The sequence below is a fragment of the Stenotrophomonas sp. YJH_SMC_135 genome, from assembly GCF_059372355.1.
Window position 1 is genome coordinate 57,672 of the sequence record NZ_JCAFVN010000007.1, and the last position, 109,545, is coordinate 167,216.

Annotated in this window: 102 protein-coding genes and 1 tRNA gene (1 of these 103 cut by a window edge); 67 read left to right on the plus strand and 36 right to left on the minus strand. The window is 68.2% G+C overall.

The genetic code is table 11. The features are described from left to right. Positions 1-572: the 5' end (the start) of a glycosyltransferase gene (locus AC5P98_RS19165; protein ID WP_049407178.1), read on the minus strand. The gene continues 643 nt to the left of window position 1, outside the view; the window shows 572 of its 1,215 coding nt (coding positions 1-572); it begins with the start codon at positions 570-572; the stop codon falls past the left edge of the window. A 281-nt stretch (positions 573-853) separates the two neighbouring features. Between AC5P98_RS19165 and rpmB the strand changes: the two genes are divergently transcribed. The 6 genes from rpmB (at position 854) to uvrD (ending at position 7,154) form a co-directional block, all read left to right on the plus strand. Beyond that, positions 854-1,090: a 50S ribosomal protein L28 gene (gene rpmB / locus AC5P98_RS19170; RefSeq protein ID WP_005411638.1), complete on the plus strand. Its 237-nt coding sequence runs from the start codon at positions 854-856 to the stop codon at positions 1,088-1,090. 10 nt (positions 1,091-1,100) lie between these two features. After that, the gene (gene rpmG / locus AC5P98_RS19175; protein WP_169411268.1) at positions 1,101-1,268 is read left to right on the plus strand and encodes a 50S ribosomal protein L33; all 168 of its coding nucleotides are present in this window, start codon (positions 1,101-1,103) and stop codon (positions 1,266-1,268) included. A 484-nt stretch (positions 1,269-1,752) separates the two neighbouring features. Further along, positions 1,753-2,106, plus strand: a complete 354-nt coding sequence (locus AC5P98_RS19180) for a hypothetical protein (RefSeq protein ID WP_234413105.1) — start codon at positions 1,753-1,755, stop codon at positions 2,104-2,106. Further along, the gene (gene cls / locus AC5P98_RS19185; RefSeq protein ID WP_014648869.1) at positions 2,067-3,485 is read left to right on the plus strand and encodes a cardiolipin synthase; all 1,419 of its coding nucleotides are present in this window, start codon (positions 2,067-2,069) and stop codon (positions 3,483-3,485) included. The genes AC5P98_RS19180 and cls overlap by 40 nt, the downstream gene beginning before the upstream one ends. A 45-nt stretch (positions 3,486-3,530) precedes the next feature. Continuing rightward, positions 3,531-4,952, plus strand: coding sequence for an FAD/NAD(P)-binding protein (locus AC5P98_RS19190; RefSeq protein ID WP_495230157.1), 1,422 nt, complete (start codon positions 3,531-3,533; stop codon positions 4,950-4,952). 9 nt (positions 4,953-4,961) lie between these two features. After that, positions 4,962-7,154 carry a DNA helicase II gene (gene uvrD, locus AC5P98_RS19195; protein WP_014648867.1) on the plus strand — a complete coding sequence of 731 codons (2,193 nt, stop codon included), beginning with the start codon at positions 4,962-4,964 and terminating at the stop codon, positions 7,152-7,154. 106 nt (positions 7,155-7,260) lie between these two features. On the opposite strand, the gene AC5P98_RS19200 is transcribed toward uvrD, so the two are convergent. Then, on the minus strand, positions 7,261-7,971 hold the full coding sequence (locus AC5P98_RS19200) for a hypothetical protein (protein WP_495230158.1): 711 nt from the start codon (positions 7,969-7,971) through the stop codon (positions 7,261-7,263). 138 nt (positions 7,972-8,109) lie between these two features. Here AC5P98_RS19200 and AC5P98_RS19205 point away from each other — a divergent pair, with 138 nt between their 5' ends. From AC5P98_RS19205 to AC5P98_RS19215, 3 genes are all read left to right on the plus strand, one after another. Next, positions 8,110-8,436: a low molecular weight protein tyrosine phosphatase family protein gene (locus AC5P98_RS19205; protein WP_019661736.1), complete on the plus strand. Its 327-nt coding sequence runs from the start codon at positions 8,110-8,112 to the stop codon at positions 8,434-8,436. 106 nt (positions 8,437-8,542) lie between these two features. After that, on the plus strand, positions 8,543-9,097 hold the full coding sequence (locus AC5P98_RS19210) for a hypothetical protein (protein ID WP_049442082.1): 555 nt from the start codon (positions 8,543-8,545) through the stop codon (positions 9,095-9,097). Positions 9,098-9,398: 301 nt separating this feature from the next. Beyond that, positions 9,399-9,845: a universal stress protein gene (locus AC5P98_RS19215; RefSeq protein ID WP_005411629.1), complete on the plus strand. Its 447-nt coding sequence runs from the start codon at positions 9,399-9,401 to the stop codon at positions 9,843-9,845. Positions 9,846-10,013: 168 nt separating this feature from the next. On the opposite strand, the gene AC5P98_RS19220 is transcribed toward AC5P98_RS19215, so the two are convergent. Beyond that, positions 10,014-10,298 (minus strand): DUF2782 domain-containing protein, encoded by a 285-nt coding sequence (locus tag AC5P98_RS19220; RefSeq protein WP_014038952.1) that lies wholly within the window; start codon positions 10,296-10,298, stop codon positions 10,014-10,016. A 97-nt stretch (positions 10,299-10,395) separates the two neighbouring features. On the opposite strand from AC5P98_RS19220, the gene polA reads away from it, so the two are divergent. After that, positions 10,396-13,170, plus strand: coding sequence for a DNA polymerase I (polA, locus tag AC5P98_RS19225; protein WP_495230159.1), 2,775 nt, complete (start codon positions 10,396-10,398; stop codon positions 13,168-13,170). A gap of 369 nt (positions 13,171-13,539) precedes the next feature. Further along, entirely contained in the window at positions 13,540-14,019 is a 480-nt protein-coding gene (locus AC5P98_RS19230) for a DUF421 domain-containing protein (protein WP_014648862.1), read from the plus strand. Positions 14,020-14,063: 44 nt separating this feature from the next. Here the strand turns inward: AC5P98_RS19230 and AC5P98_RS19235 are convergent, their stop codons facing one another. The 7 genes from AC5P98_RS19235 to AC5P98_RS19265 form a co-directional block, all read right to left on the minus strand. Next, positions 14,064-15,584 (minus strand): hypothetical protein, encoded by a 1,521-nt coding sequence (locus tag AC5P98_RS19235; RefSeq protein ID WP_478444021.1) that lies wholly within the window; start codon positions 15,582-15,584, stop codon positions 14,064-14,066. Between the two features lie 96 nt (positions 15,585-15,680). After that, positions 15,681-16,577, minus strand: coding sequence for an oxygen-dependent coproporphyrinogen oxidase (gene hemF, locus AC5P98_RS19240; RefSeq protein ID WP_032960638.1), 897 nt, complete (start codon positions 16,575-16,577; stop codon positions 15,681-15,683). Between the two features lie 53 nt (positions 16,578-16,630). Further along, a complete protein-coding gene (locus tag AC5P98_RS19245) occupies positions 16,631-18,244 on the minus strand; it encodes a hypothetical protein (protein ID WP_075075834.1) in 1,614 nt (537 codons plus the stop codon). Positions 18,245-18,281: 37 nt separating this feature from the next. Then, positions 18,282-19,247, minus strand: coding sequence for a hypothetical protein (locus tag AC5P98_RS19250; RefSeq protein ID WP_495230160.1), 966 nt, complete (start codon positions 19,245-19,247; stop codon positions 18,282-18,284). A 35-nt stretch (positions 19,248-19,282) separates the two neighbouring features. After that, a complete protein-coding gene (locus tag AC5P98_RS19255; protein ID WP_014648857.1) occupies positions 19,283-19,843 on the minus strand; it encodes a hypothetical protein in 561 nt (186 codons plus the stop codon). Positions 19,844-19,873: 30 nt separating this feature from the next. Beyond that, positions 19,874-20,293 carry an NUDIX hydrolase gene (locus AC5P98_RS19260; protein WP_075075832.1) on the minus strand — a complete coding sequence of 140 codons (420 nt, stop codon included), beginning with the start codon at positions 20,291-20,293 and terminating at the stop codon, positions 19,874-19,876. Beyond that, on the minus strand, positions 20,290-22,659 hold the full coding sequence (locus tag AC5P98_RS19265; RefSeq protein ID WP_495230161.1) for a S9 family peptidase: 2,370 nt from the start codon (positions 22,657-22,659) through the stop codon (positions 20,290-20,292). Before AC5P98_RS19265 ends, AC5P98_RS19260 begins: the two co-directional genes overlap by 4 nt. A gap of 161 nt (positions 22,660-22,820) precedes the next feature. On the opposite strand from AC5P98_RS19265, the gene AC5P98_RS19270 reads away from it, so the two are divergent. The 27 genes from AC5P98_RS19270 to AC5P98_RS19400 all read left to right on the plus strand — a co-directional run bounded on the left by AC5P98_RS19270 (position 22,821) and on the right by AC5P98_RS19400 (position 48,059). Continuing rightward, positions 22,821-23,273: a hypothetical protein gene (locus AC5P98_RS19270; RefSeq protein ID WP_014648854.1), complete on the plus strand. Its 453-nt coding sequence runs from the start codon at positions 22,821-22,823 to the stop codon at positions 23,271-23,273. 70 nt (positions 23,274-23,343) lie between these two features. Further along, positions 23,344-23,673 (plus strand): hypothetical protein, encoded by a 330-nt coding sequence (locus AC5P98_RS19275; RefSeq protein WP_005414880.1) that lies wholly within the window; start codon positions 23,344-23,346, stop codon positions 23,671-23,673. A gap of 37 nt (positions 23,674-23,710) precedes the next feature. Beyond that, positions 23,711-24,364 carry an RNA polymerase sigma factor gene (locus tag AC5P98_RS19280; protein ID WP_049404032.1) on the plus strand — a complete coding sequence of 218 codons (654 nt, stop codon included), beginning with the start codon at positions 23,711-23,713 and terminating at the stop codon, positions 24,362-24,364. Further along, the gene (locus AC5P98_RS19285) at positions 24,361-24,576 is read left to right on the plus strand and encodes a hypothetical protein (protein ID WP_014648852.1); all 216 of its coding nucleotides are present in this window, start codon (positions 24,361-24,363) and stop codon (positions 24,574-24,576) included. Before AC5P98_RS19280 ends, AC5P98_RS19285 begins: the two co-directional genes overlap by 4 nt. A 213-nt stretch (positions 24,577-24,789) precedes the next feature. Next, entirely contained in the window at positions 24,790-26,187 is a 1,398-nt protein-coding gene (locus AC5P98_RS19290; RefSeq protein ID WP_049404030.1) for a cytochrome ubiquinol oxidase subunit I, read from the plus strand. A 1-nt stretch (position 26,188) separates the two neighbouring features. Further along, on the plus strand, positions 26,189-27,202 hold the full coding sequence (gene cydB / locus AC5P98_RS19295) for a cytochrome d ubiquinol oxidase subunit II (RefSeq protein ID WP_164167068.1): 1,014 nt from the start codon (positions 26,189-26,191) through the stop codon (positions 27,200-27,202). 217 nt (positions 27,203-27,419) lie between these two features. Next, on the plus strand, positions 27,420-28,163 hold the full coding sequence (locus tag AC5P98_RS19300; protein WP_014648849.1) for a beta-ketoacyl synthase chain length factor: 744 nt from the start codon (positions 27,420-27,422) through the stop codon (positions 28,161-28,163). Then, positions 28,156-28,953, plus strand: a complete 798-nt coding sequence (locus tag AC5P98_RS19305) for a lysophospholipid acyltransferase family protein (RefSeq protein WP_014038937.1) — start codon at positions 28,156-28,158, stop codon at positions 28,951-28,953. The genes AC5P98_RS19300 and AC5P98_RS19305 overlap by 8 nt, the downstream gene beginning before the upstream one ends. Beyond that, positions 28,940-29,197, plus strand: coding sequence for a phosphopantetheine-binding protein (locus AC5P98_RS19310; protein WP_005411610.1), 258 nt, complete (start codon positions 28,940-28,942; stop codon positions 29,195-29,197). The genes AC5P98_RS19305 and AC5P98_RS19310 overlap by 14 nt, the downstream gene beginning before the upstream one ends. Before the next feature lie 17 nt (positions 29,198-29,214). Beyond that, on the plus strand, positions 29,215-29,472 hold the full coding sequence (locus tag AC5P98_RS19315; protein ID WP_005411609.1) for an acyl carrier protein: 258 nt from the start codon (positions 29,215-29,217) through the stop codon (positions 29,470-29,472). Positions 29,473-29,494: 22 nt separating this feature from the next. Next, positions 29,495-30,046, plus strand: a complete 552-nt coding sequence (locus tag AC5P98_RS19320) for a COG4648 family protein (protein ID WP_046433259.1) — start codon at positions 29,495-29,497, stop codon at positions 30,044-30,046. Continuing rightward, the gene (locus tag AC5P98_RS19325) at positions 30,039-31,724 is read left to right on the plus strand and encodes an ApeI family dehydratase (RefSeq protein WP_495230162.1); all 1,686 of its coding nucleotides are present in this window, start codon (positions 30,039-30,041) and stop codon (positions 31,722-31,724) included. Before AC5P98_RS19320 ends, AC5P98_RS19325 begins: the two co-directional genes overlap by 8 nt. Next, entirely contained in the window at positions 31,714-32,484 is a 771-nt protein-coding gene (locus tag AC5P98_RS19330) for a glycosyltransferase family 2 protein (protein WP_495230163.1), read from the plus strand. The genes AC5P98_RS19325 and AC5P98_RS19330 overlap by 11 nt, the downstream gene beginning before the upstream one ends. Before the next feature lies 1 nt (position 32,485). Then, on the plus strand, positions 32,486-33,427 hold the full coding sequence (locus AC5P98_RS19335) for a lysophospholipid acyltransferase family protein (protein WP_014648845.1): 942 nt from the start codon (positions 32,486-32,488) through the stop codon (positions 33,425-33,427). Next, the gene (locus AC5P98_RS19340) at positions 33,417-34,967 is read left to right on the plus strand and encodes an HAL/PAL/TAL family ammonia-lyase (RefSeq protein ID WP_041863964.1); all 1,551 of its coding nucleotides are present in this window, start codon (positions 33,417-33,419) and stop codon (positions 34,965-34,967) included. The genes AC5P98_RS19335 and AC5P98_RS19340 overlap by 11 nt, the downstream gene beginning before the upstream one ends. Then, positions 34,954-35,385, plus strand: coding sequence for an acyl-CoA thioesterase (locus AC5P98_RS19345; protein ID WP_032960618.1), 432 nt, complete (start codon positions 34,954-34,956; stop codon positions 35,383-35,385). The genes AC5P98_RS19340 and AC5P98_RS19345 overlap by 14 nt, the downstream gene beginning before the upstream one ends. Then, entirely contained in the window at positions 35,382-36,011 is a 630-nt protein-coding gene (locus AC5P98_RS19350; RefSeq protein WP_032960616.1) for a LolA family protein, read from the plus strand. Before AC5P98_RS19345 ends, AC5P98_RS19350 begins: the two co-directional genes overlap by 4 nt. After that, on the plus strand, positions 36,004-38,358 hold the full coding sequence (locus AC5P98_RS19355) for an MMPL family transporter (protein WP_032960614.1): 2,355 nt from the start codon (positions 36,004-36,006) through the stop codon (positions 38,356-38,358). Before AC5P98_RS19350 ends, AC5P98_RS19355 begins: the two co-directional genes overlap by 8 nt. Before the next feature lie 52 nt (positions 38,359-38,410). Beyond that, positions 38,411-39,661, plus strand: a complete 1,251-nt coding sequence (locus AC5P98_RS19360; RefSeq protein WP_014648840.1) for an NAD(P)/FAD-dependent oxidoreductase — start codon at positions 38,411-38,413, stop codon at positions 39,659-39,661. Beyond that, positions 39,649-40,206: a DUF3261 domain-containing protein gene (locus tag AC5P98_RS19365; RefSeq protein WP_032960612.1), complete on the plus strand. Its 558-nt coding sequence runs from the start codon at positions 39,649-39,651 to the stop codon at positions 40,204-40,206. Before AC5P98_RS19360 ends, AC5P98_RS19365 begins: the two co-directional genes overlap by 13 nt. Then, positions 40,203-41,387 carry a beta-ketoacyl-[acyl-carrier-protein] synthase family protein gene (locus AC5P98_RS19370; RefSeq protein ID WP_049404018.1) on the plus strand — a complete coding sequence of 395 codons (1,185 nt, stop codon included), beginning with the start codon at positions 40,203-40,205 and terminating at the stop codon, positions 41,385-41,387. The genes AC5P98_RS19365 and AC5P98_RS19370 overlap by 4 nt, the downstream gene beginning before the upstream one ends. After that, a complete protein-coding gene (locus AC5P98_RS19375) occupies positions 41,384-41,839 on the plus strand; it encodes a hotdog family protein (protein ID WP_032960608.1) in 456 nt (151 codons plus the stop codon). Before AC5P98_RS19370 ends, AC5P98_RS19375 begins: the two co-directional genes overlap by 4 nt. Further along, positions 41,836-42,567 (plus strand): 3-ketoacyl-ACP reductase FabG2, encoded by a 732-nt coding sequence (locus AC5P98_RS19380; RefSeq protein ID WP_049404017.1) that lies wholly within the window; start codon positions 41,836-41,838, stop codon positions 42,565-42,567. Before AC5P98_RS19375 ends, AC5P98_RS19380 begins: the two co-directional genes overlap by 4 nt. Next, entirely contained in the window at positions 42,567-43,805 is a 1,239-nt protein-coding gene (locus AC5P98_RS19385) for a beta-ketoacyl-ACP synthase (protein WP_014648835.1), read from the plus strand. Before AC5P98_RS19380 ends, AC5P98_RS19385 begins: the two co-directional genes overlap by 1 nt. Before the next feature lie 61 nt (positions 43,806-43,866). After that, positions 43,867-44,307, plus strand: coding sequence for a hypothetical protein (locus AC5P98_RS19390; protein ID WP_032960605.1), 441 nt, complete (start codon positions 43,867-43,869; stop codon positions 44,305-44,307). Positions 44,308-44,467: 160 nt separating this feature from the next. Continuing rightward, a complete protein-coding gene (locus tag AC5P98_RS19395) occupies positions 44,468-44,728 on the plus strand; it encodes a YcgL domain-containing protein (RefSeq protein WP_049404015.1) in 261 nt (86 codons plus the stop codon). Continuing rightward, entirely contained in the window at positions 44,721-48,059 is a 3,339-nt protein-coding gene (locus tag AC5P98_RS19400) for an ankyrin repeat domain-containing protein (RefSeq protein ID WP_032960601.1), read from the plus strand. The genes AC5P98_RS19395 and AC5P98_RS19400 overlap by 8 nt, the downstream gene beginning before the upstream one ends. A gap of 239 nt (positions 48,060-48,298) precedes the next feature. On the opposite strand, the gene AC5P98_RS19405 is transcribed toward AC5P98_RS19400, so the two are convergent. Continuing rightward, positions 48,299-50,077, minus strand: a complete 1,779-nt coding sequence (locus AC5P98_RS19405) for a monovalent cation:proton antiporter-2 (CPA2) family protein (RefSeq protein WP_049406813.1) — start codon at positions 50,075-50,077, stop codon at positions 48,299-48,301. A gap of 346 nt (positions 50,078-50,423) precedes the next feature. Here AC5P98_RS19405 and mgtE point away from each other — a divergent pair, with 346 nt between their 5' ends. Further along, complete coding sequence (mgtE, locus tag AC5P98_RS19410) at positions 50,424-51,794, plus strand: magnesium transporter (RefSeq protein WP_014648829.1); 1,371 nt, start codon at positions 50,424-50,426, stop codon at positions 51,792-51,794. Positions 51,795-51,944: 150 nt separating this feature from the next. After that, a complete protein-coding gene (locus AC5P98_RS19415) occupies positions 51,945-54,671 on the plus strand; it encodes a bifunctional acetate--CoA ligase family protein/GNAT family N-acetyltransferase (protein WP_049406816.1) in 2,727 nt (908 codons plus the stop codon). Between the two features lie 82 nt (positions 54,672-54,753). Here AC5P98_RS19415 and AC5P98_RS19420 read toward each other — a convergent pair whose 3' ends face one another. Then, positions 54,754-55,134 (minus strand): YbjQ family protein, encoded by a 381-nt coding sequence (locus tag AC5P98_RS19420; RefSeq protein WP_014648827.1) that lies wholly within the window; start codon positions 55,132-55,134, stop codon positions 54,754-54,756. A 139-nt stretch (positions 55,135-55,273) separates the two neighbouring features. On the opposite strand from AC5P98_RS19420, the gene AC5P98_RS19425 reads away from it, so the two are divergent. Beyond that, entirely contained in the window at positions 55,274-55,981 is a 708-nt protein-coding gene (locus AC5P98_RS19425; RefSeq protein WP_046433177.1) for an alpha/beta fold hydrolase, read from the plus strand. Here AC5P98_RS19425 and AC5P98_RS19430 read toward each other — a convergent pair. Next, the gene (locus tag AC5P98_RS19430) at positions 55,938-56,714 is read right to left on the minus strand and encodes a YdcF family protein (RefSeq protein WP_049406819.1); all 777 of its coding nucleotides are present in this window, start codon (positions 56,712-56,714) and stop codon (positions 55,938-55,940) included. The genes AC5P98_RS19425 and AC5P98_RS19430 overlap by 44 nt on opposite strands. A 310-nt stretch (positions 56,715-57,024) precedes the next feature. Between AC5P98_RS19430 and AC5P98_RS19435 the strand changes: the two genes are divergently transcribed. Together AC5P98_RS19435 and AC5P98_RS19440 are read left to right on the plus strand one after the other, a co-directional pair. Then, positions 57,025-57,429: a hypothetical protein gene (locus AC5P98_RS19435; RefSeq protein ID WP_049406825.1), complete on the plus strand. Its 405-nt coding sequence runs from the start codon at positions 57,025-57,027 to the stop codon at positions 57,427-57,429. Between the two features lies 1 nt (position 57,430). Then, positions 57,431-59,164 carry an ATP-binding response regulator gene (locus tag AC5P98_RS19440; RefSeq protein ID WP_495230165.1) on the plus strand — a complete coding sequence of 578 codons (1,734 nt, stop codon included), beginning with the start codon at positions 57,431-57,433 and terminating at the stop codon, positions 59,162-59,164. 109 nt (positions 59,165-59,273) lie between these two features. Here AC5P98_RS19440 and dkgB read toward each other — a convergent pair whose 3' ends face one another. After that, the gene (gene dkgB, locus AC5P98_RS19445; protein ID WP_014648825.1) at positions 59,274-60,083 is read right to left on the minus strand and encodes a 2,5-didehydrogluconate reductase DkgB; all 810 of its coding nucleotides are present in this window, start codon (positions 60,081-60,083) and stop codon (positions 59,274-59,276) included. Positions 60,084-60,328: 245 nt separating this feature from the next. After that, complete coding sequence (locus AC5P98_RS19450) at positions 60,329-62,449, minus strand: methyl-accepting chemotaxis protein (RefSeq protein WP_495230167.1); 2,121 nt, start codon at positions 62,447-62,449, stop codon at positions 60,329-60,331. Between the two features lie 183 nt (positions 62,450-62,632). On the opposite strand from AC5P98_RS19450, the gene AC5P98_RS19455 reads away from it, so the two are divergent. Further along, positions 62,633-63,088, plus strand: a complete 456-nt coding sequence (locus AC5P98_RS19455; protein ID WP_032961489.1) for an Rrf2 family transcriptional regulator — start codon at positions 62,633-62,635, stop codon at positions 63,086-63,088. Continuing rightward, on the plus strand, positions 63,078-63,983 hold the full coding sequence (locus AC5P98_RS19460; RefSeq protein WP_049406697.1) for an NAD(P)/FAD-dependent oxidoreductase: 906 nt from the start codon (positions 63,078-63,080) through the stop codon (positions 63,981-63,983). The genes AC5P98_RS19455 and AC5P98_RS19460 overlap by 11 nt, the downstream gene beginning before the upstream one ends. Before the next feature lie 95 nt (positions 63,984-64,078). Here AC5P98_RS19460 and AC5P98_RS19465 read toward each other — a convergent pair whose 3' ends face one another. The 4 genes from AC5P98_RS19465 to AC5P98_RS19480 all read right to left on the minus strand — a co-directional run bounded on the left by AC5P98_RS19465 (position 64,079) and on the right by AC5P98_RS19480 (position 68,514). Continuing rightward, positions 64,079-65,299, minus strand: coding sequence for an RtcB family protein (locus tag AC5P98_RS19465; protein ID WP_049406694.1), 1,221 nt, complete (start codon positions 65,297-65,299; stop codon positions 64,079-64,081). A gap of 56 nt (positions 65,300-65,355) precedes the next feature. Continuing rightward, complete coding sequence (locus AC5P98_RS19470) at positions 65,356-66,480, minus strand: slipin family protein (RefSeq protein ID WP_005411579.1); 1,125 nt, start codon at positions 66,478-66,480, stop codon at positions 65,356-65,358. A 356-nt stretch (positions 66,481-66,836) separates the two neighbouring features. After that, positions 66,837-66,909: transfer RNA gene (locus tag AC5P98_RS19475), tRNA-Gln, on the minus strand. 648 nt (positions 66,910-67,557) lie between these two features. Further along, on the minus strand, positions 67,558-68,514 hold the full coding sequence (locus AC5P98_RS19480; protein ID WP_049406690.1) for an aldo/keto reductase: 957 nt from the start codon (positions 68,512-68,514) through the stop codon (positions 67,558-67,560). Positions 68,515-68,683: 169 nt separating this feature from the next. On the opposite strand from AC5P98_RS19480, the gene AC5P98_RS19485 reads away from it, so the two are divergent. Both AC5P98_RS19485 and AC5P98_RS19490 read left to right on the plus strand, forming a co-directional pair. Further along, positions 68,684-69,541, plus strand: a complete 858-nt coding sequence (locus tag AC5P98_RS19485) for a class I SAM-dependent methyltransferase (RefSeq protein WP_046433148.1) — start codon at positions 68,684-68,686, stop codon at positions 69,539-69,541. Positions 69,542-69,712: 171 nt separating this feature from the next. Beyond that, positions 69,713-70,252, plus strand: coding sequence for a pseudouridine synthase (locus tag AC5P98_RS19490; RefSeq protein ID WP_014648817.1), 540 nt, complete (start codon positions 69,713-69,715; stop codon positions 70,250-70,252). A gap of 90 nt (positions 70,253-70,342) precedes the next feature. Here AC5P98_RS19490 and AC5P98_RS19495 read toward each other — a convergent pair whose 3' ends face one another. Both AC5P98_RS19495 and hrpB read right to left on the minus strand, forming a co-directional pair. Next, positions 70,343-70,717 carry a hypothetical protein gene (locus AC5P98_RS19495; protein WP_014648816.1) on the minus strand — a complete coding sequence of 125 codons (375 nt, stop codon included), beginning with the start codon at positions 70,715-70,717 and terminating at the stop codon, positions 70,343-70,345. Positions 70,718-70,910: 193 nt separating this feature from the next. Next, a complete protein-coding gene (gene hrpB, locus AC5P98_RS19500) occupies positions 70,911-73,415 on the minus strand; it encodes an ATP-dependent helicase HrpB (protein ID WP_049406686.1) in 2,505 nt (834 codons plus the stop codon). A gap of 67 nt (positions 73,416-73,482) precedes the next feature. Here hrpB and AC5P98_RS19505 point away from each other — a divergent pair, with 67 nt between their 5' ends. Then, entirely contained in the window at positions 73,483-74,280 is a 798-nt protein-coding gene (locus tag AC5P98_RS19505; RefSeq protein WP_032961515.1) for a TatD family hydrolase, read from the plus strand. 55 nt (positions 74,281-74,335) lie between these two features. On the opposite strand, the gene AC5P98_RS19510 is transcribed toward AC5P98_RS19505, so the two are convergent. The 5 genes from AC5P98_RS19510 to AC5P98_RS19530 all read right to left on the minus strand — a co-directional run bounded on the left by AC5P98_RS19510 (position 74,336) and on the right by AC5P98_RS19530 (position 79,216). Continuing rightward, positions 74,336-75,220, minus strand: coding sequence for a Rossmann-fold NAD(P)-binding domain-containing protein (locus AC5P98_RS19510; protein ID WP_049406684.1), 885 nt, complete (start codon positions 75,218-75,220; stop codon positions 74,336-74,338). Beyond that, entirely contained in the window at positions 75,217-76,155 is a 939-nt protein-coding gene (panE, locus tag AC5P98_RS19515; protein WP_014648812.1) for a 2-dehydropantoate 2-reductase, read from the minus strand. The genes AC5P98_RS19510 and panE overlap by 4 nt, the downstream gene beginning before the upstream one ends. Before the next feature lie 187 nt (positions 76,156-76,342). Then, a complete protein-coding gene (locus AC5P98_RS19520; RefSeq protein ID WP_049406681.1) occupies positions 76,343-77,110 on the minus strand; it encodes a hypothetical protein in 768 nt (255 codons plus the stop codon). A 349-nt stretch (positions 77,111-77,459) separates the two neighbouring features. After that, positions 77,460-78,251 carry an ABC transporter permease gene (locus AC5P98_RS19525; protein ID WP_014038898.1) on the minus strand — a complete coding sequence of 264 codons (792 nt, stop codon included), beginning with the start codon at positions 78,249-78,251 and terminating at the stop codon, positions 77,460-77,462. Continuing rightward, positions 78,248-79,216 carry an ABC transporter ATP-binding protein gene (locus AC5P98_RS19530; RefSeq protein ID WP_005411567.1) on the minus strand — a complete coding sequence of 323 codons (969 nt, stop codon included), beginning with the start codon at positions 79,214-79,216 and terminating at the stop codon, positions 78,248-78,250. The genes AC5P98_RS19525 and AC5P98_RS19530 overlap by 4 nt, the downstream gene beginning before the upstream one ends. A gap of 84 nt (positions 79,217-79,300) precedes the next feature. Between AC5P98_RS19530 and AC5P98_RS19535 the strand changes: the two genes are divergently transcribed. Continuing rightward, complete coding sequence (locus AC5P98_RS19535; RefSeq protein WP_014648809.1) at positions 79,301-80,050, plus strand: ferredoxin--NADP reductase; 750 nt, start codon at positions 79,301-79,303, stop codon at positions 80,048-80,050. Positions 80,051-80,240: 190 nt separating this feature from the next. Here AC5P98_RS19535 and AC5P98_RS19540 read toward each other — a convergent pair whose 3' ends face one another. The 3 genes from AC5P98_RS19540 to AC5P98_RS19550 form a co-directional block, all read right to left on the minus strand. Beyond that, positions 80,241-81,410 carry a lytic polysaccharide monooxygenase gene (locus AC5P98_RS19540; protein ID WP_049404905.1) on the minus strand — a complete coding sequence of 390 codons (1,170 nt, stop codon included), beginning with the start codon at positions 81,408-81,410 and terminating at the stop codon, positions 80,241-80,243. A gap of 181 nt (positions 81,411-81,591) precedes the next feature. Then, positions 81,592-82,761, minus strand: coding sequence for a lytic polysaccharide monooxygenase (locus AC5P98_RS19545; protein WP_049404906.1), 1,170 nt, complete (start codon positions 82,759-82,761; stop codon positions 81,592-81,594). 191 nt (positions 82,762-82,952) lie between these two features. Beyond that, positions 82,953-83,480, minus strand: a complete 528-nt coding sequence (locus AC5P98_RS19550) for a DUF1203 domain-containing protein (RefSeq protein WP_032959047.1) — start codon at positions 83,478-83,480, stop codon at positions 82,953-82,955. A gap of 296 nt (positions 83,481-83,776) precedes the next feature. On the opposite strand from AC5P98_RS19550, the gene AC5P98_RS19555 reads away from it, so the two are divergent. Genes AC5P98_RS19555 through AC5P98_RS19565 form a run of 3 tightly spaced genes read left to right on the plus strand, consistent with a single transcriptional unit; the run spans position 83,777 to position 87,227 of the window. Next, on the plus strand, positions 83,777-85,303 hold the full coding sequence (locus tag AC5P98_RS19555; RefSeq protein WP_041863953.1) for an alpha/beta hydrolase: 1,527 nt from the start codon (positions 83,777-83,779) through the stop codon (positions 85,301-85,303). Beyond that, positions 85,300-86,046, plus strand: coding sequence for an ABC transporter ATP-binding protein (locus tag AC5P98_RS19560; RefSeq protein WP_495230168.1), 747 nt, complete (start codon positions 85,300-85,302; stop codon positions 86,044-86,046). The genes AC5P98_RS19555 and AC5P98_RS19560 overlap by 4 nt, the downstream gene beginning before the upstream one ends. Beyond that, on the plus strand, positions 86,043-87,227 hold the full coding sequence (locus AC5P98_RS19565; RefSeq protein ID WP_049404907.1) for an ABC transporter permease: 1,185 nt from the start codon (positions 86,043-86,045) through the stop codon (positions 87,225-87,227). Before AC5P98_RS19560 ends, AC5P98_RS19565 begins: the two co-directional genes overlap by 4 nt. Before the next feature lie 72 nt (positions 87,228-87,299). Here AC5P98_RS19565 and AC5P98_RS19570 read toward each other — a convergent pair whose 3' ends face one another. Then, positions 87,300-87,725, minus strand: coding sequence for a DUF7832 domain-containing protein (locus AC5P98_RS19570; RefSeq protein WP_049404908.1), 426 nt, complete (start codon positions 87,723-87,725; stop codon positions 87,300-87,302). A 66-nt stretch (positions 87,726-87,791) separates the two neighbouring features. Further along, positions 87,792-88,577 carry an AraC family transcriptional regulator gene (locus AC5P98_RS19575; RefSeq protein WP_049404909.1) on the minus strand — a complete coding sequence of 262 codons (786 nt, stop codon included), beginning with the start codon at positions 88,575-88,577 and terminating at the stop codon, positions 87,792-87,794. Positions 88,578-88,654: 77 nt separating this feature from the next. Between AC5P98_RS19575 and AC5P98_RS19580 the strand changes: the two genes are divergently transcribed. After that, complete coding sequence (locus AC5P98_RS19580) at positions 88,655-88,909, plus strand: hypothetical protein (protein ID WP_032959056.1); 255 nt, start codon at positions 88,655-88,657, stop codon at positions 88,907-88,909. An 83-nt stretch (positions 88,910-88,992) separates the two neighbouring features. On the opposite strand, the gene AC5P98_RS19585 is transcribed toward AC5P98_RS19580, so the two are convergent. Then, on the minus strand, positions 88,993-90,006 hold the full coding sequence (locus AC5P98_RS19585) for an energy transducer TonB (protein ID WP_014648799.1): 1,014 nt from the start codon (positions 90,004-90,006) through the stop codon (positions 88,993-88,995). A 201-nt stretch (positions 90,007-90,207) separates the two neighbouring features. After that, positions 90,208-90,849: a TIGR00645 family protein gene (locus AC5P98_RS19590; protein ID WP_019661669.1), complete on the minus strand. Its 642-nt coding sequence runs from the start codon at positions 90,847-90,849 to the stop codon at positions 90,208-90,210. A gap of 110 nt (positions 90,850-90,959) precedes the next feature. Here AC5P98_RS19590 and AC5P98_RS19595 point away from each other — a divergent pair, with 110 nt between their 5' ends. The 4 genes from AC5P98_RS19595 to AC5P98_RS19610 all read left to right on the plus strand — a co-directional run bounded on the left by AC5P98_RS19595 (position 90,960) and on the right by AC5P98_RS19610 (position 96,470). After that, the gene (locus AC5P98_RS19595; protein ID WP_014648797.1) at positions 90,960-91,649 is read left to right on the plus strand and encodes a glutathione binding-like protein; all 690 of its coding nucleotides are present in this window, start codon (positions 90,960-90,962) and stop codon (positions 91,647-91,649) included. 187 nt (positions 91,650-91,836) lie between these two features. Continuing rightward, the gene (locus AC5P98_RS19600; protein ID WP_049404911.1) at positions 91,837-94,062 is read left to right on the plus strand and encodes a S9 family peptidase; all 2,226 of its coding nucleotides are present in this window, start codon (positions 91,837-91,839) and stop codon (positions 94,060-94,062) included. A 25-nt stretch (positions 94,063-94,087) separates the two neighbouring features. Next, positions 94,088-94,603 (plus strand): cytochrome c oxidase assembly factor Coa1 family protein, encoded by a 516-nt coding sequence (locus AC5P98_RS19605; protein ID WP_014648795.1) that lies wholly within the window; start codon positions 94,088-94,090, stop codon positions 94,601-94,603. A gap of 67 nt (positions 94,604-94,670) precedes the next feature. Continuing rightward, positions 94,671-96,470 (plus strand): DUF885 domain-containing protein, encoded by a 1,800-nt coding sequence (locus AC5P98_RS19610; RefSeq protein WP_049404912.1) that lies wholly within the window; start codon positions 94,671-94,673, stop codon positions 96,468-96,470. Between the two features lie 105 nt (positions 96,471-96,575). Here the strand turns inward: AC5P98_RS19610 and AC5P98_RS19615 are convergent, their stop codons facing one another. Beyond that, positions 96,576-97,034 (minus strand): hypothetical protein, encoded by a 459-nt coding sequence (locus AC5P98_RS19615; protein ID WP_005420187.1) that lies wholly within the window; start codon positions 97,032-97,034, stop codon positions 96,576-96,578. A 185-nt stretch (positions 97,035-97,219) separates the two neighbouring features. On the opposite strand from AC5P98_RS19615, the gene AC5P98_RS19620 reads away from it, so the two are divergent. The 4 genes from AC5P98_RS19620 (at position 97,220) to AC5P98_RS19635 (ending at position 99,820) form a co-directional block, all read left to right on the plus strand. Further along, a complete protein-coding gene (locus AC5P98_RS19620; protein WP_049404913.1) occupies positions 97,220-97,468 on the plus strand; it encodes a hypothetical protein in 249 nt (82 codons plus the stop codon). Between the two features lie 123 nt (positions 97,469-97,591). Further along, entirely contained in the window at positions 97,592-98,509 is a 918-nt protein-coding gene (locus tag AC5P98_RS19625; RefSeq protein WP_049404914.1) for a bestrophin family protein, read from the plus strand. Positions 98,510-98,528: 19 nt separating this feature from the next. Beyond that, positions 98,529-99,518, plus strand: a complete 990-nt coding sequence (hemB, locus tag AC5P98_RS19630; RefSeq protein WP_049404915.1) for a porphobilinogen synthase — start codon at positions 98,529-98,531, stop codon at positions 99,516-99,518. Between the two features lie 32 nt (positions 99,519-99,550). Next, positions 99,551-99,820, plus strand: coding sequence for a gas vesicle protein GvpG (locus AC5P98_RS19635; protein WP_014648792.1), 270 nt, complete (start codon positions 99,551-99,553; stop codon positions 99,818-99,820). An 82-nt stretch (positions 99,821-99,902) separates the two neighbouring features. On the opposite strand, the gene AC5P98_RS19640 is transcribed toward AC5P98_RS19635, so the two are convergent. Next, the gene (locus AC5P98_RS19640) at positions 99,903-100,766 is read right to left on the minus strand and encodes a TolB family protein (RefSeq protein ID WP_014648791.1); all 864 of its coding nucleotides are present in this window, start codon (positions 100,764-100,766) and stop codon (positions 99,903-99,905) included. Between the two features lie 48 nt (positions 100,767-100,814). On the opposite strand from AC5P98_RS19640, the gene aroE reads away from it, so the two are divergent. The 3 genes from aroE (at position 100,815) to dinG (ending at position 104,287) form a co-directional block, all read left to right on the plus strand. Continuing rightward, the gene (gene aroE / locus AC5P98_RS19645; protein WP_046433083.1) at positions 100,815-101,660 is read left to right on the plus strand and encodes a shikimate dehydrogenase; all 846 of its coding nucleotides are present in this window, start codon (positions 100,815-100,817) and stop codon (positions 101,658-101,660) included. 3 nt (positions 101,661-101,663) lie between these two features. Beyond that, on the plus strand, positions 101,664-102,017 hold the full coding sequence (locus tag AC5P98_RS19650; protein WP_014648789.1) for a hypothetical protein: 354 nt from the start codon (positions 101,664-101,666) through the stop codon (positions 102,015-102,017). A gap of 167 nt (positions 102,018-102,184) precedes the next feature. Continuing rightward, complete coding sequence (dinG, locus tag AC5P98_RS19655) at positions 102,185-104,287, plus strand: ATP-dependent DNA helicase DinG (protein ID WP_049404916.1); 2,103 nt, start codon at positions 102,185-102,187, stop codon at positions 104,285-104,287. A 130-nt stretch (positions 104,288-104,417) separates the two neighbouring features. On the opposite strand, the gene ilvD is transcribed toward dinG, so the two are convergent. Continuing rightward, complete coding sequence (gene ilvD / locus AC5P98_RS19660; protein WP_049404917.1) at positions 104,418-106,256, minus strand: dihydroxy-acid dehydratase; 1,839 nt, start codon at positions 106,254-106,256, stop codon at positions 104,418-104,420. Between the two features lie 408 nt (positions 106,257-106,664). On the opposite strand from ilvD, the gene AC5P98_RS19665 reads away from it, so the two are divergent. The 3 genes from AC5P98_RS19665 to AC5P98_RS19675 are packed head-to-tail and all read left to right on the plus strand — an operon-like array spanning position 106,665 to position 109,082. Then, the gene (locus AC5P98_RS19665) at positions 106,665-107,237 is read left to right on the plus strand and encodes a DUF1190 domain-containing protein (RefSeq protein ID WP_005420172.1); all 573 of its coding nucleotides are present in this window, start codon (positions 106,665-106,667) and stop codon (positions 107,235-107,237) included. A 7-nt stretch (positions 107,238-107,244) separates the two neighbouring features. Beyond that, positions 107,245-108,423, plus strand: coding sequence for a glutathionylspermidine synthase family protein (locus AC5P98_RS19670; RefSeq protein ID WP_049404918.1), 1,179 nt, complete (start codon positions 107,245-107,247; stop codon positions 108,421-108,423). After that, positions 108,423-109,082, plus strand: a complete 660-nt coding sequence (locus AC5P98_RS19675) for a hypothetical protein (RefSeq protein ID WP_169411994.1) — start codon at positions 108,423-108,425, stop codon at positions 109,080-109,082. Before AC5P98_RS19670 ends, AC5P98_RS19675 begins: the two co-directional genes overlap by 1 nt. Positions 109,083-109,545: the final 463 nt, after the last annotated feature.

A 109,545-nucleotide genomic window follows, 5' to 3' on the forward strand; every position in this document is an offset into this window, starting at 1 on the left:
AGGCCGGACCACAGCGCGCGACGCGGCGATTGCCCCAGTTGCTGGCGTGCCGCGTTGATCGGCCGACGGAACTGGCGCCAGATCAGGCCGTTGACCCACCCGTAGCTGGCCCGGTTCAACCAGCCCGGCGAGCGTCCGGGCGGCAGGAACGGAGAGCGGAAGGCTCGCGTCGGGGTCAGCGGAATCATGCCGGTGCCGACGACCGGCAGACCCCGACGTTCGCCCACGCTCATGCCGACAAGGGCCGCCAGTCCGCCGGTCAGAATCGCATCGCAGCCTTCGGCGGCGGCATCGGCCTGGCGCATCCAGCCGCTGACATGCTGCAGCGCCATCCGTGCCAGACCGGTACTGGCGGCGGCAACACCGTTGCCCCGCGAGACAAGGGCGACCACTTCGTCATGGATGTCACCCTCAAGGGCCGCGTGGGGCACATCCAGGGCCTGCGCGCTGCCCAGGGTGCCGCCATCGGCCAGCAGTGTCACCGCGTGGCCTGCGCTGATCAGCCCATGGCAGAGCATGGCCAGCGGACGCGTATCGCCTTCGGTTCCGTAGGTCAGGGCCAGCAGCCGCATGGAAAGCTCCGCAGTGATCCGGGCCAGTATGCCGGTTGGCGAAGTCCCCCCGGCCCCGCCGGTCCAGTCCCCGCCTGTGGGTAACTTGCGCAAGTGTTTGAACCCGTGCATAATGCGCGGCTCGCTGTGTCCGGTTTTCTACCGGGCGGCGCCCCCGGGAGCACGTCCCCGGCCGCCCAACGCCAGCGTAACCCTTTGATTCTCTTGACGTGTGGTGGGCAACCATCGAGGCCGCCGTCGCCCGGGCTACGGGCTGACAACTACTACTATCGAGGTGCGCAATGTCCCGCGTATGCCAGGTTTCCGGCAAGCGAGTGCAGACGGGTAACAACGTCTCGCACGCCAACAACAAGACCCGTCGTCGTTTCCTGCCGAATCTGCACGAGCGCCGTTTCTGGGTGGCCAGCGAGAACCGCTGGGTCAAGCTTCGTGTTTCCGCGCATGCACTGCGCACCATCGACAAGAACGGCATCGATTCCGTTCTGGCTGAGCTGCGTGCGCGCGGCGAAAAGGTCTGAGGAGTAAAGCATCATGGCAGGCAAGCGCGATAAGGTCCGTATGATTTCCTCGGCCGGTACCGGCCACTTCTACACGACCGACAAGAACAAGAAGAACACCCCGGGGAAGATGGAATTCCTGAAGTACGATCCGGTCGTGCGCAAGCACGTCCTGTACAAGGAAGGCAAGATCAAGTAATCCGCAAGGATTGCTGGTCCCCGCGAAGAAACCCGCCCTTGTGGCGGGTTTTTTCATGCCTGGCGTGCAGACTTCGGTAGCGGCCGACCTTGGTCGGCACTGCCGCAGTCCCTGCGCACGCTGTCGCCAATGGCGCCATGCCTGGAGCGAAGGGCCGAATGCGATAAGTGATTGTTCCTACCGGTTCCGGCGCCTCGCACGGTTCAAATCGATTGGAACGACGGGCGTGGCCGTGCCCATGATGGTGAGCCGCTGCGGTTGCAGCGGTCGGGCTTGCAATCCCGTGAAGTCAATCAATCAGTAGACTCGCCCGCCGTCGCCGGAGATCCCTCCGGCGACGGTTGGTGACCTATCCGCCTCTATGGCGGACGGTGCGAGGGGGCCTTGCGCCCGCCGGTTCGTTTGCTGATTGATTGCTTCCCGGTATTGCAACCACGCATCGTCCGCCACCTTCACGGTGGCCAGATCCGTTGAAGGAGGTTGCATGAACACCCCGTCACACCGGCAGGACCTGGAACTGGGCTGGCTGCGCCTGCAGCGCATGCTGCAAGGGATCGAGGGCATGGCGCTGCTGCTGTGCGACCACCATCTGGCACTGGCCAACGGCGCGCCGTCGCCGCTGCCGGAGGCGCAGCTGGAGCGGGCCGCACAGGCGATCGCCTGCATGGCGCTCAACGGCCGCCGCCATGCCGACACGGTGCGGCTGCTGTGCGGTCGGACCGGAAGGCCGTCGAGCGCGGCTCGACTCCACAAGGGCCGGTGGGCAGAATGGCCCATCACCTCCCGACGGGCGACACGATGCTGTTCGAGTGGTTGCTGGGTTCGTACCTGCTGCTGATCGACTGGCTGATCCGGCTGGTTGCACTGTGCTGGATCCCCACCCGCACCACGCCGGGGGCGGCGCGCAGCTGGCTGCTGCTGGTCGGCTTCGTGCCGCTGCTGGGCCTGCCGCTGTACCTGCTGTTCGGCCACCCATGGCTGTCGCGCGAGCGCATCCGCCGCCAGGCCGAGGCCTCGCAGGTCATCCGCGAGGAACAGGCGCTGCAGCATCGCCTGCGCTGGACACCGCAGCCGGACACCGCCAGCGCCGAGATCGTGCCGCTGGTGCAGCGCCAGGGCGACTTCATGCCGGTGCACGGCAACGCCGTCGATCTGCTGACCGACTACGACGAATCACTGCACACGCTGATCGCCGACATCGACCAGGCCGAAGACCGCGTGCACCTGCTGTACTACCTGATGTTCGACGACGCGGTGGGCGAGGCGATCGTCGAGGCCCTGCAGCGTGCGGCTGCACGTGGCGTGCAGTGCCGCGTGCTGCTCGACGCGGTGGGCGCCAAGCGCGGCCTGCGTGCCTATCGCAAGCGCCTGCAGGCGCGCGACATCGAAGTGCGCGCGATGCTGCCCGGTGGCCTGCGCTGGCGCCGCAGCGGGCGCATGGACCTGCGCAACCATCGCAAGATCGCGGTGATCGACAACGAAGTGGCCTATGTCGGTTCGCAGAACCTGGCCGGCCCGCAGTTCGTGCCTGGCCACCCGAACCGCGAGCTGGTGGCGCGCGTGCGCGGCCCGGCGGTGGCGCATCTGGAAGCGGTGTTCGCCAGCGACTGGTACATGGAAACCGGCCAGCGCCTGGACGTGATCGCCGATGTGCCCGAGTGCAGCGACGACATCGCCACCCAGTTGCTGCCCAGCGGCCCCGCCTATCCCTACAGCAACGCACGCGATGCGGTGGCGGCGCTGATCCACCTGGCGCGGCGCCGGCTGGTGATGGTCACCCCGTATTTCGTGCCCGACGAAGCCACGCTCAGCGCCTTGCGCATTGCGGCCTTGTCCGGCGTGCAGGTGCAGCTGATCCTCTCGGCCAGCAACAACCAGCGGCTGACGTCGTGGGCGCAGGAGGCCTACTACGACGAGCTGCTGCGCTGTGGCGTGCGCATCGCGCTGTACGAGCCGCAGTTCCTGCATGCCAAGCACATGAGCGTGGACGAGGACATCGCCGTGCTCGGCTCGATCAACATGGACATCCGCTCGTTCGCGCTGAATGCCGAAATCGGCCTGGTCTGCTACGACCGTGCGCTGGTGCAGCAGCTGTGCGCGATCGAGGATGGCTACCTGCGCGAGTCGCGGCAGCTGGACCTGCAGCAGTGGCGCAGCCGTCCCACGTGGCGGCGCAGCCGCGAAGGCATCGCACGGCTGGCCGATGCGTTGATGTGAAACGACGGCAACCGCCCGCTTCGGCAATCCGGCCCGTCATCGCCGATGGCCTACAATCGGCGCATGACTGATTCACCGCGTAATGGCGAACTGGACCTGGCAATCATCGGTGGTGGTGCGGCCGGGGTGCTGGTGGCGATCCAGGTGTTGCGCCAGGCCCAGGCGCCGCTGGCGCTGGCCATCTTCGAACCGGCTTCGCAGCTGGCGCAGGGCATCGCCTATGCCACGCCGTGGCCGGAGCACCTGCTGAACGTGCCGGCGGCGAAGATGAGTGCGTTTGCCGACCAGCCCGGCGATTTCCTCGACTACCTGATGGCCGCCAACGCCTACCCGGGCGAGGCGCGCGAGGTGCTGGGCGAGCGTTACGTGTGCCGCCACTACTTTGCAGCGTACCTGCAGCAGCGCCTGCAGGAGGCCGCCGCGGCCAGCCCGGCACAGCTGCAGGTGATCGTGCAGCCGGTACTGGGCCTGCAGCCGGATGACCACGGCTACCAGCTGGCACTCGGCGATGGCCAGACGCTGCACGCCGCACAGGCAGTGCTCGCCACCGGCAACAGCATGCGGCCGCTGCCGGTAGCCGGTGCCGAGGCACTGCCCGCCGATGACGTGATCGAGGCCTGGGACTACGACGGCGTACGCACCCTGGCCGGTGAGCAGGCCGTGGCCATCGTCGGCTCCGGCCTGAGCATGGCTGACACCGTGCTGGCATTGGTCGCTGCCGGCCACACCGGCCCGCTGCACGTGATCTCGCGCCATGGGCTGCTGCCGTTGCCGCATGCGCATGGCGGCCTGCCCTCGTTCGACCCGGCTGCGCTGCTGCCGATGAGCCTGCGCCAGCGCCTGCGCGCGTTGCGCGGGTTCGCGCGCCAGGCGCAGGCCGATGGTCTGCCGTGGCAGGGGGTGATGGACCGCATTCGTCCGCACGGGCAGGCACTGTGGTGCAGCCTCGACGCGGCCGACCAGCGCCGCTTCCTGCGCCATGTGGTGCGCTACTGGGACGTGCATCGCCACCGCATCGCCGAAGAGGTCGACGCACAGCTGCAGGCGCTGATCGAAAGCGGCCAACTGCGTATTCACCGGTCCCGCCTGCAACGCGTCGGCCGCGAAGGCGAAGCGCTGCGGCTTTCTGGCCGCGCTCCGTCTGGCAATGAACAGCAGTGGACGATCAGCGGGATGATCAACGCCACCGGTGTGGAAACCCGCGCCAGCGCGCTGCGCAATCCGCTGCTGCAGCAGCTGCAGGCCGATGGCCTGGCCCGCCCCGGCCCGCATGGGCTGGGCCTGGACAGCACGGTGCCGGGCGACCGCCTGCGTGCGGCCGGTGGCCAGTCGCAGGCACGGCTGGGCGTACTCGGCAGCCTGCGCATCGGCAGCCTGTGGGAAAGCCTGGCGGTGCCTGAACTGCGTCAGCAGGCACAGGCACTGGCCACCCAGGTGGTCGCAGGAGCCGCGACGGCGATGCCGTAAAATGGGGGCATGGATGTCTCCCACCTGCTTGATGGCCTGAACCCGGCCCAGCGCGAAGCCGTCTCCGCTCCCCCCGGTCACCACCTGGTGCTGGCCGGTGCCGGTTCCGGCAAGACCCGCGTACTCACCCACCGCATCGCCTGGCTGCATGAAGTCGATGGCGTGCCGACCCACGGCATTTTCGCGGTGACCTTCACCAACAAGGCGGCTGGCGAAATGCGCCACCGCATCGATGCCCAGCTGCCCCATGGCAGCCGTGGCATGTGGATCGGTACCTTCCACGGCCTGGCCAACCGCCTGCTGCGCCTGCACTGGCAGGACGCGAAGCTGCCCGAAGGTTTCCAGGTGATGGATTCGGACGACCAGCTGCGGCTGGTCAAGCGCGTGGTGCAGGCGCTGGAGCTGGACGACGGCAAGTACCCGCCCAAGCAGATCGCGTGGTGGATCAACGCGCAGAAGGACGAGGGCCGCCGCCCGCAGCACATCCAGCCCGAACCGCACGACGCGTGGCTGGAGACCATGCGCCAGGCCTACATCGAGTACCAGGCGCGCTGCGACCGCGCCGGCCTGGTCGACTTCGCCGAGCTGCTGCTGCGCGCGCACGAACTGCTGCGCGACAACCCGGCGCTGCTGTCGCACTACCGCGCCCGATTCCGCGAGATCCTGGTGGACGAGTTCCAGGACACCAACGCCATCCAGTACGCCTTCGTGCGCGTGCTGGCCGGTGATTCCGGCCACGTGTTCGTGGTCGGCGACGACGACCAGGCCATCTACGGCTGGCGCGGCGCCAAGGTCGAGAACGTGCAGGGCTTCCTGCGCGATTTCCCGGGCGCGCAGACCATCCGCCTGGAGCAGAACTACCGCTCCACCGCCAACATCCTCGGCGCTGCCAACGCGGTGATCGCGCACAACCCGGATCGCATCGGCAAGCAGCTGTGGACCGACAGCGGTGACGGCGAGCCGATCGACCTGTACGCCGCGTACAACGAGATGGACGAGGCGCGCTACATCGTCGAGCGCGCCCGCCAGTGGGTGCGCGACGGTGGCAGCTACACCGAAGTGGCCGTGCTCTACCGCAGCAACGCGCAGTCGCGCGCGCTGGAAGAAGCGCTGCTGAGCGAGCAGGTGCCGTACCGCGTGTATGGCGGCATGCGCTTCTTCGAGCGTGCCGAAATCAAGGACGCACTGGCCTACCTGCGCCTGCTGTCCAACCGCAACGATGACGCCGCGTTCGAGCGCGCGGTCAACACCCCCACCCGGGGCATCGGCGACCGCACGCTGGACGAAGTGCGCCGCGAGGCGCGCGCGCAGGGTATCTCGCTGTGGGAGGCAACGATGCTGGTCACCCAGGGCAACGCGCTGGCCGCACGTGCGCGCAATGCGCTGGCCGGCTTCCTGGGGCTGGTCAACGAGCTGCAGGCGCAGACCGTGCACATGACCCTGGCCGAGCGCGTGGACCACGTGCTGGCCCGCTCGCAGCTGCGCGAGCACTGGAGCAAGGAAAGCCGCAATGCGCTGGACTCGGAGTCGCGCACCGACAACCTCGACGAACTGGTCTCGGTGGCCTCGCGCTTCGTGCGCCGGGCCGACGACATCGAGGAAGTGGGCGAGGACATGGACGAGCTGGTCGCGTTCCTGGCCTATGCCGCGCTGGAGGCCGGTGAGGGCCAGGCGCAGGCAGGCGAAGAGGGCGTGCAGCTGATGACCCTGCACTCGGCCAAGGGCCTGGAATTCCCGCTGGTGTTCCTGGCCGGCCTGGAAGAAGGCCTGTTCCCCAGCGCACGCTCGCTGGAGGAAAGCGGGCGGCTGGAAGAAGAGCGCCGCCTGGCCTATGTCGGCATCACCCGCGCGCGCCAGAAGCTGGTGCTGAGCTATGCCGAATCGCGCCGCATCCATGGCCAGGACAACTACAGCCTGCCATCGCGTTTCCTGCGCGAGATTCCGCGCGAACTGCTGCACGAAGTGCGCCCGAAGGTGCAGGTCTCGCGGCCGGCCTCGATGGGCGCCAGCCGGGTGATGGGCCATGCCTCGATCGAGGCGCCGCCGGTCAAGCTCGGCGCGCTGGTCACCCATCCCAAGTTCGGCGAAGGCATGGTGACCGACTACGAAGGCAGCGGCGCGCACGCCCGCGTGCAGGTCGAATTCGCCGACGCCGGCAGCAAGTGGCTGGTGATGGCCTACGCCAACCTGACGGTGATCTGATCACCGTCGGGAGGCGGGATACCTGTAGAGCCGAGCCTATGCTCGGCTGCTTATACCGGGAAAACCCAGCCGAGCATGGGCTCGGCTCTACAAACGCGGTCGGTCGTCAGACGGTGGTGAACGTCTCTACGGCAGCCACCAACCCGGCTCGGTCCATCGCTTCTTCGTCCTGACGGTTGCGGATCAATACGTAGTGGCCATCCTCCGGCGACAACACCTCGATCACCTCATCGCGATAGTTGGTGATCTCGATGAAGCCGCTGCTCACTCCGTTGAGGTTGTCGATCTCGGCCATTAACGTCTCCAGGCTCACGATGGCGCCGTCCTTGTCCGTTCCGCCGCCAGTGCGGGGATTGTCGAAGTACACGCTTATCTTCGGCTGCCTGGTCCTATGCCAGTTGTTGACGTCAACGATGTGATGTGTGGACCATCTGAAATCCTCTGCTGATTCTTTGCCGTTGAACTCACACCGGAAGATCGGCAGGCATAGGAACAGCCCCGTGCGCTTCTCGATCCGATTCAGAAGCCCGTGATAGGTGCTGGGAACCGCCATCGCATGAGTGAACCCATAGGCGTTGGAAGGAATCTCGAAGATCGTTGGCCCATCATGTGAAAGATGGTGCGGTGCGTTCAGCACGACGCTGGTGGCGAATTCCGGATCATCGACATTCCTGGACGCGATCGCGAGGTCATGTCCCTTGGCGTTCCTCACGCAGCAATAGAGTACGTACGTCGCGACTACGTACTTGCAGAAGTAGCAGCCGTGGATTTCGGCCACCTCTCCGAACGTCGTTAACAGGTCATCCTTGGTGATCATGGGCATCTGGACGGTGGCAGAAGCACATGGTGGCCCCTTGAACGGTCATCCGACCATGCAACTTGTCTGAAAGCACCCTGTTGGTGTCAGAGCCCTTTTCCGTTGGAAAAGGGATCCGACCCCGATTAGGCTGCCGGCATGACCCGCAACGTGCTCTTCCTCTGCAGTCAGAACCGCCTGCGCAGCCCGACGGCCGAGCAGGTATTCGCCGATTGGCCGGGCATCGAGACTGCCTCGGCCGGGCTGCTGGCCGACGCCGAGGAAGTGCTCAGCCCCGAGCTGCTGCAGTGGGCCGACCTGGTGTTCGTGATGGAGAAGGCCCACCGCAACCGGCTGTCCAGCCGCTACAAGCCGTGGCTGAAGGAGAAGCGCGTGATCTGCCTGGATATCCCGGATGACTACGAGTACATGGACCCGGTGCTGGTGGAACTGCTCAAGCGCAAGGTGACCCCGTTCCTGCGCTGACGGGCTGTTGTAGAGCCGAGCCCATGCTCGGCTGCTTCTGGCGCGAAAAGCAGCCGAGCATGGGCTCGGCTCTACAATAGGTGGCACTTCTTCCAGGAACGCCCCCATGACCGAACCCACGCTGCACGTCACCGTGAAGTTGAACGCCCGGCTGCAGCCGGAGCACCGCCACGAACTGTTCGAGGATCCGCTCGACGCGCTGCTGCAGGCGGCCCAGGTGGGCGAGCTGACCGGCGGCGGCACCGCGATGTCCGACCTGGGTGAGGTCGAATACGGCGATATCGAAGTGGCACTGGTCGATGCCGCGGGCGTGCCGAAGCTGATCGACCTGCTGGAGCAGCTGGGTGCACCGAAGGGTTCGCAGATACAGGGCGCAGGCGAGGCCGATCGCAGCTTCGGCGTGACCGAAGGCCTGGGCATCTACCTGGATGGCCTGAACCTGCCGGACGAGGTCTACGAACAGTGCGATTCCAACCACGTGTTCGAGCAGCTGTCCGGGAACATCGACGGCCTGGGCGAGATCTGCAGCTGGTGGCAGGGCCCGACCGAGACCGCGCTGTACATGTACGGCCAATCGTTCGAGGCGATGCGCGATGCGATTGACGAGTTCGTGGCCAGCTACCCGCTGTGCCAGAACGCGCGCATCGTGCAGATCGCCTGAGCGACGTTGTTGTAGAGCCGAAGGTAGCGGCAGGAGCCGCTGCCAACGTCGCTTGCGACGGCCCGAAGGGTGCCGGTCAGGACGACCGGCATAGCCCATGCTCGGCTGCTCTTCCCGCCAGAAGCAGCCGAGCACGGGCTCGGCTCTACAGAAGAGGGCGGGCCGAGCCTGTCCCCCGGACCACGTGACGGTGCGCACAGGCCGCTGCGCGGCGCCGGATTGATCCTGCTCAAGGCGCCGCCTGCACATACGGTGTGCAATGGTGTCGTTCCCATCCGGCAGACCGCCACGGAGCCCCACCATGTACAAGCGCATCCTGATTGCCACTGACGGGTCCGAACTGGCCGACAAGGGCCTGGCCAAGGGCCTGGAGCTGGCCAAGGACCTCAACGCCGAGGTCGATATCGTCACTGTTTCCGAGCCGTGGGCCGTCGGCATGTACGACGCCATGGGCTGGAGCGTGGGCTACATGAACAGCCCCGAATACAAGGCCGACCGCGAGGAAGGCGCGCAGAAGGTGCTGCAGCCGGCGCTGGCCAAGGCCGCCGAGCAGGGCATCACCGCCAACCCGGTGCACGTGCTGGACCGCTATGCGGCCGACGGCATCATCGAGACCGCCGGCGAGCGCAACAGCGACCTGATCGTGATGACCTCGCACGGCCGCCGTGGCGTGACCCGTGTACTGCTGGGCAGCCAGACCGCCGAGGTGCTGGCGCGCAGCACGCTGCCGGTGCTGGTCATCCGCTGATCCATACCCGCTGATTCAAGCGTTCCCGGGGAGGGGACCCGACGCCGGCCGCAGGATGCGCGCCGGCGTTGTTTTTTGTGGGGGATCGGGGCCGTGCCGGTGGCTTCGAGGGGGTCAGAGCCCTTTCCTGTGGAAAGGGATCCGACCCCGGTCACAACCCCGGTCACCTCACCAGCTGTACAGCTTCCAGTAGACCGGCGACACGCCGTCCTTGTCGTTGTCCATGCGGCCGTCGCCGTTCTTGTCGTACATGTAGAACGGGGCACCGCGCGACGGGGTCACCTTGACCATGCGCAGCTGGCCGGACACGCGGTATTCCTCGATGGTGTCACCGTTGTCCATGGTGCGCTTGGATACATCCGCGCCCTTGACGTCCACCGGGGGAGCGCCCGCGCCACCCATGCTGGCGCAGCCAGCGAGCAGGAGCAGGGAAGCCAGCATCAGGGTCTTCATCGGCGGGGCCTTTGCCTGGAAAGAGCCCTGATTATGCCCCATCGCGGTGTACGGGCCGTGTCGCCGCGGTGCAGGCACGGGCGCGTAGAATCGGCACATGAGCAGATTAGTCCTGATCGACGGGTCCAGTTACCTGTACCGCGCGTTCCACGCGCTGCCGCCCCTGTCCAATGCGCAGGGTGAACCCACCGGCGCGCTGTTCGGCGTGGTCAACATGCTGCGTTCGACACTGAAGGAGCGCCCGGCCTACGTCGCGTTCGTGGTCGACGCGCCGGGCAAGACCTTCCGTGACGACCTGTACGACCAGTACAAGGCCAACCGCCCGCCGATGCCCGATGAGCTGCGCAGCCAGGTCGAGCCGATGTGCCGCATCGTCGAAGCGCTGGGCATCAGCATCCTGCGCGTCCCCGGCGTGGAAGCCGACGATGTGATCGGCACGCTGGCCCTTCAGGGCCTGGCGCAGGACCTGAAGGTGACCATTTCCACCGGCGACAAGGACTTCGCCCAGCTGGTGCGCCCGGGCATCGAACTGGTCAACACCATGACCGGCAGCCGCATGGATTCGGATGCGGCGGTGATGGAGAAGTTCGGCGTGCGCGCCGACCAGATCATCGACCTGCTGGCGCTGATGGGCGACGCGGTCGACAACGTGCCGGGCGTGGAGAAGTGCGGGCCGAAGACCGCCGCCAAGTGGCTGGCCGAGTACCAGCACCTGGACGGCGTGATGGCGGCCGCGCCGGCCATGAAGGGCAAGATCGGCGAGAACCTGCGTGCCGCACTGGAGCGGCTGCCGCTGAACCGCGAGCTGGTGACCATCCGTACCGACGTGCAGCTGGACGCCAGCCCGACCACGCTGGCCCTGCGCGAGCAGGATGTGCCGGAGCTGACCGAGCTGTATACGCGCTATGGCTTCACCCAGGCGCTGAAGGAGCTGGGCGCGCCGGTGCCGGCACCGGTGGCCGCCAGCGAGACGACCCCGAGCCTGCGCGGCACCGCCGCTGGCTTCGCCCGTGGCAGCGTCGAGGCGCCCGCCGCTGGCACGCTGGATCCGGCACTGTCCGCGCCGGGTGAGTACGAGACCGTGCTGACCGCCGAGCAGCTGCAGGCCTGGGTCGAACGCCTGCAGCAGGCCGAACTGATCAGCTTCGATACCGAGACCGATGCGCTGGACGCGATGCGCGCGCGCCTGGTGGGCATCAGCCTGGCCGTCGAGCCGGGCAGGGCGGCGTACATTCCGGTCGGCCACGATTACCCGGGTGCGCCGGCCCAGCTGCCCATGCAGCAGGTGCTGGACGCACTGCGCCCGGCGCTGCAGGACCCGGCGAAGAAGAAGCTGGGCCAGCATGGCAAGTACGACCTGCATGTGCTGCGCCGCCACGGCGTGGCGGTGCAGGGCTACCACGACGACACCATGCTCGAGAGCTTCGTGCTCAATTCCACCGCCACCCGCCACGACATGGATTCGCTGGCGCTGCGTTACCTGGGCTACAGCACCATCAAGTTCGAGGACGTGGCCGGCAAGGGCGCCAAGCAGATCCCGTTCTCGCAGGTGGGCATCGACGAAGCCAGCCGCTACGCCGCCGAGGACGCCGACATCACCCTGCGCCTGCACCACGCATTGCAGCCGCAGCTGCTGGCCGAGCCGGCGCTGGACAGCGTGTACCGCAACATCGAGATGCCGCTGGTGCCGGTGCTGGCCAGCATTGAAGCCAATGGCGTGCGGATCGACACCGACGAACTCCGCCGGCAGAGCCAGGACCTGTCCTCGCGCATGCTGGCCGCGCAGCAGAAGGCCACCGAGCTGGCCGGGCGCAGCTTCAACCTGGATTCGCCCAAGCAGCTGCAGGCGGTGCTGTTCGACGAGCTGAAGCTGCCGGCGGTGGTGAAGACCCCGAAGGGCCAGCCCAGCACCAATGAAGAGGCGCTGGAGGCGATTGCCGACCAGCATGAGCTGCCGCGGGTCATCCTGGACTACCGCGGGTTGGCCAAGCTGCGCAGCACCTACACCGACAAGCTGCCGGAGATGGTCAACCCGGACACCGGCCGGGTGCATACCAGCTACCACCAGTCCGGTGCCGCCACCGGCCGCCTGTCCTCGTCGGACCCGAACCTGCAGAACATCCCGATCCGCACCGAGGACGGCCGCCGCATCCGCCGCGCGTTCATCGCCCCGGAAGGTTTCCAGCTGCTGGCGGCCGACTATTCGCAGATCGAACTGCGGATCATGGCCCACCTGTCCGAGGACCCGGGCCTGGTGCGTGCCTTCGAGCAGGGCGCCGACGTACACCGTGCCACCGCCGCCGAGGTGTTCGGGCGCACGCTGGAGGAAGTGACCCCGAACGAGCGCCGCGCCGCCAAGGCCATCAACTTCGGCCTGATGTACGGCATGAGCGCCTTCGGCCTGGCCCGCAACCTGGGCATCGACCGTGGCCAGGCGCAGGACTACGTGGCGCTGTACTTCAGCCGCTACCCGGGCGTGCGCGACTTCATGGAGCGGATGCGCCAGCAGGCCCGTGACCAGGGCTACGTGGAAACCCTGTTCGGCCGTCGCCTGTACCTGAACGACATCCACGCCCGCAACCAGGGCCTGCGTGCCGGTGCTGAACGCGCGGCGATCAACGCGCCGATGCAGGGCACTGCCGCCGACATCATCAAGCGCGCGATGGTGGATGTGGACCAGTGGCTGCGTGACAGCGGGGCGCCGGCACGGATGATCCTGCAGGTGCACGATGAACTGGTGTTCGAAACCGAAAGCAGTTTCGTCGAGGACCTGCGTTTGCAGGTGGTGGAGCGCATGTCGCAAGCGGCCAGACTGCGGGTGCCACTGGTGGTCGACACGGGCGTCGGCAACAACTGGGACGAAGCGCACTGACGGTGTTTCAGGCCGAAAACGACGTGAATTTGTTCATGAGTCGGGTGTTTCTGACTCGACCATGAATGTTGCCCCTATTGAAATTCATTAAATGGGGCCCCTTCACGAACCGTTAGTGTTCGAAGTGCTTCTATAACTCCCGACAGGCGCAACGCCTGTTGTGGATCTCTCCCATCCCCTGGAGCAGATCTCGGAACGGGGACTCCTCCCCAAGTGCCCGTTCCCCGGCCCCGTTGACCTCCCCCTGGTCAGCGGGGCTTTTTATTTGCGCCAACGGAACACACACTGGGGGTCAGATCCCTTTGCCCGCCGGGCAAAGGGATCTGACCCCAGGTGCTAGGCTGGGCCACCGTTCCGCAGGGGAAGACCATGCCCGATCTGTTCGCCCTGGCCATGCCGTGGTGGGAATTCATCCTGCGCGCGGTGGTGGTCTATGTGGTGGTGCTGGGCATGGTCCGGCTGGGCGGCAAGCGGGCTCTGGGGCAGATCACGCCCTTCGACGTGCTGCTGATCGTGCTGCTGGGCAACGCGGTGCAGAACGCGCTGCTGGGCACCGACACCTCGCTGGGCGGTGGCCTGCTGCTGGCGGCCACCCTGATCGTGCTGAACTACGGGGTGGGCTGGTTGACCACCCGGAATCGGCGCATGGAGCGGATGATCGAAGGAGAGCCCACCGTGATCGCGCGTGATGGCCGGCTGTTGGAGGGCGTTCTCCGCCGCGAACTGATCAGCCGGGCCGATTTCGATGCCGCGCTGCGCCAACAGGGCGGCCTGCGGATCGAGGACGTGCAGATCGCCCTGCTGGAGACGACCGGGCACATCACGATCATCGCGCGGAAGAGCACCTGACCTCGTAGCGCCGGGCCCATGCCCGGCTCAACAGGTGCCTGGCCTCAGGGAGCGGCTTCAGCCTTCAGCGCCGGCCAGTTGCGCGTCGCGTCCACATCGCAGGCGACGTGGGTGCCCTTGCCGTCCTTCGCGCAGATCGCAGCCATGGCCTGCGGAATCTTCGGATCCGCGGTATGCGCATACACCGCGGCCATTGCCAGGCAACCTTCGCGCACACCCGCGCTGCACAGCGTCTGGAAGTAGGACCGCGATGCGGCCCATTGTTCGTTTTTGAACAGTGCCTCGCCGGCAACCTTGCAGCCCAGCAGCTTGCCATCGGTGCAGCAGGCCTTGGCGCCGTCCTTGCGGTCCAGGGTCGGGCAGTCCAGCGGCAGGGGGATCTCCACGAAGGCCACCGGCGGTGCGCAGCTGGCATTGCCTGAGCCCGGCTTGCGCTCGTAGTAGGCGAAGCGGTTGCCGCCGTCGACGCTGGCCAGGTTTCCGTTCTTCAGCGGCTGCAGTACGAAGTCGCTGCCGACGTCGCGATGGATGAGGATGCGCCCGTCCTGCAGGCTCGCGCGCAGGCGCTGGTCGCGGCCCCCGGCTTCCACCAGGCCACCATCGAGGAAGCGCAGCTGCGAGAGCACGCCGTACTCCGCTTCATAGCTCCCACAGGGCAGCGCGGAAGCCGGCACCGGGGCCAGTGCAGCGGCCGGTACCGAGGCCAGTCGGGCAAGCGCCTCGGCGCGGCCGCAGGCCACGCCCTCCGCGCGCTGGGCGCACGACAGCTGCAGCGCCTCATGGGCCTGCAACAGGCGCCCACCACTCCACAGCGCCTCGGCAACGTCGGCGCAGAACGCCTCGCCGTGCTGCTGCCGGCACAGTGCGGCCAGTTCATCGAGCTGCGCGGTCGGCAAGACAGGGTCGTTCGAATGCTGCAGGCCGAGCACGGCCTTGCCCATCATCTCGGCGCCGACCACCTCCGCGATCGCCCTGCAGCCCTCGGCATTGAACGACGCCGAATCCTCCTTGCAGATCTCCGGCATCGGCGGCTCGGAACGTGCAGGCGCCGGCGCTGCGTCCTTGGCCTGCCGCTGGTAGGTCTCCAGCAGCTGCATGCAGGCCGCGCCCACGCCTTCGGCGCACCAGGCATGCAGCTTCAGCGGTTCGGCTTCCGGCAACGCCTCCAGGCACTCGGAGGTGTTCATCACGCAGCCGCCCTCGATGGGCTCCGGCATCGTCCTGCAGGCGGCGGTGTGCTCGCGGGTGAATTCGCGATAGGGGGTGCTGATCGTGCGATCGTTGTCCGAGAAGTACCAGTTTTCCAGGCGGCCGGTGGACAGGTTGCCGGTGCCGAGCACGTCCTCCTGGCGGGCGATGCGCAGCTGCTCGGTGGCCTGGTAGGGGCCGGACAGGAAACCATGGCCTTCACTTTCGATGGTCAGCGTGGTGTTGCCGTCGACGTCCTTGTAGGTGCCGCAGGCCATCGATTGCGCGGCGGCCGGCAGGCTGGCCGAGGCCAATGCAAGCAACAGCAGGGAGCGCCAGCCCGCGGCGCGGGGGCGGAAGGGAACAGCAGCAGGCATGGGGTCATCCTTGAAGGAGGCAGTGCAGGGCCTGTCCGGCGCGGGGCGCACCACAGGCGTAAGAAGGCGCCACGGATCAGGCGTGGCGCCGGACGATCAGAGCCAGTCGCGTGGCACCAGGTAGTCGGCCAGGCGCGCCTCGGCGCTGCCCGCTTCCGGGGTGAAGCCGTACTCCCAGCGCACCCGCGGCGGCAGGCTCATCAGGATGCTTTCGCTGCGGCCACCGCTCTGCAGCCCGAACAGGGTGCCGCGGTCGTAGACCAGGTTGAACTCCACGTAGCGGCCGCGGCGGTACAGCTGGAACTCGCGTTCGCGCTCGCCATAGGCGGCGTCCTTGCGCTGCTGCACGATCGGCAGGTAGGCGTCGAGGAAGCCATCACCGACCGCACGCAGATAAGCGAAATCGCGCTCGAAATCGCCGTGCAGGTCATCGAAGAACAGGCCGCCGACGCCGCGCGTTTCATTGCGGTGGCGCAGGAAGAAGTATTCATCGCACCAGCGCTTGTGCGCGGCATAGCGCTCGTCGCCGAACGGCGTGCACAGGTTGCGTGCGACCCGGTGCCAATGCTGCACGTCCTCGTCGAACGGGTAGAACGGAGTCAGGTCGAAGCCGCCGCCGAACCAGCTGGCCACCACTTCGCCGTCGCGCTGCGCCTGGAAGAAGCGCACGTTGGCATGGGTGGTCGGCACGTAGGGATTGAGCGGGTGGAACACCAGCGACACGCCGGTGGCGCGCCAGGAGGCGCCGGCCAGTTCCGGGCGGTTGGCCGAGGCCGACGGCGGCAGGCGGCTGCCGGCCACGTCGGAGAAGCCGATGCCGGCCTGCTCGAACACCGCGCCGTCGCGCAGCACGCGGGTACGCCCGCCACCGCCCTCGGCCCGCTGCCACAGGTCTTCCTGGAAGCGGGCCTGGCCATCGACGGCCTCGATCGCCGCACAGATGCGGTCCTGCAGGTCGGTGAGGTAGGTGCGCACGCGCTCGAATTCGTTCATGGCGCTACTTTACCGCAGGGCCCGCCCGAAGCTGCGGGCAGGCCTTGGCCGGCTCATCGCTTGCGGTTGGAAGCGCGCGGCGCCGGAGTGTCCTCGGCCGTCGCTTCGTCCACCGCCTCCTGCAGGACACGGCCCAGCTCCAGGGCGCTCCAGTTTCCGGTGTCCAGCACGTCGCAGGCGACGTGGCGCCCGCTGCGGTCGGCGGCACACAGCCGCTCCAGCGTCGCATGGGCGTCGATGTCGCTGCTGCGGCCCTGCGCTGCGACCAGGTTTTCGCAGCCCTCGCGCACGCCGGCACGGCACACGGTGGTGTAGTGCTCTGCCGCCTGCCGCCACTGGCCGGACAGCGCAAGACGGTTGCCAAGAATGTTGCAGCCCTGCAGCTTACCCTGCGCGCAGCAGGCTTCGGCACCGCCGCTGGCCAGCGCCTGCGGGCAGTCCTGAGGCAGCGGCAGCACCGTGTAGTGTTTCGGCGGGCTGCAGGTGCTCGCGCCCTCGCCGGTCGGCACGAACACCTGGAAGCGTGTCCACGTGTCCAGGCCCAGCAGCTGGCCCCCGGGCAACGGCCGCAGCACGAAGTCGCCGCCCTTGTCGTGGCGGATGCGGATGTCGCCGTCTTCGACACGAGCACGCAGTTGGCTGTCCCAGCCGATGCCGACCCGTCCTGCATCGCCGAAGTCCAGCGTATCCATCAGGCCACCTGCGGCGCGGAAGGTGCCGCAGGGCAGCGCCGTAGCCGGCTGCGGCCGCAACGAGGCGCCCAGCGCCTGCAATGCAGGCAGGCGCTCGCAGGCGGCGCTTTCCTTACCGGGCGCGCACGCTGTGGTCAGTGCCTGCACCGCCTGCAAGGGGTCGCCGGATTCCCACGAGAGCTCGGCCACGCGGCTGCAGAAGCCGCCATGGCCGACCTGCTGGCACAACTGCAACAGCTGCTGGCGCTGCGCGGCCGGCACCACCACCGGCGTGGAGGGTGACAGCACGGAGCTCACGGCTTCGACCATCGCCGCACCCATCGCGGCCTTGACGATCTGATCCTGCAGCGCCGGATCCGCTTCCAGCGCCGCTGCACAGGCCGGTGTCTCGTTGCTGAAGCCGCCATTCCGGCACGGCACAGGCAGTTCGATGCCGGCCAGTGCGGTATCGAGGATGGCCTGTTGCTGCGCCTCATCCGGCGTGGCCGGCGCCCTGGCCTCGTCATGCCAGCGATCGGCCAGCTGCAGGCACATGCCGGGCACGCCTTCCCGGCACCCTGCTTCCAGCGCGGCCGGGGGCGCTTCACGGCGGTTGTCCAGGCACGCCGCCGCATCGGCCAGGCAGCTGCCTTCAGCCGGCCTGGCTGCGGCGGCGCACTGTGCGGGGGCCTGCAGGATGTAGACCGTGCCATCCACCTCGACCGTGCGGCCACGATCGCGCACCTGCAACGCGCTGGGCAGGCCGTACTCCAGGTTCACCAGTTGCAGCTTTCCGTCGATCTGCTGGAACGCGACCGGAGACGGCGCACTGCCGAAGTGCTTCTGCTCGCCGCGGTTCGGTGAGCTGATGCGCAGCGTGCCGCTGCCTTCGTCGGCCTTGAACAGGCCGCATTGCGGTGACTGTGCGGCGGCCATCGGCGCGGCCAGCAGCAGCGCCCAGACCAGCCAGCGGCGGCGCGGTGCGGGTGAATGCATGTCGTCTCCTTGACGATCGAACGGGAAACTCCAGGCGCTACGGCGAACCACGGCCCTCGCGCGGGGGCGTGCATTGTGCCGTGCCGGGCACCGGCTGGTAGCGCTGGTAACCGGTCTGCGTATCCATGCCAAGCAGATCGCCGTTGCCCAGCTGGCGCAGGACAAGGGTTTCGCCGTCCTGCTGAAGGTGGATGGCGCCGTCTTCCAGTCGGCCGCGCGTGCCATCGCCGAAGTCGAGCCTGTCGATCGCGCCGCCATCGGCCTGATAGCGGCCACAGGGCACTTGCTGGAGAGGCACGAGGCGTAGATCGGTGCCGAGTTCACGCAATGGCGCAACACGTTCGCAGGCACTGGCGCGCCCAGCATCGCAGACCACCTGCAGCGCCTGCACGGCCAACGCGGGTTCCAGCGCGATCAACTGCTGTTCGGCCACCTCGGTGCAGAAGCGACCACCGCGCTGGTGCAGGCAGAGCCGCTGCAGCGTGGTGCGCTGCGCGGCAGGCAATGGCGCGTCCTGCTGCCCGGCTGCGGCGGCGGGTGCAGCGAGAAAGTGGCGTAGCAGCGCCGAGCACCCGGCGCCGACGCTTTCCTCGCACGCGCGTCGCGCCTGTTCCGGCGGCGCATCCGCGAGCCGCGCAATGCACAGCGCAGGTTGGCCCAGGCAGCCGTCGGTGACGGGCGCAGGGGCGCGCTGGCAGGCCTGGGGTCGATGCAACTCGAAGTCGGTCATGCCGTCGTTGATATGCGCCCCGTCGGCAGCCACGCTGATGGCGGTGGATACACCCTCGTCGAGAAATACCAGGCGCAGATCGCCGCCGCTGCGGTCGATGCGCACAGGCGCGTGTTCCTGGCCTTCCAGAGCGCGATAACCGGCAGTGGATGATTCGAACACCAGCGCCATGGCGCCCTCGGTGCTGCGGTACTCGCCACATCGCAACGCGTCGGCGGACGCAGGTTGCGCGGCGAACAGCAGCAGTGCGGGGAGCAGGGGCAGCACGCGCATGCGACGGTCCTTGTCCAGCGGGAATCGGATGGGGCTCAGCGGAAGCGCGAGCGGATGTCCGGCCTCAACAGGCGCCAGGCCAGCCAGCCCTGCAGGCCGAGGAACAGGATCGAGGTACCGACCACGATGAAGGTGACCATCCAGCGCCGCGGCTGCAGCTCCTGCTGCAGGGCCGGGTCATCGGCCAGCAGTGCGATGAGATCGCGCATGCACGCGTCCAGCCACCAGGCGATCGCGAAGTTGGCCAGTGCGCTCAGCAGCAACAGCGCCACGAAGCCCCACAGGCCCCAGCGGCGTTCGCGCAGCAGGCCCCAGCTGGCTGCGGTCGAGACCAGGCAGGCCAGCGCGATGATCATCGAGGCGCCCACCGGGTGGGCCAGCAGCCAAGTGACGCTGTGCACCCGGTGCGCCTGCGCCATTCCGGCGAGCGACTGCCACAGCGGGGTGCCGTGCAGTGGCCACAACAGCAGCGCCTGCAGCACGAAGTAGAGCGTCAGCAGCAGGCACAGCCAGAACGACGCCTGCGCCATCGGGCGCACCCAGGCGTGAGCGGGTGGCGTGGTGCGGGTGGGAAGCGGCGGGAGCGGCACTGACATCCGATGTCCTTGCAGTCGGCGCCCGCCTGCTCAGCGGGCCGTCACCCGGGTGGCGACCGCCGGCAGGATATGGTGTTCGCTCAAGGGTGCCAAGGGCAGGCCATACGGTGGTTGCAGCGGCACCCAGGCCAGTTCGGCAATTTCGGCGCGCGCCTGCGGCGTGCCGTCCACCTGCACCCACCACGCCTGGGCCTGCACGCGGTGGCCGGGCTCGTTCACCGCCCAGTCCTCGAAGGTGCCCAGCGCGATGGCGGTCTCGGCGCGCAGCTGCACACCGAGCTCTTCGTCCAGCTCGCGGGCCAGCGCCTGCAACGGTGCTTCGCCGGGTTCGGGCTTGCCACCGGGCTGGATGAAGCGGCGGGCACCGTGCTTGCGCACCAGCAGTGCCCGGCCGCGGTCATCCAGGATGACCGCGGCCACGATCCGGATCGTGGCCGCGGCGTTGCTCACTTCAGGTTCTGCTCGAACAGCTTGAGGATGCGCTTGTACTGGTCCAGCCAGGAATCGGCACGCACGTAGCCGTGGCGTTCCAGCGGGTACGGTGCGATCGACCAGTTGTCCTTGTGCAGTTCGATCAGGCGCTGGGTCAGGTTCACCGAGTCCTGGAAGAACACGTTGTCATCCATCATGCCGTGGGCGATCAGCAGGTTGTCCTGCAGGTTCTGCGCGTACTCGATCGGCGAGGACACGCGGTACGCCTCCGGATCGATGTCCGGGGTGTTGAGGATGTTGCTGGTGTAGCCGTGGTTGTAGTTGTGCCAGTCGACCACCGGGCGCAGCGCGGCGCCGGCCTTGAACGTGCCCGGCGAACGGAACAGCGCCATGAAGGTCATGAAGCCGCCGTAGGAGCCGCCGTAGATGCCGGCGTGGTCACGGTCGCCCTGCTGGGTGTCGACCAGCCAGTCCAGGCCATCCTTGTAGTCTTCCAGTTCCGGGTGGCCCATGTTGCGGTAGATGGCCGTGCGCCAGTCGCGGCCGTAGCCCTCGCTGCCGCGGTAATCCATGTCCAGCACGATGTAGCCCTTCTGCACCAGCAGGTTGTGGAACATCTGCTCGCGGAAGTAGGCCGGGTAGCGCTGGTGCACGTTCTGCAGGTAGCCGGCGCCGTGCACGAACATCACGATCGGGTACTTCTTCCCCGGTTCCTTGTTTTCCGGCTCGTAGTACTTGGCCCAGACCACGCCGGCACCGTGCCTGGACGGCACTGCCACCAGCTTCGGCTGGATCCACTGGCGTGCCTTGTAGTCGGCGGTGCGGGTGTCGGTCAGCACGCGTGCCTGGCCGCCGGTGCTGGGCAGCACCGCCAGCTGCGGCGGCAGGTAGGCACCGGAGTAACGCACCAGCAGCTGCTGGCCGTCCGGCGACAGCGAGAAATCCTCCACGCCATTGAGGCTGGTCAGCTCGCGTACCTGGCGGTTGCCGGTGTCGACCGCGCAGACTTCGTAGTCATGCGGCGCCTGCTGGTTGCACAGGAAGTAGAAGCCCTTGCCATCGGCCGACGGCACCGGTGCCGAGGTTTCCCACTTGCCGCTGGTCAGCGCCTGCGGCTTGGCGGTGCCGGCCTGGGTGTACAGGTGCGAGAAGCCCGATTCCTCGGACAACAGCCACAGCGTGCGGCCATCGGCCATCCAGCCGAAATCGTTGAAGCCCCAGTTGATCCAGGCGTTGTCGGTCAGGCGGTGGCGGTTCTGCACGCGGCCGTCGGCGGCATTGACGCTGATGATCCAGCGGTCCTTGTTGTCGTTGGCACGCAGCATCACCGCGGCCTGCTGGCCGTCGGCGCTCCAGCGGATGCCGCCGCCCATGAAGTCGCTCATCACCTGCACGCTGCGCTCGCCCTTCAGCGCATCCTTGCCGGCCTTGCGGCGCAGCTCGGCCAGCGGGTCGGTGCTGATGCCCGGCAGGTTGGACAGCGAGACTTTCTCGGCCTTGCCGGTGCGCACGTCCACGTACCACAGGGTGTGTGGCTCGAAGCCGTTGCGGCCGACGCGGGTGCGGGTGTCCTCGGTTTCCTCGTAGCCCGATTCGGTCACGTACAGCGGCATCTTGCTGGTGCGGCCGTCGTCGAAGTCCTTCGGCTTGGTCACCACGATCAGGTGGGTCAGGTCCGGCGACAGCACGCTGTCACCGATCTCGACGTCGGCGCCCAGGTAGACCGGGCCCGGTGCGCGGGTCGGATCGGCCTGGCGCCAGCGCTGGTCCTGGTCCTTCAATGCTTCGCGCTGGTCGCGGTCGCGGCGCAGGGTTTCCAGCGTGCGCAGCTGCTGGTCGCGCAGCACGTCGGCCTTGGGCGGCGTACGCGGGTCCTTCTCGGCCTTCAGGCTGGCCACCTGCTGCACGCCGCTGGCGGCGGTCCAGTGGAACCAGTTCTGGCCGACGCGCCAGATCACGCCGTTGTCGGCAGCGAAGTTCACGTTGCCCGCGCGCTCGTTGCTGCGGGTCAGCTGGGTCAGTGCGCCGCTGCGCAGGTCGCGCACGAACACATCGCCATTGCGGACGAAGGCGCTGCGGCTGCGGCTGCGGTCATAGACCGGCTCGGCCACGTCCAGGGTGCCGCGCTGGTCATCGGCCACCTGCGCGGCCACGCCACCGGCCACCGGCTGGCGGAAGGTATCGCGTACCGGGCTGCCGTTGCGCTTGAGCTGGTACTCCACCTGCTGGCTGTTCCACGACCACCAGGCCTTTTCGACCGGCGGACCGATCCAGTCCGGGTCGGCCATGGCCTGTTCGATGGTGATCGGCGTCGGCGCGGCATGCGCAGCCGGTGCGGCCAGCACGGCCGACAGCAGGAGGGACAGGGGCAGCACTCGGGACATGGGCGGACGGCACCAGAAGAGGAAACCGGCCAAGGGTACCAGCCGCCCCGGCCCGGGGCAGGGGCCACAGGTCATGGCAGCGGAATCGGCAAAATGGCCCCCTCCAGGTCGCTGCGACGGCGTGTGCGGCATGATGGCCATTCCGTTCGGATGGAACCGATATGTACTGCTACGACTACAGGATTTCGCTGCGCGTGCAGCACCCAACAGAGGCCGGCGCCGGGATTGCCGCCCGGCTGGATCTGGAACCGGCGTTTTCCCGAGACGTCGGAACCGGATACCGGGATCGCGACGGCAGCCTGATCAGCGGGCATGCGGAGACCCGCGTGGTGTTCGTACTGGAGAGGGGCAAGGACGGCTGGCTGATGGATGCCTGGCCGGCGTTGGTCGATCTCCTGCGGGCACGCGCCGATGTGATCGGGGAACTGCTGCAGGAGGGGGCTTCGATCGGCGTGCGTGTCGGCATCTTTGGAAAGACCGCATGGGCGGGTTTTGTGCTGGATCAGCAGTTGCTGCGACTGTTGGCGGACCTGCAGCTGGGTTTCCAGGTGGAGACCTATTTCCCGGACCCGGCGGACACGCCCGGCGCCAGCGACGAGGTGGCAGGCAGCTAGTGCAACCGGTTGCCGTGGTCGCGCATCCATTCTCCTGAACCCGCATCATCCACCGAACAGGAGCCCGACCATGCAGGAACTGATCCCGATCACCCTCTTCATCTGCATCGCCTACGCGATCCATGCCATTGCCGATGCGCGCGCGCGCAGCAAGCTGGTGGCCCCGCACGTGCCGGAGGAAGTGATCCGCTCGCTGGCCGTGCTGGAAGAAGAGCGGCGCCGCCAGGGGGCGTTGCGCTGGGGCATCAGCCTGGTCTGCCTGGCCCTGGCCATGGCCCTGCTGGAGGCCATCGGTGCGCGTGACCTGACCTTCGGTGCCGCTGCCGCGCTGGTCGGCAGTGCTGGCCTGGGCCAGCTGCTGGCCTGGCACTTCACCCGTCCGGCCGCACGCAAGGGCTGAGCCGGCGCATGCCACGGGCACAGGGGGCGCCCCGTAGATGAGCCTGCTCGGCGAAGCACTGTCGGCACTGCGGGGCCGTCGCCGCCACGATGCAGTATCGGCGGCACCGCCCGCCGAGCCGCTGGACGCGGACCAGGCCCTGGTGCGGGCCATCATCGATGGCTCGCAGTCGGCCTTCGCGCAACTGGTTGAAGCCCACCAGCGCACCTGCGCGCATGTGATCGGACGCATGGTGGGCGACCGCGACCAGGTGGCTGACCTGCTGCAGGAAACCTTCCTGGCCGTGTTCCGCCAGCTGCACCGGTTCCGCTTTGAATCTTCGTTGCGTACCTGGGTTTCGCGGGTGGCCTACACCACTGCACTACAGCACCTGCGCCGGCGGCGGCTGGAGGCGCAATGGATGGTGGCGGTGGAGGTGCCGGAGCAACTGGGGATCGGCGATGAAGGCCCCGGGCCCGCCGAGTTGAGCGAGGCGCTGCAGGCCGGGCGCCAGCTCGGCGCGGCACTGGAACGGCTGAGCGCGCCGCAGCGCCTGATCGTCGGCCTGCATTACCTGGAGGATTTCGATCTGGCCGAGATCGAGCAGGTGACCGGACTGGCACGCGGTACCATCAAGAGCCACCTGCACCGCGCGCGCCAGGTCCTGAAGCAGGAACTGACGCGGCATGCCACTGTCGGAGAGCTGCTGTGAACCCACCCACCGATCCTCGCGATGCGGAAGCGCGCGTGCTGGCACAGGCGTTGCGCGAGCAGGCGCAGCAGGAAGCAACGCCGGATGTGAGCGAGGCGCTGCAGAAGCGCATTGCCGCTGAGTCGCGCGACGGTGGCGTGGGCTATGTGGTGGTGCAGGTGCTGTTGTTTGGCGCGCTGCTGGCTGCAGCGGCCTGGTATTTCTGGCTCTGAGGCGCCCTCCGGGCGGTGGGCCGTTCCAGTCGCCGTTGGCAGATGCCGACCTGGGTCGGCGTTTGGGCGTGTGTGCCAACCAAGGCTGGCAGCTACCAGAACGGTTGACCCCTGCGACAAAGTGAAGCAGCGCGTCACCCGGTCGCATCCCACCTTAACGAAATCCTCCTAAAGTGGTCCGGTATCCCACCGGTCGCAGGCAGGAGGCGTCCCTTGGACGCGTTGTTGTTGTCCCGGATCCAGTTCGGATTCGTCATCAGTTTCCACGTGCTGTTCCCGGCCTTCACCATCGGCACGGCCAGCTGGCTGGCCTTCATCGAATGGCGCTGGCTGCGCACGAAGTTGCCCGTGTGGCGCGAGCTGTATTTCTTCTGGCAGAAGATCTTCGCGGTGTCGTTCGGCATGGGCGTGGTCAGCGGCATCGTCATGGCCTTCCAGTTCGGCACCAACTGGCCGCGGCTGAGCGAGGTGGCCGGTACGGTCATCGGCCCGCTGCTGACCTACGAGGTGCTGACCGCGTTCTTCCTGGAAGCCAGCTTCCTCGGCGTGATGATGTTCGGCTGGGGCCGGGTCTCGCCGCGCCTGCATTTCCTGTCCACCTGCATGGTGGCGCTGGGCACGTTGTTCTCCACGTTCTGGATCCTGTCGTCCAACAGCTGGCTGCATACGCCTGCCGGCTACGAGATGGTCAACGGCATCGTGCATCCGGTGGACTGGTGGCAGGTGGTGTTCAACCCCTCGTTCCCGTACCGCCTGGCGCACATGGCGCTGGGCTCGTTCATCACCACCTGTTTCGTGATTGGTGGCGTCGGTGCGTGGTACCTGCGCAGGGGCACGCACGTGGAAGCGGGGCGGCGAATGCTGATCGCGGCGGTGGCGTTCGCCGCACTGACCGTGCCGGTGCAGATCTTCGTCGGCGACATGCATGGCCTGAACACGCTCAAGCACCAGCCGATGAAGATCGCGGCGATGGAAGCGCACTGGCATGAAACCGAGGAAGGCGAGGGCGTGCCGCTGGTGGTGTTCGCGCTGCCCAATGAAAAGGAAGAGCGCAACGATTTCGAAGTGGCCATCCCGAAGCTGGGCAGCGTGATCCTCACCCACAGCCTGGACGGCACCTTCGACCCGCTGACCTCGGTACCGGCCAGCGAGCGGCCGCCGGTGACGCCGGTGTTCTTCGCCTTCCGCATCATGGTCGGGCTGGGCACGCTGATGCTGCTGTTGGCCTGGGTGTCAGCGTTCCAGCTGTGGCGCAGGAAGCTGCTGGATTCACCGTGGCTGCTGCGCGGATGGAACTGGATGCTGCCGAGTGGCTTCATCGCGCTGCTGTCCGGTTGGTTCGTCACCGAGATGGGGCGCCAGCCGTGGGTGGTGTACGGCGTGCTGCGCACCGCTGATGCGGTTGGCCCGCAGAGCGCGTGGATGACGGCGTTGTCGCTGGGCGTGTACGTGGTTGGCTACGCCTTCGTGTTCGGCTGGGGCATCTGGTACCTGGTGAAGATCCTGCGCCACGGACCGCGTCCGCACGATGATGGGCCGTCGCTGGACCACGGCAGCCACACCCCGGCACGCCCGCTGTCGGCGGCCGACGAACCGCTGGAGGAGCGCTGACATGGACCTGATGACCTGGCTGCCGGTGGCGTGGTTCGCGGTGATCGGCTTCGGCGTGCTGATGTACGTGGTGCTGGACGGCTTCGTGCTCGGTATCGGCATCCTGGCCCCGTTCGCCGAGGACGAGGAGCAGCTGGACCTGATGATGAACACCGCCGCGCCGATCTGGGACGGCAACGAGACCTGGCTGGTACTGGGCGGCGCCGGGCTGCTGGCGGCGTTCCCGAAAGCCTATGCGGTGCTGTTGTCGGCGCTGTACCTGCCGGTGCTGCTGCTGGTGGTGGCGCTGGTGTTCCGCGGCGTGGCGTTCGAGTTCCGCTTCAAGGCACATCGTTCGCGCCGGCTGTGGAGCGTGGGGTTCGGCCTGGGCTCGCTGCTGGCCACCTTTGCCCAGGGCGTGATCCTGGGCACGCTGGTGCAGGGCATCCCGCTGGTGCACGGTGCCTACCAGGGCGGCGCGTTCGCCTGGTTCAGCCCGTTTGCGATGCTGACCGGTGCCGCGCTGGTGGCCGGCTATGCGCTGCTGGGCAGCACCTGGCTGATCCTGAAGACGGAAGGGCGCGTGCAGGCGCTGGCGCGGCAGATGACCCGCCCGCTGGTGGTGGCGGTGATCGCGGCGATGGGCCTGGTGAGCAGCTGGCTGCCGTTCCTCGATTCGCGGTTGATGGACCGCTGGTTCAGCGACGGCAACTTCTGGTGGCTGTCGCCGGTCCCGCTGCTGACCCTGGCGGTGGCGGCCGCGCTGTGGCGCAGCGCGACCCATCCGCGCCGCGACCTGCCGCCGTTCCTGCTCAGCCTGGCCCTGTTCGTGCTCGGCTTCCTTGGCCTGGTGCTGGGCATGTGGCCCTACCTGCTGCCGCCGTCGATGACCCTGTGGCAGGCCGCCGCGCCGGCCTCCTCGCTGGGCTTCACCCTGGTCGGGCTGGTCATTCTGCTGCCGGTCATCCTCGGCTACACGGCGTGGTCGTACCGGGTGTTCCGCGGCAAGGTGCACGCCGACACCGGTTACCACTGATCGTTTGAATGCGGGGCCGGCCGGTGCCGGCCCCCGCGTTGGGGAATGTGAAACCTGCACACCCCGCGCAGGACGTGCTAGCGTGCGCTCCTTTCCGGCGGCCAGGGGGGCAGCCGGCGACGTCCTGGACGGACGCACGGCTGCAGGAATGGGGGGCCGCCGCGCGTCGCCGTAATGGCTCGTGCCTATCGTTCTCCCGTTGAAGCACCATCGCTAAATGATCGAATTCTCCATCGTCGACTGGGCCGCCTGGGCGCCCGGCCTGAGCGAGCGTAGCCAGTGGCTGGGCTGGGCCGATGCGCCGTATCCGCCGCAGGGCGAAGACACGCCGGCGTTGGCCGAGATCCCGGCGATGCAGCGCCGCCGCATCGAGCGGCTGGGCCGGATGGCGATCCAGGCTGCCTGCTGGTGCGAGGACGGGCAGGGCGCTGACAGCCAGGTGCCGCTGGTGTTCGCCAGCCGCCACGGCGACGTGGCCCGTTCGATGGACCTGCTGGGGGCGCTGGCCAGCGATCAGCCTCTGTCCCCCACCGGGTTCGGCCTGTCGGTGCACAACGCGATCGCGGCGCTGTACTCGATCGCCCGCGGCCACCGCGGCAACTACCTGGCGCTGGCCGCCGGCCAGGCCACGGTCGAGACCGCCTGCCTGGAGGCCGCCGGGCTGCTGGCCGATGGTGCCCGCGAAGTGCGGGTGGTGGTCTATGAGTCGCCGCTTCCTGAAATTTACGCGACGTTTGCCGACGAACCCGACCCGTTCTTTGCCTGGTGCTGGCGTTTGACCGCGCCGACAGCGGGCCAGCCGACGCTCTCGCTGCAATGGGAGGCGGCGCCGGAGGCCACCGCCACCGCCCCGGGCACGCTGCCGCACGCGCTGGACCTGCACCGCTTCCTGCTGTCTGGCGCGCCGGCGCTGGAGCACGTGGCCCAGGGCCAGCGCTGGCGCTGGGGACGCCGTGGCTGAGGCGCTGCGCCGCCTCGATCATGCCTGGCGGGTGTTCGGCACCGGCCTGAGCTTCGCCGCATTTGGCGTGGGCGGCCTGCTGCTGGGCGTGCTGGTGATGCCGGTGCTGCTGCTGATGCGCGACCCGGTGGTCCGCCGCCGCCGGGCCCGCCGCGTGGTCCAGGTCGCCTTTGCCAGCCACCTGCGCCTGATGCGTGCGCTGGGGGTGATGACCTACCAGATCGAGGGCGGGGAACGCCTGCAGCGCGACGGTTTGCTGGTTCTGGCCAATCACCCGACCCTGATCGACGTGGTCTGCCTGATTTCGCTGCTGCCCAACGCCGATTGCGTGGTGAAGCGGGCCGTGGCCTGCAACCCGTTCATGCGCGGCCCGGTGCGGGCGGCCGGCTACATCGCCAACGATGACGGGGCCGGCCTGGTCGACGACTGCGTAGCGGCGGTGCATGCCGGCGGTACCCTGGTGATCTTCCCCGAGGGCACCCGCAGCGTGCCGGGCCAACCGCCGCGGCTGCAGCGCGGGGCCGCCAACATCGCCGTCCGCGGCCGGCTGGACATCACCCCGGTACGGATCACCTGCACCCCGCCCACGTTGACCAAGGGACAGAAGTGGTATCGTGTCCCCTCACGTCGCTTTCACGTTCGGCTGCAGATCGGCGAAGATATCCCGATCGCGCCCTTCCTGGCCGATGACGACTCGCCAAGGGGGGATGCCTTGGCAGCACGCCGCGTCACCGAGCACCTTTCTCGTTATTTCGACCTGTCTGGAGATCCGCCCCGTGCAAGCACTTGAGCACGAGATCAAGGAATTGATCATTTCCTCCCTTTCGCTGGAGGACATCACGCCGGAGGACATCGATCCGACCGCGCCGCTGTTCGTCGAGGGCCTCGGCCTGGATTCGATCGACGCGCTGGAACTGGGCTTGGCGCTGCAGAAGAAGTACGGTGTCAGCCTCTCGGCCGATTCAGAAGAAACCCGTCGCCATTTCTCCAGCGTGCGCGCGCTCGGCGAGTTCGTCGCCGCCCGCCAGTCGTAACGGCGCCAGGAATTGCCATGACCAAGAATGAACTGTTCGAACGCATCGTCAGCATCCTGACCGACAGCTTCGAGATCGAAACCGCCCGGATCACCCCCGAGGCCCGCCTGTACGACGACCTGGACATCGACAGCATCGATGCGGTCGACCTGATCGTGCAGCTCAAGCCGCTGCTCGGCCGCAATCTGCAGCCGGAAGCGTTCAAGGCCGTGCGCACCGTGCAGGACATCGTCGATGTCGTGCATGGACTGCTGCCGGACCAGGCAGCCGCCTGACCGCAGCGCCGGCGGCTTCGCCATGGCTCGCGCACGTACCGTCGTGGTGGCAGCGATTTCGCTTGCCTACCCGCTGCTGGTGTACCTGGCGATGGGCCGTTTCGAGCCGCGCTGGCTGTCGCTGCTGCTGTTCACCCTGGCCCTGCTGCGTGCGCTGAGCACGCGACAGCCGCTGTGGTGGGCCGCCGCCGCTGGCACCGGCCTGCTGGCGGTGCTGGCCACCGTGCTCAACCAGGCCCTGCCGCTGAAGCTGTACCCGGCGCTGGTCAACGTGGTGATGCTGGCGGTGTTCGGCACCAGCCTGCGCTTCGGGCCACCGCTGGTGGAGCGCCTGGCGCGGCTGCAGGAGCCGGACCTGCCGCCGTTCGCGGTGGCCTATACCCGCCGCGTCACCCAGGTGTGGTGCGGCTTCTTCGTTCTCAACGGCAGCCTGGCCCTGCTGACCGCGCTGTACGCGTCGGACCGGGTCTGGATGCTCTACAACGGATTGTTGGCGTACGTGATGATGGGCGTGTTGTTCGCAGGGGAGTGGCTGGTGCGGCGGCAGGTGAAGGCGGCGCACGCGCATGGCTGAGTGGATTGCCCTGGACCGGCTGCTGCTGGAGGCACGGCCGCAGCGCAGCGTCGGCCTGTGCGACGGCGAGGTGATCGACCATGCCGGCTTCCGCCAGCGCGTACTGGCCTGGCGCGCCGCCTTTGCGGCCGCCGAAGGCCGCGACTGGGCCCTGTACTTCGATGATGCCGTGGCCTTTGCCGCCGCGCTGTTCGGTGCCTGGCATGCCGGCAAGCGGGTGTTCCTGGCCGCCGACAACCTGCCAGCCACGCTGCAGGCGCTGCAGCCGCAGGTGAGCGGCTTCGCAGGCGACGTGTCCGCCGACTACCGCCCGCTGGTGGCGCTGGACGCCGCGCTGGACGATGAGCTGCAGGCGCTGGACGAGCGCGCCTGCGAGCTGTGCGTGTTCACCTCCGGCAGCACCGGCCAGCCCAGTGCGATCGGCAAGCGCCTGGACCAGCTGGCGCGCGAGGTGGAGGCGCTGCAGGCCGCGTTCGGTGCGCAGATGGAGGGTGTGCAGGTCCATGGCACGGTGTCCCACCAGCACATCTACGGGCTGCTGTTCCGCGTGCTGTGGCCGCTGGCCGCCGGCCGCCTGATTCATCCGCGCCGGTTCTTCCACGAAGACCTGGTGGGTGCGCTGGCCGGTACCGATACGGTGCTGGTGGCGACGCCGGCCCACCTCAAGCGCCTGCCCGGGCAGCTCGACTGGGCCAGCCTGCATGGCCGCCTGCGCGCGGTGTTCTCCTCCGGTGGTCCGCTGCCGGAAGACGCAGCGCGGCAGGTGCGGCAGTGGCTGGGCGTGGCCCCGACCGAGGTCTATGGCAGCAGCGAGACCGGCGGCATCGCCTGGCGCCGCTGGGACATCGACCTGCCGCCGTGGCAGCCGCTGCCGGGCGTGCAGTGGCGCATCGACGATGGCTGCCTGGCGGTGGCCTCGGCGCACCTGGACACCCCCGGTTGGTGGCGCAACCAGGACCGTGTCGAAGCCCTGGCCGACGGCCGCTTCCGCCTGCTGGGCCGGGCCGACCGCATCGTCAAGATCGAGGAACGCCGGGTGTCGCTGGATGCGCTGGAACGCGCGCTGCGCGAAGACGCCGAGGTGGATGACGCGCGCGTGCTGGTGCTGCCCGGGCAGCGCGAACAGCTGGCCGCCGTGGTGGTGCCGGCCGATCCGGCGCTGCTGGAGGGCGGCGACGCCGCGCGGCGGGCGCTGGGCCAGCGCCTTGGCGCCCGCCTGGCGCATGCGCATGACGCAGTGACCCGGCCGCGTCGCTGGCGCCTGGTGCAGGCGCTGCCGATCAACGCGCAGGGCAAGGTGACCCAGGCCGCGCTGGCGGCGCTGTTCCAGCCGTTGATGCCGGTGCCGGCGTGGGATCACCGCGATGCCGCCAGCGCCACCCTGCGCATGACCCTGGACCCGGCGCTGCGGCCGTTCCAGGGCCACTTCCCGCAGGCGGCAATCCTGCCCGGCGTGGCGCAGCTGGACTGGGCGGTGCGCTTCGCCCGCCAGGCGTTTGTGATGCGGGGCGCGTTCGTGCGCATGGATGCGGTGAAATTCCAGCACGTGGCCCGCCCCGGTGACGAGTTGACCCTGCAGCTGGACTGGGATGCCGCACGCAACGTGCTGGCCTTCCGCTACACCTCCAGCCACGGTGTGCATGCCAGCGGCAGGGTGGTTTTCGCTGATGCGGACTGATCCGGCCGTTGCCGGTGCCGCATTCGCGCCACTGGTGGTGATCCCTGTCTACGACCACGAGCACTCCATCGCGGCGGTGGTCGATGGCGTGCAGGCTGCGGGACTGCCCTGCCTGCTGGTCGACGATGGTTCGCACGATGGGTGCGCGGCGGTGCTGCGCGCGCTGGCACAGCGCCAGGGCATCGACCTGCTGCGCCTGGACGTCAACCAGGGCAAGGGCGGGGCGATGCTGGCCGGCTTTGCCGAGGCCGGCGCGCGTGGCTACAGCCACGTGCTGCAGATCGATGCCGACGGCCAGCACGATACCGCTGACCTGCCACGCTTCATCGAAGCCGCGCGCGCCCATCCCGAGGCGGTGATCTGCGGCATTCCGGCTTACGACGCCAGTGTTCCCAAGGCGCGCCTGTATGGCCGCTACGCCACCCACATCTGGGTCTGGATCAACACGCTGTCGCTGCACCTGCGCGACACCATGTGCGGCTTCCGCGTGTATCCACTGCCGCCGGTACTGCGCCTGATCGGTGAAGAGACCATCGGCCGGCGCATGGATTTCGATACCGAAGTGATGGTGCGGCTGTACTGGCGGCAACTGCCGGTCGAGCACCTGGCCACGCGTGTGACCTATCCGTCCGATGGCGTGTCGCACTTCGATGTGTGGCGCGACAACGTGCGCATCAGCCGCATGCATACCCGCCTGTTCTTCGGCATGCTCTGGCGTGCGCCGCGGCTGCTGTGGCGCCGCCTGCGGGGGCAGCGCTGAGATGGCGGCCGCGCAGGGTGCCCCGCACTGGGCCGACATCGGCGAATCGACGTCGGTGGCCGGCGTGCTGTTCCTGTGCTGGGTGCACCGCTGGTTCGGGCGCTGGCCGTTCCGCCTGTGCGTGTGGCCGGTGGTGGCCTGCCATTGGCTGGGCAACCGTATAGGGCGCCAGGCTTCGATGCAGTACCTGCAGCGGCTGCAGGCGCACAGCGGCGTGCTCGGCCGCGCGCCGACACGGCGTGACAGCCTGCGCCACTTCTTCGCCTTCGCCGATACGATGCTGGACAAGATCCTCGGCCTGGGCGGGCGCTACCCGGCCGAGCGCATCCACCTGCATCGTGACCTGGTGCTGCAGAAGATCGCGCGCCGCGAGGGCGGGCTGATCCTCACCGCGCACATCGGCTGCCTGGAGCTGTGCCAGGTGCTGGCCGAACAGGTGCCGGGGTTCCGCATCACCGTGCTGGTGCACACCGCGCATGCGCAGCGCTTCAACCGCCTGCTGCAGCGGCTGGACCCGCTGGCGGCGGTGGAACTGGTGCAGGTGACCGAAATGGGGCCGGCCACCGCGGTGATGCTAGCCGAGCGCGTGGCGGCGGGGGGCTTCGTTGCCATCGTCGGCGACCGCACGCCGGTACAGGGTGGCCGCAGCGTCACTGCCGATTTCCTGGGCCACCGCGCGCCGTTCCCGATCGGCGCCTATGTGCTCGCCGCGGCGCTGGGCTGCCCGGTCTACACCATGGCCTGCCTGCACGAGGGCGACGGCTATCGGGTGGCATTCGAACAGTTCGCCGAACGCATCGTGCTGCCGCGTGGCTCGCGCGACGCCGCGCTGGCCGAACAGGCACAGCGCTTCGCGCGCTGGCTGGAACTCCAGGTCATCCAGTCCCCGTTGGACTGGTTCAATTTCTTCCCCTTCTGGGATCAGGCTCCGCATGACGACTGACGCCGTACCCGTGTGCCGCTTTGGCGACGCACCGTTGACCATTGAAGACGTGGTTGCCCTGGCCCAGCGCCAGTGCGAGGCCGCACTGAGCGACGCGCCGGCGTTCCGCGCGCACATCCAGCGCGGTGCCGACTTCCTCGACCGCCTGCTGCGCGAGGACGGCGTGATCTACGGCGTGACCACCGGCTACGGCGACTCGTGCACGGTGAACATCCCGCCGGCGCTGGTGGCGGAACTGCCGCACCACCTGTACACCTACCACGGCTGCGGCCTGGGCCGTTACCTGGACCCGGTCGAGACCCGCGCGGTGCTGGCCGCGCGCCTGGCGTCGCTGGTGCGCGGCATGTCCGGCGTCAGCGTGCCGCTGCTGGAAGGCCTGGCCACGCTGCTGCAGCACGACGTGCTGCCGATGATCCCGGCCGAAGGCTCGGTCGGTGCCAGCGGCGACCTGACTCCGCTGTCGTACGTGGCGGCGGTGCTGTGCGGCGAGCGCGAGGTGCTGCATGACGGCCGCGTGCAGCCGGCGGCCGAAGTGCTGGCGAAGATCGGCATGACCCCGCTGAAGCTGCGGCCGAAGGAAGGCCTGGCGATCATGAACGGCACCGCGGTGATGACCGGCCTGGCCTGCCTGGCCTGGCAGCGCGCCGATTACCTAGCGCGCATGGCCACGCGGTTGACCGCGTTCAACGTGCTGGCCAGCGACGGCAACGCGCACCACTTCGACGAAACCCTGTTTGCCGCCAAGCCGCACCCGGGCCAGGGCCGCATCGCTGCGCGCCTGCGCAGCGACCTGCATAGCGAACGCCCGCCGCGCAACGAACAGCGCCTGCAGGACCGCTACTCATTGCGCTGCGCGCCGCACGTCATCGGCGTGCTGGAAGACAGCCTGCCGTTCCTGCGCCAGCTGATCGAAACCGAACTGAACAGTGCCAACGACAACCCGCTGATCGACGCCAACGGCGAGCGCATCCTGCATGGCGGCCACTTCTACGGCGGCCACATCGCACTGGCGATGGACACCCTGAAGAACACCGTGGCCAACGTTGCCGACCTGCTCGACCGGCAGCTGGCGCTGGTGGTGGATACCCGCTACAACCACGGCCTGCCGGCCAACCTGTCGGCGGCCACCGGCGCGCGCGCGGCCATCAACCATGGCCTGAAGGCGCTGCAGATCAGCGTGTCGGCCTGGACTGCCGAAGCGCTGAAGCAGACCATGCCGGCCAGCGTGTTCTCGCGTTCCACCGAGTGCCACAACCAGGACAAGGTCAGCATGGGCACCATCGCCGCGCGCGACTGCCTGCGCGTGATCGAGCTGACTGAACAGGTGGTGGCCGCGATGCTGATCGCCGCCCGCCAGGGCCTGGCGCTGCGCGAACGGGTTGGCCTGAACGCGCAGCTGCATGGCAGTCTGGCCGACATGTACGCCGACCTGGGGCAGCGCATCGCCCTGGTTGAAGAAGACCGCGCGCTGGATCGCGAACTGCGGGAACTGCTGGTGGAGATCCGCGCGCAACGTTGGGAGCTGTATGCCGGTGAATGAGGCCATCGAACGGGTTGGCGAAATTGCGTTGACCCCTGCCTTCCATGACTGCGATCCGATGAACGTGGTCTGGCATGGCAACTATTTCAAGTACTTCGAGATCGCGCGCTGCGCGCTGCTCGGGCGCTACGACTACGACTACCCGCAGATGCTCGAATCGGGCTACCTGTGGCCGGTGGTCGATGCGCGGGTGAAGTACGTGCGGCCGCTGCTGTTCAACCAGGCGCTGCGCGTGGTCGCGCGCATCGTGGAATGGGAGAACCGGCTGAAGATCGAGTATGAAATCCTCGATGCGCAGAGCGGCCAGGTGCTGACCCGCGCGATGACCATCCAGGTCGCGGTGGACGCGGCCAGCAAGGAAATGCTGTACCAGTGCCCGCCGGTACTGTGGGAGCGCCTGGGAGTGCCTGCGCCGTGAACCCCCTTGTCCGTCTTTCGAGCGTGCTGCTGTGCGCGCTGATCTTCGTTGCCGCACCGCAGGTGCAGGCGGCCGACCCCGCCATCGATGCGATCACCCAGGCGGTGGCGCGGCCGGACGTGCTGCGTGGCCAGTTCAGCCAGGAAAAGCAGGTCAGCGGCTTCAGGAACCCGCTGCGCTCGCAGGGCCAGTTCGTGGTCGCGCGCCAGCACGGCGTGATCTGGACCACGCTCAAGCCGTTCCCTTCCGAAGTGGTGGTCACCGCCGACCGCATCCTGAGCCGCCAGCGCGATGGCAGCACCCGTGTCGAGCTCGATGCACGGCAGCAGCCGGCGATGCGTTCGGTGAACGCGATCATGTTCGCGCTGATGAGTGGCGACGTGCAGGCGCTGTCCAGCCAGTTCAACGTGGCGGCCAGCCGTGAAGGGCAGGGCTGGCGGCTGCGGCTGACGCCGAAGTCGGCGATGCTGGCCAAGGCGTTCCAGTCGCTGACCCTGCAGGGTGACCGCTACGTGCGCCAGGTCGAGATCGTCGAGGCCAACAAGGACCGCACGCAGATCCAGTTCAGTGCATTGAGCGAGGCGCCAGCCACGCTCACCGCCGACGAGGCACGCCGCTTTGAGTGAGGCCGTCGCATCGAACGCACCGGAGCGGCTGCGGCGCTGGTGGCACTGGCTGGGCATCGCCTGGCTGTTGCTGCTGCTGGTACTGGGCGCGCAGCAGTGGCACCTGTGGAGCCAGCAATCGCGGATCGACACCGACATCCTCGCGCTGCTGCCGCAGGATGCGCATGACCGCCTGTTGAGCGACGTCACCCGGCGCATCGCCGACGGCAGCTCGCGGCAGGTGGTGGTGCTGCTGGGCAGCAGGGACGGCGCTGCCGCCAAGCGTGCGCAGGCGGCCTTTGCCGCGGCCATGGCCAAGGACACTGACCGAGCCCTGCTGGTGCCCAGTGGTTCGATCGAAGGCTGGTTCGATGAGGCGCGCGCGTTCTACGCGCCGTACCGCGACCGCCTGCTGACGCCGGCCCAGCGCGAGCAGCTGCAGGGCAGCGAACCGGGCGCGTTGGCCGAGCAGGCGTTGGCCGCGCTGTACGGCCCGATGGGCGCTCCGCGCCTGACCGACTGGCGGCAAGACCCGTTGTCGTTGTGGCCGCAATGGTGGCAGCAGCAGGCGCAGGGTTCGGGGTTGCGGCTGGGCGATGACGGCCTGCTCGAAGCCGAGGGCAGGCACTGGGCCGTGCTGCAGTTCGATACACCGGGTTCGGCGTTCCAGCTCGACGGTGAGCGTCATCTCGACGGCCTGCTGGAACGTGCCGGGCGGGCTGCCAGGGCGGCAGCGCCGGAGCTGGAAATCCTGCATGCCGGCGTGCCGCTGCACGCCGAGGCGGCCGCGGTGCAGGCCAACCAGGAGATCAACACGATCGGCTGGGGCTCGCTGGCCGCGGTGCTGCTGCTGGTGTGGCTGGCGTTCCGTTCGCTGCGGCCGATCCTGCTGGTCGCCGCGTCGTTGCTGATCGGTTGTGGCGTGGCGCTGGCGGTGACCGTGCTGGTGTTCGGCAAGGTGCACGTGCTCACCCTGGTGTTCGGTGCGTCGCTGGTGGGCGTGGCCGAGGATTACGGCATCCACTGGTTTGCCTCGCGCCAGGCCGAGCCGGCCGATCGCCGCTGGAAGCTGCTGCGGCACCTGTTGCCGGGCCTGTGGCTGGCCTTGCTGACCAGCGCGCTGGCCTACCTGGCCCTGGGCCTGGCCCCGTTCCCGGGCCTGCGCCAGATGGCGCTGTTCTCGGTGGTCGGTCTGGCCGCCGCCTTCCTCACGGTGATCTTCTGGTTCCCGTGGCTGGATGGCGGCGAGATCCGCCAGACCCGTTTCTCGCAGTGGCTGGGCAACACGCTGGAGCGCTTCCCGCGGTTGCATGGCCGCCGGCCGGTGACGGTGTTCGTGGTGATCACGCTGGCGCTGTCTGCCATCGGCATCGCCCGCCTGCACAGCAATGACGACCTGCGCAGCCTGCAGTCCTCACCGCCGGCACTGATGGCCCAGCAGATCCGCCTGAGCCAGCTGCTGGGCATGCCCAGCCCGGCGCAGTTCTATCTGGTGCAGGGCAGTGACGCTGCACAGCTGCTGCAGCGCGAAGAAGCACTGACCGAACGCCTGCGTGTACTGGCCAACGACAAGCGCATCGGCGGTTACCGCGCGATCAGTGACTGGCTGCCGTCGCCGGCACGCCAGCAGGCCGATGCGGCGCTGACCGCCAAGGTGGAACCGGGCGTGCTGCAGGCCGTGTCCGATGCGGTCGGAGAACCCTTGCCGCGCCCCGACTTCGCCACCACGCCGCTGACCGCGGAGGCGTTCCTGGCCTCGCCGGCCTCGCAGCCGTTCCGCCACCTGTGGGTGGGTGAGGTCGGTGGGCAGATGATCAGCGTGGTGATGGTCGATGACCTGTCGCGCGCCGATGCGCTGGCGACCCTGCGCGGGGCGGCCGAAGGCCTGCCCGGCGTGCGCTGGGTGGACCGCACCGCCGACTTCTCGCAGCTGCTGGGCCACTACCGCAAGCTGATGGGGGGGCTGCTGCTGGTCGGCATCGTGCTGGTGTTCGGTGCGCTGTGGCTGCGCTACCGCCGCCAGGCCTGGCGCGTGTTCGCGCCGACCCTGATTGCCGGTGCGTTGACCCTGGGCCTGCTGGGCCTGTTCGGCCAGCCACTGCAGCTGTTCAACGTGCTGGCACTGATGCTGCTGCTGGGCATGGGCATCGACTACGGCATCTTCCTGATCGAGCACCGCGGCGATGCCAGTGCCTGGCTGGCGGTGTGCGTGGGCGCGGCCAGCACCTGGCTGTCGTTCGGCCTGCTGGGACTGTCGCAGACCCCGGCGCTGCGCGCGTTCGGCCTGACCCTGCTGTTCGGCATCGGCCTGGTCTGGCTGATCTCGCCGCTGTTCCGGCCGCCGCCGCATGATCTGCCGCGGGCCTGAGCCTGCTTCCGACTTCCTTCTTTCCACTTGATCGAGCAACAAGGACGCACCGATGAATACTGCTGTGGATGCTGTCGAACGTACTGAAATCCTGATCATCGGTGCCGGCCCGGCCGGCTCCGTGGCTGCGGCGATGCTGCGCCAGCAGGGCCGCCAGGTGCTGATGCTGGAGCGCCAGCAGTTCCCGCGCTTCTCCATCGGCGAAAGCCTGCTGCCGCAGAGCATGGAGTACATCGAGGCCGCCGGCCTGCTGCAGGACGTGGTCGAAGCCGGCTTCCAGCACAAGAACGGCGCGGCCTTCGTGCACGGCGAAGCGCGTACCGCATTCGACTTCAGGAAGAAGTTCTCGCCGGGCTGGGGCACCACCTACCAGGTGCAGCGCGCCGACTTCGACAACGTGCTGGCGCGCGGTGCCGAGCGCATGGGGGCCACGCTGCGCTTCGGTGATGAAGTGCTGTCGGTCGAAGCCGGCGAGCAGCCGGCGGTGACGGTGCGCCGCCCGGACGGCAGCGAGTACCGCATCGAGGCCGATTTCATCCTCGACGCCTCGGGCTTCGCACGCCTGCTGCCGCGCCTGCTGCAGCTGGAATCCCCGTCCAACTTCCCGGTGCGCGGGGCGATCTTCTGCCACGTGCGCGACAACATTCCGGCCGAAGCGGACTTCGACCGCAACAAGATCCTGATCACCACCCATCCCGAGCACGTCGACGTCTGGTACTGGACAATCCCGTTCTCCAACGGCTGCTGCTCGCTGGGCGTGGTCGCCGAACCGTCGTTCTTCGAGCGCTACGAGGGCGACGACCTGCAGAAGCTGCAGGCCATCGTCGGCGAGGACCCGAACCTGACCCGGCTGCTGGCCAATGCCGAATGGGCGGTGCTGCCGGTGCGCCGCATCACCGGCTACTCGGCCAATGTCAGTTCGTTGTGGGGGCCGGGCTATGCCCTGCTGGGCAATGCCGGCGAGTTCCTCGACCCGGTGTTCTCGTCCGGCGTGACCATCGCCTTCAAGTCCGCGCAGCTGGCCAGTGCATGCCTGGCGCGCCGCTATGCCGGCGAAGCCGTGGACTGGGAAGCGGAGTTCTCGGTCCCGCTGCGGGCGGGCGTGAAGACCTTCCGCCGCTTTGTCGAAAGCTGGTACGAAGGCGGTTTCCAGAAGATCATCTACCACCCGCAGCAGCAGCCCGAAGTGCGCGACATGATCAGCTCCATCCTGGCCGGTTACGCCTGGGACACCAACAACCCGTACGTGGCCGATGACAGTGGCCGCCGCATGCGCGTGCTGGAGCAGCTGTGCGGCGCCTGATCGCCCCTGCGACAGCACTGCTGCTGAGCCTGCTGCTGGTGGCCTGCGCCGGCCGCATGCCGAAGCCGTTGGTGGAACTGCCGCCGCTGCGCCTGTCGCCGGCCAGCCTGCCGGCGCCGCTGGCGTTGCAGCAGCAGTTGCATTTCCGGTTCGGCACGCATGAGCGCGACCTGGATGCACTGCTGGAAGCCGATGCGCAGCAGGTGCAGCTGGCGGTGCAGGCGATGGGCCAGACCGGCGTGCGCCTGCAGTGGGACGGCCGGCAGCTGACCCAGCAGCGCGCGCCGTGGCTGCCGCAGCAGGTGCGCGCCGAGCGCGTGCTGGATGACCTGCAGTTCGCGCTGTGGCCGACCGCAGCCATCGCGGCCGCGTTGCCAGCCGGCTGGCAGGTCCGTGACGATGGCCATCAGCGCAGCCTGTCGCGCGACGGCACGGTGTGGCTGCAGCTGCAGCGCCTGGACGATGGCAGCGTGCAGCTGGACAACCGCGCCGAAGGCTATGCGCTGCGCATCGAATCGATCGACATGGCCGGGCCGGATCGATGAGTGCACCGATCTACCTGAACGATCTGGGCGTGGTCTGCGCGCTCGGCGATGGCCGCGACGCGGTGGCTTCGGCGATGTTCGCCGGCGTGCCGGGCGGGCTCAGCGACAACGATACCCTGCTGCCGGGGCACACCCTGGCGCTGGGGCAGGTGCGTACACCGCTGCCGACGCTGGAAGAACTGCCGGCCGCCCTGCGCGGGCGCAACAACGCCCTGCTGGACGTGGCACTGGCGCAGATCGCACCGGCGGTGGCCGCCGCGATCGCCCGCCACGGCGCCGAACGCGTGGCGGTCGTGCTGGGCACCAGTACCTCGGGCATCGGTGAATCCGAGCAGGCCCTGCGCACCCATGCCGAACAGGGCCAATGGCCGCCCGGGTTCGATTACGCCCAGCAGGAAATGGGTACTGCCGCGCAGTTCGTGCGCCAGCGCAGCGGCGCTCAGGGGCCGGCGTGGACCCTGTCCACCGCCTGCTCGTCCAGTGCCAAGGCCCTGATGTCGGCTGCACGCATGCTGCGGGCCGGTATCGTCGACGCCGTGATCGCAGGTGGCGCGGACTCGCTGTGCCGCTTCACCGTGGCCGGCTTCAGCGCGCTGGAATCGGTGTCGGCCCTGCGCTGCAATCCATTCTCGCAGCACCGTGCCGGCATCAACATCGGCGAGGGTGCCGCGCTGTTCCTGCTCACCCGCGAACCCGGCCCGGTATGCCTGGCCGGCTGGGGCGAATCGGCCGACGCGCACCATATGTCCGCCCCCGATCCGCAGGGCCTGGGTGCCATCGATGCCCTGCAGCAGGCGCTGCAGCGCGCCGGCTGGGCGGCCGATGAAGTGGACTACGTGAACCTGCATGGCACCGCCACCGGCCACAACGATGCGATGGAAAGCCTGGCGGTGTCGCAGGTGCTGGGCAACCAGGTGCCGGCCAGTTCGACCAAGCCGCTGACCGGCCATACGCTGGGTGCTTCAGGCGCGATCGAAGCTGCACTGTGCTGGATCGTGCTGGCCGGGAACCCGCAGCAGCAGCTGCCACCGCACTGGTGGGACGGCGTGGCAGACCCCGCGCTGCCGGCACTGCCGCTGGTCGCACCGGTCACCCGCCTGGCACAGGCACCGCGGCGGGTGCTGAGCAATTCGTTCGCCTTCGGCGGCAGCAATGCCGTGCTGGCGCTGGAGCGTCGATGAACACGCTGTACGCGATCGAAGAGGTGGTGCCGCACCGCCAGGACATGTGCCTGCTGGAGCGCATCACGCACTGGGACCAGGACACCATCGAGGCCGAACTGGTGGTGCCCGACGCGGGCCTGTTCGTCGAGGAGGGCCAGGTGCCGGCGTGGGTCGGCATCGAATACATGGCGCAGGCCATCGCGGCCTGGGCCGGTTGCCGTGCGCGTGCGGCGGGCAAGCCGCCGCAGTTGGGCTTCCTGCTTGGCAGCCGCCGCTACAGCAGCCCGCGCAGCAGCTTTCCCAGCGGATCGCGGCTGCGCGTACAGGCGCGCTGCGAGCTGTTGGGTGACAATGGATTGGGGATGTTCGCCTGCCGCATCCTGGCAGGCGAGGACGAATGGGCGACAGCCAACGTGTCGGTGTTCGAACCGGCCGATGCGATGGCCTATCTGGAGAGTGGACAGGCATGACAGGGAATCGAAGCGTGCTGGTGACCGGCGCCAGCCGGGGCATCGGCCGGGCCATCGCGCTGCGCATCGCGCGTGACGGCTTCGACGTGGTGGTGCATTGCCGCAGCCGCCTGGATGAGGCACAGGCCGTGATGGCCGAGATCCACGCGTTGGGCCGGCAGGCCCGCGTACTGATGTTCGACGTGGCTGATCGCGAGGCCGCACGCGCTGTGCTGGAGGCCGATGTCGAAGCGCACGGCGCGTACTACGGCGTGGTCTGCAACGCCGGCATCGCCCGTGACGGTGCCTTCCCGGCACTGTCAGCGGAGGATTGGGACCAGGTCATCCACACCAACCTGGACGGTTTCTACAACGTACTGCATCCGCTGATCATGCCGATGGTGCGCCGGCGCAAGCCTGGCCGCATCATCACCCTGTCGTCGGTGTCCGGACTGGCCGGCAACCGCGGGCAGGTCAATTACAGTGCCGCCAAGGCCGGCATCATCGGTGCCACCAAGGCCCTGGCGCTGGAACTGGCCAGCCGCCAGATCACCGTCAACTGCGTGGCCCCGGGCCTGATCGAGACCGAAATGCTCAACGATGAAGTGGTTGAACACGCGCTCAAGCTGATTCCCGCCGGCCGCGTCGGTCGTCCCGACGAAGTGGCGGCCACGGTGGCGTTCCTGCTGTCCGAGCCGGCCGGCTACATCACCCGCCAGGTGATCTCGGTGAACGGAGGCATGATCTGATGGCCGCCGATCGTCGCGTGGTGGTCACCGGTGCCGCCGCCATCAGTCCGCTCGGCCACGACTGGCCGACCATCGAGGCACACCTGCGCAGCTGCCGCAATGCGGTGCGTGCGATGCCCGAGTGGGATGTCTATGCCGGGCTGAACACCAAGCTGGCCGCGCCGGCGCAGGATTTCGAGCTGCCGCCGAACTACAACCGCAAGACCACCCGCTCGATGGGCAAGGTCGCGATCATGTCGGTGCGCGCCACTGAGGTGGCACTGCGTGAAGCCGGCCTGCACGAGCATCCGGTGCTGCGCAGCGGCCGTACCGGCGTGGCCTACGGCTCGTCCTCGGGCAGCCACGAGGCCACCGGTGAATTCGGGCGCATGCTCAACGAGTTCACCACCGATGGCATCAGTGCCACCACCTACCTGAAGATGATGAGCCACACCGCGCCGGTCAACATCGGCGTGTTCTTCGGCCTGTCCGGGCGCGTGTACACCACGTCCAGTGCCTGCACCTCCGGCAGCCAGGGCGTGGGTGCGGCCTATGAAGCGATCCGCAGTGGCAAGCAGACGGTGATGGTGGCCGGCGGTGCCGAGCAGCTCGATGCCACCGCAGCGGCGGTGTTCGACACCCTGTTCGCCACCAGCGTTCGCAACGATGCGCCGCAGACCACCCCGCGCCCGTTCGATGCCGGCCGTGATGGCCTGGTGCTGGGCGAGGGCGCCTGCACGCTGATCCTGGAAGACCTGGAGCACGCGCAGGCGCGCGGCGCCACCATCCTTGCCGAGGTGGTCGGCTACGGCACCAACAGCGATGGCCAGCACGTCACCCAGCCCAGCGCCGACACCATGGCCCAGGCCATGCGCCTGGCGCTGGAGGATGCCGGCCTGGACGCGGCGCAGATCGACTACGTCAACGCCCACGGCACCGCCACCGACCACGGTGACATCGCCGAAACCCAGGCGACCGCGCAGGTGTTCGGCAACCGCGTGCCGATCAGCTCGCTGAAGAGCTATGTCGGCCACATGCTGGGTGCCTGTGGCGCGTTCGAGGCCTGGCTGAGCATCCAGATGATGCGCGCCGGCTGGTTCGCGCCGACCCTGAACCTGGCCGAGGTCGACCCGCGCTGTGGCCAGCTCGACTTCATCACCGGGCAGGGCCGCGAACTGCAGGCCGAGTACGTGATGAGCAACAACTTCGCCTTCGGCGGCATCAACACCTCACTGGTGTTCCGCCGCTGGAGCGAGTGATCCACCGCCCCACCGCACTGTTTCCGCCATCCACCCGCACCCCTGACAAGGAGAAGTTTCGATGCGCCGCACTCTCATGATCGCCACTGCCACCGCGCTGCTGGCCCTGACCTCCACCGCCTCTGCCCGCGATACCCGCGTCGAGCAGTCCCTGCAGGAGCTGGTCAGCTCGCAGGCTGCCAAGGACGCCGGCATCGACGGCAGCGTGCGCTTCTACCTGGCCGGCCAGCCGGTCAGCGTGCAGCAGCGCCTGGGTGAAGACGTGACCAACAAGAAGACCAACGCCGCCAACAAGAGCGATGCCGAGGCCTGCCGCTGGGTCGCGCTGTCGGCGCTGCGCGCGCTGCAGGACGGCGCCAGGTCGCGCGGCGCCAACGCCGTGGTCGACATCGTCAGCTACTACAAGAAGAACGAGTTCAAGAGCAGCACCAATTACGAGTGCTATGCCGGCACCATCCTCGCCGGTGTCGCGCTGAAGGGCACCTACGCCAAGGTCAAGTAAGTGCCCGTGTGGCGGCGGCGTTGGCTGAACGTCGCCGCCACATTGCTGAACCTCGCAAGGGAAACGCCGCCGATCGCGCCGCCATCGTCGGCTGACGGCTTTCCCCGGTGTCGGCTTTCCGACACAATCATGGCTCTTCCCGGGTTATCGTCCCGCGGACATGCACGCCTACGTCTATAAAAGCCAACTCAAGCCGGACACCTACGTCTACGTTCCCCGACGCGATGATTTCAGCGCGCTGCCCGCGCCGCTGCTCACCTCGCTGGGGACGCTCACCTTCGTCCTGGAGGTGGCCCTGGATGTCCAGCGCCGCCTGGCCCAGGCCGATCCTGAAAAGGTCCGCAGCGAAATGAGCGAACGCGGGTTCTACCTGCAGGTACCGCCGTCGGTGGCCAGCCTGATGCCGCGACACTATGACTGACACCTCCCGTCCGCGTGCCCTGTCGATCGCCTTCGCCGTGGGTGCCATGCTGGCGTTGGGCGCTGCGGTGGGCGGTGTGCCGGGTGCCATCCTTGCCGCACTGGCGCAGCCGGCGTTCGCGCTGGGCGTGTCGTGGTGGCGTCGCAGCCGTGCGCTGCTGCCGCTGAAGGTGGTCGCACGCCAGGACCTGCCCGCACTGCTGGCGCTGTGGGCTGCCGCGCCATTGCTGCTGGCGCTGCTGCTGGCCTGGCCGCTGGCGGCCCTGCGTGACAGCGGCAGCCTGGCGGCGGTGCTGGGCCTGAGCGTGCTGGTCAGTGCCGGCCTGCTGGCGGCTTGGCGCACCTGGCCGCTGTGGAACGATGTCGAACGCCTGGATGGCAGCCTGGCCCAGCACTGGCAGGCGCTGGCCGGCCGCGACCTGACCGCCTGGCGTGGTCTTGGCGTGGCCGCGCTGGTGATCGCCTTGGCCGCACTGGTGGTGCTGCCGGCCTGGCCGGGCCTGTTGCCGGACGGCGCACGCTGGCCCGCCGCACTGGCGGTCGTGCTGCTGTCGCCGGCGCTGCACCTGCTGCTGCAGCGGGTCGCGCCCGCGCCGCTGGTGTCGCTGCGCCCCAGCCCGTTCGCCGCTGCCAGCAGCGAACAGGAACCGATGTTCCCTGCTGCGGCCGAAACCGCGCCGCTGGAGGCGATGGCGCCGCAGGAACTGACACCGGCCCTGTATGAGGCCGCGCGCCAGGGCCGCGTCGACCGCGGCCTGCAGCTGCTGCAGGCCGGTGCTGATCCGTATGCGCTGCCGGACCCGAACTGGCGTGACCAGCGCAGCCTGGCGGTGCTGGCGGCGGTGCTGCCGGACCTGCGCCTGCTGCGCGAGCTGATTGCCCGCGGCGTAGATGTGAACGCGCCGCACCGGGGCATGACCCCGCTGCTGGCCGCCACCCGCGACAGCTGGCATGGCCGCCCCGAAGCGGTGATGACCCTGCTCGCCAACGGCGCCGATTCACGTGCCACCGACAGCGATGGCAACACCCCGCTGCACCATGCCGCACGCAGTTCCGACCCGGGCGTTGCCGCGCTGCTGCGCGATGCCGCTGCCGAAGTCGATGCGCTGAACCGCGAGGGCTGGTCGCCGCTGGCGGTGGCCTGCCAGGTCGGCAACTGGCGCCTGGCCCGCTTCCTGCTCGAGCGCGGTGCACGCAGCGAACCGGCCGACGGCACCCCGGTACTGCTGGCCGCCGCCGCCACCGAGGACGACGATCCGGCCGGCGTGCAGCTGCTGCTCAAGCACAAGGCACGCGCCGACGCGCGTGATCGCCAGCGCCGCAGCGCGCTGCACGAGGCAGCGCTGGCCGGCCACGTGGAGATCATCGGCGTGCTGCTGGGCGCCGGCGCCAACCTGGAAGCGCGCGATGCACTGGGCCGCACGCCGTGGCTGGAAGCCGCCCGTGCCGGCCGTGCCGCCGTGGTCGAGCACCTGCTGCCGCACAAGCCGGACCTGGTCGCGGTGGACGGCGAAGGCCGCAATGCGGTGCAGCTGGCAGTGATGGCCGAGGATGTCTCGCCGCTGCTGATCAAGCGCCTGGTGGAACTGGGCATCGCCGCCGACGCCACCGACCCGGTTGGCCGCCGCGCGGTGGACTATGCGGCCGAAGCGGGCCGCTGGGCGATCGTGGCCCTGCTGGACCCGTCCTATCCGCTGCCGGCAGCCGTCAGTGATGGCCTGGCCGAGCGCGGTGAAGCGGCCAGCGCCAGCGGCCTGTTGCCGGACCGTCCGCCGCTGACCCTGCTGCGCGAAGCGCTGGGCTTCGGCAACACCGATGGCATGGCCGCGCTGGCCAGGCTGTGCCAGCCGGAAGAACTGGGCGGCCTGCTGCTCGATCCGGAGCTGGCCCTGGAGCCGCGCGCGGTCGATTGGCTGCTGGCCCACGGTGCCGATCCCTATGTGCGCGACGCCTGCGCCGATACGCCGATGTTCGCGCTGCTGTCGCGCGGCATCGACGCGGTGCCGGCGCTGCAGGTCATGCTGCAGCGCGGCCTGTCGCCGGCTGGGCGCGGTGGGCTGGCACGCTTCCTGGCCGCCTGCGCACAGCACGACCAGGCCGCCCGCGGCCTGGAACAACTGGCGCTGGAACTGCTGGAGCGTGGCGCCGATCCGTTCGCCGCTTCGCCGGCCGGTGACCCACCGCTGTCGCTGGCGGTACGCCTGGGCTGGCTGCGCCTGCAGCAGGCCCTGCTCAAGGCCGGTGTCGATCGCGAAGCGCGCGACAGCCATGGCATGACCGCACTGCACCTGGCCACCGCACTGGCCCGCGAAGGCGCGCTGAAGCTGCTGGTGCAGCACGGTGCCTCGCCGGAAGCACGTGCCGCCGACGGTCAGACGCCACTGGGCGTGGCGCTGTCGATCGGTCGCCGTGACCTGGCCGACTGGCTGGACTGGCGGGTGTGGCCGCTGCCACGCCGTACCCTGCGCGAGGCCGATCTGCCGGCCGCTGCGATGGCCGGTGATGTGGACGCCGTGCGCCGCCTGATCGATCTGGGATTTGCCGTCGACGCGGTCGACGCACAGGGCTGCACCGCGCTGCTGCGTGCGGCCGGTGGTGGCCACCTGGCCGTGACCGACCTGCTGCTGGCGCGCGGTGCCGATCCGCAGCACGCCGCTGCAAGCGGTGCGACGCCGCTGTCGGCGGCGGTCAGCATGCGCCAGGTCGACATCGTTTCGGCCCTGCTCGATGCCGGCGCCAAGCTGGAACATCGCCTGCCGGGCGGGGTGACCGTGCTGATGCTGGCCTCGGCGCTGGGCCTGCCGGACATCGTCGCGCGCCTGCTCACTGCCGGTGCCGACGTGCATGCCGGTGACGCGCAGCAGCTGGGCCCGCTGCACTGTGCCGCGCTGTACGGTTTCAGTGCCCGCGACCGCTCGCGCCTGCTGGCCCTGCTCGACACCCTGCTGTTGGCGGGCGCCGAGCCGGACCAGGCCGCCGCCGGTTCGGTCACGCCGCTGCTGCTGCTGCTGGGCGCACGCGCCGAGCCGGGAACCGCCTGCGACGAGCAGGTGGTGATGGCGGCGGTGGAGCGCCTGCTGGATGAGGACGTCAGCCTGGACGTGCGCGATCCGCGCGGCTTCGGCCCGCTGCATCTGGCCGCCCTGCATGGACTGCCGCTGCTGGTGCAGCGCCTGTTGCGCGCCGGTGCCGATCCGGAAGTGCGCGACAGCCTCAACCGCAGCCCGCGCGAGATCGCGGTGATGCGCGGCTTCATCGACGTCGCTGGAGAGTTCGAACCGCGCGTGCCGGGCGTTTCGTCGATGGCGCGGTTCCTGCGCGACAACGGCTGACAGGCCGGGGTCGGATCCCTTTCCAACGGAAAGGGCTCTGACCCCAACACCGCGCTGCCGGAATCTGCAGTGGGTAGTGCCGGCCGCTGGCCGGCAACCTGCTGAGACCTCCGGGATACCGAGGCTGCCGGCCAGCGGCCGGCACTACCGGGTCCGCCATCGATCGGGTCGGTGCCAACCCTGCCCCCCGGTGGATGCCGATCCTGCCCCCGGTGGGTGCCGACCGTTGGTCGGCACGCCTACTTGCCGTCGCTTTCCGCGTCGGCCTCGAACAGATGCATCAGGTCGTTGCGTGCGTCGCGCGAGGTCTGGATCACCGCTGCCTCGTCGTCGTACACCAGATACTGGTCGCGCAGCAGCTGCTCATCGTGCTCGCGGAAGCGCTGCACATGGCGTTCGGCCACGTCCGGTGTCACGCCCAGCGCGGTCAGCACGCGCCCGCTCATCTCAAGGCTGGTGCCGAACACTTCGCGGAACGGCTCGGCCGACATGTCCATCAGGCGCCACGCATGCTGGCGGTTGCGTGCACGCGCCAGCACCGTCGCGTCCGGGTACAGCCGGCGCACCATGCGTACCGCGCGCAGGTTGGTCTCCGGGTCATCCACGGTGATCACGAACACATCGATGTGCTCGCCCCCCGCCGCACGCAGCATCTCCGGCCGGGTCGGATCGCCGTAGTACAGCTGGTTGCCGAAGCGGCGCAGGTCGGCAACGGTGTCCGGGTTCGCCTCCAGCGCCACGAACGGCACCTTCTGCGCGGTCAGCAGGCGCGCGATCACCTGGCCGAAGCGCCCCATGCCGGCGATCAGCACCTTGGGCCGGTTGTCCGGCGCCACCTTGTCGGCCTCGGCCGCCGCGCGTGGTGCGGCTTTTTCCTGGCCGAGCAGCTTGAGCAGCGCGATCATCAGCAGCGGCGTGATCGCCATCGACAGGCCGACGATCGCCACCAGCCGGTCGTGGTTGGCGTTGCCCAGCAGGTGCGCGCGCTGTGCCTCGTTGAATACCACGAAGGCAAACTCGCCGCCCAGCCACAGCACGCTGCCCAGCAGCAGCGATTGCCGCGAGCTGAGCCGGGCGACACGTCCAACCGCGTAGAGCAGGCTGAACTTGACCACCAGCAGGATGCCGACACCCGCGGCGATCAGCCACGGCTCGGCGGCGATGCGGTCCAGGTCGATGCCCATGCCCACTGCGATGAAGAACAGGCCCAGCAGCAGCCCCTTGAACGGTTCGATCTGCGCTTCCAGCTCATGCCGGAACTCCGAATCGGACAGCAGCACGCCGGCCAGGAACGCGCCGAGGCTGGGGCTGAGGCCGGCTTCCTGCATGAACCAGGCGGTGCCCAGCACCACCAGCAGGGCGGTGGCAGTGAATACTTCCGGGCTGCGGGTGCGCGCAATGATGCTGAACACCTTGCGCAGCACCGGTCGTCCGCACAGGATCACCACCGCCAGCGCACCCAGCGCCACGGCCGCATCTTCCCAGCGCAGGGTCTCGTTCTTCACTCCGCCCAGCAGGGGGATGGCCGCCAGCAGCGGGATCGCGATCAGGTCCTGGAACAGCAGGATGGCGAACCCGAGCCGGCCATGGTCGCTGTTGATCGCCTTGTGCTCGGACAGCAGCTGCAGGCCGACCGCGGTGGATGACAGCGCCAGCGCCACGCCGACCACCAGCGCGCTCTTCCACTGGAAGTGATCGAGCAGCAGCAGGCCGCCCAGCACCAGCCCGGACAACGCCACCTGCGCCGCGCCGGCGCCGAACACCGAGCGCCGCATCACCTTCAGGCGTGCCGGTGACAGCTCCAGGCCGATCACGAACAGCAGCATCACCACACCGATCTCGGCGGCACCGAGGATGCGGTCGGCGTCCTGCACGAAGCCCAGCCCGTCCGGGCCCAGCACCACGCCGGCCGCCAGGTAGCCCAGTACCGCGCCGAAGCCGAACTTCTTGAACACCGGCACGGCGATGACCGCCGCCAGCAGCAGTACCAGGGCCAGTTCCAGACCACCGCTATGCATGGGAATACCTGGTCATCGGGGGAGCCCGCTGTGCGTCCGTTCGGATGGGGGAGGGCGTGGCGAGCGCCACCACGACATTATGCGCGCCGGCCTGTGTATGCACGAGAACAACCGGCCGGGCGGCCACCCAGCGCGGGGCGCCCAGGTTGACCTGCATGGCCCACGGGTCCAGACTGCCCGCCGCTGGCGGCGCGTCCGTTGGCATACGCATCCCGGAGTCCCCAACCCATGTCCAGCGACAGTAGAAGTCGACCTCGTTCGACGCCAGCGATGGCCACCGCCTGACACCGGGACGGTTTGCCTGCGTTGGCGTTGCGCGAGGTCGCATCCCCACAAGGCAAAACCGATGAACCAGAAGCAATTGCTGCGCCCGGTGGCCGATGCCGCCGCACTGGCCGCACCGCTGGCGAACTACAACACCGCCGACGCGGTGGAATTCCTCAACACGCTGGACCTGACCCGCGCCGCGGAAACGCTGGCTGCGCTGCCGTTGCCGCGTGCAGTGAAGATGCTCGAAGCGCCAGAGCTGCACCGCAGCGGTGAGCTGGTGGCCGCACTGCCACCCGCGCGGGCTGCGGCGCTGCTGGGCCTGATGGCCGACGACCGCGCCACCGACATCGTCCACGAGCTGGATGAGGAAGAGCGCGCGCGGTTGATCCCGCTGCTGGGCACCGACGCCCGCCAGGTCATCCAGAAGCTGCTCAGCTACCCGCCGAACACCGCCGGCGCGCTGATGACCACCGAGTACGTGGCGGTGCCCGCCAGCTGGACCGTGGCGCAGACCCTGCAGCACATCCGCCAGGTCGAGCGCACCCGCGAGACGGTGTACGCGATCTACGTGCTGGAGCCGGCCAGCCAGCAGCTGCAGCAGGTGGTGACCATGCGCCGGCTGATCACCGGCCTGCCCGAGGAATCGATCCTGGACGTGGCCCAGGTCAATCCGCCGGTAACAGTGGATGCGCTGATGGACCAGGAAGAGGTGGCACGGCTGATCCGCCGCCACGACCTGCTGGCGATTCCGGTGGTCGACGCGCAGCAGCAGATGCTCGGCATCGTCACCGTGGACGACGTGCTCGATGCGCTGATCGAGGAATCCACCGAGGACGCGCACAAGTTCGGCGGCATGGAAGCGCTGGACAAGCCGTACATGCAGATCGGCTTCTTCGAGATGCTGCGCAAGCGCGCCGGCTGGCTGAGCGTGCTGTTCCTGGGCGAGATGCTGACGGCCAGCGCGATGCAGCACTACGAGGACGAACTGGCGCGCGCAGTGGTGCTGACCCTGTTCATCCCATTGATCATGAGTTCGGGTGGCAATTCCGGCTCGCAGGCCACCTCGCTGCTGATCCGCAGCCTGGCACTGCGCGAACTGCGCCTGCGCGACTGGTGGAAGGTGGCCCTGCGCGAAGTGCCGACCGGCATGGTGCTGGGCGCCATCCTCGGCTGCCTGGCCATCGTGCGCATCGTGATCTGGCAGCTGGGCGGCCTGCACGACTACGGCGAGCACTGGATCCTGCTGGCGATCACCATCGGCGCCGCGCTGGTGGGCATCGTCACCTTCGGTTCGCTGTCCGGCTCGATGCTGCCCTTCATCCTGAAGCGGCTCGGCTTCGACCCGGCCAGCGCCTCGGCCCCGTTCGTGGCCACCCTGGTGGATGTGACCGGCCTGGTGATCTACTTCAGCATCGCCGCGATGATCCTGCACGGCACGCTGCTGTAACAAAACGTGCACGCCGGGGTCGGATCCCTTCGCGCAGCGAAGGGCTCTGACCCCGGATATCCGCAGCAGGGGATCAGAGCCCTTTCCTGCGAAAAGGGGGCCGACCCCGCCTCCGACCCCATCGCCACGGAATTTGGGTACCGTAGGCGCATGAGTACCTACCACCTGCAGTCCGTGTTCCGTCCGCAGTCGGTCGCGGTGATCGGCGGCAGCCCGCGCGAGCGTTCGGCCGGGCGCGCGGTGATGCGCAACCTGCGTGGCACCGGCTTCCCCGGCAAGGTGGCGTGGATCAATCCGCGGCATGCCGAGATCGATGGCATCCGCACGGTCAAGCGGCTGAAGGACCTGGACTGGGTGCCGGACCTGGTGGTGATCACCGCACCAGCGGCGATCGTGCCGCAGGTGGTGCGCACTGCCGCCGAACGTGGCGTGCAGGCGGCGATCATCCTCACCGCGCACCTGGGCGAAGGCCCCGGTTCGTTGTCTGCACAGGTAGAGGCGGTGGCGCGCAAGCATGGCCTGCGCATCCTCGGGCCGCATTGCCTGGGCGTGATCGCGCCGCACGCGCGGCTCAATGCCAGCATCGCCGCACATTTTCCGCAGGCGGGCGACCTCGCGCTGGTCTCCGAATCCTCGGCCATTGCCGCCGCGCTGGTGGAATGGGGCGTGGCGCGCTCGGTCGGGTTCTCCGCCGTGGTCTCGCTGGGCGATACGATGGACGTCGACTTCGGCGACCTGCTCGACTACTTCGCCACCGACTACCGTACCCGCGCCATCCTGCTCTACGTCGAGCAGATCAAGGACGCGCGCAAGTTCATGTCGGCCGCGCGTGCCGCCGCCCGCGCCAAGCCGGTGGTGGTGGTGAAGTCCGGCCGCGCCGAGCGCGTGCAGCCGGGCAGCCGCGATACCCATGTGCAGGCCCTGGCCCGCGCCGATGATGTGTACGGTGCGGCCTTCAACCGCGCCGGCCTGCTGCGCGTCGGTGCGCTGGACGAGCTGTTCACCGCCGCCGAATCACTGGGGCGCCTGGGCACCTTCCCTGGCCGCCGCCTGGCCATTCTCAGCAATGGTGGCGGCGTCGGCCGCCTTGCCGTGGACCAGCTGATCGCGCTGCGTGGCACGCTGGCCACCCTGTCCGACAGCACGGTGCAGAAGCTCGATGCGGCATTGCCACAGGGCTGGTCGCGCAGCAATCCGGTCGACATCGTGGTCGACGCCGATGGTGACCGCTATGCCGCGGCCATCGAAGCGCTGCTGGCCGACAACGAGAATGACGCGGTGATGGTGGTCAACGTGCCGACCGCGTTCACCTCATCGGCGGACGCCGCGCAGGCACTCACCCGCACGCTCGGCCTGCGCCCGCGCCACCACCGCGACAAGCCGGTGTTCGCGGTGTGGCTGGGCAACGACGACCAGGCCACCGCCACGCTCAACGCGGCGCGGGTGCCGACCTATCCGACCGAGGCCGAAGCCGTACGTGGCTTCCAGCATCTGGTGCGCTACCGCGAAGCGCAGAACGCGTTGATGGAAACGCCGCCCAGCCTGCCGCAGGACTTCAGCGTCGACACGGCCGCCGCGCGCGCACTGGTCGATGCCGCGCTGGCCAACGGCCAGCAGTGGCTGGACCCGCTGGCTACGCATGAACTGCTCAAGGCCTACGGCATTCCCTCCGCGCCGGTGATGCATGCGCGTGATGCGCACGAGGCGATGGACCTGGCGCAGCCGCTGCTGGAACGCGGTGCCACGGTCGCGCTGAAGATTCTCTCGCCGGATATTCCGCACAAGTCGGAAGTGGATGGTGTGCGCCTGAACCTGTCCACGCTGCCGGCGGTGCAGAGCGCGGCCAACGCGATCCTGTCGCGCGCACGCCAGCTGCGGCCGGATGCGCGTGTCGATGGCCTGCTGGTGCAGCCGACCATCGTGCGTCCGAAGGCGCGCGAGTTGATTGTCGGCATCGCCGATGACGCGACGTTCGGCCCGGTGATCGTGGTCGGTCGCGGCGGCACTGCCGTCGAAGTGATCAACGACAAGGCACTGGCGCTGCCGCCGCTGGACTTGCGCCTGGCCCACGAGCTGATTGGCCAGACCCGCGCCTCGCGCATCCTCAAGGCCTACGGTGACGTGCCGGCGGCTGACGAGCGCGCACTGGCGCTGGCGCTGGTGAAGCTTGCACAACTGGCCGCCGACATTCCCGAAGTGCGTACGCTGGACATCAACCCGTTGCTGGTCGACGGCAAGGGCATCCTCGCCCTCGACGCCCGCGTGGCGGTGGCGCCGTCGCGCATCCTGCACAAGGGCCGCGGCCATCCACGTTTCTCGGTGTTCCCGTACCCGAAGGAGTGGGAGCGCACCATCGAACTGTCCGATGGCGGCCGCGCCTTCGTGCGCCCGGTGCGGCCGGAGGACGACGCGCTGTTCCGTGCGTTCTTCGCCCGCGTCAGCGACGAGGACCTGCGCCTGCGCTTCTTCCAGTCGGTGAAGCACTTCAGCCACGAGTTCATCGCGCGCCTGACCCAGCTCGACTACGCGCGCTCGATTGCGCTGGTGGCGATCGAACCGCGCAGCGGCGAGATGCTGGGCGCGGTGCGCCTGCATGCCGATGCGGATTACCACCGTGGCGAGTACGGCATCCTGATCCGCTCGGACCTGAAGGGCCACGGCATCGGCTGGCGGCTGATGGCGATCATGATCGAGTACGCCAAGTGGCTGGGCCTGGACGTGGTCGAAGGCCAGGTGCTGCGCGAGAACAGCACCATGCTGGCGATGTGCCAGAGCCTGGGCTTCAAGACGAAGCTGGACCCGGACGACCCGACGGTGATGATGGTGACCCTGCCGGTGCAGCAGGTCGAGGTGCCCGACGTCCCGCCGGTGGCCTGATTCCTGTAGAGCCGAGCCTACGCTCGGCTGCCTTGCATCACACGGGCACGCCTGAGCCGGGCATGGGCTCGGCTCTACAGCTTCAACGCATCGGCTCCACCACCACCGCCGTGCCATAGCACAGCACTTCGGTCAGCCCGGTCATCACATCGGTGGCGTCGTAGCGCATGCCGATGATCGCGTTGGCACCCAGCTGCCGCGCATGCTTGACCATGTCGCGGTAGGTTTCCTCGCGGGCCTGTTCGCACAGTTCGGTATAGATGGTGATGTTGCCACCGAAGAGCGTCTGGATACCGCCGAGGAAGTTGCCGACGATCGAGCGCGAGCGCACGGTGATGCCGCGCACCACACCGAGGTTGCGCACGACGCGGTGCCCAGGCAGCTCGAAGGCGGTGGTGACCAGCGCATCATCGAAGCGGAGCGCGGGTGGGGTGGGGGTGCCGCTGTTGTAGGGGTCTGCCATGGTCGCGTCCGTATCGCCGCCTTCTGTAGAGTCGAGCCATGCTCGACGGGCTGTGCAGTAGTCGAGCATGGCGCGACTCTACAACGCAACCGCCTGTTGCGGCATGGTTCCGTCACCGTGCTGGCGCGACAATACCCCCATGACCGACCGTATTCCCCTGCTGCTGCTGCCCGGCCTGCTCAACGATGCCGAGCTGTGGCGCGCGCAGCTGGCCGACCTGGCCGACATCGCCGACTGCACAGTAGGCGACCAGACCCGTGGCGAGACCCTGCAGGCGGTGGCCGAGGACGTGCTCGCACAGGCACCGGAGCGCTTTGCGCTGGCCGGTTTCTCATTGGGCGGCTTCGTCGCCCAGCAGATCCTGCGCATTGCGCCGGAGCGCGTGCTGCAGCTGGCGCTGATCGATACCTCGATCCACGCCGATTCACCGGAACGTGCCGAGCAGCGCCGCAGCCAACGCGCCAGCGTGCGCCTGCCGGGGAAGTTCCACGGCTTCGGCGATGTGCTGATGCGCAGCTACATCGATGCGTCGCGGCTGGATGACTACGTGCTGGTGCAGCGCGTGCGCGACATGACCGCCCGCCTGGGCGCGGACGTGTTCCTGCGCCAGAGCGCGCTGGAACGCCGCGATGGCCATGATGTGCTGGCCGGTTACCGCGATCCGCTGCTGATCGTGTGCGGCGCGAACGATCGCATCACGCCGCTGGCGGTGAGCGAGGAAATGCACGCGATGGTGCCGCACTCGCAGCTGGTGGTGGTGCCTGACTGCGGGCACCTGGCACCGATGGAGAAACCGGACGAGGTCAGTGCGGCGATGCGTGGGTGGTTGCTGCAGGCGCGACACTGACCGGCTCGATGGGGGCGTCGTTCCAGCCCATCCGGTTGTAGAGGTGGTAGCGCAGAACGCCGATACGCTCATGCAACATCACTTCGACCAGCAATAGATTGAATGTGGAGGGCAGCCACCCCGGGGTGGCACGGAGGCGGTCGCTGGGCAGGCCCTCGGCCACGACGCCGAAGTGTCGGAAGTAGATCAGGCTCCGCGTGAGATGCAGGCCCGAGGTCACCAGCACCACCCGCGGGCTGTTGCGCCCGATGATCGCACTGCTGTTTCGGGCGTTCTGCCAGGTGTTCCTGCTGGCACGCTCGCGGACAATCCTCTCGGTGGGCACGCCCAGCGCAATCAGTTCGCGTGCGTAGACATCGGCCTCAGCGACATCGCCCTTGGCAGTGACGCCTCCGCTGGCAAGCACCGTACAGACCTCCCGCGTGCGATCGCATTCGTGGTAACGCTGTGCTGCCCTCATCAGGCGGCTGTAACCGGCCAGCCCGGGCCTGGAGCCCTGGGCATCGTGGTAGATGCCGGCACCCAGCACTACGATCACAGTACGTGGATGGTGCGCATGTTCAGTGACAGAAGGGGTGCCCTGCGCGCGATCCAGCAACCATTGCGTGACCGGGGCGCTGGCACTGGCTGCCATGGCCAGCGGAAGCGTCGCCAGAAACGCAGCACTGTGCAGACGGCGTTTCCAGACCAGCACGCTGCATGAAAGCAGCAGGAGAAGTGTCAGTGTCAGCATGGTGGTCCATGAGGAAAGTTTGAAAGAATTCCGATGGCGTAGCGCATTCGTTGCCTACATGCTGGATGCCATGGATCTGAAGCGACTGTCACTCCCGGCCCGATGTGCTGCCATCGTAGGCGGAATCATGCTCGCGGTGGCTGCAGGGCATCTGCTGGGTGGCTGCTTTCCGTAGTTCTTCGTACAGATCCATCAGCGGATGCAATAGCTCGCGGGTCCTGCATGCTGACGCCTGAGGTCTCCAGTCAGGCGTAACAGGACGCTGGAATACATCCGTTCAGGTGTTGAATGCGACAGATGGAGGAAGGCGATGCAAAGCTTGAAGTCCCGGTTTGGGCTGAACGCAGGTCCACACGCCATGGACCGGCCTGAGCTTGGGGAACGCTCGATGCTAGGTCTCATTGCGGCAACGTCGCCCCACCAGCTGCCTTCATTCACCGCAGCGTTGGACGCGGCGATATCGCAGTGGATGAGCAAGGCGAAGGACGAATGCTTCGGTGGCTTGGAGCAGGAGCTGGCGCGTCTGCATGCCTTGAAGAGCGTGACCTCGGCGTTGGGCAGCGCCGAGGTAACGCTGGCCTGCGACGCATTGAGTGACTGTCTCCGCTCGGGTACAGAAGCGTACGCTGTGCGGCGGCGGGCATGCGCGTTGGCACTGTCCGCGCAGCGTCTTCTGCATCGTGCGACGACGCATTTCCGGATGGAAGGAGGCTGACGTGCACCAGCCCTGTGTGTGCTCGCAGGCTTCCGCACCGGCAGCATTGCTGCAGGCAGCCCGTGCGCTGGAGATGCACCGCCTGGCCTGGCTTCTGTCGTGCCTTCAGGAGCCACGCGCCAGCGGGTTCCGGGTCCTGCTGCAGGTACTGGTGGTGCTGTGGTGCTGGCAGTGGGTGGATGGCCCGCAGCCGGTTCTGGCCAATGAGGCGGCCCGCGTGCTGCCGGTGGCCGTTGCCCTGCTCGCGGTATCCGGGACATGGGCACTTGTTGCAAGGCTCTGCATGGAGCGCTGCCACCGCTGGTGCGATGGGGTAGGCCTTCTGCTCAGCCTGGCAATGGTTGCGATCCAGGTGGACGCGGCGTTCATCCTGCTGATGACGCTCAATGCAGCCCTGCCTTTCCTCGTGATCTCCGCGACCGCGGTGTATGGCCGCAGGGCAATTGCTCCCGCGATTGCATCGACTGCGCTGGCATTGCTGTGGGCCGCGCCTGAAGGCTACTGGGTCTCTCGGCCCGCCTACCTCGCCTACGCGCTGGCATTGACGATCCTGTTGCCGCTGGTAGCGGCGTTGCTGGTAGCCGCGATGCGTGACATAGCGCTGCGTGCCATTGCTTCGCGTGAGGCGCAGGGCCGATTCGTCAGTACGATGAGCCACGAGCTGCGGACGCCGCTGAACGCCATCATCAGTGGGATCCAGCTGCTGGAAGTGGGGACGGCAAGTACGGCCCAACGGCATGCACTGGCGACGGTCGCAACGCAGGCGCAGGCGCTCAGGCACCGCATCGATGATGTACTGGACGCAGCCAGCATCGATGGTGGCCGGCTGCAGTTGCGGCTTCATCCTTGTTCGCTGCGGTCGATCATTGAAAGCGTGCAGGCGACCTGCATGCCGGCTGCCGCCGACAAGGGCGTACTTCTGCAGCTGGATGGGAGTGAGCCCGATGTCTGGATGCTGGCAGACGGCGGCCGTATCGAACAGGTGGTGACCAATCTTGTCTGCAATGCCATCAAGTTCACCCCGATGGCGGGCGAGGTGTCGGTATCCATCGTTGCGGTCCGATCGGGTGACGACTGGCAGGTTCAGATCGAGGTCTGCGATTCCGGCACGGGGATCGAAGCCGCGGACCTGGAGATGATCTTCTCGCCGTTCGTACAGCTCAGCCAAGGTGAGGCTCGCTGCGAGCAGGGTGTCGGGCTGGGGCTGTACATCGTGCGGCTGATTTCCGATGCCATGGGTGGGACGATCAGCGTGAGCCGCAATGAAGCAGGCGGTGCCTCATTCGCGTGGCGCTTCACGGTGGCCTCAACCACGGAGGTGGACCCTCTTCCTTCCCTTGAAGAACTTCTTCAGTCACACGCAGCGTCGGTGCGACCGCTGCACTGCCTGCTGTTCGAGGACGTGGAAACCAACCGTGACGTGGTAGAGCGCCTGCTGCAGAGCGCCGGTCATCGCCTCAGCTCCCGCCACGATGGTCACGACGCGCGCGCAGTAATCGCGACAGTCGAGCCTGATGTGGTGCTGCTGGATCTGCACATGCCCGGCTGCAGCGGATGGGAGGTGCTGGAGTCGCTAGCCAGGGACCCCGGCGCGCCACCGGTTCTTGTAATGAGCGCGGATACGCGGGTACAGGTGATTGAAAGAGCCCGCGCGCTGGGAGCTGCCGGTTTTCTATGCAAGCCACTGGACATCCACGACGTGCTGGATATGTTGCGCGGTGTTGCCGAGCGCTGACCGTCCGGCAGGTGCCGACCTTGGTCGGCACGGTGTTTCATCGATCGATCAGACGTCTGCGCCGACCAAGGTCGGCGTCTACCAGAGCAGTCGCGCGCCGTCGTTGGAATCAATCCCAGGCCGGGGCGATGCCTTCCGGGTTGGCCAGGCGATGGCCGCGGTCGAGCTTGGCGATCTGTGCCATGTCTTCGTCGGTCAGGCGGATCGCTGCCGCTTCCAGGTTGCTCGCCAGGTTCTCGCGCTTGGTCGAGGACGGAATGACCGAGAAACCCTGCTGCAGCGCCCAGGCCAGCGCGACCTGCGCCGGCGTGGCCTGGTGGCGTCCGGCAATGGCCTGGATCACCGGGTCCTTGATCACCTCGCCGTAGGCCAGGCTCATGTAGGCGGTGATGTGGATGCCGTTGTCCTGCAGGAACTTCACCAGCAGGCGATTCTGCAGGTAGGGGTGGATTTCGATCTGGTTGGTGGCAATGGCACCGGCGCCGAGGATGCCGATCGCCTTGCGGGTCTGCGCGATGGTGAAGTTGGAGATGCCGATCTCGCGGGTCAGGCCCTGCGCCTTGGCTTCAGCCAGTGCGGCCAGGTACTCCTCCATCGGCACGTCGACCTTGTCGTTCGGCGATGGCCAGTGGATCAGCGCCAGGTCGACGTACTCGGTTCGCAGCTTTTCCAGGCTGGTGCGCAGGCTGGCCAGCAGCGCATCGCGCTTGAACGCGGTGATCCAGACCTTGGTGGTCAGGTAGATGTCGTCGCGCGGCACGCCGGAATCGGCGATGGCCTGGCCGACCTCGGCTTCGTTGCCGTAGATCTGCGCGGTATCGATGGCGCGGTAGCCGACCGCCAGCGCGTTGCGCACGGAGTCGATCACGGTCTGGTCTTTCAGGCGGAAGGTACCGAGACCGAAGGCGGGGACAGTCATGGGGGCTCCAGCAGAGGGGGAGGGAGGCGGGAATATCCACGAAAGGGTAGGCCAGCGGCCGTGTGCATGCCGGCAACGGTGCATTGCATCGACGTGTACGACGGCAGGTGGTGGTGGGTGCGGACCGTTGGTCCGCACTGTTCATGCCGCCACCCATGCAGCGTTGGACGCTGCCGGCCAGCGGCCGGCACTCCCCCTGTCTGCGCTCGACGGTAGTGCCGGCCGCTGGCCGGCAACCGGATCAATCAAGCCGCGCGTGCCAGCCCGCCCTTCGCCGCCGCCGTGGTCGACAGGTCGAACACATCCACCGCATCGATCAGGCGGTTGGCCTGCTGCTCCAGGCTGCGCGCGGCGGCGCTGGCTTCTTCCACCAGCGCGGCGTTCTGCTGGGTCGTGCCGTCCATCTGGATCACGGTCTGGCTGACCTGTTCGATGCCCGCGCTCTGCTCCTGCGAGGCCGCGGAGATCTCGGCCATGATGTCGGTCACGCGCTGCACCGATGCAACGATCTCGTCCATGGTGTCGCCTGCCTCGCGCACGCGCTGTGCGCCATGGCCAACCTGTTCCACCGAGGCTTCGATCAGTGACTTGATCTCCTTCGCGGCTGCCGCCGAGCGCTGCGCCAGCGTACGCACTTCGCTGGCGACCACCGCGAAGCCGCGGCCCTGTTCGCCGGCGCGTGCCGCTTCCACCGCAGCATTCAGCGCCAGGATGTTGGTCTGGAACGCGATGCCATCGATGACGCTGATGATCTCGGCGATCTGCCGCGACGAGGTCTCGATCGCGCCCATCGTCGCCACCACCTGGCCGACCACGCTGCCACCGTGCGAGGCGACCGTATGGGCGCCGATCGCCAGCTGGTTGGCCTGGCGCGCATGTTCGGCGTTCTGGCGCACGGTGGAGGTCAGCTCCTCCATCGATGCCGCCGTCTCCTCCAGGTTGGCCGCCTGCTGCTCGGTGCGGCGCGACAGGTCATTGTTGCCGGCGGCGATCTCCGCGGCGGCGGTGTGGATGTTGCCGGAGGCGTGCTTGATGTCGGTGACGATGGTCGCCAGCTGCGTGGCGGTGGTGTTGGCATCGCCGGCGATACGGGCGAACACCCCCTGGAAATCACCGTGCATGCGCGCGCCGAGACGGCCATCGGCGATGGCGCGCAGCATCGTCGAGACTTCGCCGAGGTTCAGTTCGGTGGTCTGCATCAGGCGGTTCAGGCCATCGACCATCGCGCGGAAGTCATGCTCGAAGCGCGCGCTGTCGCCACGCTGGCTGAAGTCTCCCGCGCCGGCAGCTTCGGCCAGGCGGCGGATCTCGCCATTGATCCTGCCGAGGTTGTGCTTGGCCATGTCCAGTGCTTCGGTGATCACGGCCTTCTCGCCGGGCAGGCGTTCCATGTCCTGGCTGAGGTCGCCGACCGCGTAGCGGCCCATGATCGAGATCGCGCGCATCTTCACCCGGATGTGCGCATCGACCAGTGCGTTGCAGTCGGCCACCATGGCGCCGAACGCGCCGGGGAAGGCAGCGGCGTCCATGCGATGGCTGATGGTGCCGGCTTCGTGCGCCTGCGCCATCGCGGCCTGTGCATCCAGCACGCTGCGCAGCGTGGATTGCACCGCCTGCATGGCCTGCGCGAGGCGACCGATCTCGTCGCGGCTGCGCACCTGTACTGCGTGCTGCAGGTCACCGGCGGCCACCGCGCGCGCCGCTGCTTCCACTGCCAGCACCGGCTGCACCACCGCACGCCGCAGCCACCAGGCCAGACCGATCAGCAGCAGCACGGCGGCCAGCACGGTCAGCACCGCGCACAGCAGCAGGGTCTGCCGCGCCTGCTGCGAACGGGACGCCACCGCCGCTTCAGCCACCTGCGTGGCGTGCGTGCTCAGCGCATCCAGAGCCATCGCCACCGGGCGATCCTTGCCGCGCACCAGGTTGTCGCCGGCCGCGGGATCGTAGCCGGCCGCGGCAAATGCCTGCAGCGCCGCGTGATAGTCCTGCTGCAGCTGCGCGTGCAGGCCAACGAACGCCTGCGCCAGCTCACGCGTGCGCGGGTCCGGGCTGGTGGCCAGACCCTTGGCCAGCTGCCCGACCAGGCGGCCTTCGCTGTCGAAGCCATCCAGGTGGCGTTGGCGCAGCGCATCGTCGTGCCCGCGCAGCAGCACGTTCTTCCATTCCTGCACCTGGCCACGGAACTCACGCTGCAGGCGTTCGGCATCGCGGCTGTGCGCGACTTCGGGCGGGACCTCGGTGGACAACTTCAACCAGGCGGAGGCCAGGCCTGCCAGCGCGCACAGCAGGACCACGGCCAAGCCAACAGAAACCGCGCCGAGCAGCTTGGACTGCAGGCGCGGAGCACGGACAGACGCATTCATCGGGAAGCACTCTCGGGAAGGGGCAATGCGGTATCGACCCGCTACGCTTCCGCTGAAGTGCGACGAACATCACATTAGCGTTTCGTTTAGTGATGTGAAGGAAGTGTTTCATAGGACAAATGTGTCCATATGGAACAAATACGGACCCTGGACAGGGGATATAAATGTAACTACTGTGGTTACATGAAATCCGCGAACCCGCTCTCTGACGCCCTGCACGTGATGGCGCATCTGGTCGGCCAGGATGGCCCGCGCACCTCCGGGCAGCTGGCGTCCTGCCTGCCGACCCATCCGGTGGTGATCCGCCGTCTGCTGGCGCAACTGCACAAGGCCGGCCTGGTGCGCAGCACCCGCGGTCATGGCGGCGGCAGCCAGCTAGCCCGCGACGCTGCAACGATCACCCTGCATGACATCTATCTGGCCGTGGGCGCACCACCGCTGGTGCAGGTCGGCGCCCGCGACGCCGGCGGCGGCTGCCCGATCCAGCAGCTGGTCAACAGCGCGCTGCTGGAGGGGGCACGCGAGGCACAGCGGTTGCTGGAGGCGCGCCTGCAGGCGACCACGCTGGACCAGCTCGGCGCCGACTTCGCACGCCATCTCGCCCATCACCGTTCCCTGGAAGGTCACCATGAATCCTGATGTGCTCATCGTCGGCGGCAGCTACGCCGGCATTGCCGCCGGCCTGATCCTGGCCCGTGCCCGGCGGCCGGTCACCGTCATCGATGCCGGTTCACCACGCAACCGCTTCGCCAGCCATTCGCACGGCGTGCCAGGGCTGGATGGCATCAGCGGCGCCGAGCTGCTGAAGACCGCGCGCCAGCAGCTGCTGGACTACCCCACGGTGCGCTGGGTGCATGCCGAGGCCGTGCAGGCCAACACCAGCGCAGAGGGCGTGGAAGTACGTACCGCCGATGGCCAGGTGCTGGCCGCGCGCAAGCTGCTGCTGGCCAGCGGTATCGCCGACCAGCTGCCGGAACTGCCCGGGCTGGCCGAGCGCTGGGGCAGCACCGTGCTGCACTGCCCCTACTGCCATGGTTACGAAGTGGGTGGCGGCGCCATCGGCCTGCTTGGCGGCCATCCGATGTCCGCCGGCAAGGCGCCGCTGTTTGCCGACTGGGGCAATGTCACCTTCTTCAGCATGGGACGGGACATCACTGATGAGGAACGCGCTGCCATGCAGCAGCGCGGCGTGCAGATCGAGACCTCGCCGGTGCTGGGCGTGCAGGGCGACCAGCCGACCTGGCTGGAAGTGGAGCTGGCCGACGGCCGCCGCATCGCCCAGCGTGCGCTGTTCGTACCGGCCACCCAGGCGATGGCCACGCCATTGGTGCAGCAGCTTGGCTGCGCCTTGGTCGAGAGCCCGCTGGGGGTGCTGATCGAGGTCGACATGATGAAGCAGACCTCGGTGCCCAACGTGTACGCCGCAGGCGATGCGACGACGGTCGGCAACATCACCCTGGCCATGGCCGAAGGCGTGCGCGCGGGCATCGGCGTGCATCATGCGCTGGTGGCCGAAGACAGCGTGCCGCGCTGAATGTGCCGGGGTCAGATCCCTTTCGCAGAAAGCGATCTGACCCCCGACGCGACGTGCTGCTCTGGTAGAGGCCGGCCTTGGCCGGCACCGCTCCGTTACCCCTTCACGCACAGCACCTGGCGCAGGGTGTGCACCACCTCGACCAGGTCCAGCTGCGCTGCCATCACATCGTCGATCGACTTGTACGCGGCCGGTGACTCGTCCAGCACGCCGCTGTCCTTGCGGCATTCCACGTGCGCGGTGGCCTCGCGGTGCTGGGCCAGCGTGATCTGCTGGCGCGCCGTGCCACGGCTCATCACCCGGCCGGCACCGTGGCTGCAGCTGTGGAAGCTGTCGGCGTTGCCCTTGCCGCGCACGATGTAGCTGCGCGTGCCCATGCTGCCGGGAATGATGCCCAGCTCGCCTTCGCGCGCACTCACCGCCCCCTTCCGGGTCACCAGCAGTTCCTGGCCGTGGTGCGTCTCCTTCTGCACGTAGTTGTGGTGGCAGTTCACCGCCATCGCTGCCAGCTGGAACTTCGGCAAGCGGTGGCGCATCTCGGCCAGCACGCGCGACATCATCGCCTCGCGGTTCTGCCGGGCGTAGTCCTGCGCCCACGACACGGCTTCGACGTAGTCATCGAACAGCGGCTCGCCTTCCATGAAGAACGCCAGGTCCTTGTCCGGCAGGTGGAAGCCGAGCACGCGCCGGGCCAGTTCCTCGCGCGCCTTCTCGATGAAGTAGGTGCCGATCAGGTTGCCGGTGCCGCGCGATCCGCTGTGCAGCATCACCCACACCGTGTCCGTCTCGTCCAGGCACAGTTCGATGAAGTGATTGCCGCCGCCCAGCGTACCCAGCTGGCGGTCCAGCTTGTCGGTGCGGATGCGGCGGTGCTTGTCCTTGATCTTCTCCAGGCCGGCGGCCAGCCCGGACTGCACCAGCCGGGTGTGGATGCTGTCGGGCATGCGGTGATGCTCGCCGCCGCGCCCGTTGCCCACCGGAATGCTGCGCTCGATGCTGTTGCGCAGCTGCCGCAGGTCATCGGGCAGGTCATCGGCGCGCAGCGTGGTACGCACCGCCGCCATGCCGCAGCCGATGTCGACGCCGACCGCGGCCGGGATGATCGCCCCGCGGGTCGGGATCACCGAGCCGACGGTCGCGCCCTTGCCCAGGTGCACGTCCGGCATCACGGCCACCCACGGCCCGACGAACGGGATCGCAGCGATGTTGCGCAGCTGCTCATGCGCCTGCGCTTCCAGCGGCACACCGTTGACCCAGCCCTTGATCGGCGTGGTGCCCTCGGCATGCAGCCATTGATAGTTCTGTTGAGTGTCCATGTCTTCCTGAATGTCCTTGATGGGCCGGCGGCGCGTCCCTGCGCCACCGCTACCCCCTACCTGATCGTCACCAGCTGCTTCAGCACGCCATCCAGGCCGCCGAACACGGTGAGCGTGTCGATCTTCTCGGTGACCTTCTCCAGTGCCTCCAGCTCCTTCAAGCGCATCAGCACCGGGTTGTCCTCGATCAGCTTTGCGGTGTTGAGCTGCGAACGCGTGGCGTTGGCCTCCTCGCGTCGACGGATCACGCTGGCCTGGGCCTGCTTCTCGGCCAGCACCACGCCGTTGAGGATCTCCTTCATCTCGCCCGGCAGGATCACGTCCTTGATGCCCACGCCGAGCAGCCGCACGCCGTGGCCTTCGATCGCCGCCTGCACATGCGCAGCGATCTCGCCGTCCAGTGCCGCCTTGTCACCCAGCAGCTCGTCCAGGCTGCGCGCGGCAATTGCCTGGCGCAGGCCGAACTGCAGCTGCCGGTAGACGAACTCATCGGCATTGCTGAGCGTGCGGTGCGCACGCACCGGGTCGACCACCTGCACGGTCGCGGCCAGGTTCACCCGCAGGGTCACCTTGTCGCGGCTGAGCAGTTCCTGGCCGGACACGTCCAGTGAACGTGCGCGCAGTTCCACACGCTCCACCGACACGTTGCCGTTGAAGTTCCAGAACGCGTGCAGGCCGGCGTCCAGCGTCTGCCGCAGCGTGCCATCGATGAACAGCAGGCCGACCGACTCGCTTGGCACGGTGCTGATCACCGCCACACGCGGCAGCACGCCCAGCTGGCCCAGGCGTTGCTGCACGTCCGCCGGGATGCGCGGCTCGTCACCCAACGCCATTACCTGCACCTGGGTATCGACCGAACCGCGCCAGTACAGACGGCGGCTGCCCGGCGGCAGCACTTCATCGATGCGGCCGTTGCGCAGCAACAGGCCGACCTCGCTGGCGCCGACGTTGGCCAGCACGAAGTGCGTGTCCAGCTGTGCGCCCAGCGCTTCGATCAGGCTGTCCTGGTCGCTGCCGGTGTAGGCCGCGCCCTTCGATGCAGTGTGGATGTCCACGTGCGGCCGGCCGCCGAACGGCGACAGGCGGTGCACGCCCGGCAGCAGGATCTGCTGGAAACGACGGTTGCGATACACCAGGCCGCGCTCGCCGTCGCCGATCACGACCTTGATGGTCCAGAACATGGGAGTCTCTCCTTGTATGGCTCTGGTGGTTCGACCCGTTGCGGATGAATCGCCATGACCCGGGTCGATCCGGTCGTGGCGAGGCTGCCTGCACATCACGTGCAGGCAGCGGAAGAGGGCGGCCATCGGCGGACGGTCCGCGCGCGGAGCCTTCGATGCGCCGGCAGTGCTGCCATCGTCGTTCCCGGCAGGCAGCACCGGTGCGGAACGTGGCTGGCAGTGGCGGCGGGCCGGGGCCCGGCGTGAGGTCCGTTGCCTTCCACGCCCCGCCCGAAGGCGATGGCGGTGGACGGCGACGATGGCCGCTGGGGCTTGCGCCCCGGGTGTTGCTTCAAGTCATGACGTGACAGGTCATGTGGTTTGGAATGGGAGTCGAACCCACGACAGACGGAATCAGGATCCGTTGCTCTACCCTACTGAGCTATCCAGTTGGGGATCGCGCGGAATCGAACCGCGTACCGGCGAACCGGCGCCCGCCTCCAGCAGGCGATCCAGGCGATGGCATGTCCGCGACCTCCGGCATACGCCACGGCAACGCCGCGCGCACCAGCCCGTGGTTGAAACGGGACCGTTGGAGAATCGAGGGTGCAGGCCACCGACATTATCGACGAGCGATAATGTTTTGATGCGATGCAGATAATGTCCAGGCGCAGCCGATCGCGCGAAGTAAATCCTTCGGCGGGGCGGGAGAAACCTGGGTCAGTGAGCGGCGGGTTGCCGCGCGGGGTGCAGTTCTGGCATCGCGGGTCCTTGTGCCGACGCAAACGAAAACGCCCCCGGGACTTGCGTTCCGAGGGCGTCGTCAGGCCTCGGAGATCGGGGTGGCCGATCTCCGCAGGGCGGGTATCAGGCCGTTGTCAGCTGGTCTTCCTTGCCGAACGCGCGCGCCAGCCCGTCCATGCGCAGGCATGGCAGCAGTTTGGCGATGGCGACGGAATGCGCGTTCAAGGGAAGTTTCCAGTGGTTGTTGAAACGAGGTGCGCACGATAAACCACGATTTAGTCGCGTGCAACCATTTTGTTCAATTATTTTCTTCGCTGCTGTGCAATGCCGGCCAGCGGCCGGCACTACCGGGCCTCACGCTTCGGCGCTGGCGGCATCCAGCTGCGCGACATCCTGCACGCTCAGCGACACGTTGGCCGCTGCCAGCAGATCGTGCAGCTGTTCGACGCTGGTGGCGCTGACGATCGGCGCGGTGATCGACGGCCGCGCGATCTGCCATGCCAGTGCGATCTGTGCGGCGCTGGCATTGTGCTTGCTGGCCACGTCATCCAGCGCCTGCAGGATGCGCAGGCCGCGCGGGTTCAGATAGCGCTTCACCACCGTTTCGCCACGTGCCGGGCTCTTGGCCGCATCGGCCGGTGTGCGGTACTTGCCGCTGAGGAAGCCACTGGCCAGGGCGTAGTAGCCGATCACGCCGATCTGTTCGCGCTGCACCAGCGGTTCCAGCTCCTTCTCGTAGCTGGCACGGTCGTACAGGTTGTACTCCGGCTGCAGGGTTTCGTAACGCGGCAGCTTGTAGTCGGTGGACACCTTCAGCGCATCGGCCAGGCGCGTGGCGCTGTAGTTGGAGGCACCGATGGCGCGCACCTTGCCGGCTTCGATCAGGCGGCCGAACGCGGCCAGGGTCGCTTCCAGTGGCGTCGACTCATCATCCTCGTGGGCCTGGTACAGATCGATCACGTCGGTCTGCAGGCGGCGCAGCGAATCCTCGACGGCCGCATTGATGTTGTCCGGGGTCAGGCCGGGACGTTCGGCCCATTTGGCCACCTTGGTCGCCAGCACCACCTTGTCGCGCTTGCCGCTGCGCGCGAACCACTTGCCGATCAGCGCTTCCGATTCGCCGCCGGCGTTGCCCGGCACCCAGGCCGAATACACATCGGCGGTGTCGACCAGGTTGAAGCCGGCGTCGACGAAGGCATCGAGCAGGGCGAAGCTGGCCTTCTCATCGGCGCTCCAGCCGAACACGTTGCCACCGAAGGCGAGCGGACGTACATGCAGGCCGGAACGGCCCAGTTCGCGGGTTGCCGTCATGGGCACGGACTCCTTGGGGGAAGTGCTCCAGAATAGAACGCGTAGTGTGACCGTGCTGCGGCGGCGACCACAAAACAGTGTTCCGCGATACGCACGCGGCTAACGTTTTGTGAACACCTGGGGCGCCGCGGCTGCTAGTCTCGCCGCATCTTCCGCTGGAGTCGCTCCGATGATGCCTGCTTCGTCCCTGCGTGGTTGCCGCCTGCTGCTTGCTTCGGCCCTGCTTGCCGCTGTTCCCGCGTTTGCCGCACCGGCCACGGTCGCGCCGGCGAAGATCCAGGTGTCGCCGGCCATCGACGCGGCGGTGAAGGCGCCCACCCGCGATGCCAACAACGTCAAGCGCGACGGTTTCCGCCACCCGGCGCAGACGCTGTCGTTCTTCAAGGTGACGCCGGAAAAGACCGTCATCGAGATCACCCCCGGCAACGGCTGGTACTCGGAGATCCTGGCGCCGCTGCTGCACGACAAGGGCCACTACGTTGCTGCGGTGGTCGATCCGATGGCGGTGCCCGAAGGCCGCGGCCGTGACTACCAGCAGCGCAGCCGCGACAGCCTGGAAAGGAAGTACGCCGCTGCACCGGCACAGTTCGGCAAGACTGCCGTGGTGGCCTACGATCCGGCCAAGCCGGTGTTCGGCCCGGCCGGTTCAGCCGATGTGGTGCTGACCTTCCGCAACGTGCACAACTGGCGCAAGGCCGGCCAGGCGCAGGGCATGTTCCAGGGCTTCTTCAACGTGCTCAAGCCGGGCGGCGTGCTGGGCGTGGTCGAGCACCGCGCCAAGGCCGACGTGGCCGACGACGATGACACCGGCTATGTCGGCCAGCAGCAGGTGATCGCGATGGCCGAGGCCGCCGGCTTCAAGCTGGACGCGCGCAGTGAGGTCAACGCCAACCCGCGCGACACCAAGGACCACCCGAACGGCGTGTGGACGCTGCCGCCGACCAACCAGCACGACAAGGCCGATGATGCGAAGTACCAGGCGATCGGCGAAAGCGACCGCATGACCCTGCGCTTCATCAAGCCGTAAGAGGGGTGCCGGGCTGGCGCATGTTGACTCTGTAGAGCCGAGCCCATGCTCGGCTGCTGTTGCGTTCCGCCGTGCTGTGCGCGATGAGCCGAGCATGGGCTCGGCTCTACAGCCGAGTGGCGCGTGGCGCGGCATGGGACAATGCGCCACCCGCCGACTGCCGTGCTCGCAATGCTGATCGCCTTCAACAAGCCCTTCAACGTGCTCTGCCAGTTCACCGACCGCAGCGTACCGCCGCGACCGACGCTGGCCGGGTTCGGCCTGCCGCCGCGCGTGTATGCCGCCGGTCGCCTGGACCATGACAGCGAAGGCCTGCTGCTGCTGACGGATAACGGCACGCTGGCGCACACGTTGACCGACCCGAAGCACAAGGCCGACAAGACCTACTGGGTGCAGGTGGAAGGCACGCCCAGCGATGAGCAGCTGCAACGGTTGCGCGATGGGGTGGAGCTGAATGACGGGCCGACCTTGCCGGCGAAGATCGAGCGCCTCGATCCGGCGCCGTCGCTGTGGACACGCGATCCGCCGGTGCGCTTCCGCAAGACGGTGCCCGATGCCTGGCTGGCGATCACGATCCGCGAGGGCCGCAACCGCCAGGTGCGGCGGATGACCGCGGCAGTGAACCTGCCAACGCTGCGGCTGGTGCGGGTGGCGATGGGGCCCTACCGGCTGGACGACCTGCAGCCGGGGCAGTGGCGGCAGATCGGTTGAAACAGAAAGGGCCGGATACCTCGCGGCATCCGGCCCTGGCTCGGGGTCAGATCCCTTCCGCAGGAAGGGCTCTGACCCGGTCGGTCACACTCACGCGTCGCTGCCGATATCGCTGTGCTCGTCCACCACGGTGTCGTTGCGGCGGTCGCGTGCGTGGATGCGCTGCGCCTGCCCATTCACCACGTGGCCATTGGCAGCCTTCTTCTTCTGCTGCTTGCGGTACAGCGCATAGCCCAGCAGGCCGACGCCGACGGCAGCCGCGGCAATGGTCACGGCCGGGTTGCGGCGGGCGAACTTGGTGGCGACCTTGCCGCCGGTCTTCACTGCGCCGAGGGCGGCGCCGGTCTTGATCCAGTCCGCGTTGCGCAGGCTGCCACCGGCGCTCTTCAGGCCATCGCCGGCGGTGTGGGCCAGCTCCAGGGCGCGCTCCAGAGCGCGGTCGGTGATTACGGTCAGCTTGCTCATGCGGGGGTCCTTTGCCTCGGGTCGAAGTCCAGTGTCGCGTGTTGCCCGTAAACGGTATGTCAGTCGGGGACGCACGTGGTGTGACTTTACCGCAGCCATTCAGGATCAGGCAGGCTCCGCACCCGGTAGTGCCGGCCGCTGGCCGGCAATGCTCTCCGCCAGGGCGCTGTCGGCCAGCGGCCGGCACTACCAATCAGGTTCCGCGCGGCTTGGCCCGGTGCGTGGCCGTCGCCGTCCACGGATCATCCGGCCATGGGTGGCGCGGGTAACGGCCCTTCATCTCCTTTTTCACTTCGGCGTAGGTGCTTTCCCAGAAGTTGCGCAGATCCTGGGTGACCTGCAGCGGGCGGCCGCCGGGGGAGAGCAGGTGCAGGGTCAGCGGCACGCGGCCATCGGCGATGCGCGGCGTGTCGGCCAGGCCGAACAGTTCCTGCAGCTTCACCGCCAGCACCGGCGGCAGCGGATCGCCGCTCTCGCTGTCCAGCGCATAGGTGATCGGCCGCTCCAGTCCGGATGGCACGGTGATGCGGGTCGGCGCATGACGCTCGACCAACTGCCGTTGTGACCACTCCAGTGGCGATTTCAGCGCCTCGCCGAAGCTGGATTCATCCAGCGCATCCAGTCGCGTCCTGCCGGCGAACGCGGGCTGCAGCCATTGTGCGCGCGTGGCCAGCAGGGCATCGTCGCTGCAGTCGGGCAGGCCGAGCTCGGGCATCCAGCGCCGCAGCGATTCCACCCGTGCCTGCCACTGGCGCAGGCCCTCGGTCCACGGCAGCGCCTGCAGGCCGAGCTCGGCCACCGCATCGGTCAGCGCCTGCGCGGCGTGCTGCGGATCGACCCGGCCGGCCGAGCGGCTGTCCAGCACGATCCGGTCGAAACGGGTCTCGCGCAGCGCCACCAGGGCGCGTCGCTCGCTGTCCCAGCGCACCACGTCTTCGGTGACAAAGCGCTCCGGCCATGCCTTGCGCAGCTGGCCTTCGTCCACCGGTGCGGCACGCAGCAGCAGCGCATCGCGCGCCTCGAAGCGCAGTTCGCTGGCCACCAGCCACGGCTCACCGCGCAGGTCACTCAGTTCGTGCAGGCGCGCGCTGCGGCCATTGGCCAGCAGGTAGCGCAGCGGATCGCCGGGATGCTGGAAACCGATCCGGTCGGGAAAGGCGTGTGCAAGCAGATCGCCCAGTTCGTGCGCCTCGATGCTGGCCGGCGGCGTAGCCTCGCAGCGCAGGCGGCGACGCCACTGCTTGGCGGCGGCATCAATGGCGGCCAGCCCGCTGCGGTTGGCATCGCCCGGCGCGCGGCCAGTGCGGAACGCGGCCAGTGCGCGCCAGCGGGCCGCCAGCGCGTCACCGCCCTGGCGCAGCGGGTCGCGCGCTTCCAGCAGGGCGGCCAGATCGGCGGCCAGCGCCTGCGCGCGGGCATCGGGCGCTGCCAGCAGCATCGCCGCCATCCGCGGGTGCGTACCCAGCGCCAGTACACGGCGCCCGAGTGCGGTGATCGCGCCCGAGTCCGACAGTGCACCCAGGCGTTGCAGCAGTTCGCGCGCCGCACCCATCGGGCCGGCCGGTGGCGGGTCGAGGAAGCGCAGGTCGCTGCTGCCCCACGCGGCCAGTTCCAGCGCCAGTCCGGCCAGTTCCACCTGGTCGATCTCGGCGCGGCGCTGCGGCTCCAGCCGCTGCGACTGCGGCCACAGCCGCCAGGCCACGCCCTCGGCCACGCGACCGGCACGGCCCGCGCGCTGGTCGGCCGACGCCTGGGCGATGGCGACCACGTCCAGCCGGGTAAAGCCGCTGTTGGGGTCGTAGCGCGGCTCGCGCGCCTGGCCGCTGTCGATCACCACGCGCACGCCGGGCAGGGTCACCGACGACTCGGCCACGTTGGTCGCCAGCACCACGCGACGGCGGCCATCGCTGGCCATCTGCAGCACGCGCGCCTGTTGTTCCACCGGCAGTTCACCATGCAGCGCCAGCACTTCGACGCCGGCATCCAGCGATTCCTGCAGACCAGCCTGGACGCGCGCGATCTCGCGCTGGCCGGGCAGGAACACCAGCAGGTCACCGGGGTGCTCGGCCAGTGCCTGCTGCACCGCGCGCCGGACCTGCAGTTCCAGGGCTTCGTCGCGGCGCGCCGGGAAGTGGCTGATCGCCACCGGATAACTGCGGCCCTCGCTGCTCAGCCGCGGCGCATCGAGGAAGCGTGCCAGCCGCTCGCCGTCCAGCGTGGCCGACATCACCACCAGGCGCAGGTCGTCGCGCAGCTGCGCCTGCACGTCCAGCGCCAGCGCCAGGCCCAGATCCCCACTGAGATGGCGCTCGTGGAATTCATCGAACAGGATCGCGCCGACGGTTTCCAGCATCGGGTCGTCCTGCAGCATCCGGGTCAGGATGCCCTCGGTGACCACCTCGATGCGGGTGCGCGCGGATACCTTGTTCTCGAAGCGGATGCGGTAGCCGACCGTGCCGCCGACCTCCTCACCCAGCTGCCGTGCCATGAACAGCGCCGCGCTGCGCGCGGCGACCCGGCGTGGTTCCAGCAGGATGATCTTGCGGCCCTGCAGCCACGGTGCATCCAGCAGCGCCAGCGGCACCTGGGTGGTCTTGCCGGCGCCAGGTGGGGCCTCCAGCACCAGCCGTGGTTGCACGGCCAGCTGCTGCTGGATCTGTGGCAGCAGCGGGGAAATCGGGAAGAGCGGGGCGTTCATATGCAAAGGATAAGGGGCCACGGCAGGCGCAGGTACAATGCGCGGGCACTTTCCCCCCGCGATGACCATGCACCTGATCGATATCGGCGCCAACCTGACCCACGACTCCTTCGACCGCGACCGCGATGCCGTGCTGGACCGCGCGCGCCAGGCCGGCGTGGTGCAGATGGTCATCACCGGTGCCAGCCGCGAGCACTCGCCACTGGCCCTGCAGTTGGCCCAGCAGCACCCCGGCTTCCTGTACGCCACCGCCGGCGTGCACCCGCACCACGCGGTGGAATACACCGAGGAATGCGATGCCGAAATGCGCGCGCTGCATGCCCACCCGGAAGTAGTGGCGGTGGGGGAGTGCGGGCTGGACTACTTCCGCGATTTCTCGCCGCGCCCGGCCCAGCACCGCGCGTTCGAGCGCCAGCTGCAGCTGGCCGCGGACAATGGCAAGCCCCTGTTCCTGCACCAGCGCGATGCGCATGCCGATTTCATGGCACAGATGAAGAACTTCGAAGGCCGCATCGGCCCGGCGGTGGTGCATTGCTTCACCGGTGAGCGTGACGAGCTGTTCGACTACCTGGACCAGGACTGGTACATCGGCATCACCGGCTGGCTGTGCGACGAGCGCCGTGGCGCGCACCTGCGCGAACTGGTGAAGAACATCCCGGCCAACCGCCTGATGATCGAGACCGACGCACCGTACCTGCTGCCGCGCACGCTGAAGCCGATGCCGAAGGACCGCCGCAACGAACCGATGTTTCTCTCGCACATCGTGGAAGAACTGGCGCGTGACCGTGGCGAGGACGTGGCAGTTACCGCCGCGAATGCAACGGCCGCGGCGCGTACGTTCTTCCGCCTGCCCGGCGCAGGTTGATGGTACTGCCGGCCGCTGGCCGGCAACACGGTTGATTGCCGGCCAGTGGCCGGCACTACCGGAGCAGGTCGCGCAGGCCCTCACGGTAGCTGGGGAACCGCGGCGCCCACGCCAGTGCTTCACGCGTGCCACGGCTGTCGATGCGCTTGTTGCTCTGGTAGAAGCGTCGCAGGGTCGGGCTGAGCGCAGGGTCGTCCCATGCCACGGCAGGTGGCATCGCAAACCCGCCCAGCTGCGCGGCGAAGGCCAGTACCTCCTGCGGCGGTGCCGGCTCGTCATCGGCCGGCAGATACAGGCCATCCACGCACGGCCGCTGCATCGACGCGATAACGACCGTCACCAGGTCATCCACGTGCAGCCGGTTGAATAGCAGCCCGGGACGCACTACGTGGCGGGCACGTCCCTGCGCCAGCTGCAGCAGCGCATTGCGCCCCGGCCCGTACAGGCCGGGCAGGCGGAACACTGCCGATGCGATGCCGCGTTCTCCTGCAAGCGCACGCCATTGCGCTTCGGCCCGCAGGCGCTGCACGCCGGCTGCTTCAGTGGCATCGGCTGCGCTGCGCTCGTCGACCCAGCCGCCGGCGCGGTCGGCATACACCGAGGTGGACGACAGGTAGCCCACCCAGCGCAATGCCGGGCTGGCCAGCAGCGCGGGCAACAGCAGGCGCAGTGCAGGATCGCCATCGGCATCGGGTGGCACGCTGCACAGCACGGCCTCGGCCTGCGCGATCTCATCGAGCAGGGCGGGCGATGGCGTGGCATCGGCACCCAGCGGATGGCGACGCAGACCATCGCGTGGTGCCGATGCGGGATCGCGTACCGTGCCGGCGACGTATGCGCCCAATGCCTGCAGATGTTGGGCCAGCGCACAGCCACTCCAGCCCAGCCCGAGGATCAGCACCCGCGAGGGCAATGCACTGGCGGCGGAGATGAAGCTCACGCGCCGCGCAGTGCCTGGTAGGCCTGCAGGCTGCTGTAGGCGACCTGCAGCAGCAGGGCTTCCTGGTCGGCCTTGCGCGCGCGGGCCAGCATGTCGCCGACAATCTGTTCGGCCTCCACCTGCTGGCCGGCTTCCAGGTCACGCAGCATCGATGCCTTCAGTGCCGAGCCGGCCTGGGTCAGGGTGCCGCGCGCGGTGTCCTGCGCGGCCTCGGGAACCGGTTCGCCGGCGGCTTCGGCCACGGCCAGGCATTCGTCGTACAGGCCGCGCACGATCGCCTCGCCATCATCGGTGGCAACGATGGTGCCGATGTCGGCGCGCAGCAGGCAGGTCGCCGCCGCCAGCGCGGTCAGGAAGGTGTACTTGATCCATTGTTCCTGGCCGATGTGTTCGCTGGCCAGGTGATCAAGATGGGCCTGCGCGCAGACCGCAGCGAAGGCGCGTACGCGCGCCGAGGCCGCGCCGCCGTCGCGCTCGCCGAAGGTGAGCTTGGCCGGTTTGCCCAGGTGCAGCACCGCACCGTCGGGGGCCTTGGTGGCGCTGATGAAGCACAGGCCGCCAAGCACGGCGTCGCGGCCGAAGCGCGCGTCCAGTGCGTTGTAGTGATGCAGGCCGTTGAGGATCGGCAGCACGGTGGTGCCTGCGCCCACGGCCGGGGCAATGGCGTCGATCGAGCTGTCCAGGTCGTAGGCCTTGCAGCTGAGGATGACCAGGTCGAACGGCTTCTGCGCGGCCAATGCGGGCAGTGCATCAGCGGTGACATGCTGCACGGGGAAGCTGGCATCGCCGAGCGGGCTGCGGATGACCAGGCCGTCGCGATCCAGCTGGGCGGCACGCGCGGGGCGCACGAGGAAGGTCACGTCCACACCGGCCTGGGCCAGGCGACCACCGAAGTAACCGCCGGTACCGCCGGCGCCGAGGATCAGGATGCGCATTGCACGTTCACCGTGTTCTGGGGAATCAGGATTTCGATTGTGCCGGAGATCGCGGCCAACGGCGGTGCCCCTCGTGGTGGTTCGCGGGAAGCACGGTTCAGTGGGGTTGGCCGGGTGCGGCCACCACGGAAAACAGATCAGGAGCGGAAGCGGGCCGCTCGCTGCGCGAGCGCGTGTAGAACCGCGCTCAGGGCAGCTGTTCGCTGAAGCCTTCGGTGTATCCCAATAGAAGCGTGGTGCGGGAGGACAGCGTTGCAGCCAGTTGTGACCAGGTGTCGTGCGTTCCGGCAGCGTAGACGCGCTGCAGGTCCGCGACCAGAGCGTCCGCTTCCGCAGGCGACGGCGCGCTGTCACGCTGGAAGCCCAGCCACGATGCGCCAAGCCCGAACAGGCGGTAGTCGTGGTGCTTTTGCAGGTGCCGGATCAGGGCGTGGTTCTGGAAGATGTTCCAGTCCGCGCTGAAGTAGCCGTTGGGCAGGGCGGCGATCAGCAGGTCGTCACGATCCACGGGCACCTGTTGCACGCAGACCACCTCGTCGACGATGGGGTCCGGTGCGGCATTGGCCGCGACCAATGCCTCGATGTCTGCGTCATTGCACATCAGCGTGCCCGCCAGCGCGCTCCATTCCAGCCGATGAGAGGAATGCTCGAGCTGCGCGACCACATGCGCCAGCAACCGCCCGCGTGCCGCCAACGCATCGTCGGGGGTTGCCGGGTCTTCGTCCTCGTAGAGCGCGATGCGCGCGTCGTCTGACGCGTGCATGCTGGTGTAGCGGCACTGGCCGGCATCATCGAGCGTGCACAGGTAGCGATACCGGGGATCAGCCGCGTGCCGCGAGGCCAGGTATTCCAGCACCTCATCCAGCGTGGGTGAATCGCCCAGCAACGCATGGCTGAAGGCATCGATGGGGCCGTCCGACACGGCTTTGTCCAGCGCAATGGAAGTGATCTTCATCGCCACAGCCTAGCTGCAATCCCGAACGAGAAAAGCGGAACATCGGCTTTGCCGTGAAAGCTCCATCCACGCATGGCGTCGATCCATCGTGTCGACCAAGGTCGACACCTACCAACAGCAGCGCAGAACGACATCCCGGCAGATCGCCGGAATTTGTCGAAGGCCGGGTGGGGCCGATTGCGGGGGTGTCCGCGGCATGGATGCCGCGGCCAAGCCCCCAGGGATGGGTTTACGGCGTCCCCCGCAATCGGACCCACCCCGCCATCCCAAGGAATGCCAGCTTTTGCCGTTGCCGTTGAAGTTGACGTTGATTCGGCGGGTGCAGGGCCGCAGGCCCTGCAGGCCACCCTTAGCTGCGCATGCCCACGCCACGGCGCAGCAGCCACAACGCCAGCGCCGTCAGCGCCACCACGAAGCCGATCATCAACCCATAGGCCACCGGCAGCGGCACATCGCTGCTGCCCAGCAGGCCATAGCGGAACGCATTGACCATGTAGAAGATCGGGTTCGCGTGCGTGGCCGCTTCGGCCCAGCCCGGCAGCAGCTTCACCGAATAGAACACGCCACCCAGGTAGGTCAGCGGGGTCAGGATGAAGGTCGGCACGATCGCCACGTCGTCGAACTTCTTCGCATACACCGCATTGATGAAACCGGCCAGCGAGAAGATCGTCGCGCCCAGGATCACCGTGGTCAGCATCACCAGCGGGTGCGGAATGCGCACCGGGGTGAAGAACATCGCGATGATCAGCACGATCACGCCCACCATCAGGCCGCGCAGCACGGCGCCGGCCACGTAGCCCCACAGGATCACCCAGTTCGGCATCGGGCTGACCAGCAGCTCTTCCACGTGGCGGCCGAACTTGGCACCGAAGAACGAGGAACTGATGTTGCCGTAGCTGTTCTGGATCACGCTCATCATCACCAGGCCCGGCACGATGAACTGCATGTACGTGTAGCCGCCCATGTCACCCACGCGCGACCCGATCAGATTGCCGAAGATCAGGAAGTACAGGGTCATGGTGATCGCCGGCGGCACCAGGGTCTGGCCCCAGATGCGCATGATGCGGGCGACTTCGCGGCGCACGATGGTCATCAGTGCGATGCGGTTGCGCTGGCCGTCGGTCAGCTCGGTGGTGCTCATGCAGGCTTCTCCAGGTTGCCGGTGAGGCGCACGAACAGCTCCTCCAGGCGGTTGCTCTTGGTACGCATCGAACGCACGCGGATACCGGCCTCGTTGAGCGTGGCGAACACGCGGTTGAGGTCCATTGCGCGCGGCATGTCGATGTCCAGCGTGTGCGGGTCCGGCGCGGTCAGGGTCGCGCCCTCGATCACCGGCAGCTGCGCCGGCAGGTCACCGTCGATGTCCAGCAGGAAGCCCTCCACGTCCAGCTTGGCCAGCAGGGTGCGCATCGGCCCCTGCTCGACGATCTGGCCATGGTTGATGATCGCCAGGTGGCGGCACAGGTACTCGGCTTCTTCCAGATAGTGCGTGGTGAGGATGATCGTGGTGCCGGCAGCGTTGATCTCCTTCAGCACGCGCCACATGTCGCGGCGGATCTCGATGTCCACGCCGGCGGTCGGCTCATCCAGGATCAGCAGGCGTGGGCGGGTCATCATTGCGCGGGCGATCATCAGCCGGCGCTTCATGCCGCCGGACAGCGTGCGGCTCATCACCTGCGCCTTTTCCCACAGGTGGGCCCGCTTCAGTTCCTCTTCGGCGCGCTGCTCCGCTTCCTCGCGCGGCACGCCGTAGAAGCCGGCGTAGTTCACCAGGATGTCGAAGGGCTTTTCGAACAGGTTGAAGTTGATTTCCTGCGGCACCAGCCCGATCAGGCGCATGGTGGCGCTGCGGTTGCGCACCAGGTCGCTGCCGAACACCTCCACCTGGCCCTCGCTGAGGTTGACCAGGGAGCTGATGATGCCGATCAGGGTCGACTTGCCGGCACCGTTGGGGCCCAGCAGGGCGAAGAAGTCGCCCGGGGCCACTTCCAGGGAAACCCCCTTCAGGGCCTGGGTGCCGTTGTCGTAGGTCTTGCGCAGGTCGCGCACGCGCAGGGCGGGCGCCGTATCGTTCTGGGATGCCAAGCTCGAAGCCTTCGCGCCCATGGGCTGGCGCTGGAGAGGGGCGGGGAGGGGCTATTATAGAAGACCCCGAGGGCTTGCCCCGGCTACACACTGTCCCGAAAAGTCGTGCCTGTTCAATTCCCCCTCAAGCTGGTCGGCCGCCGCATGCTGGCCCCGACCGTCGGCCACTACCAGTTCGTGCGTGACGATGGGCAGCCGCTGGATTTCCAGCCCGGCCAGTTCATCCAGGTCCATTTCAGCTACGCCGATGGCACCGAAACCAAGCGCAGCTACTCGCTGGCGACCATTCACGACCACGCACTGGGCCCGGGCGAGGCGGTGGATATCGCGGTCAGCTTCGTGCCCGGTGGCGCCGCCACCGCGCTGTTCGAGGCGCTGGAGCACGGCGGCCAGATCAGTGCGTCCGGCCCCTACGGCCGCTTCTGCCTGAATCCCGGTGACCACAATGCCCGCTACCTGCTGATCGCCACCGGTACCGGCGTTACCCCGTACCGCTCGATGCTGCCGCTGCTGGAAAAGGCCATGGCCGAACGTGGTGCGCAGATCGTGCTGCTGCAGGGCGCGCGCAGCCCGGGCGAGCTGCTGTACAGCGAGGACTTCTACAGCTTCGCCGAAAAACACCCGAACTTCCGCTATGTTCCGTGCCTGTCGCGCGAACTGCCCGCCGATCCGCATCCGGACGTGCAGCACGGTTACGTGCAGCAGGCGCTGGCCGGTTTCACGCCGGACCCGGCCACGGACATCGCCTACCTGTGCGGCAACCCGGACATGGTCGATGCCTGCGCCGAGCTGCTGAAGGCCGCCGGCCTGGGCAACCCGCAGATCCGCCGCGAGAAGTACGTCAGCAGCAAATAGGTCCGGCTGGTGCCGGCCGCTGGCCGGCAACCCCACGAACCCCGGTAGTACCGGCCGCTGCCCGGCAACGGCATGAACCCCGGTAGTACCGGCCGCTGGCCAGCAACCGCACGAACCCCGGTAGTGCCGGCCGCTGGCCGGCAACCCTGGAAACCGGAGGCGACCCCACGCCGCCCCCGGTGCCCTGCCTTCAGTACTCGATCCAGGCATCACGCCAGGCAGAGCCGGTACCCGGGCGGTAGGCCTCTGCATTGATGTTGCACCAGGCGCCTTCCGGGAACGGGCGGCAGGCATACAGCTTGCCGTCGGTGCCCTTCACCACGGTCTGGCCCGGCGTGTAGCTGCCGATACCCGCGGGGTATACGAAGTCGTAGTCGTCAGCCGGCGGCGGATCGATCGGATCGACCGGATCCGGCACGCGGGTATCGAGCTGGAACAGGTGGCCTGGCTTCAGATAGACGCGGTTCCCGGTAGCCGAGGCGACGGGCGTGATCACGCCGTTCTTCATCACCCCCACGCGCGCCTGCTGCGCAGTGCCATTGACCTTGTGGGCCAGTGCCAGCGGCCACTGGTTCGCAGCGGTCTGGCCGGCGGCAAGGGTGATCTGCGGGCTTTCCAGATCGTTGCCCTGGGCGTTGAAGACCCGCAGGGTCAGGACGGTGCCCACGTCCAGCGCACCACGGGCAGTGACCGGACCCGCGTCCTGCCACTGCGGCGGCGGGGTCACACCACCGCCCCCCTCGAAGCGCACGTCTGCGCAGGTATAGAACGCCTCGCCCGAATCCGAGCGCTGCCAGGTGTTGTAGATGATGTGCTGGCCGCTGCGCTTGGGTAGCGGGCAGTCCAGCTTGTAGACGTCGCCGGAGACCGGCACGTTGCCCAGCGTGCAGAATTCCTGCAGGTCGGCCCAGCGCAGCGGGCTGCCCGGTTGCCAGCCATCGCGGGTGACATAGAACTTCCACTCGCGGGTGGCATGCGGGGCCGGCGCCTTGAACTCGAACGTGTAGCGGCCACGGGCGTCGGCACGGATCGGCGAGGTCTGCCAGTCACTGCGGTTCAGATCCAGGCCGCGGTACTTGCGGTTGCCGCCGCTGCACAACTCGCCATCGGGCACGACGGCCTGGTGATTGCCATTGGCCTCGGCCTGGTTGATCCCGGCCCAGTCATAGAACGGTTGCGCACCACCGATGGCCTTGGCGGCAGCGCAGGCGGGGTTGGTCGGATTTTCGGGATTGCCCTGGTAACAGGCATAGACACGGCTGGCGGGTGTGGACAGGGTGCCGTGGGCGAACGCGCTGCCAGAGGTGGCAATGCCTGCGATCACAGACAGCGCGATGACAGTCCGGTGTGACAGATGCATGGAGATCTCCTGTGGGTGGTGAAACCCCGCGAAGTCTCGGCATCCCGCCCGCCCGCATCCATCGGATTACGTTGAAAAAAGCATCGCGTGGTTGCACATGGGAACGGCTTCACACTCACGCGCTGGTGCGTCTCACGCTATGCAGGGAACGGCGCTCTGCCACCGTTCCCTGTACCCGGTCTCAGTATGCAATCCACGCATCGCGCCAGGCCGCACCCACACCCGGCCGGTACGCCTCGGCGTTGACGTTGCACCATGCACCTTCCGGGAACGGGCGGCAGGCGTACAGCTTGCCGTCGCTGCCCTTCACCACGGTCTGGCCCGGCACATAGCTGCCGATGCCCGCCGGGTACACGTGGTCGAAATCACCGCCCGGTGACGGTGTACCCGGGTCGGGAACCTGGGTATCGAGCTGGAAGCGGTTGCCGTCCTTCAGGTACACGCGGTTGTCGGTGGCCGAGGCGGTCGGCGTGATCACGCCATTGGCAAGCACGCCCACGCGCGCGTGCTGGGCACTGGCATTGACCTTGCGGGCGAGCACCAACGGCCACTGCGCGGGTGCGGTCTGGCCGCTGGCCAGGGTGGCCTCCACACGTTCGACGTCATTGCCGTTGGCGTTGAACACGCGCAGCGCCAGCGTCGTGCCAACCGGCAGCTCACTGCGTGCAGTGACCGGGCCGGCGTCCTGCCATTGCGGTGCCGGTGCGGCCCCTCCGCCTCCCTGGAAGCGCACGTCCATGCAGGTATAGAACGCCTCGGTCGAATCCGAGCGCTGCCAGGTGTTGTAGATCACATGCTGGCCGGTGCGCTGCGGCAACGTGCACTGAAGCTTGTAGGTGCCGTCGGCCGACAGCGGCGTATTGCCCAGCGTGCAGAACTCCTGCAGGTCGGCCCAGCGCAGCGGGCTGCCCGGCTGCCAGCCTTCGCGGGTGACGAAGAAGCGCCAGTCGCGCGTGGCGTGTGGTGCGGTCGCCTTGAACACGAAAGTGAACTTTCCATTGGCATCGGCCTGGATCGGCGTGGTCTGCCAGTCACTGCGGTTCACGTCCAGGCCGCGGAAGGTCGGGTTGTTGCCGCTGCACAGCTTCCCGTCGGGCACCACGGCCTGATGGTTGCCGTTGGCGTTGGCCTGGTTGATGCCGTTCCAGTCGTAGAACGCCTGTGAACCGCCGATGGCCTTGGCCGCGGCACAGGCCGGGTTGGTCGGGTTCTCGGGATTGCCCTGGAAGCAGGCATAGACGCGGCTGACCGGCGTGGTCATCGTGCCGTGGGCGAACGCGCTGCCGGCCAGGCACAGGCCCGCAGCGGCGAACGAGGTGGCCAGCAACAGCGGTGTGGAACGGAATGACATGGCGCATCCTTGTGGTCGTCGAAAGGGAACGGTGACCGCAGGAGCTGCGCTGCGCGGCGGACTTTCGGCGGCACCACGGCGAGTATCGAGTCGCACTGCAGGCGACGGAACCATCGCAGTGCCGATCCGTGACTGCGCATGTGAAGCCCTTCCCGCAGGCTTCACGCAGGGCTGAACGGATGCGCTGGACGTCACGTGACCGGCGTGGCATCGATCACGTCATGGAGATCACGCGACGCAGTCCCGGTAGCCACGCGATCTGCCTGGCACGAGAAACAGCCATGCGCCGCGTTGTGCAGCTGCACGAACGCCACCGACGGGTCGGCAAACAGTGCATCCAGGTGGTCGGCCACCTCGGTGCCCGCGCAGACCTGGGCACCGCACATCAGCGCGGCGTGGTCATAGGCACGCATCGAGATCATCCGGCGCTGCACATACGGGGGCACCTCGCCCGGCGGCAGGACGCAACGGGTCACGCCGCGCTGCACGAAGATCGGGCCGGCGGCGCGGTACGGCGAATGCAGCGGCAGGTGGACGTGGGACAGCAGGAGCAGCTCGCTGCCAGGCGCGGGGTCGCTCAGGCTGATCCGGCAGGGATGTCCGCCGTTGGCGCCGGCCCAGCGACGCTGGATGCCGAGCGTGGCGAGCGCGCTGTCGCTCATCTCGAACAGGTGCAGGAAAGGGCGGTGGTCGATGCCGCCGAGGTACCACGCGTGCATGGGCGTCTCCTTGGGTTTTCCGCGGATTGTGCGCATGCGCCGGTCGCCGTGCTCGCCGTTTTCAGACCCCGCATCGCCGTCGGGCCGGAACACTGGCCCTTGGGGTGCTGCTGGCCGCCGCCGATGCCGCCCTGCACGGGCCAAGGCCGAGCGCGGGACTGCCAGGTCTGCGCGCCGTCGGCGGCGGATTCGTCATTGCCCATCGCCGTCGGCGCGTTGCCCGTGTAAGTTGGGTCACATCTTCCGCGGCAGCCCGTCGTGGTCGACAGGAACGTCCTCCAGGGGAAACGAGCACGATGCAAAGACACCACCTCGCGCTGGCCGGGATGCTGGCCAGCCTGATGCTTGCCGGGTGCAGCCAACCGCCGCCGGCCGCCGCCGGAAGCGCCAGCGATGCACCCAGCCGCCGCTTCGGCACGATCGACTTCCAGCCCTGCACGTTGTCCACCGAAGGCGCCAGCGCCAACGTGGAGGCGCAGTGCGCCACCCTGCAGGTGCCGGAGAACCGGGCCCAGCCCGATGGCCGCCGGATCGGCCTGCGCATCGCCTGGCTGGAATCGGGCAGCAGCGGCGCCAGCCAGCCCGACCCGGTGTTCTTCCTGGCCGGCGGCCCCGGCCAGGCGGCCAGCGAGGTGGCGGTCATCGTCGATACCGCACTGCGCCAGGTGCGCAAGCAGCGCGACGTGTTCCTGATCGACCAGCGCGGCACCGGCGGCTCCAACCCGCTCAGCTGCCTGGGCGCGGACGGCAAGCCGCTGCAGATGGACGAGGATGCCGCGCCTTCCGAGGCATCGCTGCGCGACTACGCCCAGCGCTGCGCCGCATCGCTGCAGGGGCGTGCCGATGCGCGCTTCTACACCACCACCGAGGCGATCGCCGATCTGGATGCGGTGCGTGCGGCGCTCGGTGTGGACCAGCTGAACCTGGTTGGCGGCTCCTACGGTACCCGCGTGGCCCAGCGCTATGCCGGGGCCTATCCGCAGCACACCCGCAGCATCGTCATCGATGGCGTGGTACCGAACGAGCTGGTGGTCGGTGGCGACTTCGCGACCACCTTCGAGGATGCGATCGCCCTGCAGTCGGCGCAGTGCCGCAAGGATGCCGCGTGCAGCAAGCGTTTCCCGACCGATACCCGCGCGCAGCTGCGCAGCGTGGTCGACACCCTGCGCCGTGCACCGGTCTCGGTCGAGTATCGCGACCCGGGTACCAACGCACCGCGGCAGGATGTCCTGACGCCGGACAGCGTGGTCGGCCTGGCCTTCGCCTTCTCCTACGTGCCGCAGTATTCCTCGCTGCTGCCACTGGTGCTGGATGAAGCCGCACACGGGCGCTATGCCCCGTTGGCATCGCTGGCGCGCGGCGCGAACCGCAGCATGGATTTCCAGATCAACCGCGGCATGCAGTGGTCGGTGATCTGCAGCGAGGATGCGCCGCGCTACCACGCGCCGGCCGAGGACCCCGAGCGGCTGTTCGGCAACGAAGTGGCCAGCGCCTTCTTCGCCGCCTGCCCGGTGTGGCCGCACCGTCCGGCGCCGGCAACCGATGCCGTGCCGCTGCGCAGCGACGTGCCGGCACTGCTGCTGTCCGGTGAGCTGGACCCGGTGACCCCCCCGCGCTACGCCGCACAGGTGCTCAAGGGCCTGCCCAATGGCCGTGCGCTGGTCGCCCGTGGCCAGGGCCATGGCACGTTGACCGCCGGCTGCATGCCGCGGCTGCTCGGCCAGTTCATCGACAAGACCGATGCCAAGGCGCTGGATGCCGGCTGCCTGGACACGCTGAGCTACGTGCCGGCGTTCACCTCGTTCAACGGATGGGAACCATGATCGTCGCCGACAACCTGCACAAGGCCTTCGATACCCCCACGGGCCGCATCCAGGCGGTCGCCAACGTCGGCTTCCGCGCCGGCGATGGGCAGATCACCGGCCTGCTCGGCCCCAACGGTGCCGGCAAGACCACCACCATGCGCATGCTCTACACGCTGATGACCCCTGACCAGGGCAGCATCAGCGTCGATGGCATCGATGCCGCCGGCAATCCGGTGGAGGTACGTCGCCACCTGGGCGTACTGCCCGATGCGCGCGGCGTCTACAAGCGTCTGACCGCGCGCGAGAACATCGCCTACTTCGGCGAGCTGCATGGCCTGTCGGCCGAGCGCATCCGCGAACGCATCGAGGTGCTGTCGCACGCGCTGGACATGGGCGACATCCTCGACCGGCAGACCGATGGCTTCTCGCAGGGCCAGCGCACCAAGACCGCGATTGCCCGCGCGCTGGTGCACGATCCGCGCAACGTCATCCTCGACGAACCGACCAACGGCCTGGACGTGATGACCACGCGCGCGCTGCGCCGCTTCCTGCTGGGCCTGCGCGAAGAGGGTCGCTGCGTGATCCTGTCCAGCCACATCATGCAGGAGGTGGGCGCGTTGTGTGACCACATCGTGATCATCGCCAAGGGCACGGTGATGGCCGCCGGCAGCGCCGATGATCTGCGTGCGCAGGCCGGTGAAGCCAACCTTGAGGACGCGTTCGTGAAACTGATCGGCAGCGAAGAGGGCCTGCACGCATGAGCATGATGTCGACCCTGATGACGGTGATGCGCAAGGAACTGCGCGACCTGTCGCGTGACCGCCGCACGCTGCTGCTGACCCTGCTGTTCGGGCCGCTGCTGTACCCGGTGCTGCTGCTGGGCATGGGCAAGCTGGCCGAGAGCCGGGTGCGCACCCAGATCGAGGAGCCGTTGCAGATCCCGACGATCGGCGCGGAGAACGCGCCGAACCTGGTGCGCTTCCTCGCCGCACAGGGCCTCAATGCCGCACCGGCGCCGAAGGACCTGGCCGAGGCCATCCGCAGCCAGGATATCGATGTGGCGCTGCGCATCAGCGGGGACTTCGGCAAGGACTGGGCCGAGGGCAAGCCGGCGCTGGTGGAGGTGATCAAGGACAGCACGCGTCGCGCGGCCGAGGTACCCAGTGCACGCCTGGAGGCGGCGCTGGCCACCTACAACGGCCAGGTCGGTGCCTTGCGCCTGATGGCACGCGGCATCGATGCACAGGTGGCACGCCCGCTGGACGTGGCACGCCAGGACCTGGCCAGTGCCGAAGCCAAGCGCGGCATGATCCTGTCGATGCTGCTGCCGGTACTGCTGACGCTGACCTCGTTCATCGGGGGTGCCTACCTGGTGATGGACGCCACCGCCGGCGAGCGCGAGCGGCAGTCGCTGGAACCCCTGCTGGCCACGCCGGGCTCGCGCAGCGCGATCGTCAGCGGCAAGATCGCCGCCGCCTGCGTGGTCGGTTTCGTGTCGCTGCTGCTGACCCTGGTCGCGTTCAAGGTGAGCGCGCAGATCGCACCCGGCAACATCGGCCGCCAGTTCAACATGAACGTCGGCTCGATGCTGCAGATGTTGCTGGTGATGCTGCCGATGCTGCTGATCGGTACCTCGCTGCTGACCTTCCTGTCGGCCGCGGCCAAGAGCATGAAGGAAGCGCAGAGCCACATGACCTGGCTGATGCTGCTGCCGATGCTGCCTGGCTATGCACTGGTGGCCTACCCGCTGAAGAGCGAGATGTGGCAGTACGCCGTGCCGTTCCTGTCGCAGAACCAGATGCTGCTGAAGGTGATCCGCCACGAGACCATCACCCCGACGGTCTGGGCGATCTACCTCGGCGCCAGCCTCGGCCTGGCCGCCGTGCTGTGGTTCGCCGCCGTGCGCCGCTACCACAACGAGCGCCTGGCCATCTCCGGCTGACCGCCACGGGTAGCGCCGGGCCATGCCCGGCGGAAATGAAACGAGGCCCGGTCATTCCGGGCCTCGTTGTTTTCAGGTTTGTGTTGCCTGCCAAGCGGCGAAGCGCTGGGCGATCACCGGTGCCAGTCGGTCGAAGTTTTCCCAGGTATCGGCGACGTGGTACAGCGAAGGAAGATCGTCTGCGAGCAATTCGATGTAGTCATCGGGATACAGGCAGTCATCCGCTTGGTAGTACTCCAGCGTGAATGCGTTCGCCTCATCGTTGATCATTTCGTCAAGGAACTTGCCATCACACACCAGCAGGAACTGACCGGGTGTCATAGCACGCCGAGTCAAGGATCTCAGCTCCTCCTGCATGTCGTCGGCCAGTTCTTCGCCTGCCATACCCCGCAGTAGGAGCCATGCCACGTACATACCGATATGCGTTGCACCGGCCTCGGGCGGAAGCTCGGCAGGAAAATCACCGTCGGAATGCCAGCTGGCGTCGTCGTACTTCATTTGTTTTCCTTTTGAAATGACAACCAGCTTAGGTCGCGAGGAATTGCGGCGGGAGTGTCAAATACGTCAGCCTTCGCTGTACCGCGCAGGCGTTACCCCCATCTCGCGCTTGAACACGTTGATGAAGGAACTGGGCGTGTCGTAGCCCATCGACAGGGCGACGCTGATCACCCGTTCGCCTGCCAGCAGGCGTGGCAGTGACAGCAGCACGCGCAGGCGCTGCCGCCACTGGCTCAAGGTCATGCCTGTTTCGGCCTGCCAACGGCGGGCGAGGCTGCGGCTGGACAGTCCACTGGCGGCTGCCCACGCTTCGACGCTGCGCAGGTCGTCCGGCGAACGCGCCAGCGCCGCCGCGATCCGCCGCAACCGGCGATCCCGCGGCTGTGGCAGGGCAAATGGCAAGGGAGTGCTGGCACGGATCTCATCGGCGATGACGCCGGCCAGGCGTGCCTGCGCAGCGTCCAGTGCCTGATGGGGCCAGCGCAGTGCGCGCGTCACCGCCGCCTGCAACAGCGCATCGGGTTGGAAAATACGGGGCAGCGGGGGCAGATCCAGGCCGGTATCGGCGCGGACGTACAGGCTCCAGCCATCGAATGCGTCTGCCCCTATCAGGGCGTGGGGCAGCAAGGGCGGTATCCAGGCAACATGCCCCGCCGGCAGCAGCCAGTGCAGGTCGCCGGCCTCGATCCGCAGCAGGCCGTGGTGGGCACCCAGCAACTGGCCGCGCACGTGCTGGTGGCGCGCGGTGCGGCGCCGTCCCGGCACCCGCAGCTGGGAGGCCATGACGAGAGGACCGCCTTCAGCGTTCGCCAAAGCGGGGTCAATCAGCACAGGTGATGTCTGATCTGCCATATCCAATGGCAGTTATACGGCAGAACTGCCGATGACTGGGCGTCACACTGGGCTCCCGATCCCACAGGAGCATCACCATGCAGCCGCAGGACATTCTTCCCGACCATCAGAACGAGGTGCAGGTAAACGGCCTCACCGTGCGCAAGGGCAGCGTCGGCGCCTTCCTCGCCAGCGTCCGTGACTGGCAGGACCCCGCCAGCGATGACGCCACCCGCGTCACCGCCGAAGCAGATCTGCGTGGGCTGCTGCCGGGCCTGCATGCGCTGGGCCTGTTCCAGGTGCTGGCCGCGCGCGATCCGGCACTGCAACGCCTGATCGACAGCCTCTCCTGAAACGAACACGGCCCGGACATGCCGGGCCGTGTCCTCATTGCGGGGGCGGAAACGACTTAATCCCCTCCGTCCCCTTTTTGCGGTCAGGTGCCGCCCGGGGCGAATACCAGGGTACGGCGGGTGGTGACCGGTGCGCTGACCGGCTCGAAGCGCCAGCGCTTGACCGCGTTCATGGCTTCGCGATCGAAGACGCGCGACGGTGTTGCGCGCAATACGCGGGCGTTGGTCACTGAGCCGTCGGTGCCGACGGTGATTTCCACCAGCACTTCGCCGGAGGTGCCTGCACGCAGTGCCTCGGACGGATAGCGCGGCGCCGGGGTGCTGACCGGGCGCAGGTTCGGCGCCGCAGCGGCCGCTGGAGCCGCGGCCTGGCGTGCGGCACTGGCCTGCTGGGCGGCGGCCTGCTGCTGCTTCAGCTCGGCTTCGCGGCGCGCGGCGGCCTGGCGCTCGGCTTCCTGGCGCTCGTTGTCGCGGCGGGCGGCATCCTGCTGCGCAGCGATCTGCTTGGCCGCGTCGGCTTCCTTGGCACGCTGCTCGGCCAGGCGCTGCTGTTCGGTCTGCTGCTTGCTGCGGTCCTCGGCGTCCTTCTTGGCCTTCTCGGCTTCGGCCTCGGTGCGCTTGGCCGCGTTCTGCACGCCCTTGGCCAAGCCGTCCTTCAGGCGCGGCAGGGCCGGCGCGGATGCATCCACCTTCTCGATCAGCGCCACCAGCCGCTGCGCTTCGGTGTAGTCCTCGCGCCCCAGGTGCTGCTCGGCGGCGATCAGGGTGTACGGCAGCAGGTCGGTCAGCGCGCTCTTCACCGAGGCGTCGTCCGGGGTCTTGTCGCGCAGGGCGAGGTAGTACTCGATGGCGTTGTCGCCGGCCGGCGCGTACATGCGGTTCTCGCGCAGGGCCTGGCTGGCCGACTCACGCAGCTGCTCGGTGCCCATCGACTGCACCTTGGCGGCGACCACCGGTGCGGCCGGTGCCGCGGCGGTGGGGGCGGCGGCCGGAGCCGGTGCTGCGGATTCTTCCTTGCCCGAGCAGGCGGCCAGCGCCAGTGCCAAAGCAACCGGCAGCCACCGGCGCGCGGCGGTGATCGTTGAGACGTGCGACATCCTGCTCCCCTTTAGAAGACGACGTGACGTAAATCATTGATATGCATGGCCGGGACCCGTGGTCCAGGCGCGGCAGGGTGGCGTTTCCCGACGCCACCGCCGGCAACGGCGAGGATGCAATCTAGCATCCCGGCCACCGCCCCGCACAAGGGGTGGTGGCCGGGTGGGGCCGCGGCGATCATGTCGTGGCCGGCGGCGACCTCAGTGGTCGTGTGCCTTGTCGTGCGACTTGCTGTGGCCGTTGGACATCAGCTTGTCGGTCCAGGCGATGCCGATCGCCGACAGGATGAACACGCAGTGGATGATGGTCTGCCACAGCACGCCTTCCTGGGTCATGGTCGTGCAGGTATCGACGCCAGCGTTGTAGAAGCTGGTCGAAGCCGAAGACACTGCTGCCGCCCATTGTTCCGGCTTGCACAGTGGCAGTCCCTTCAGCGCGCTGGTGGCAATGAAGGTCTTCAGCAGGTGGATCGAGGAGATGCCGATGATCGCCATCGCCAGCTTCACCTTCAGCACGCTGGCGTTGACGTGGCTCAGCCATTCCGGCTGGTCCGGGTGGCCTTCCAGGCGCAGGCGCGAGACGAAGGTCTCGTAGCCGCCGACGATCACCATCACCAGCAGGTTGGAGATCATCACCACGTCGATCAGGCCCAGCACGATCAGCATGATCTGCTGTTCGCCCATCGACACCGAGTGGGACAGCAGGTGCCACAGTTCCTTGCCGAACAGGAACACGTAGACGCACTGGGCAAGGATCAGGCCCAGGTACAGCGGCAGCTGCAGCCAGCGCGAGGCGAAGATCAGCGAGGACAACGGGGACAGGGGACGAGGACTGTGGCTCATGCAGGACAGTGCGTTTCGGGGGAGCCGCGAGGTTACCGGCCCGCCATGACGGTGCCAACCCAACTCACGCACTAGACTTCAGGTTCCTTTCCGCACCCCGAGCCGACGCCATGATCGACCTGTATTACTGGCCCACCCCGAACGGCCACAAAGTGACCCTGCTGTTGGAGGAAGCCGGCCTGGAGTACCGCATCCACCCGGTCAACATCGGCTCGGGTGACCAGTTCAAGCCAGAGTTCCTGGCCATCTCGCCCAACAACAAGATGCCGGCCATCGTCGACCACGCCCCGGCCGATGGCGGTGCCCCGCAGAGCGTGTTCGAGTCCGGTGCGATCCTGCTGTACCTGGCCGAGAAGACCGGCCGCTTCCTGCCCAGCGACCCGCGCGGCCGCGTGACCACCCTGGAATGGCTGTTCTGGCAGATGGCCGGCCTGGGCCCGATGAGTGGCCAGATGGGCCACTTCAACGTGTACGCACCAGAAAAGATTCCCTACGCGATCGAGCGCTACGACAACGAGGTGCGCCGCCTGCACGGGGTGATGGACAAGCGCCTGGCCCAGCACGCCTTCCTGGCCGGCGACGAGTACACCATCGCCGACATGGCCAGCTACCCGTGGATCGGCGCCTACGACAAGCTGCCGGTGGACTTCGCCGCGTTCCCGAACCTCAAGCGCTGGCACGAGGCCATCGCCGCGCGCCCGGCCACCCAGCGCGCCTATGCGCTGCGCCAGCAGGTGAACCCGAACGCCGGCAAGCCGCTCAGCGACGAAGAGCGCAAGCACCTGTTCGGCCAGCGCTGACCCAGGACGGCGTCATCCACGCATGGCGTGGATCTGCTGGTGGTGGGTGCCGACCGTTGGTCGGCACTCGTCGGCACGCCTTATGGGCAGAAGGTCATGCTGCCTTCCTGCACGGGCTTGGTTAGGATGGGGGAACGACCGCCCCGCGCCTGCCGCCGGGCGGACCTGCCGTTTGCCGGGATCCTCCATGCGCCACCTGTTCGCTTCGCTTGCCCTCATGCTCGCCACCAGTACCGCCGCCCACGCCGAAAAGCTGACCCTGGAGGCCATCACCGGCCCGCTGCCGCTGTCCGGCCCGACCCTGATGAAGCCCAAGGTGGCGCCGGACGGTTCGCAGGTCAGTTTCCTGCGCGGCAAGGACAGCGATCGCAACCAGCTGGACCTGTGGACCTACGACATCGGCAGTGGCCAGACCCGGTTGCTGGTTGATTCCAAGGTGGTGCTGCCCGGCACCGAGACCCTCAGCGATGAGGAAAAGGCGCGCCGCGAGCGCCAGCGCATCGCCGCGATGACCGGCATCGTCGATTACCAGTGGTCGCCGGACGCACAGCGCCTGCTGTTCCCGTTGGGCGGCGAGCTGTACCTGTACGACCTCAAGCAGCAGGGGGCGGCGGCCGTGCGCCAGCTGACCCACGGTGAGGGCTTCGCCACCGACGCCAAGCTGTCGCCCAAGGGCGGCTTCGTCAGCTTCATCCGCGGCCGCAACCTGTGGGTGATCGACCTGGCCAGTGGAAAGCAGCTGCAGCTGACCCGCGACGGCAGCACCACCATCGGCAACGGCGTGGCCGAGTTCGTCGCCGATGAAGAGATGGACCGCCACACCGGTTACTGGTGGGCACCGGACGATTCGGCCATCGCGTTCGCGCGCATCGACGAGGCACCGGTGCCGGTGCAGAAGCGCTACGAGGTCTACGCCGACCGCACCGATGTGATCGAACAGCGTTACCCGGCCGCCGGTGACGCCAACGTGCGCGTGCAGCTGGGCGTGATCGCACCGGCCGCCGAGGCGCAGCCGCGCTGGGTCGACCTGGGCAAGGAACAGGACATCTACCTGGCCCGCGTCGATTGGCGCGATGCGCAGCACCTGAGCTTCCAGCGCCAGTCACGCGACCAGAAGCAGCTGGACCTGGTGGAAGTGGCACTCGACTCCAACCGCCAGCGCGTACTCGCCCACGAGACCAGCCCGACCTGGGTACCGCTGCACAACAGCCTGCGCTTCCTTGAAGACGGCAGCGTGCTGTGGTCGTCCGAGCGCACCGGCTTCCAGCACCTGTACCGCATCGACAGCAACGGCAAGGCCACCGCGCTGACCCACGGCAACTGGCCGGTGGACGAGCTGCTGGCGGTGGATGAGACGGCCGGCAAGGCCTACTTCCGCGCCGGCATCGAAAGCCCGCGCGAAAGCCAGATCTACGCGGTATCGCTGCAGGGCGGCGAGCCGCAGCGCCTGTCGAAGGCGCCGGGCATGCACAGCGCCAGCTTCGCCCGCAACGCCAGCGTCTATGTGGACAGTTGGTCCAACAGCACCACGCCGCCGCAGATCGAGCTGTTCCGCGCCAACGGCGAGAAGATCGCCACACTGGTGGAAAACAACCTGGCCGATCCCAAGCACCCGTATGCGCGCTACCGCGACGCGCAGCGCCCGGTCGAGTTCGGCACGCTCACCGCCGCCGACGGCAAGACGCCACTGCACTACAGCCTGATCAAGCCGGCCGGCTTCGATCCGTCCAGGCGCTACCCGGTGGCGGTGTATGTCTATGGCGGCCCGGCCAGCCAGACCGTCACCGACAGCTGGCCCGGCCGTGGCGACCATCTGTTCAACCAGTACCTGGCCCAGCAGGGCTACGTCGTGTTCTCGCTGGACAACCGCGGCACCCCGCGCCGCGGCCGCGACTTCGGTGGTGCGCTGTACGGGAAGCAGGGCACGGTGGAAGTGACCGACCAGCTGCGCGGCGTGACCTGGCTGAAGCAGCAGCCGTGGGTGGACCCGGCGCGCATCGGCGTGCAGGGCTGGTCCAACGGCGGTTACATGACCCTGATGCTGCTGGCCAAGGCGTCGAACCAGTACGCCTGCGGCGTGGCCGGCGCCCCGGTCACCGACTGGGGCCTGTACGACAGCCATTACACTGAGCGCTACATGGACCTGCCGGCGCGCAACGACGCCGGTTACCGTGAAGCGCGCGTGCTGACCCACATCGATGGGCTGCGCTCGCCGTTGCTGCTGATCCACGGCATGGCGGACGACAACGTGCTGTTCACCAATTCGACCAGCTTGATGAGCGCGCTGCAGAAGCGCGGCCAGCCGTTCGAGCTGATGACCTACCCGGGTGCCAAGCATGGCCTGTCCGGCGCCGATGCCCTGCATCGCTATCGTGTGGCCGAAGCCTTCCTGGGGCGCTGCCTGCAGCCTTGAAACACAGACGGGAAGGAGCCCGCCGATGACACTGCCGCCGCCGATTCCCACCCACGGCCCGAAGCCCGCCGGCTGGTGGTCCCGCCACTGGCGCTGGGCGATGCCCGTGGCCGTGCTGCTGGTGCTGGCCGGGGCCGGTGGCACGGTGGCCTGGAGCGTGCTGCGCTGGAGTGAGGCGGCACGCGAGAGCCCACCGATGCGCGAGGCGATGCGTCGCGCCGGCTGCAGCATCGAACTGGTGGAAGCCTTCGGCGAGCCGCTGCGTACCGAATCGATGCCGCTGGGCAGCATGCAGACCGCGCTCAACGGCCAGCGCGATGTCGGCCTGACCGTGGCCCTGGAAGGCCCCCGCGCACACGGCCGGTTGTTCGTGAAGGGCACCCGCAGTGACGACGTGTGGGACTACCCGGTGATGTACGTGCTGGGCGAGAACAAGCAGACCTTCGACCTGACTGCGCTGGATGACGATGAGGCCGCGCAGGAATGCGAACTGCAGGCCTGCCGCGAACGCGGCGAATGCCCGCTGACCGCAGCGTTGTGACCTCCGGCCGATTGTCGCCACCGCGCTGAGCGCGTAGGGTGCGGGCAACCCTGTCCTGGAGTGCACCATGAAGCCGATCGCGTTGGCCGTTGCCCTGGCCCTGACCGCCGCCCCGCTGCTGTCCGCACCGCCGGCGCTGGCGGCACCCGCCGCCAAGGCCGCCACACCGGCCAGCCCGGCCTGGGTCGCCCGCAGCAACGCACTGGCGCAGATCCTGCTCGATGCGCAGGGCCCGTTCCAGCCGGAAGAAACCGGCTTCTTCGGCGTGCCCGGCTACGACGACAAGGTGGCCGACCTCGGCGCGGACAACGGCAAGCGCTACCGCGCCGCGATGGCCAAGGCCCGCGACGAACTGAAGGCGAAGCTGGCCACCGAGCAGGATCCCAACGTCCGCCAGGACCTGGAGATCATGATCCACGCCGCCAACCAGAACATCGAAGGCAGTGAGCTCAACGAGAAGTACCTGCTGCCGTGGAGTGACGCGCCGCAGACGGTGTTCAGCGGCCTCAACCTGCTGCTGTCCGACCAGGTGCCGGCCGAGCGCCGGGCCAAGGCGATCGACCGCCTCAAGGCTTACGCCGGCCTGCAGCCGGGCGGCACCGCGTTCACCACGCTGGCCCGCCAGCGCTACGAAGAGCGCTTGAAGGACAGCAGCCTGTTGCAGCCGACGAAGATCGAAGTGCAGCAGTCGCTGGACAACGTCGAGACCTACATCAGCGGCATCGAGTCGCTGCTGAATAAGTACCAGATCGCCGGCGCCGATGAAGCGATGAAGGCCCTGGCCGGGCAGATGAAGGACTACGCCAGCTGGACGCGCTCGACCGTGCTGCCGAAGGCGCGCACCGACGCACGGCTGCCGGCGCCGCTGTACGCCTACCAGCTCAAGCAGGTCGGCATCGACATCGACCCGAAGCTGCTGATGCAGCGCGCGCAGCTGGAGTTCATGGAAACCCGCTCGGCGATGCAGCAGCTGGCGCCGCTGGTGGTGAAGGACAAGGGCCTGAAGGTGGCCGATCCGAGCGACCCGGTGGCGGTGATCCGCGCGCTGAAGGCCGACAAGATCGCCGACGACCATCTGGAAGGCCACTACCGCAAGGTGATCGATGCGATCGATCCGCTGATCCGCGAGCATGCCATCGTCGACGTGCCCAAGCGCGCCATGCAGATGCGCCTGGGTTCGGCCGCCGAGAGCGCGGCCAGCCCGGCCCCGCATTTCCTGCCTGCGCCGCTGGTCAACAACACCGGGCAGCAGGGCACCTTCGTGCTGCCGCTGGGCAACCCGGCCGCGGGCCCGGGCGCACAGTACGACGACTTCAACTTCGGTGCGGCGGCGTGGACGCTGAGTGCGCATGAAGGCCGCCCCGGCCACGAGCTGCAGTTCACCGCGATGGTCGAGCGCGGCGTGTCGCTGGCACGCACCATGTTCGCGTTCAATTCGGTGAACGTGGAAGGCTGGGCGCTGTATGCCGAGGCCGAGATGGTGCCGTACGAGCCGCTGGACGGGCAGATGATCGCCCTGCAGTTCCGCCTGCTGCGCGCCGCACGCGCGATGCTCGACCCGATGCTCAACCTCGGCCTGACCGACCGCGCCAACGGCGAGCGCGTGCTGATGGAGCAGGTCGGCCTGTCCAAGGCGATGGCCACCCAGGAACTGGACCGCTACATGGTGCGCATGCCGGGCCAGGCCGGCAGCTACTTCTACGGCTACACCCGTATCCTGGAACTGCGCATGCAGACTGAGCTGGCACTGGGTGCGAAGTTCGACCGCCTGGCGTTCAACAACTTCCTGCTCGACCAGGGCCTGCTGCCGCCGGACCAGCTGGCCGACGCGGTGAACAAGGTGTTCGTGCCGAAGTACAAGCGCTGAACACCCCCCGGTAGTGCCGGCCGCTGGCCGGCATTCCCCTGACGTCGGGAGGATTCCTGAGGTTGCCGGGCAGCGGCCGGCACTACCCGCGGTGATGCCGCCGCGTCACCGCTGCGGGGTGATCACCTGCGTCGGCAGTCGTGCCGGCGGTTCCGGGTTCGGCACCCAGATCGCCACGCCGGCGGCGCGCTTCTGCGTGGTCGGAATACCGATGCCGACGCCACCGCCGACATGCGAGCCGAACGTGCCGGCACCCACCGACATGCCCACCGGTGAGCCGCTGCTGCCCACGCCCATCAGCACCACGCCATTGGCGCCCAGCGCTGCGGCCTCGCGCTTCAGGCGCGCCACCGCTGCATCGGTCTGGCCCTGCGTGCCGAAGCCCACGGCAGACGCCGATTCCAGCTGGGCGATTTCCTGGGAGCCGGCCGGCGGCGTCGAATAGATCTGCACCAGTGCCGGATCGATCGGCGCGCGGGCGCGCCCCAGCATGACCTTGGAGGTGCTGGCACAGCCGGCGGCGACCAGCAGGATGGCCGCCAACGCGGCCCAACGGATGTTCATGGCACGACCCCTGTAGGACTTTTGCGATCATCGGCGGGCCACTCTGAATCGGCGCCAACACCCGGCCCAGAGCAGGCACGGCGGCACGCTAGCACGGTGCCGGTGACAGCCCCGCCAACGGCAGTAGGCGGCGACGGCGGGAACGACTATGGTGCACAGACAGGAACCAACGGCGGGAGAGTGGAATGGGCGTGATCAGTCTGTTGTGGGGCGTACTGGCGCTGTTGTGGATGATCCTGGCGCTGATTCCGCTGCTGGGCTGGGGCAACTGGTTCCTGATCCCGTTCGCCGCCGTGGGCGCGGTGATCGCCGCGCTGGGCATCCTGTTCACCCACCCGACCAAGCGCGGCCGGGCCTGGGCCGGGCTGGTGCTGAACGGCATCGTGGTGGTGGTCGGCATCCTGCGCCTGAGCCTGGGGGGCGGCGTGATCTGAGCCGCATCGCCGGGTGCGACCGGGCGTCGCAGGTACACGGCCGCGGGCCGGGCAGGGGCGTACAATGAACGGCTGCGCGAGCCCCCCGCGTGCCTGTGAATCCGCGCCCGGCGCGGCTGCCCCATGATCATCCGACCCCGTCCCCACGGCTGGCAACTGCTGTACATCCTGCGCGGCTCGATCGTAAAAGCGATCGCGCCGAAGGTGCTGGCCATCCTGATCCTGTCCATCGCGGTGGCCGCGGTGGTGGAGCTGGCGCCGCCGACCGGCATCGAGCGCGTTTCCGTCACGCCGTTCACCCTGCTCGGCCTGGTCCTGTCGATCTTCCTCAGTTTCCGCAACAGCGCCTGCTACGACCGCTGGTGGGAAGGCCGCAAGCTGTGGGGCCAGCTGGTCTACGAATCGCGTTCGCTGGCCCGCCAGGTGAACCTGCTGCTGGCCGATGACGCCGGTCGCCGCCGCCGCATCGCCTACCTCACTACGGCTTTTGCCCATGCGCTGGCCGCGCGCCTGCGCGGGCGCATCGTGGCCCTGGCGGCGTTGCCGTGGCTGGACAAGCCGCAGCGCGAGCAGCTGGGCCAGCGCGAGAACGTGCCCGACGCATTGCTGTCGATGATCGCTGCCGAGCTGGCCCACGCCCTGCGCGCCGGCGAACTCGACCCGATCCTCTACACCCAGCTGGAAGAGCGCCTGCACGCGATGTCGTCGATCCAGGCGGGCTGCGAGCGCATCCTCACCACGCCGCTGCCGTTCGCCTACACCCTGCTGCTGCATCGCTGCGCATGGATGTTCTGCGTGCTGCTGCCGTTCGGCCTGGCCAGCTCGCTGGGCTGGGGCACGCCGGTGCTGTCGGCGGTGCTGGCCTACGCCTTCTTCGGCCTGGACCAGCTGGGCGAAGAAATGGAAGACCCGTTCGGCCTGGAGCCGAACGACCTGCCGCTGGACGCGCTGGTGCGCACGATCGAGATCGACCAGCTCGACGCGCTCGGCGAACGCCCGTTGCCCGAACCCCTGCTGCCGCAGGGCTACCTGTTGCAATAGCCACTCCTCGGAGCCTGCCATGTCCCACCCGCTTTACCGCCCGCGCCGCATGCGCCACGACGAGTTCTCGCGCCGCCTGATGCGCGAGAACTCGCTGACCACCGACGACCTGATCTACCCGGTGTTCGTGCACGAACGGGCGGGCCGCACCGCAGTGCCGTCGATGCCGGGCGTGGAGCGGCTGTCGATCGAAGAACTGCTGAAGGTGGCCGAAGAGGCGCTGGAGCTGGGCATTCCGGTGATCGACCTGTTCCCGGTGATCGACCCGTCGCTGAAGTCGCTGGACGCGTCGGCGGCGTGGGCCGAGGACGGCCTGGCGCAGCGTGCGATCCGCGCGCTGAAGTCGCGCTTCCCGGAACTGGGAGTGATGACCGACGTGGCGCTGGACCCGTACACCACCCACGGCCAGGACGGCATCATCGACGACAAGGGATACGTGCTCAACGACATCACTGTCGAAGCGCTGGTCAAGCAGTCGCTGTCGCACGCCGAGGCCGGTGTGGACATCGTCTCGCCGTCGGACATGATGGACGGCCGCATCGGCGCGATCCGCCGTGCGCTGGATGCCGACAACCACATCAACGTGCGCATCATGGCCTACTCGGCCAAGTACGCCTCGGCGTTCTACGGCCCGTTCCGTGATGCGGTGGGCAGCGCGGCCAGCCTCGGCAAGGCCGACAAGAAGACCTACCAGATGGACCCGGCCAACGGCGACGAGGCCTTGCGCGAGATCGCGCTGGACCTGGAAGAGGGCGCCGACATGGTGATGGTCAAGCCGGGCATGCCGTACCTGGACCTGGTGCGCCGGGTGAAGGAGACATTCGGTGTGCCGACCTTCGCCTATCAGGTGAGTGGCGAGTACGCGATGATGAAGGCCGCCTTCGCCAACGGCTGGCTGGACGAACGCGCCTGCGTGCTGGAGTCGCTGCTGGGTTTCAAGCGGGCCGGCGCCGATGGTGTGCTGACCTATTTCGCGCCGCAGGTGGCGCGATGGCTGCGCGAGCGCTGACAATAGCGCCACGATAGACGGAGGACTGCGCGATGGGACCCGAACTGGGATGGGTGCAATGGCTGATCTGGGGCACCGGTACGCTGGTGTTCGGCGCCATCATCGTCGCTGTCTTCATCGCCGCCTGGCGGGCCGGCAAGCGCCCGCCGGAACAGCTCTCCGCTGCCCGCCACGTGGCCCGTGAGCAGGCGCTGCCGGAGACCGTGCAGGCCGAGCTGGCCGCGTTGAACCAGCGCAAGGACAACGGCCAGCTGAGCGAGATGGAGTACGAGCAGTTGCGCGCCAAGGTGTTGTCGCGCTGACGGGCAATGCCCGGGGTCGGATCCCTTTCCGCAGGAAAGGGCTCTGACCCCTTCGCGGGCGCCATCCACGCGCGGCGTGGATCTACCGCGCGCACCCGGCCACCGCCGCCACCTTCGGCACCGCCAACCGGTACACGTCCACGCCACCGGCACGCGGCGCCTTCGCTGCACTGCTGGCCACCATCATCTCGCCCGGCTTGGCGTTGTCGACCACCGGCGCACCGGTCCAGCCGCCGGCCTGGTTGAACGACAGCCCCAGCGGCTGCAGCGCTACACCGCTCCACGCACAGCCGCTGCTCCAGACCTGCGCGGTACTGCCATTGCCGCGGCTGAACACCACGGCGCCGTCCTGGCCCAGCCAGTCGCCGTCGGTCTCGTCGTCGGCGCTGTTCAACGCGCTCAGTGCGCTGGCCGGGCCGCGCAGGCCCTGCGCATCCAGCGTCGCCACGAACAGGTCCCAGCCGGCGCCACGGCCCTGCTGGCGGGCAAACAACAGCTGCTTGCCGTCCGCGCTCAGGGCCGGCCCGCGCTCTTCCCGGCGCCCGCCGTCACCGGCCAGCGGCTGCGCCGGGCCCAGCCGGCCGTCGGCGGCCAACGCGGCGCGGTACAGCGCCAGCGCGCCCTCGCGGCCGGCCGCGAACAGCAGCCAGCGGCCGTCACGGCTGAAGTAGGGATCGCGGGCTTCACCGGCCACGCCTACCGGCAGTACCTGTGCCTGCTGCCAGCGACCGTCCACCACGCGCGCCTCCCACAGGCCCCAGCCGGCCTCGCCGCGGCGGGCGAAGACGATGCGCTGGCCATCGGCGCTGATCGTGGCGCGGCCTTCGTCGGCGCGGGTCGAGACCACGCCCATGCCTTCGATGCCGTACTCGTTCAACGCCATCGCCACGGGGGCAGAGAGTAGACTGGCGGCGAGCACCAGCAGGGGCGGGGTGATGCGCATCATCCGGTTCCGTGCACGAAAGAGCATCAGTCTAGCCAGCTTGAGGATTCCATGACCGACCGTTACGCCGTCTTCGGACACCCCGTTGCCCACTCGAAGTCGCCGCAGATCCACGCGACGTTCGGTCGCCAGGAAGGCATTGCCATCGACTACCGCGCGATCGACCTGGCCCCGGATGCGTTCCTGGCCGGACTGGAGGCCTTCGCCGCCGAGGGCGGTGTTGGCGCCAACGTCACCCTGCCGCACAAGGAAGCCGCGTTCTCGCTGTGCACCACGCTGACCGCGCGCGCGCGCCGCGCCGGCTCGGTCAACACGCTGCTGCGCAAGGGCGACCGCTGGCATGGCGACACCACCGATGGCATCGGCCTGGTGCGCGACCTGACCGACCGCCACGGCCTGGACCTGCGCGGCCGCCGCGTGCTGATGATCGGCGCCGGTGGCTCGGCGCGCAGCGTCGCCCCGGCGCTGCTCGATGCCGGCATCACCGAACTGGTGGTGGTCAACCGCACGCCGGAGCGCGCCGACGAACTGATCGACGCGATGGGCGAGCCCGGCCGTGCGATCAGCCGCTACTGGGAAGACCTGCGCGACCTCGGCGACTTCGAACTGATCGTCAATGCCACCTCGGCTGGCCGCGACCGCGACGTCGAGTTCAAGCTGCCGCTGTCGCTGGTCAATTCGATGACCACTGCCGTCGACCTGAACTACGGCGAGGCGGCCATCGCCTTCCTGGCCTGGGCCCGTGCGGCGCAGTGCCGCAATACCGTCGACGGCCTGGGCATGCTGGTCGAGCAGGCCGCCGAGAGCTTCCTGCAGTGGCACGGCGTGCGCCCGCAGACCGGCGAGGTCTACCAGTCGCTGCGCCAGGGCTCGGCCGTGCTGGCCGGCGAGGACTGACCGATGGACAGCACAACCCTGATGGTGACCGTGCTGAGCATGGTCGGCGTGCGCCTGCCGGTGCTGATCGCGCTGTGCGTCGGCCTGGTCTGGGTGGTCGGTGCGCCGCGCGATGCCACCCGCACCGGCGCGCTGGTCGGCCTGCTGCTGTTGCTGCTGTCCAGCCTGGGTGGCCTGGCGGCGGGCATGCTGCCGATGTGGCTGGTCAGCAGTGGCAACTTCAGCGCCATCTCGGGCATGAGCGCCATCTTCGGCGTGGTGCACTTCGCGCTGGCGATGGTCGAGGCCATCGGCGTGGTGCTGCTGGTGTGGGCGCTGGTGCGCCTGCTGCGTAGCCGTCCCGCCCCGGTCGCCTGAGCGCTGGCGCCGGGCCACGCCCGGCGTGTTTCGCCCCTGTGCGGCGCGGGCTTCGGACCGTGCGCGCCGGCGGGCGTCGTCGCTGGCTCGTTCAGGGTGCCAGCAACAGTGAACGCGGCCGGCCATGCGACAATGACCGGCCTGATCCAGCTACGGTAGTTCCCGGCGTGACCGAAACCGTCGCCGCTCCGCGCACGCTCGATGACACCTTGAAGGACGCGATCCGCAAGGCGTACACGACGCTGCAGGCCAACACCCCCGGCTTCTCCACCCGTCGCTCGCAGAGCCAGATGATCGGCGTGGTGTCGCGCGCGCTGTCGAAAAGCGGTGGCGTCGGCGTGGTCGAGGCGCCGACCGGCGTCGGCAAGAGCCTGGGCTACCTCACCGCAGGCGTGCCGATCGCGCTGGCCACCAAGAAGAAGCTGGTGATCAGCACCGGCACCGTGGCGCTGCAGTCGCAGCTGGTCGAGCGCGATATCCCGAATTTCCTGAAGGCCACCGGCCTGGAAGCGACCGTGGCGCTGGCCAAGGGACGCACCCGCTACCTGTGCACGCGCAATGCCGCCGAGGCGCAGGGCGAGGGCTCGCAGGGCGGCATGTTCGAGGATGACGCGCCACTGTTCGACCGGCCGCTGGCGCCGATCGAGATGGACATCGCCAAACGCCTGACCGACGCCTTCACCAGCGGCAGCTGGGATGGCGATATCGACAATGCGCCGGAGACCATCAGTCCCGGCCTGCGCAGCCGCATCACCACGCCGGCCTCGGGTTGTGCCGGGCGACGCTGCGCCTATTCGGCGCAGTGCGCGGTGCTGCGCTCGCGCAATACGGTGCGCGACGCACAGATCGTGGTCACCAACCACGCGCTGCTGCTGTCGGCGCTGTCGATCGGTGACAGCGACAACGGCCAGCCGTTGATCGCGCCACCCTCGGACATGCTGCTGGTGCTGGACGAAGGCCATCACATCGGCAACGTGGCGATCGACCAGGGCGCGGCCAGCCTCGCGCTGGACGAGATGGCCAAGCGCACCGGCCGCCTGCAGATCCTGATCGCCGGTGCCTACCGCGCGGTCGACAAGGACCGGCTCGGCAACCTGCTGCCCAACGAAGCGATCGAAGTCGCCAGCAACGTGGCCAAGCAGCTGCGCGCGTTCCGTGATCACATCGAGCGGGTGTGGATGCCGGCGCCGGCGGACGAAGAGCCGATGTGGCGCGCGGCCAATGGACGCCTGCCCGAGGCTTGGCGCGAGCCGATCGAGGCACTGGCCGACGATACCCGCAGCCTCTACAACTGGGCGCATGCGGCCACCACGCAGGTGGCCAAGGGCAAGCCGGACGATGCCGCGCGCGAGCGCCTGCAGCGCAACCTGGGCATGGCGCTGGAGATGATCGAGCAGCAGTACAACCTGTGGCAGGCGTGGCGCCGCGAAGACAAGGACGGCGCGCCGCCGATGGCGCGCTGGGTGACTGCCACCCGCGATGGCGACCTGGTGCTGCACGGTTCGCCGGTGTCGGCCGCGCACGTGCTGCGCAAGCTGCTGTGGGATGAAGTGGACTCGGTGGTGATGACCTCGGCGACGCTGACCGGCGGTGGCGACTTCCAGGCGCTGGCGATCGACAACGGCATTCCTGAAGAGGCCGAGATGGTCTCGCTGTCGTCGCCGTTCGACCTGCCCAACCAGGCCGAACTGATCGTGCCGAAGTTCCCGGTCACGCCGGACGACCGCGAAGGCCACCCGCGCGAAGTGGCGCGCTACCTGGACACCGAACTGGACTGGGCCAAGGGCTCGATGGTGCTGTTCACCTCGCGCTGGAAGATGGAGAAGGTGGCCGGGCTGATGCCGGCTGCGCGCCGCAAGCAGGTGCTGGTGCAGGGCGAGATGTCCAAGACCCGGCTGATCGAGGAACACCTGCGGCGTGTCGAGGCAGGCGAGGGCTCGGTGCTGTTCGGCCTGAACTCGTTCGGCGAGGGCCTCGACCTGCCCGGCGAGGCCTGCACCACGGTGGTGATCACCCAGGTGCCGTTCGCCGTGCCGACCGACCCGCAGACCGCCACCCTCAGCGAGTGGTTCGAGGGACGCGGGCTCAACGCGTTCAACCTGATCGCCATTCCGCATGCGCTGCGCACGCTGACCCAGTTCGCCGGCCGCCTGATCCGCACCTCCACCGACACCGGCCGCGTGGTCATTCTTGATTCGCGGCTGCTGACCCGCCGCTACGGCAAGCGCATCATCGACGCGCTGCCGCCGTTCAAGCGCGTGATCGGCTGACCGGTAGTGCCGGCCGCTGGCCGGCAAAAAGGGGACGGAGGGGATTAAGTCGTTTGAGGCACACACGACTTAATCCCCTCCGTCCCCTTTTCCCAGGTGCCGGCCAGCGGCCGGCACTACCGGATCGGCATCAATCGCCGAGCAGGGCGGTGTTGCGTACGGCGCCCTTGTCGGCGCTGGTGGCCAGCAGGGCGTAGGCCTTCAACGCGCTGGTAACCTTGCGCGGGCGTGGCGCGCGCGGTTTCCAGCCACGTGCATCGGCGTCGGCGCGGCGCTGGGCCAGCGTGGCCTCATCCAGCAGCAGGTCGATGCGGCGGGCCGGGATGTCGATGCGGATGCGGTCGCCGTTCTCCACCAGACCGATGACACCGCCGCTGGCGGCTTCCGGCGAGACGTGGCCGATCGACAGGCCCGAGGTGCCGCCGGAGAAGCGGCCATCGGTCAGCAGCGCGCACTGCTTGCCCAGTCCTTTCGATTTCAGGTAGCTGGTGGGGTACAGCATCTCCTGCATGCCCGGGCCGCCCTTCGGCCCTTCGTAGCGGATCACCACTACCTCACCCGGTTGCACCTCGTCGGCGAGGATGCCGGCGACGGCGGCGTCCTGGCTTTCATAGACACGCGCGGGGCCTTCGAACACGTGGATCGATTCGTCCACGCCGGCGGTTTTCACCACGCAGCCATCCACGGCCAGATTGCCACGCAGCACGGCGAGGCCGCCTTCCAGTGAGTACGCATGCTGCAGCGAGCGGATGCAGCCCTCGGCGCGGTCCATGTCCAGGGTCGGCCAGCGCGTGGCCTGGCTGAAGGCCTCCTGGGTAGGGATGCCGGCCGGGCCGGCCTTGAAGAAGGCATGCAGGGTGTCGTTGTCACTGCGCACTACGTCCCAGCGTTCCAGCGCGTCGGCCAGGCTGGCGCTGTGCACGGTCGGCACCGTGGTATCGAGCAGGCCGGCACGGTCCAGTTCACCGAGGATGCCGAACACGCCGCCGGCGCGGTGCACGTCCTCGATGTGGTACTTCGGCGTGTTCGGCGCCACCTTGCACAGCTGCGGCACGCGCCGCGACAGCGCGTCGATGTGGGTCAGGTCGAAGTCGACCTCCGCCTCCTGTGCTGCGGCCAGCAGATGCAGGATGGTATTGGTGGAGCCGCCCATGGCGATGTCCAGGGTCATCGCATTGGCGAACGCGGCCTGGGTGGCGATGCCGCGCGGCAGCGCGCTGGGGTCTTCGCCGCCATACCAGCGATGGCAGAGTTCGACGATCAGGCGGCCGGCGCGGCGGAACAGCGCCTCACGGTCGGCGTGGGTAGCCAGCGTGGTGCCGTTGCCGGGCAGCGACAGGCCCAGCGCCTCGGTCAGGCAGTTCATCGAGTTGGCGGTGAACATGCCCGAGCAGGAACCGCAGGTGGGGCAGGCGCTGCGCTCGAACGCGGCGACTTTCTCGTCGGAGGCGCTGTCATCGGCGGCCACCACCATCGCATCGACCAGATCCAGCTTGTGCTCGGACAGCTTGGTCTTGCCTGCTTCCATCGGCCCGCCGGAGACGAACACCACCGGGATGTTCAGGCGCAGCGCGGCCATCAGCATGCCGGGGGTGATCTTGTCGCAGTTGCTGATGCACACCAGCGCGTCGGCGCAGTGCGCGTTGACCATGTACTCCACGGCGTCGGCGATGATCTCGCGGCTGGGCAGCGAATACAGCATGCCGTCGTGGCCCATCGCGATGCCGTCGTCCACGGCGATGGTGTTGAATTCCTTGGCGACACCGCCGACCTGTTCGATCTCGCGCGCGACCAGCTGGCCGAGGTCCTTCAGGTGCACGTGGCCGGGCACGAACTGGGTGAAGGAGTTGGCGATGGCGATGATCGGCTTGTGGAAGTCGCCGTCCTTCATGCCGGTGGCGCGCCACAGGGCGCGGGCGCCGGCCATGTTGCGACCGGCGGTGGAGGTGCGGGAACGGTATTCGGGCATGGCGGGCGGAACGGGCGGGCCGTACGACGTGGGGGTCAGCCGATCATGGCCAATTTTTTCGGTTGCTGCTGCAACCACCTTCACCGCTTGCAGCGGCTTGGCGGTCCGCGCATTTCCCCTTATCCCCGCGCCTTCGGCGCGCCCCCCTTGAACAACAAGGGGGCTTCTTGCCGGAGACTTGGCTGCGCGCGCCGGGCATGACCGGGCGCCGCGGGATGTGTGCAACCAAGGTTGGCACCTACCAGAGCGGTGCGTCGCCTGGGGTCGGATCCCATCGCGGCGCGATGGGCTCTGACCCCAATGCCGACGAAAATGAAAGTCCGTTCATCTTTCGCACTTTGCCGATTCCGGTTGCTGGCCCGGATTTGGCATCATTGGGGCATTGATCCGTCGACAGGGCATGAGGCCATGAAACGTTCCCGCACCACCGCGCTGCTGCTGATGAGCGCCGCGCCGCTGCTGTTCACCGCCTGCCAGAAGGAGCCGGAGGTGAAGGTGCAGGAAGGCCTGTATACCTCGGTGGAGGCCTGCACCGAGGCCACCGGCGATCCGTCGTCGTGCCGCAATGCGTTCGCCGAAGCGCAGAAGCAGGCCGCCGATGCTGCGCCGAAGTACGCCAGCAAGGAAGCCTGCGAGAAGGACTACAAGCCGGAACAGTGCGTGCAGCAGCACACCTCGGCCGGTACCTCGTTCATCGGCCCGATGATGATGGGCTTCTTCATGTCGCAGATGCTGAGCAACCGCGGCGGCCTCGCTCCGCAGGCGCCGGCGTCGGCACCGGCCTACCAGGACAAGAATGCGGGTTGGGCGCGCCCGGCACCGGGTGGCACCGGTGGCCTGAACACCGCCAGCGGCATCGGTGCCGGCAAGGCCGGCCTGGCGCCGGTCACCAGCGAGCCGAACCGTGCGGTCACTGCCAGCCGTGGTGGCTTCGGCAACACCAGCGCACGCCGTAGCACCAGCGGCAGCTACGGCGGCTGATCGACCCATGCAGCGCATCCGGATTGCCGAGCGTGCCCAGTGGCGGGCGCGCGCGGAAGAGGCGGGTTTCCGCTTCCACACCATCGACGGCCAGCCGTACTGGGATGAAAGCGCGTATTACGCCTTCACCCTGCGCCAGATCGAACAGGACATCGAAGACCCCAGCGCCGAGCTGCACCAGATGGCGCTGGATCTGGTCGGTGATGTCATCGGCAGCGAACGCTTGATGGACCAGCTGGCGATTCCGTCGCACTACCGCGACTGGATCGCCGACAGCTGGCGCCAGCGCCAGCCGCACCTCTATGGCCGCCTGGACCTGGCCTACGACGGTACCGGCCCGGCCAAGCTATACGAATTGAACTACGACACGCCGACCTCGCTGTTCGAAGCCAGCTTCTTCCAGTGGCAGTGGCTGGAAGACCAGCGCAATGCCGGTCGCCTGCCGCAGCATGCCGACCAGTTCAACGCGATCCACGAAGCGCTGGTCGAGCGTTTCGGCGACCTCGCCACGCAGCTGCCGCCGCCGCTGTACTTCAGCGCGGTCGGCAGTTCGGAGGAAGACCGTGGCACGGTCGAGTACCTGCGTGACTGCGCATCCCAGGCCGGCCTGCATGGCCAGGCCATCGCCATCGAGGACATCGGCCTGTCCGAGGACGGCCGCTTCACCGCGCTGGATGATTCGGTGATCGGCACGCTGTTCAAGCTGTATCCGCTGGAAGACCTGATGGCCGAGGAATTCGGCCGCGCGCTGCCCGGTTCGGGCGTGCAGCTGCTGGAACCGGCCTGGAAGGCGGTGCTGAGCAACAAGGGCATCCTGCCGCTGCTGTGGCAGCGCAACGTGGGCCATCCGAACCTGCTGGAGGCGCATTTCGATGACGGCAGCGCGCTGGCGTCGGGCTGGGTGCGCAAACCGTTGTTCTCGCGCGAAGGCGCCAACATCGAGATGCACCTGGCCGATGGCAGCACCCAGCGCAGCGACGGTCCCTACGACGGCCCGGCGATCATCCAGCGTGCGCATCCTCTCACCCGGTTCGAAGGCGGCTATCCGCTGATCGGCAGTTGGGTGATCGGTGACCATGCCTGCGGCATCGGCATCCGCGAGGATGACAGCGCGATCACCCGCGACAGTGCGCGCTTCGTGCCGCACGCGATCGTCGACGAGGCGCCGACGCGGATCTACGTCTGATGACGGTGCGGCGCAATCGCGACCTGCGGCCTGCGCCGCTGCCGGGCCGGCATCTGGATGACGGCCACGCCCTGTGGCGCTATTCGGACCGCATCGCGGTGCGCTGCCACCGCTGCGATACGCCCGGCTGGGTGGTGCGGACGCCGGAATCGCGACGTTTCCGCTGCCTGGGCTGCAGCGCAGCCCTCGACAGTGGATGCGGCTGCGGTTGCTGTGCCGCGGGCGACTGGGTCGGGCCCGTGCGCTACAGCGGCTATCGTCCCTGCGGATACTGCGGGCACAAATGGGTCCGCGCCGAGCTGCACCGTGCGCGTGCAGTGTCGCCGTTGCGGACGCTGGCGGCGGACTGCAGTCAGTGCGGACGCAGCAGCGAGGTGGAGGTCACGCTGTCGCGATGGCGTGGCACTGAGGCGATCGATCCGCATTTCGGCTTGCCGCTGCGGCTGGTCGAAAAGACTGCGGCCGGCGTGCTGTGGGCCTACAACGAAGCCCATCTGCAGGCACTGCACGACTACGCTGCCGCGCCTCTGCGCGAGCGCGCGGGCGTTACCAACGGTTCGATGTTCTCGCGCCTGCCGCAGTGGATGAAGCTGGGCCGCAACCGGGTGCTGCTGCAGCGTGCGGTGGAGCGGTTGCAACGTCGGTTGCTGCAGGGGTAGTGCCGGCCGCTGGCCGGCAACCGGTTTTGGTAGATGCCGACCCTGGTCGGCGCTGTGGATTTCGTGCCAACCAAGGTTGGCACCTACCAGGGCGATGCATCGGTTGTTGCAGGGGGTAGTGCCGGCCGCTGGCCGGCAACCGGTTTTGGTAGATGCCGACCTCGGTCGGCGCTGTGGGTTCGTGCCAACCAAGGTTGGCACCTACCAAGGCGATGCGGCGGTTGTTGCAGGGGTAGCGCCGGCCGCTGGCCGGCAACCGGTTTTGGTAGATGCCGACCTCGGTCGGCGCTGTGGGTTCGGGCCAACCAAGGTTGGCACCTACCAAGGCGATGCGGCGGTGGTTGCAGGGGGTAGCGCCGGCCGCTGGCCGGCAACCGGTTTTGGTAGATGCCGACCTTGGTCGGTGCTGTGGATTTCGTGCCAACCAAGGTTGGCACCTACCAGGGCGATGCATCGGTTGTTG

Coding starts and splice junctions, on each gene's coding strand:
- rpmB (WP_005411638.1), top strand. CDS start 854: ATGTCCCGCGTATGCCAGGTTTCCGGCAAGCGAGTGCAGACGGGTAAC.
- AC5P98_RS19180 (WP_234413105.1), top strand. CDS start 1,753: ATGAACACCCCGTCACACCGGCAGGACCTGGAACTGGGCTGGCTGCGC.
- cls (WP_014648869.1), top strand. CDS start 2,067: ATGCTGTTCGAGTGGTTGCTGGGTTCGTACCTGCTGCTGATCGACTGG.
- AC5P98_RS19190 (WP_495230157.1), top strand. CDS start 3,531: ATGGCCTACAATCGGCGCATGACTGATTCACCGCGTAATGGCGAACTG.
- uvrD (WP_014648867.1), top strand. CDS start 4,962: ATGGATGTCTCCCACCTGCTTGATGGCCTGAACCCGGCCCAGCGCGAA.
- AC5P98_RS19200 (WP_495230158.1), bottom strand. CDS start 7,971: ATGATCACCAAGGATGACCTGTTAACGACGTTCGGAGAGGTGGCCGAA.
- AC5P98_RS19205 (WP_019661736.1), top strand. CDS start 8,110: ATGACCCGCAACGTGCTCTTCCTCTGCAGTCAGAACCGCCTGCGCAGC.
- AC5P98_RS19210 (WP_049442082.1), top strand. CDS start 8,543: ATGACCGAACCCACGCTGCACGTCACCGTGAAGTTGAACGCCCGGCTG.
- AC5P98_RS19215 (WP_005411629.1), top strand. CDS start 9,399: ATGTACAAGCGCATCCTGATTGCCACTGACGGGTCCGAACTGGCCGAC.
- AC5P98_RS19220 (WP_014038952.1), bottom strand. CDS start 10,298: ATGAAGACCCTGATGCTGGCTTCCCTGCTCCTGCTCGCTGGCTGCGCC.
- polA (WP_495230159.1), top strand. CDS start 10,396: ATGAGCAGATTAGTCCTGATCGACGGGTCCAGTTACCTGTACCGCGCG.
- AC5P98_RS19230 (WP_014648862.1), top strand. CDS start 13,540: ATGCCCGATCTGTTCGCCCTGGCCATGCCGTGGTGGGAATTCATCCTG.
- AC5P98_RS19235 (WP_478444021.1), bottom strand. CDS start 15,584: ATGCCTGCTGCTGTTCCCTTCCGCCCCCGCGCCGCGGGCTGGCGCTCC.
- hemF (WP_032960638.1), bottom strand. CDS start 16,577: ATGAACGAATTCGAGCGCGTGCGCACCTACCTCACCGACCTGCAGGAC.
- AC5P98_RS19245 (WP_075075834.1), bottom strand. CDS start 18,244: ATGCATTCACCCGCACCGCGCCGCCGCTGGCTGGTCTGGGCGCTGCTG.
- AC5P98_RS19250 (WP_495230160.1), bottom strand. CDS start 19,247: ATGCGCGTGCTGCCCCTGCTCCCCGCACTGCTGCTGTTCGCCGCGCAA.
- AC5P98_RS19255 (WP_014648857.1), bottom strand. CDS start 19,843: ATGTCAGTGCCGCTCCCGCCGCTTCCCACCCGCACCACGCCACCCGCT.
- AC5P98_RS19265 (WP_495230161.1), bottom strand. CDS start 22,659: ATGTCCCGAGTGCTGCCCCTGTCCCTCCTGCTGTCGGCCGTGCTGGCC.
- AC5P98_RS19270 (WP_014648854.1), top strand. CDS start 22,821: ATGTACTGCTACGACTACAGGATTTCGCTGCGCGTGCAGCACCCAACA.
- AC5P98_RS19275 (WP_005414880.1), top strand. CDS start 23,344: ATGCAGGAACTGATCCCGATCACCCTCTTCATCTGCATCGCCTACGCG.
- AC5P98_RS19280 (WP_049404032.1), top strand. CDS start 23,711: ATGAGCCTGCTCGGCGAAGCACTGTCGGCACTGCGGGGCCGTCGCCGC.
- cydB (WP_164167068.1), top strand. CDS start 26,189: ATGGACCTGATGACCTGGCTGCCGGTGGCGTGGTTCGCGGTGATCGGC.
- AC5P98_RS19300 (WP_014648849.1), top strand. CDS start 27,420: ATGATCGAATTCTCCATCGTCGACTGGGCCGCCTGGGCGCCCGGCCTG.
- AC5P98_RS19315 (WP_005411609.1), top strand. CDS start 29,215: ATGACCAAGAATGAACTGTTCGAACGCATCGTCAGCATCCTGACCGAC.
- AC5P98_RS19320 (WP_046433259.1), top strand. CDS start 29,495: ATGGCTCGCGCACGTACCGTCGTGGTGGCAGCGATTTCGCTTGCCTAC.
- AC5P98_RS19325 (WP_495230162.1), top strand. CDS start 30,039: ATGGCTGAGTGGATTGCCCTGGACCGGCTGCTGCTGGAGGCACGGCCG.
- AC5P98_RS19330 (WP_495230163.1), top strand. CDS start 31,714: ATGCGGACTGATCCGGCCGTTGCCGGTGCCGCATTCGCGCCACTGGTG.
- AC5P98_RS19335 (WP_014648845.1), top strand. CDS start 32,486: ATGGCGGCCGCGCAGGGTGCCCCGCACTGGGCCGACATCGGCGAATCG.
- AC5P98_RS19340 (WP_041863964.1), top strand. CDS start 33,417: ATGACGACTGACGCCGTACCCGTGTGCCGCTTTGGCGACGCACCGTTG.
- AC5P98_RS19345 (WP_032960618.1), top strand. CDS start 34,954: ATGCCGGTGAATGAGGCCATCGAACGGGTTGGCGAAATTGCGTTGACC.
- AC5P98_RS19360 (WP_014648840.1), top strand. CDS start 38,411: ATGAATACTGCTGTGGATGCTGTCGAACGTACTGAAATCCTGATCATC.
- AC5P98_RS19370 (WP_049404018.1), top strand. CDS start 40,203: ATGAGTGCACCGATCTACCTGAACGATCTGGGCGTGGTCTGCGCGCTC.
- AC5P98_RS19375 (WP_032960608.1), top strand. CDS start 41,384: ATGAACACGCTGTACGCGATCGAAGAGGTGGTGCCGCACCGCCAGGAC.
- AC5P98_RS19380 (WP_049404017.1), top strand. CDS start 41,836: ATGACAGGGAATCGAAGCGTGCTGGTGACCGGCGCCAGCCGGGGCATC.
- AC5P98_RS19385 (WP_014648835.1), top strand. CDS start 42,567: ATGGCCGCCGATCGTCGCGTGGTGGTCACCGGTGCCGCCGCCATCAGT.
- AC5P98_RS19390 (WP_032960605.1), top strand. CDS start 43,867: ATGCGCCGCACTCTCATGATCGCCACTGCCACCGCGCTGCTGGCCCTG.
- AC5P98_RS19395 (WP_049404015.1), top strand. CDS start 44,468: ATGCACGCCTACGTCTATAAAAGCCAACTCAAGCCGGACACCTACGTC.
- AC5P98_RS19400 (WP_032960601.1), top strand. CDS start 44,721: ATGACTGACACCTCCCGTCCGCGTGCCCTGTCGATCGCCTTCGCCGTG.
- AC5P98_RS19405 (WP_049406813.1), bottom strand. CDS start 50,077: ATGCATAGCGGTGGTCTGGAACTGGCCCTGGTACTGCTGCTGGCGGCG.
- mgtE (WP_014648829.1), top strand. CDS start 50,424: ATGAACCAGAAGCAATTGCTGCGCCCGGTGGCCGATGCCGCCGCACTG.
- AC5P98_RS19415 (WP_049406816.1), top strand. CDS start 51,945: ATGAGTACCTACCACCTGCAGTCCGTGTTCCGTCCGCAGTCGGTCGCG.
- AC5P98_RS19420 (WP_014648827.1), bottom strand. CDS start 55,134: ATGGCAGACCCCTACAACAGCGGCACCCCCACCCCACCCGCGCTCCGC.
- AC5P98_RS19425 (WP_046433177.1), top strand. CDS start 55,274: ATGACCGACCGTATTCCCCTGCTGCTGCTGCCCGGCCTGCTCAACGAT.
- AC5P98_RS19430 (WP_049406819.1), bottom strand. CDS start 56,714: ATGCTGACACTGACACTTCTCCTGCTGCTTTCATGCAGCGTGCTGGTC.
- AC5P98_RS19435 (WP_049406825.1), top strand. CDS start 57,025: ATGCAAAGCTTGAAGTCCCGGTTTGGGCTGAACGCAGGTCCACACGCC.
- dkgB (WP_014648825.1), bottom strand. CDS start 60,083: ATGACTGTCCCCGCCTTCGGTCTCGGTACCTTCCGCCTGAAAGACCAG.
- AC5P98_RS19450 (WP_495230167.1), bottom strand. CDS start 62,449: ATGAATGCGTCTGTCCGTGCTCCGCGCCTGCAGTCCAAGCTGCTCGGC.
- AC5P98_RS19455 (WP_032961489.1), top strand. CDS start 62,633: ATGAAATCCGCGAACCCGCTCTCTGACGCCCTGCACGTGATGGCGCAT.
- AC5P98_RS19460 (WP_049406697.1), top strand. CDS start 63,078: ATGAATCCTGATGTGCTCATCGTCGGCGGCAGCTACGCCGGCATTGCC.
- AC5P98_RS19465 (WP_049406694.1), bottom strand. CDS start 65,299: ATGGACACTCAACAGAACTATCAATGGCTGCATGCCGAGGGCACCACG.
- AC5P98_RS19470 (WP_005411579.1), bottom strand. CDS start 66,480: ATGTTCTGGACCATCAAGGTCGTGATCGGCGACGGCGAGCGCGGCCTG.
- AC5P98_RS19480 (WP_049406690.1), bottom strand. CDS start 68,514: ATGACGGCAACCCGCGAACTGGGCCGTTCCGGCCTGCATGTACGTCCG.
- AC5P98_RS19485 (WP_046433148.1), top strand. CDS start 68,684: ATGATGCCTGCTTCGTCCCTGCGTGGTTGCCGCCTGCTGCTTGCTTCG.
- AC5P98_RS19490 (WP_014648817.1), top strand. CDS start 69,713: ATGCTGATCGCCTTCAACAAGCCCTTCAACGTGCTCTGCCAGTTCACC.
- AC5P98_RS19495 (WP_014648816.1), bottom strand. CDS start 70,717: ATGAGCAAGCTGACCGTAATCACCGACCGCGCTCTGGAGCGCGCCCTG.
- hrpB (WP_049406686.1), bottom strand. CDS start 73,415: ATGAACGCCCCGCTCTTCCCGATTTCCCCGCTGCTGCCACAGATCCAG.
- AC5P98_RS19505 (WP_032961515.1), top strand. CDS start 73,483: ATGCACCTGATCGATATCGGCGCCAACCTGACCCACGACTCCTTCGAC.
- panE (WP_014648812.1), bottom strand. CDS start 76,155: ATGCGCATCCTGATCCTCGGCGCCGGCGGTACCGGCGGTTACTTCGGT.
- AC5P98_RS19520 (WP_049406681.1), bottom strand. CDS start 77,110: ATGAAGATCACTTCCATTGCGCTGGACAAAGCCGTGTCGGACGGCCCC.
- AC5P98_RS19525 (WP_014038898.1), bottom strand. CDS start 78,251: ATGAGCACCACCGAGCTGACCGACGGCCAGCGCAACCGCATCGCACTG.
- AC5P98_RS19530 (WP_005411567.1), bottom strand. CDS start 79,216: ATGGGCGCGAAGGCTTCGAGCTTGGCATCCCAGAACGATACGGCGCCC.
- AC5P98_RS19540 (WP_049404905.1), bottom strand. CDS start 81,410: ATGCATCTGTCACACCGGACTGTCATCGCGCTGTCTGTGATCGCAGGC.
- AC5P98_RS19545 (WP_049404906.1), bottom strand. CDS start 82,761: ATGTCATTCCGTTCCACACCGCTGTTGCTGGCCACCTCGTTCGCCGCT.
- AC5P98_RS19550 (WP_032959047.1), bottom strand. CDS start 83,480: ATGCACGCGTGGTACCTCGGCGGCATCGACCACCGCCCTTTCCTGCAC.
- AC5P98_RS19555 (WP_041863953.1), top strand. CDS start 83,777: ATGCAAAGACACCACCTCGCGCTGGCCGGGATGCTGGCCAGCCTGATG.
- AC5P98_RS19560 (WP_495230168.1), top strand. CDS start 85,300: ATGATCGTCGCCGACAACCTGCACAAGGCCTTCGATACCCCCACGGGC.
- AC5P98_RS19565 (WP_049404907.1), top strand. CDS start 86,043: ATGAGCATGATGTCGACCCTGATGACGGTGATGCGCAAGGAACTGCGC.
- AC5P98_RS19570 (WP_049404908.1), bottom strand. CDS start 87,725: ATGAAGTACGACGACGCCAGCTGGCATTCCGACGGTGATTTTCCTGCC.
- AC5P98_RS19575 (WP_049404909.1), bottom strand. CDS start 88,577: ATGGCAGATCAGACATCACCTGTGCTGATTGACCCCGCTTTGGCGAAC.
- AC5P98_RS19580 (WP_032959056.1), top strand. CDS start 88,655: ATGCAGCCGCAGGACATTCTTCCCGACCATCAGAACGAGGTGCAGGTA.
- AC5P98_RS19585 (WP_014648799.1), bottom strand. CDS start 90,006: ATGTCGCACGTCTCAACGATCACCGCCGCGCGCCGGTGGCTGCCGGTT.
- AC5P98_RS19590 (WP_019661669.1), bottom strand. CDS start 90,849: ATGAGCCACAGTCCTCGTCCCCTGTCCCCGTTGTCCTCGCTGATCTTC.
- AC5P98_RS19595 (WP_014648797.1), top strand. CDS start 90,960: ATGATCGACCTGTATTACTGGCCCACCCCGAACGGCCACAAAGTGACC.
- AC5P98_RS19600 (WP_049404911.1), top strand. CDS start 91,837: ATGCGCCACCTGTTCGCTTCGCTTGCCCTCATGCTCGCCACCAGTACC.
- AC5P98_RS19605 (WP_014648795.1), top strand. CDS start 94,088: ATGACACTGCCGCCGCCGATTCCCACCCACGGCCCGAAGCCCGCCGGC.
- AC5P98_RS19610 (WP_049404912.1), top strand. CDS start 94,671: ATGAAGCCGATCGCGTTGGCCGTTGCCCTGGCCCTGACCGCCGCCCCG.
- AC5P98_RS19615 (WP_005420187.1), bottom strand. CDS start 97,034: ATGAACATCCGTTGGGCCGCGTTGGCGGCCATCCTGCTGGTCGCCGCC.
- AC5P98_RS19620 (WP_049404913.1), top strand. CDS start 97,220: ATGGGCGTGATCAGTCTGTTGTGGGGCGTACTGGCGCTGTTGTGGATG.
- AC5P98_RS19625 (WP_049404914.1), top strand. CDS start 97,592: ATGATCATCCGACCCCGTCCCCACGGCTGGCAACTGCTGTACATCCTG.
- hemB (WP_049404915.1), top strand. CDS start 98,529: ATGTCCCACCCGCTTTACCGCCCGCGCCGCATGCGCCACGACGAGTTC.
- AC5P98_RS19635 (WP_014648792.1), top strand. CDS start 99,551: ATGGGACCCGAACTGGGATGGGTGCAATGGCTGATCTGGGGCACCGGT.
- AC5P98_RS19640 (WP_014648791.1), bottom strand. CDS start 100,766: ATGATGCGCATCACCCCGCCCCTGCTGGTGCTCGCCGCCAGTCTACTC.
- aroE (WP_046433083.1), top strand. CDS start 100,815: ATGACCGACCGTTACGCCGTCTTCGGACACCCCGTTGCCCACTCGAAG.
- AC5P98_RS19650 (WP_014648789.1), top strand. CDS start 101,664: ATGGACAGCACAACCCTGATGGTGACCGTGCTGAGCATGGTCGGCGTG.
- ilvD (WP_049404917.1), bottom strand. CDS start 106,256: ATGCCCGAATACCGTTCCCGCACCTCCACCGCCGGTCGCAACATGGCC.
- AC5P98_RS19665 (WP_005420172.1), top strand. CDS start 106,665: ATGAAACGTTCCCGCACCACCGCGCTGCTGCTGATGAGCGCCGCGCCG.
- AC5P98_RS19670 (WP_049404918.1), top strand. CDS start 107,245: ATGCAGCGCATCCGGATTGCCGAGCGTGCCCAGTGGCGGGCGCGCGCG.
- AC5P98_RS19675 (WP_169411994.1), top strand. CDS start 108,423: ATGACGGTGCGGCGCAATCGCGACCTGCGGCCTGCGCCGCTGCCGGGC.